This is a genomic window from Microvirga sp. 3-52, from assembly GCF_018383585.1.
Lineage (GTDB): Bacteria > Pseudomonadota > Alphaproteobacteria > Rhizobiales > Beijerinckiaceae > Microvirga.
The window spans coordinates 113000-202456 of record NZ_JAHAMK010000004.1; the positions used below are offsets into that span (position 1 = coordinate 113000).

Consider the following 89457-nt stretch of genomic DNA (forward strand, 5'->3'; position numbering starts at 1 on the left):
GGCCTCCATCTCTCTCTTGATGATCTCTGCGCGCTTCTTGGCTGCATCGACCTGATAACGCAGGCCGAACATCTGGCGCGAGATCTGCTGCTGCCGCTGCACCAGCACTGCGAACTGCGACTGGTAAAGCTGGCGACGGCTGTTGAAGATGCGCTCCTGACCAGTCAGCATCTCGGCGAGTGCCGGATCCTTTCCCGCCGCCCGGCGCAAGGGGAGCGGGAACAGGATGGTGTCGTGTCCGTCGCGTTCGGCCAGCAGCCGCGCCTCGCGGGCCTGCGCCTCGCGCAATTGGCCCTGAAGCGCCTGTGCGGTCGCCTTGGCCCTGGTGTCATCGAGCTGGATCAGCGGCTGGCCCGCCGTCACGGCATCTCCGTCCTTCACCAGGATCCTGGCAACGATGCCGCCTTCCAGATGCTGCACCGTCTTGCGACTTGTCTCGGCCTCGACCGAGCCTAGCGCGATGGCGGCACTTTCCAGCGGTGCGGTGACCGACCAGATGCCAAAGCCGCCGATGAATACGGTCACGAGCCCGAAGGCGATTGCCGTCAGCCACCGGATCCGCTGGAACGGCGTGGGAGGCGGCGGCGGCAGGACGTCGGACAGGTCGATGACGGGAGATGTCCTGGCCATCACGCAGCTCCCTTGTCGGCCTGCAGACCCGGTGCAGCGATCATCGGTCCATCATTGACCTTCGGCATACGTGCGTCCGGTTTCGACTTCGCCTGCTGAACGACCCGAATCGCGGTGCGCCCCTGTGCGATCCGCTCGGCGATCTCGCGGCGCTCGCCATAGGCGTTGACCATGCCGTTGTCGAGCACGAGTACGCTGTCGGCGACCGACAGGATGCCGAGACGCTGAGCGATGACGATGATCGTCGCACCACGGGACTTCATCTCGTCGATGGCCCGACGCAGCGCTTCCTCGCCTTCGGGATCGAGGCTGGCATTCGGCTCGTCGAGCACAATCAGACGCGGATCGCCGAAGAACGCGCGTGCAAGCCCCAGCTTCTGGCGTTGGCCGCCGGAGAGCCGCGCCCCGCCTTCGCCGATATGGGTGTCATAGCCCCTGGGCAGTCGCATGACGGTATCGTGGAGATCCACGAGCCGGGCGGCTGCGATCACCTCCGAGGAACTCGCCTCGGACAGACGGGAGATGTTCTCCGCGACGGTACCGGCGAAGAGCTCGACGTCCTGCGGCAGGTAGCCGAAGTAACGGTGCCCGCCGGAGGCCATCCACACGCCGACATCGGCTCCGTCGAGGCGCACATGCCCTGTGGTCGGCGGCACGGTTCCGGCGATCAGGCGACCGAGCGTCGACTTGCCGGCTCCGGAGGGGCCGACCACGCCAAGTACCTTGCCGGCACAGACCATCATCGAGAGGCGGCGCACAATAGGTTCGGTCGATCCGGGGGGCACATAGGTGAGCTGCTCCACTTCGAGGAGGCCGCTCGGCGCAGGCAGCTCCATGCCTTTCACGGGTTGCGGCGCCGCCTGCATGATGCGCCGGATGCGGTCATAAGCGAGTCGCACATTGGTGACCGCCTTCCAGGTGCCGATCGCGCCTTCGACGGGCCCGAGCGAGCGGCCGAGCAGGATCGAGGCGGCGAAAATCGCAGCCGGGCTCACATCGTGCCGGATCACGAGGAACGAGGCGGCTGCCATCACCAGCACTTGTGCGAGAAAACGGACGAAGCGGGCCGAGGCCTGAATTGCCGAGGCGCGCGCTCCCGCCGACAGCTGGGCCGCCTTGGCATGCGCCTGCTCGTCGGACAGGATGCGTGCCACGCCGGGCAGCATGCCCATGGCGGTGATCGCTTCCACGTTGCGCATCAGCGACTCGAAGCGGTGCTGGCTCTCCGAAGAGGCCGCAGCGGCACGGGCAAAGGGAGCGCGCGTCACGGTCTCGTTGAGCCAAGCGAAGCCGAACAGGATGAGGGAGGCCACGATGCCGATCGCACCCAGAACCGGATGAACCAGGGTCATGGCGAGCAGGAAGATGGGCGTCCATGGCAGGTCGAAGAGGGCCGTGCAGGCGGAGCCGCCGAAGAACTGCCGCAGGGTGCCGAGGTCACGCCATGCCTGGGCTGCTCCAGCAGGGTCGGCCCGCAACGCTGCCTGCACCGCAGCGGTAAGCACGGGAGCCTGCAGGCGCTCTTCGAGCCAGGCACCGACGCGGGCGAGCATCTCGCGCCGCAGGGCCTCGATGACTGCGTGGAGCGCCAGCGCAAAGACGACGATGAGGGTGAGCATGAAGAGCGTGTCGAGGCTCTGGCTCGACAGCACGTGATCGTAGACCTGCAGCAGGTAGAGCGGCATGGTCAGGGCGAGCAGATTGACGAAGAAGCTCAAGCCCGCGACGAGGGCCAGCGAGTAACGACAGAGCCGGAAGGCGTGCTCCACCTCGGTCTGGTGGCGGACCTTCATCCAGTTCATGGCCATACGCGGCCTCCAGGCGCGTCAGTCAAGATCGGGCTGGCGCTCGCGCTGGCTGGGGGGCTGTGTTGCGCGAGCGCCGGTCCGGGGCCGCGGGTCTCCCCCTGGTCCCGGATGGTTTTTCAGGCGCTCAGGCGCTGAGGCCGCCTAAATCGAAGTCGCCGAAGTCGAAGTGGAAATCCACGCCCGCCTCCTGCATAGCGTCCATCACCTGCTCGACGGTCACCCCGACGTCCTGCTTCTGCTCGTTGGTCGCGTCGGAGTCGTTGTTCTGGTCGAACGCGAAGTCGCCGATGTCCTGGTCGGAGTAGGCGTGGCCACCCCCGCCCTGCTCGGTGGCGGCCACGGCGTTGCCGCCGGCAGCCGACTCGATCTGGGACATTGCGTCGTTGTCGGTCTTCGAGTCGGCATCGCCGCTCGTGTCGCCACTGTTGGCGTTGGCGTTGCCGCCGGTCGCCGCGCCGCCGGCCGAGTTTCCGCCGGTGGTGTTGCCGCCCGTGGCCGTGCCGGAAGTCGCCGCGCCGCCCGTGCTGTCGCCGACCGTGCCGGTGCCGTAGCCGCCGGCTCCGCCGGTGCCTTCACCGCCCGTGGCTTCGCCGCTCGCCGCGTCACCCGAGGTGCCCGCGCCGCCCGTGCCGGCACCCGAGGTGCCCGCGCCGGAGGTCGCCGTGCCTTCGCCGCCGTAGCCGCCGTAGCCACCGTTGGCTCCGCCGCCGGTGCCCGCTCCTCCGGTGCCTGCGCCGCCGGTGCCCTCACCGCCGGTCCCGGCTCCGCCGGTGCCCGCGCCGGACGTGCCCGCGCCGCCACCGCCGTTGCCGCCGGTGCCGTCGCCGGAATCACCGTCGCCGCCCTTGCCGAATCCGCCTTCACCGTCGCCGCCCTTGGCCCAGCCGCCTTCACCATCGCCGCCCTTGGCCCAGCCGCCGTCGCCGCCGTCGCCGCCGTCTGCGTCGGCCCATCCGGTCTTCACGTTGCCAGAATCGCCTTCGCCGCCGGTGCCGTCGCCGCTATCGGCGTCGCCGGTGTAGGCCTTGCCGCCGTCGCCGTCGCCGCCTTCGCCGCCCTCACCCTTGGCGATGCCGCCGAAGACCGGTCCGGTCTTGGCGTCGCCGCTGTCGGTGTCGCCGCCCTTGGTGTCGCCACCGAAGTTCCAGCCGCCGGCGAGGTCGCCGGCCTTGGCAAAGCCGCCGTTCGAATCGTTGTCGGCGATGGCTTTCGAGTCGCCGTTCGAGGTGTTGGTGTTGGTCACCGTCGAGTCGTTGTCGGTATCGACGTCCGTGTACGCCTTGTTGTTGGCGCTGGCGTCGTTCGCGGCGATCTGCGTCGGCTTGTAGTCCAACTTGCTGGAGTTGTCGTTGTCTTGGTCGATGTCGGACTTCTGCTCGGCCTTGGTGTCGATATCCTGGTCTTGCCATTGGTCGAGCGAGTTCTTCACGTCGGCGTGGATGTCGAATTCGAATCCGAATTTGCTCAGGAACTCTGATAGATCTGCCATTCTCGAGCCTCCTCAAATGATTGCCGCCGCCTCGTGGAGTTTTGAGGCGGTTTAGCAAAGCCTCCCGCACGCGGAGCCTGAAAGAAAGTTGCCGATTCGCATGCCGCAGAATGGGTGAGGAGAATGTTCAGGTCGCCCGTTCAGGCGATCAGCATACATCTGTAGATGTTTATTGCCTGACGGATCAGCCGAACTGGCGATTTTATTGATGCGCTAATCCTTCTGAGGTATGGGCGCCGTAGATCCTCTAACCTGATGATCGATATCGGGAAATCTCGCCAACTCGGCGTTCCCACAGCGGGAGAATAAGGCTTACCTCACATTAGCTTCACATTCTGGCGCTCGGTTGATCCGTGTGAATGTTCAAACGGGCAAAGGATGGGAAAGCTTCCTTTCTCATCACAGGAAGGAGCCTGTTGTGACAATCGACCTATCGAGAGCGCCTTCGAGGCTCTCTGGGGTGGCATGCCAGAAGCAATAGTCTTAGCGAGGGCTTCAAGGCGTGCATGAATTGAAGCCAAGCTTAGCGGCTCTATCCCTAGAAATCGACATGAAAAACGGTTAAAAGAACCGTCTACTTATTGTAGAATAACCATCGCGTATCGTGTGCATCTTCGAAGTTAAATGCTAAGTTTTGCTGTATGGCAGATCAATGGCGGAATAGCGCTGGTACTAGTGCCTTTCCGACCGTGGCGTCCAATCGTTGCGTGAGAACACTCGATTTAGGAAACGCAAAAATTCTTGGGAACCGATTCAACGAGATGCGCCTCACATGAAGGAGGGTTGTAATGCATTTTTCGTATGCAACGCCCGATGGCGACTCAAATGGTATGAGCCAGGAGGCTCTCGTCATCATTGATGACGAGCCATTCTCGCAAGAATGCCTCGTCCACGCGATAGGCAGTGCGTTCCCTGGCACGCCGGTCGTAGGATTTTCAACGGTCGAGGAATTCTCTCATGCTGCGGAGACGGCAGTTGGGCTCGTGCTGTTGAGAGCTCAGTCGCATGCACCCTCGGGAGGTCAGCTGACGAATGAAGCCAGGGGCATCCTCCAGTACCACCCCGATGTTCCGATCGTCATCCTCTCTATGTGCATGAAAGCCAAAGATGTGCAGGAAGCGATCGCCATGGGCGTACGCGGCATCATCCCGATGTCCACCTCATTCAAAGTCGCAGTCGCCGCATTGCAGCTCGTGATGGTAGGCGGCACGTATTTTCCGCGATTCATCAATGGGGATTTGCCACTGGCCGATGGGACCAAGGATACGCGCGATTTGATGCCGGAAGATCATGAACCGCTTGTTCTGCCCCATGCCGGTCATCAACCCTACTTCGCGATCGTGGAGCAAACCGGCGACGTGCTGAAGACAGAGGCAAACGGCGCGACAGTCATCTTTACAGCACGGGAACTGGACGTGCTGGAAGCACTCCAGAAAGGCTGGTCCAACAAATGGATCGCCCATTCCCTCAATATTTCCGAGAACACCATAAAAGTGCATATCCAGCGTATCATGCGCAAGCTGCACGCCACCAACAGGACGGAAGCGGTCTTCCGGCATCGTCAGCTCAACGGCTTGCGTTAACGATCGTAATCCATTCAGGTGTCGCCCGTTGGGCTGGATCGGGTTGTATCGACGTCGTGACGGGTCGCCAGCATTGCCCATGGGCCACACCATGATTGTCTGAGACAGATCGATGCCGCCTGAATGGATAACTGGCGGATCGATGCGTCCGCGCTCTAGACTGCCTTGTCCATAACGGCCGCGCGAGGTCGACGCTGATGCTGCCACCCGACAGGGGAACACGCAACCTGCTCCCGCTCCTGATCGAAGAGCAGGATGAAATCGTTCAGACGGCCGACGATGGCGGCCGAGTTCGCCAGATCTCGGATTCTGGGCTACCAACCTCCCCCTCCTCCAATCCCGTCATTGACCCTACAGCGCCGCACGTCGGGCCGATCCATCAGGACACCGGTTCGTCACCTCAAGGGGTCACGGCTCCGGCGGCTCAGAACCCGGCTGCACATACTTCTCCGTCCTCAGTCGATCTGAACCGGGCGGATGCAATCGGGGGCGGTCATTCAGTCATGAAGGACGATGACAGCGGGTCGGGCACATTCTCGGCGCATGTATCTCCCTCAGGGGCTCCGCATGGGGCAGGCTTTACTCCCAACGGCGTCTCGCATCACCCGGCAGACGGCGGTTCGACGAACGAAGATCAGAACGGCCCTGAATACGACCTCGAAGAGAGGGGCGCAGACAATCCGATGTCCAACCCTGCGGCGGTCGGATTTCCGCCGGAAGGGGCCACGCCATCGGGAACACCAGTCCAAGCCGGGATCCCGATTGCGATTCCGGACAGCGACGACATCCACATCGTTCAGACCGCCTTCGTGGATCAGGACGCGGACGTTCTGCTCAACGGCTGGATGGGTGAAAGCAAGATCCGCGTCTTCATGGACAACGATGCCGATATGGTCCAGGACGCGGACGTCCGGCTCGACATCGACGACAACAATCGCATGTTCCTGCGCCTTGACCAGTCGATGATGATCGACCAGAACACTGAGATCGACCTCGATATCTATGAAGCCGAGGGCATCCTCTATGTCGATCTCTATCTCAAGAACGAGGTCGATATCGTGCAGGATACCGAACTCGATTTGATGTTGGATGGCTGGAACGGCAAGAGCCAGTTCTTTGTCGCCAACGATCTCGACGTCCGCCAGAACGTCGATGTCGACGTGGACATTGACGATGAGCTTGAGGAGAAGTTCGCGATCAAGGTGGCGATCGGTGTGAAGCAGGCCATCGATGTCGATCAGGATGCGGATATCGACGTCAGCTACGCGGATGGCGGTTTCGGCGTCGATGTCGATGCCATCCAGACGGCGACGATCGATCAGGATACGACGCTCAGGATCGATTTTTCGGTCGTCTAGCGCATCGTACGGAACAGTAGATCGGTTTTCCGCTGAGGGGACTGTCAGGTCGCCCGGACGACGTGCTGACAGGCAGCACGACCTCCCATGCCGATCATCGACTTGTGCTGAAATAGCGGGGCATCGGCACTGATCCGATCAAGCTCCCTTTTCCTCCGAGATCGATGCAAAGGCCGAGCTCGAACCCACGCCGATTGGCATAGGGTGTATGACCGAGCTCCCGATCACTGCTCTCCTGGGGGGCCTTTTAACCATCGGCCCGTCCGGATAGGGACGACCAGGCCGACGAGCCCCCTCTCTTGAAGATAAGGCTTGACCTGACCGGTCACGGTGTTCTCCATTTGGCCGTCGACGCTGCCGCACGCCCTTCATCCTGCCTGAGGATCTGCATTGGACTGGGACAAGATCAGACTGTTCTACGAAGTCGTCAACGCCGGGAACTTCACCCGGGCCGGCGAGAAGCTCGGGGTCAACCAGTCATCCATCAGCCGGCAGATCAGCGCCCTCGAGCATGAATTGAAGATTCCGCTCTTCCACCGGCATCCCCGCGGCCTCGTGCTGACGGAGCATGGAGACGTGCTTTTCCGGGCCGCTCAGGATATCCGCGTTCGCCTAGACGAGACACGTCAGCGCCTCACCGAGACCAGTGAGCGGCCTGCCGGTGATCTCAGGGTCACGGCAACCGTTGGAATCGGCGGCATCTGGCTTGCCCGGCGTATCACGGAATTTCTCGACCTCTACCCTGAAGTGCGCATCCAGCTTATCCTCACCAATGATGAACTGGACCTTGCTATGCGGGAGGCGGACATCGCCATTCGCTTACGCCTGCCGGCTCAGCCCGATCTGATCCAGCGCCGCCTCTTCACCATTCAGTATCATGCCTATGCAGCCCACACCTATATCGAGCGCTTCGGGGAGCCCGAGAGCATCGACGATCTTGATCGTCATTCCATCGTCAGCTTGGGAGGGGATCAGCCTTCCTTCATCCTCGGGCTGCACCGCCTCACGAATCTGGGACGCAATCCCAAGGACCCTCGTCCCAGCCGTTTTGTGGTCAATGACAGCCTGGCTCTCCGCCAGGCGATCGAGAATGGGGCCGGGATCGGCATGGCTCCCGATTACGCGATGAGTAACAATCCACGGGTCCAGCAGGTTCTGCGTGACGAGCAGATGCCGACCCTCGACAGTTATCTCGTCTATCCCGAAGAGATGCGCTCCGTGGCGCGTGTGCAAGTCTTCCGAGACTTCCTCGTCTCCAAGGCGCAGCGCTGGGATTTTTGAGTGTCCTCAAAGCTGGGGTGAGGTCTCAACCTCATTTTCTCCACGATTGTTAGGCTAGTAGAATCTTTCCTCAAGCCCTTAGGGGATCACCCCGATGTCACGGTCCGTTCTTGCTGTTTTAGCCATTGCCCTCGGTCTCCCCTTCCTGATCCTCCTGGCTCTCGTCTCTTCGGCTTCAGGGGTCAGCGCGAGCGTATTCACACACGCGCTCGGTCTCGTGATAATGTCGGTATTCCTGATGCTGGTCGTTTTCGAGATCAAGCGGATCGCCGATCTGCCACCGGATGCGCACTGAGAGCCGGCATCGCTTCCAAGCGAACTTGAGGATCGAACGTCGTGAACGCGATCCTCAAGTCCTCTACTCAAATAGAAGGGGTTGTTTAAGCTGCGGCGCGCGACCGTTCCGGATGCTCATCGGCCGTCGCTCTCTCCAGAGCCAGCAGCAGAACTCCGATGTCGTCATGAAGAAGATTGATGGCATTGCGAGCGTATTCGCGGTATTCCTGCTTTATGAATTCAGCCTCGCCATCCCACAGGCAATCTTCATACTCGGCATCGTAAAATGCACGAGCAACCAGCTCTACTTGATAATCCATGTATGCCCCGCTGCACCATTCAGGTGATTTGTTATCGCTTTGAACCTGAGGCGCAAAATACGCATTTACATCGTCAGTCAACTGATCCGCCATCAGGACAAGATCAGGCTTACAGCCGGATTCGGCTGATCCGCAACTCGCCACATGGGCTACCCCCTAAGAGGTAGTCCGCACATTGACGACCTGAGTCGATGAGATGACTCGCGGAATTCAGCCAAAAAGGATCAGGGGCTGGCAATCGCCCTCATTCGCCCGAGACAAGGGATGCGGCATTATCCTGTGAAAAGTTGAGATGGCCGGTCGCCCACATGGCTGCCTGGGTTCTATTGGAGGCCTTCACCTTCCGCAAGATGGCTTTGATATGGACCTTCACCGTTGCCTCGGCTACGCCGAGTTCCCGTGCGATTACCTTGTTCGAAGCCCCTTGCGTGAGGCAGCGGAGGATCTGGGCTTCACGACCCGACAGCTTGCTATGCAGCACCTCAGGATCATTGGCCGGTGCGGTGGCAACGCCATGGTCGAAATGAGCTCGGCCCTGACGGACCTGATCGAGAAGCATGAGCCCGATCGAGGCGGGAATATAGGTTTCGCCCAGGATCACGATCTCAAGCGCCTTGACCAGAGCATGCCGATCCATGCTTGTCGGGCAAAACCCGTCCATGCCGGCGCGACAGAGTTGCATGGCGGTGTCAGGTTCCATCCCATCGGCCAGAACGACCACCCGGGCGGATGAGTATTGCGCCTTCAGATGTCCGACAGTTGCCGCGTATTCTTCCGTCAGCCGACTCTCGCAGATGATGAAGAGCAGAGGAACGCTGTCGGTGAATGCAGGTAGGTTCGACAGATCGTCACAAGGTTCCTTCGTAAGGACGAAGCGCGTTCCGGAGAGGATATGGCTGATGCCAGTGCGAAGAAGGAGATTCTGACAGATCAGGACAGTGGTGACATTCTGGTAAGAGTCCTGAACAATGGGAAGAATCTGTTCCTTATAGACAACATCGTGTCTCATGATGGCTGTGCCCCCTGATAGCGTTCAGCGATGTATGGTGCAGGATCGTGACGCCGTTCGCACGTGATGTGAGGCGGAGAGCCTTGGTCGAAAGGTGCTGGATCCAGGAAGCCGATCCGCGTTAGGATCAGGCTTGGCGACAACAATCGGTACAGGCATTAGTTCCTCGATACCATGGATCCGAAAGGGGTAACTCTCCACCTGACGGATAGCGCAAGGGAGCGGCAGGCTTCTTTGTACAACCGAATAGTAAGCGGCATCCTCGCCACGATGCAGCGGTCAGCCGACTTTGAAGACCGACGGCCCACCGACGTAACATTGGTTCTCCTTTGCGGATGGCTGCGTCAGCAACCAGGTGATCTGTTCCTGTGAGAGCGCCTTCGAGAACAGAAAGCCCTGCATCTCGTTGCAGCCCGCCGTGCGAAGAAAATTCTTCTGAACCTCCGTCTCGACGCCTTCGGCCGTCACGGTCAGGGACATGGCATGTCCGAGCGACACGATCGCCTTGATGACAGCGGCCGCCTTGGTTCCCTGCCCCAGACTCTGGGTGAAGGAGCGATCGATCTTGATCTTGTCGACCTCGAACCGGTGAAGGTAACCCAGGCTGGAATAGCCCGTACCGAAATCATCCAAAGCGACGCGGAACCCTGCGTTTCGTAAGGCTCGGAGTGCCCCGGCGGTCCCGCACTCCTCATCCAGAAGAACGCTTTCAGTCACCTCAAGCTCGATCCTTCTAGGATCGGCTCCGCATTCACGGACGATGGAGATTACATGATTGGCAAAGTCGCAGGACCTGAACTGAACCGGAGAGAGATTGACCGAAACGAACAGATCGGGCCAACGCTGCGAGGCGAGGCAGGCCTGACGCAGGACCCACTCGCCCAGCGGAACGATCAAGCCGGTCTGCTCGGCAACCGGGATGAACTGGCTTGGTGGAATGTATCCGCGCTTCGGGTGCCGCCAGCGGGCGAGAGCTTCCACGCCGACCATGGTGTTGCCGCCCATCGCAATCTGCGGCTGATAGGCGACTTCGAGCCCCTCGCCTGTTGTGAGCGCGATGCGAAGCTCCTCCTCAATGACCCTGCGCAGATTGACGGTCTCGTCCATCTCCGGCGTAAAGACGCGATAGCAATTCCGTCCTTCGGATTTGGCTCGATAAAGGGCAATATCGGCCTTCCTCAAGAGCTCACTCCGATCCGTCCCGGCTTCAGGAGCAAGCACGAGGCCGATGCTGGTTCCCACGAAGATCTGATTGCCCATGATGTCGTATGGCTCATGAACCATGGCGAGGATCCGGTCACAAAGCCCTTGGGGGTCCTCCGTCCCTGCCGTGCAGACCTGCACGATGGCGAACTCGTCTCCCCCCAGCCGGGTGATGCAGTCCTGGCCTCCGACGAGTTTGGCCAAGCGAACCGAGAAATCTCGAATGAGGCTGTCGCCGGCAGGGTGCCCGAGCGTGTCGTTGACATGCTTGAAGCGGTCGAGATCGAGCATCATCACGGCGATCTGCTCGCCGTCCTGCCTCCGTGCAATGGCGTGGTTGAGCCGGTCCTCAAACAGAGCCCGGTTCGGCAGGCCGGTCAACACGTCATGGAAAGCCAGATGATGGGCCTGAGCCTCGCTCGCCTTCAGCTCGAGAACGGTTCTTTCCAGTGCGGACATGGACTGCTTCAGACGCCGCACCAACGCGCCGAGCAGAAGGAGAATGAAGGCGGCGGCAATGGCGGTTGCCGGCCCGACATCCTTGAGAAGATGGTCCCCCGGCAGTTCCGGATTCCAGATGAAGTATCCGATGAGATCGTCCACATCGGACCGGATCGGCACCGATATCTCACCTGATTGCGGGCTGTCGACAACGGAGAAGCGCAGCCCCTCGATCAAATTCCTGTCTGAGACCTGCTTGATGAAGTTTCCGTCGAGATAACGGATGCCGACGAGGAGAAACTCCCTGCCATGAGGGTAAGGCACAGCGTCCGTCTCGGGGATGATCTTCATGACGCTCACGGCCGCTGGCCGGCCGAGCAGCTCCAGCAGATGGGCGTCGTGAATAGCTCTTCCCGTTATCAGGTATGGTGCCTTGGCGTTCTCTGCAGCGTGGTCCTTGTGCGAAGAACCCGGCTCCCCACGAATGCCCGCGACAAGGCTGCTGATACTCTCCCGGATGCGTTCGAATTCGTGGTTCGAAGCGCGCGTCGCATCGATCACGGCATTGATCGGCTCATTGCGGTCATTCAGGATGTAGACTTCTTCCTGACCGAATGTTCGGCTGAGCCAAACGCCGATATTGGCGTCGATCCATCTGAGATCCATCGGGCTCTTGTTGAGCTCCACGATCGCATCATCCCAGATGGCAACCATTTCCTGCTGCTGAGCGAGCTCCTGAACGACTGCGCGGATGCTGCGGTCCGTCATGCGAAGCTGGCGCTCGGCGGAGACATCATTGCTACTGTTGACGGCCCAGAGGATCGAAACCGCTCCGAGAGAAAGGGTTGCCGTGGCGACGAGCAGAACAGGCAGAACGACACTGCGGAAGAAAGGCGGACCCGCACGATGAATGGAAAGAATTGAAAAACCAGTCTTCAACACATCGACACCGGAGCGATACCCGACGCTGGTTAGCCGAAAAGGCCGCCGACGGGATCGCATTAAAAGATTTCTGAGAATTGAAAACCGCCGGATTTGCACCGACCTGACAGGATGGCATCATGCCTTTGAGTTGCGCAATGAGCAGCCAACAACTCAACCTGTCACAGGTATCATGCTGAGACTGTAAATTTCTACACTTGTGCCGCAAAGTCAATGATCCGGAAATTTAAACCGGATGCTTCCCATTTTATAGTTAATGACTTTTCCGCGTACAATGATCCCGCAACAGAAAGGATGTTAACTCAACATTACTCGAGCCAATCAGTATCGACATCGAGAGTGAGCGGCCGGATTCTGTTTAGGCACCAAGCAACGGATATCGCTGTTTTTTCGGAGAACCTTCAAAAATCATTCCGGCTGCGCATGGTCCTCCAAAGCCTGAATAAGCTCCATGCATTTCTCGGCAACGACGGGCGGCACCTTCGGATCACCATGGTAGTAACGCATGGCCACGGCGTTCGCCTGCTCGAACAGGTCCGTTAGGTTTCCGGAGATGAAAGGACGGGAACTCGGGAACTCGAAGGACTTGGGTTCGGCGTGGGACTTCGATTTTGCGGGACGCTTCGGCTCGAACAGCGTCAGCACTTCGCACCGGTCGGCAATTTTCTTGAGATCCTTGAACGCAATGATCTCGGCCATGTCCTACTCCTACGCAACGAACCGGCCCTGCTTTATCCCCTTCTGAAGCAGGGGTCATGGGGCATGGATGAAAAACAATCGGTTCCTGAAAACCGTTCCAAAGAATAATCGCTGAGAGCGGGAATGTGACCCGCCTCTTTCGGGTTAGGCCGACCTTGTGGAGTACAGCCGCTCTTAAGCATCCAGCCCGAACGATCGGCGCGCCCATAAGCCGTCGCCCTGAGAACCCGACCCATCAAGGGCTAGCAGCCCCTCACGTCATCACCGGCCGTGTGCCGGTGATCCCGATTGAGTGAAGCGCCGAACCTCACAGGATCGATATGGCTGGGTACACCCAGTCATCACGGCGAGGGAAGCCGCATACTAAGCCAGCCTCTGAGGAGGTCGCGCAGCGACTGTCTCGAAAGAGGGTACGGTTCGCAACGAGTCGTTCAGGATGAAGCGCGGTTCTTCCGGGCCGCACATCGTTAATCGCGATCAGCGCTCCCAGGAATGACGTGGCCCCTTCGGTCGACTCGCACTGTCGACGCTCCAAGCGCCCGGGCCAGTGAAGACGAACAGCAGGAACACGAAGCAGTACAGAATGGCCGCGTCACCGCCGTTGAGCGCCGGATACGGGCTCTGGGGAGCATGAAACATCCAATAGGCCACCGCCATCTCGCCGGCGAGGAGGAAGGCGACGGGTCGGGTGAACCACCCGATCAAGATCAGAAAGCCCCCGGCGAACTCGAGGATGGCCCCGATCCCGAAGAGCGAGAGGAGCGGCGGCGTTCCGCCTTCGGGAGGGGCCGGGAAGCCGAAGAGCTTCTGCGTGCCGTGCTCCATGAAGATCAGCGCCGTGACGATCCTCAGGACAGCCAGCGCATAAGGCGACCAACGATCGAGTGTAGCGGACATGCGAATGGGAACCTTCTGCTTGTGATCTGCACTCCGAGGCGGACTCAGGTCTCTGCCATCCAGGTTATAAGGCACATGGAGAGGACGGCCAACGTTGCCGCGCCCGATGGCCCCTCACTGTGCCCGAGCACCCCTCCCATGTGTTAGTGGGTTACATTGCCCTCACGCTAAATTGAGGCACACGGCGCGACACTTGAGACGATCTAACCTTGCCCGCCGGGAGATTCGTGTCAGCTTCTCTGGAAATGAATGGAGGTCGGGATGGATGTCAGGCGTCTCAGCATGGTCACGGCTCTCATGGCAGCGTCGCTCTGGCTCCCTGTCCTCGACGCGAGGGCGGAAACCGAAGTTGACGTTGCGCTCGTCCTGGCGGTGGATGTCTCGCGCTCCATGGATCCGGACGAGCAGGAACTCCAGCGCCAGGGCTTCATCGACGCCTTCCGCTCACCCCAGGTGCATGATGCGATCCGCAGCGGCATGCTGGGCCGGATCATCGTCACCTATTTCGAATGGTCGGGTGTCGATTACCAGAATGTCATCGTTCCCTGGACCATCATCGACGGCCCGGAGGCTGCGATGAAATTCGCGGACGGCCTGCACGACAACCCGATCGGCCGCCTGCGGCGGACATCGATCTCGGGTGCCATCGACTTCGGGGTAAAGCTTTTGGATCAGACCGGCGTCGAGCCCATCCGCCGCGTGATCGACATTTCGGGCGATGGGCCCAACAGCAGCGGACGGGGCGTCGTCGCAGCCCGCGACGAGGCCATTGCGAAGGACATCACCATCAACGGTCTTCCCATCATGCTCAAGCGCCCGAGCGGCTTCGGCGATATGGAAAACCTCGATCTCTATTACAAAGGCTGCGTCATCGGCGGAGAAGGTGCATTTCTCATCCCCGTGCGCGAGCGCCAGCAATTTGCCGACGCCATCCGCACGAAGATCATTCGTGAGATTGCGGCACTGCCAGCAAATCCCCTGATCCAGACGATTCAGGCGGATGCGCCCGTCAACTGCTTCGAAGGCGATCGCGGGGTGTATCGTTGGGACCGCAACTGACCCGGACCGCGCCCTGGGCAACGGTCATTCCAGAGTGATGCCCGCCGTCCTGATGACCTTCTCCCACTTGGCACCTTCTTCCTGCATGTAGGCCGCCATCTCGGACGGGGAGCTTTGGAGCACATCGATGCCGGCCCCGGTCAGCTTGGCGCGGATCTCCGCATTGCCGATCACGCGGCGATAAGTGTCGTTGAGCTTGTTGACGATGTCGGATGGGGTATTCGCCGGTGCGACGAAACCCTGCCAAGCCCAGGCCTCGAACCCCGGATGATCGGCCGCCACCGGCGGCACGCCGGGAAGCCACGAGAATTCCTGCGGCGATGCGACCGCGATGGCCTGAATCGGGCCTGAGAGCTGCGAGCGGGCTGTAGCGAAGTCGATGAACATAATATCCACCTGCCCCGCCACCAGATCCTGCACGGCGGGAGCGGCACCTCGATAGGGCACATGGGTCAGCTTGATCCCGGCTCCTTGAGAGAGCAGTTCCGTGGCAAGGTGGAACGGGCTGCCCAAGCCCGGCGTCGCATAATTGATGCGGCCCGGATTCTTCTTCGCCTCGGCCACGAGTTCCTGAACGGATTTCACCGGCAGCTTGTTCGTGTTGACGAGGAGTACGAGGGCAAAGCGCCCTGTCAGCGAAACGGGGGTGAAATCCTTGTAGGGATCGTAGGACAGCTTGCGATAGAGCGTGCGGTTCGTCGCGAAGGTCGCGGTATCGCCTAAAAGGAGCGTATAGCCATCAGGCTCCGCGCGCGCCGCCGCGTCGGCTCCGATATTGGTGCCTGCTCCAGGCTTGTTCTCGATAATGAATTGCTGGCCGAGCTGTTCGCCCATGGCGCCGAAGACGAGGCGGGCGAAAAAGTCCGTTCCGCCGCCGGCAGCATAGGGAACGATGACCCGGATGGGTCGGGTGGGGTAAGCGGACTGCGCGAAAGCCGTCCATGGTGACAGGGCTGAGGAGGCGGAGGCAGCAGCCAGGGTCTTGAGGATGCTGCGGCGTGTCGGACTCATGGCGTTCTCCCGAATAACGGTCCCATTATGGTTCAGGTGCCCGGCTGCAGATAGTGGGGCAACCTGCGACGACCAGGGCCGCACCGAGTCGATGATCGTCTTTCAAGGGATGGGACCGCGTTCAGTTTTTTACCGCCCCGCCTGAACATGGCGACGCTCCCTGCATTCTCTCCTTGAGCGACGGAAAGCTTCAGAAAACAGGAGATGGCCTATGGGCGTGAAAAAAGAAGAAGACGACCTGGTCGATGCCGGCTCGGAGTATTCGTTCCCGGCCAGCGATCCGCCCTCCTATATGGGCGGCTCAGCCGTTGCCGGTCCGCCGCCGCAAGAGGAGCCCGCGCGGGAGCCTGTCACCAAAGCGGTGTCCAACCCCGACGAGGTGAAGCCGGCCGGTGATGCTCCCCAGGGAACGGATCCTGCCCAGGCCGGCCATGAGCCCAAGCGGCCGTCCGGCGGCAACAATCCGTAATGCCATCCATCATGCAGGTTACGAACAGCAGCCAGTGTCATGTCACACATGCTCCGGCACTCAGCGATCACCCTGCAGGATATCATACACCTGCCAGAGAGTGAGACATCGGAGCGCCTTCAACTCGTGACGTCCGAGGGCGCTCTCCCCTGCCGCTATCACCCGGCTGAAGGCGAACACGCCGTTCTTTGGGTGTTCGGCGCCGGAGGCGGACTTGGCGGCCCAGCGGGTGGTCTCTACACGCGCCTTGGCGGCCGATTTCGGGAGAGTGGAACAGCATCGCTCGAGCTGGACTACCGCCATCCCGGATATCTGGAAGATTGCATTCTCGATGTGCTGATCGGGCTCGCCTGCCTGGAAAGCCTCGGCAAGCGCCGGATCGTCCTTGTGGGGCATTCTTTCGGGGGAGCTGTTGTCATCAACGCAGGCCTCAGCAGTGACGCCGTCATCGCCGTCGCGGCACTCAGCAGTCAGACGGCGGGCATTGACGTCGTCGGCAAGCTCAGCCCCAAGCTTGTCATCTTCATCCATGGCGAGAAGGATGAAATTCTGCCGCCGGCCTGCTCACAAGATCTCTACGCTCGTGCACGCGAGCCCAAGGAGTTGATCCTTTATCCCGGCTGCTCTCACGGCCTTGATCAATGTCAAGAAGCCCTCGACCGGGATCTGTCCCGATGGATTCGTGACGTAATCGCCTGATTAGCCCGCCGACTGCGCCTCGATAGCGTGGCTCTTCTTGACGTCCGGCACTTCGGTCGGGCGGCGCTTTGCCAGGTCGAAGGCGTCGCCGGAGCTCAGCACATGCATGCGGATGTCATACATGGACAGGGACCGCTCGGGCTCGGCCTCGGCAATGTTCGAATGGGTGACGCCGGCCCCGTCGACCACATAGACACAGCCGCTGCCGATCACCTCGAAACATTCCCCTTCAAGGATCAGTGCCGTGTCCTCGTCAATTCCGATCCCAAGTTCGCGTGGATTATGCGCCACGGCACCAAACAAGCGTCCGAACCGTCCTCGTTCGGCAAAATGCTGGTCGATGATGACATTGCGCACAAGACCAAGACCCGGTGCCATGTGCAGGTCGCCGATTTTGTAGGACTCGCCGCTGGTGCCCTTTACCAACATGGTCTCGCTCATGACCGATGCGCCGGCCGATGTTCCGGCAAGGACGCCGCCGCGCTCGTGAAGATCCCGCACGCGCTGCTCTATGGGTGTGTCGCCAATCTGGCTCGAGATGCGCAACTGGTCACCTCCGGAAAAGAAAACGCCGGCGGCTCCGTCGAAGACGCGCAGCTTTTCCGGATCGAGCGTCTCGGATCGGTCTTTGACGTAGATTTCCACGAGATCCGTCACACCGAGATCGCTGAAAGCTCTCTGGTAGGCCTCAAAGTAGCCTTCCGGCTCATGGGATGCGACAGTTGCAATGACGAGCTTTCCTCCGCCCAATCGTCTCGCAACCTCGCGCAGGATAGTGCGCACGCCTTCCTTGTCCTCACCACCGCCTATGATGATGAGCGGCCCCTTCGATTTCTTCGTCGTCCGTTCCTGCATGGCCGCACCGGGCTCCGTTCAAACAGCCCCCACCCCAAATCCAGGGGCGGTTCGCGCCGTTGTCCTGACATTGTCCTTGCTGTCGATCAGGCGCTCCTGCGCCAGCCTCCGACCGGCTCTGCCATTCGATCGACCTCCACATCAAAGGATATGGAAGGAGCAGCCCGGAATTCGAGCACCTGCTGCCACATGGCTTCCACATCGGTCGGGGTGAGGACAACAAGGTCCCCGGGCTGCGCCCTTCTAAGGCACAGATCGGCAGCTTCATCCTCGTCGAGAATCCGGCGGATACGCTCCTCCGGAAATCCCGCCGCAAGTGCTCCCTCCGCCAGCAGGGCGATGATCTCGCCGGGTTTGCGTCCGCGTCGGGCTGGATCCTCCCGGAAAATGATCTCGTCGAAATAGCGTGTCGCGAGCGCTCCCATCTCCCGCATGTCCTCATCGCGGCGGTCGCCAGGAATATTGATCATGCCAATGATCCGGCGGTGGCGCGGGCGCATCTTGAGGATCAGGTCGCCGAGAGCCTGAAGACCCGCCGGATTGTGGGCATAGTCCAAAATGACCCGGAAACCATGTCCATCGAACACGTTGAGGCGTCCGGGACTTTGTTCGAACGAGGTCGTGAAGGTCGACAGAGCCATGCGAATGACATTGACGGGAACGCCCTGGGCATAGGCCATGGCCACGGCACCCAGCGCGTTTTGCACATTGAACTCGGCAAGACCATCAAGGGTCGCCGGGATCTCGGCTGCACGCATCAGATGGATGCTGTCGCCGTCGTCATGGATCACGATCTCGCCACCGTCGACCAGTCCTGGCTCGCGCACGACGGCAAATCCGCCGTCCTCGATGTGCTCGCGCAGGAAGTCGGGCATGTCCGTACCTCCACGAAGGGAGAAGTATCCCAGCCGGCCGCCGGCCCGCCGCCGCACACTGACCACCATCGGATCATCGGCATTGAGGATGCTGGTTCCATTGCGGTGCACCGCCTCCACGACGACGGACTTCACCCACGCGAGGTCCTCGATGGTGTCGATCCCTTTCAACCCGAGATGATCGGGCTGGATATTCGTAATCAGGCCTACGTCGCATTCCGAGAAGCCGAGCCCCTCCCGCAGGATGCCGCCGCGGGCCGTTTCCAAAACCGCCACATCCACGGTCGGATCGCGGAGTACCACGCGAGCGCTCCAGGGCCCCGAAGCATCCGCCTCCACAATCCTGTCGCCGTTCACATAGATGCCGGTCGTCGACGTCAGCCCGACATTGAGGCCCTGAGCGCGCAGGATATGTCCGACCATGCGTGAGGTGGTGGACTTGCCGTTGGTGCCCGTGATGGCAAGGATCGGGATGCGCGTCGGCGTGCCGCGAGGAAAGAGCATATCCATTACAGGACGAGCCACGTTGCGGGCGCGCCCCTCCGAAGGCTGCAGGTGCATGCGGAAGCCTGGTGCGGCATTGACCTCGATGATCCCGCCCCCGGTCTCATGAACCGAGCGCGTGATGTCGGGTGCGATAAAGTCGATGCCCGCCACATCCAAGCCGATGGCGCGTGCCGCCCGACGGGCAATGAGGGCGTTGTCGGGGTGGATGTCGTCGGTGCGATCGACAGCCGTGCCGCCGGTCGAAAGATTGGCCGTATCGCACAGATAGACCACCTGCCCGATAGCTGGAACGCTATCCGCATCAAGACCTGCCTTTGCCAGGACGCCGAGAGCGTGATCGTCGATCTTGATCCGGGTCATGACATTCTCATGACCTTCGCCACGGCGCGGATCCTTATTCACTCCTTCGACCAAAGCGGTGATGCTGCGCTCGCCATCGCCCACGACGTGGGCAGGGATACGCTCGGCCACCGCTACCACCTCCCCGTTCACCACGAGGATCCGGTGATCCCGGCCCTTGAAGCAGCTCTCGACGATGACGCGCCGGCTGTGCTGACTGGCCTCCTCAAAGGCCCGGGTTACCTCTTCTGCCGTCGAGAGATCGATGCTGACGCCGCGCCCGTGATTGCCGTCGAGCGGCTTGACCACGACCGGGTAACCAATCCGTGCGGCGGCACGCATCGCATCTTCTGCACGGCGGACCACATCACCCCGCGGGACCGGCAGTCCTGCGTCGGCCAGGAGGCTCTTCGTGAGATCCTTGTCGCCGGCTGCATCAGTGGCGATCTGCGAGGTCAGGCTCGTGATGCTGGCCCGGATTCTCTTCTGATGCCGTCCGGTGCCCAATTGCACGAGGCTTTGGTCATCCAGGCGCAGGACCGGTATACCTCTCCGCTCGGCCTCCTGAACGAGGGACATGGTCGTCGGGCCAAGCGCCCTGCGCCGGTGAACGTATCGGAGAGCCTTGAGGGATGCATCGAGATCGAAGGGGCCTTCGAAATCAGGTTCCTCCTCGTCCCTGTAGATGCGATCAAGGCCTTCGATGCCTTGCAGCTCTGGCGGGAGGAGCGTGTTCACGAACTGGAGCGCCAAACGTCCTGCCAGAAGGCCTACCTGCTCTTCCCGATAGGAAAACATCACATTGTAGACGCCGGTTTCTCCCTTGACAGAGCGGGTCTTGCCCCGGGTGACGCGAGCTCCAATCAGTGATTGGAGTTCAAGGGCGATGTGCTCGGCAACATGGCCCAGCCACGTGCCCTCCTCAAGGCGGCGGGCGAAGCCTCCGCGCTCATGAAAGCTGCAGCCATGCTCATGCAGCCCCGGCAGCAGAGCCAAGAGGCGCTCGGTAAAGCCCGCCAGGCGATTGGACGGCCATTCCTCCAGTGTGCCGAGGTCAAGCTTGATGCGGATCATTGGCGTGAGGCTGTAGAGATGAGGCCCGCGGTAAACACCGCGGTCGATCACACGCATCGGGCTCGTCGCCACCTCGTCAAAGGCTCGCGCATCAATGCTACGGTTATGATCCGGCGGCTGACTCATGGCTTCTCCAGAATCACCTCGTACGTGACGATCATCGCCCATTCTCGGGAACTCCTGACGGCAGAGGACAAGACGGCTCCGCTACAGCAGACCGGCTCCGTCCACGGTTCAATTGGTGATCAAATGATGAAAGAGCGTGCAGAATGCACTTGGGTGCTGTTCAATTCGTGAGTGTTGCCCTTTGTTCCAGCACGAGCACAGCCATCGGGCAATATTCAACCGCCAATAACATATGTTATACTTGCTATACGCCAGCCCTGGCTTTTCCGAATTTCCTTAACTTACTTTACGTCAAGCAACCTTCAAGTATAGTCTCAGCGAACACTGTCTTATCGCCAGATTCCGTTGTCGAGACCTGCGTCTTGACGGATCGGACGATGCCATGGGGAATGAAGCGCTTCATCTTAGCTTCATCCAGGCAGTGGCATCTCGCCCGCGCAACCCTAAAATGGTCGACATGCCCCTGCCGGGGTGTGTCAAGCAATCGAGAACCGGCCTTTCAAGAGCCAACTCCAAGGAAGTGATCTGCACCGATGGTGACCACCCGCATTCCTACGACACCGTTTTCCGACCAGCGCCCCGGCACGTCCGGCCTGCGCAAGAAGGTCACCGTCTTCCAGCAGCCCCGCTATGTGGAGAACTTCATCCAGTCGATCTTCGACACGGTCGAGAACAAGGACGGCTCGACCCTTGTAATCGGCGGCGACGGGCGCTTCTTCAACGAATCCGTTGTCCAGACGGCAATCAGGATGGCAGCGGCGAACGGCTTCGGCCGCGTCCTCGTGGGGCAGAAGGGGCTTCTGTCCACACCGGCGGCTTCCTGCGTGATCCGCAAACACAAGGCCATCGGCGGCCTCGTGCTTTCCGCCAGCCACAATCCGGGCGGTCCTGACGGCGATTTCGGGATCAAGTTCAACATGTCCCACGGCGGACCGGCGCCGGAATCCTTCACGGAGGCCGTCTTCCAGAGGGCGAGCGGACTCAACGAGTACAGGATCGTCGATGTGCCCGACATCGACATCGGCACGATCGGATCGACCAAGGTCGGCGACATGGAGGTCGAAGTGATCGATCCCGTTGCCGATTACGCTGAACTGATGGAGCAGCTGATCGATTTCGGGAAGATTGCCGATCTGTTCCGTTCGGGCTTCCGCATGCGCTTCGATGCCCTGAGCGCCATCACGGGTCCCTATGCGAAGGCGATTCTCGAAGGCCGCCTCGGCGCGCCGGAGGGCACGGTTGTTAACGGCGAGCCCAAGCCCGATTTCGGCGGCCACCATCCCGATCCGAATCCGGTCCACGCTCACGATCTCATGGAGCTGATGTACGGACCGGACGCCCCCGATTTCGGCGCAGCCTCGGACGGCGACGGCGACCGCAACATGATCGTGGCACCGGGATTGTTCGTGACGCCCAGCGACAGCCTCGCCATCCTCACGAGCCATGCTCATCTCGCTCCCGGCTATGCCAAGGGTCTGGCCGGCGTGGCCCGCTCCATGCCGACGAGCCGTGCCGCCGACCGGGTCGCGGCGAAACTCGGCATCAACTGCTTCGAGACGCCCACGGGCTGGAAGTTCTTCGCCAACCTTCTGGATGCGGGTCTCATCACCCTCTGCGGCGAGGAGAGCGCAGGCACGGGCTCGAACCACATCCGCGAGAAGGACGGTCTCTGGGCCGTGCTGCTGTGGCTCAACATCCTGGCCGTCACCAGGAAGCCGGCGGATCAGATCGTGCGCGAGCATTGGGCCACATTCGGGCGCGATTACTACACGCGCCATGATTACGAGGAACTCGAAACGGCACCTGCCAACGAACTGATAGATGCCCTGCGGGCGAAGCTTCCCACCCTTCCCGGGCAGCGCTTCGGCGGCCTCACGGCCCGATCGGCTGACGACTTCGCCTATACGGACCCGGTCGACAAATCGGTGACGCCGAAGCAGGGCATCCGCATTCTCTTCGTGGAGGATGCCCGCGCCGTGTTCCGCCTGTCGGGAACCGGCACGTCGGGTGCAACACTGAGGGTCTATCTCGAGCGTTTCGAGCCGGATACCGACCGGCACGACCTGATGACGGCAGAAGCTCTGGCTCCCATCGTCCAGGCCGCAAATGAAATCGCGGAGATAGCGGCTCGTACGGGCCGCAACGAGCCCAGCGTCGTGACCTGAAGCAGTTCAATAGATTTCCCAGAGCCCCGGCGTCGCCAGCTCGAGAAGGTGACCGTCGGGGTCGCGAAAATAGACACTGGTCCCGCCACGGGACCAGGTGGTCCTGCTCTCGATGGGGATCCCACGCTCCTGAAGCCGCCCCTCCCATGCGGCCAGTTCGCTCGCTGAAATCGCAAAGCCGACATGGAGCGGTCCCTGCCCGTCATGGGGCGGGATCGTCCCGCCGGGCGTGGGCATCGGCTCGTTCGAGCCGCCGCGCAGGAACAGGAGCAGCACGCTTCTCGCGCCCACGTCGAAAGCGCACATGCGCTGGTTGCTGAAAAGCAGTCTCAGACCGAGATCGTCTTCGTAGAAGGCACGGGCGCGCGGCAGGTCGTCGACATAGAGCGCGGTCTCGAGAACGGCATTCAGCTTGGGCATCGTGGACCTCATGGACATCCTGTCTGCCTCTATTTTGACCTCCGCTACCCTCGTCATGTCCAGCTGTCCTTGAAATGCAGGCTTTCGAGAGCGGCGAAAAATTGGGCAACGATGCTGACCTTTTGATCTTGAAACAGGCTGGCATACCCCTTAATTATTGCAATGCAACACGGCGATTGGCGTCGCAGCGTTGCTGCCCTTCTTGGGCGTTTCCTCCCTAAACTTCGGGCCGTTGGCAACAACGGCCTTTTTTCTTGCCTGAAGACGGCAGGATTCCGGGGCGGCTTCAGGACCGGAACCTCGTGTAACTCCAATGGTTTTTCCCTCAGCGGAAGCCGGGAGAGTACGATGTCCACTCGTTCAGACCACCCTCATCACGCCGACATTCCTCCGACGCATACGGTCAAGCCGATGGACGCGCCCCCCCTGACCGAGGGCTCGACCACGGCACAGCTGAAGGGCGATATCGACAGCGGCCGCACTGGTGACAAGAACGCGGTGTTCGATCCTGGTCTGTCTCCCCTGGGCACCGACGATGAGGCCGGCGGCACCTCCCCGACACCGGAGCAGGTCGACCAGGCCCGTCATCAGGAATCGTCCGTACGCTGGAAGAACCGCGCCGAGAAGGACAGCTATGCCCACCAAAACTCGCATAAGGCACTCTATGCCTATGTGGGCTTCATCGGCCTGGTGCTCGTCCTGTTCGTCGGCGCCTTCTCGATCCTCTGATGCATCAGAGCGCTGCCACACTGTCCCGGATCACCAGTTCCGTCTCCAGCCGGATGAGCTTGGGCGACGGCCGCCCCTGCAGAAGATCGATCAGGACCGATGCCGCGGCCTGTCCCAATTCCCGCCGAGGCTGATGCATTGTGGTCAGCGGCGGCTCGGCTACGGCGGCGAACTCGATATCGTCGAACCCGGCCACGGATATGTCCTCGGGTACTCTGAGCCCAGCGGAAAAGAGGGTGCGCATCAAGCCAATGGCCATCTCGTCGCTAGTGCAGAACACGGCTGTCGGACGGGTGGATCGTGCCACCAGTTCACGCCCTGCCCTCACGCCCGCCTCGATGGTGTAATCCCCCGGAAGCACCAGGGCCGGATCGAACGGCAGACCCGCCGTCTCCAATCCATCCTTGAACCCCTGGAATCGATCGCGCTCGAGGCTATTGCTGGCGGGACCGCTCACATAGGCGATTCTGCGATGCCCCAGGGAGGCCAGGTGCTGCGTCATGCGGCAGGCTGCGGTGCGGTTGTCGATCTCGATCTGCGGAATGTCGGCGGCTGGGATCGCTTCGCAGAGCGCCACGAGGGGTATCGTGATCCGGGCCGGCTGCCCCTCCCCTTCACGGCTCTGCCCGAACAGGTGGCCGTTGAGGAGAATGGCGCCGTCCACCCGGCCTGCCGCCGTGAAGGCCGCGAAATGCGCCTCCTTCTCGGGAGAACCGTCGAGATCGCTGATGATCATGCCGTAGCCGGCCTCGAAAAGAGTCTCCTCGATGCCGCGCAGAATCTTGGAGAAGAAGGTATTCGAGAGATCCGGCAGAACGACCAGCACCATGTAGGTCTTCTGCGAGCGCAGGGTGCGCGCGGCGGGGTTGGGCACATAGCCGGTCTTGGCGATAGCCTCCAGCACCCGCGCCCGAGCTTCGGGCGAGACTCGCTCCGGCGTTGCAAGGGCCCGGCTGACCGTCGCAGTCGAGACATCGGCAAGCTTCGCGACATCTTGGATCCGCGCTGCGCGGATCGTGATGCCCCCGTGCTCCGGCCCGTCCTTCTGCCCTACGTCGTCCATGAACCTCCCCCTACCATGGTTCTGTTTGACAGATGCCGTCGTTTCGGTAAAGTTTGATGTAATCGATTACATAGGTCCGTTGTCAGGCCCTTTGATAGCTCTAGATCGTCAAATGTCCCGCTAGAGGACGAGCCGATAAACCAGGAGGAACCAAATGCCAGCTCACGCGCCGTCCAGCTGATCCTCACCGCACAGCCTTTGACGCCTATCTTCCCTAGCGGAAGCGAGCGATCCCGCTCATTCGGAGCAGTTTATGGATTCCGTTCTTCGCGCCGAGAACATCTCGAAATCCTTCGGGCCTATTGAGGTCCTGAGCGGCATTTCGCTGGATCTGAAGCCCGGCGAGGTTCATGCCGTCATCGGCGAGAACGGGGCCGGCAAGTCGACGCTGATGCGCATCCTGTCGGGCCATATCGCGCCGACGAAAGGCAGCCTGCATCTGAACGGCCAGCCGATCACTTTCTCCGGGCCTGTCGATGCCGAGGCTCACGGCATCGTTCTCGTGCATCAGGAGATCCTCCTCGCGCCGGACCTGACGGTGGCGCAGAACCTCTTCCTCGGCCGCGAGATCAGGCGCTTCGGCTTCGTCGACGACAAGGCCATGCGCGAGCGGACGCGGGGGATCCTGCGGGAGCTCGGCACGAGCATCGATCCCGACCGGGAAGTCAGCCGCTTGTCCATCGCCGACCGGCAGCTGGTACAGATCGCCCGCGCGCTGCTCGTGCCGCACAAGGTCGTGGCCTTCGACGAGCCGACGGCGGTTCTCACCCCCATCGAGGCTGAGAGCCTGTTCGAGATCATCCGCAAGCTGCGCTCCCAGGGCGTGGCGGTGCTCTATATTTCCCATCGCCTCAACGAGGTGAAGGCCGTGGCCGATCGCGTCACGGTGCTGCGCGACGGGCGCCACATCGCGACCCGCGACATCGAGGGGTTGGAGCCGCTGGAGATGGCGCGCCTCATGGTCGGCCGCGACATGTCCAAGCTCTATCCCGAAAAGCCGGAGACCGCTTCCGACCAGACCGTTCTGGCGGTTCGCGACATGGCCGTGCCGGGCTTCGTGGAGAATGCGTCCTTTACCCTCCGCCGCGGCGAGATCCTCGGCTTCGGCGGCCTGATCGGCGCCGGACGCACAGAGCTGTTCGAAGCGCTGGTAGGCCTTCGCCCGGGACACAGCACGATCACCCTCGACGGCAGGCAGGTTCATTTCCGCAATGCCCGCGACGCAATGGCGGCCGGCATCGTCTATCTCTCTGAGGACCGCAAGGGCAAAGGCCTTCTGCTGCAGCAGAACCTGCGCATCAATCTCTCGCTCGCGGCACTGGACAAGTTCAGCCGAGGCTCCTTCATCGACGGCGCCGCCGAGGAGACGGCGCTCGATCAGGCAATCAAGGATTTCGACATCCGCACCCGGCGGCGCGACCTTCTTGCCGGCCAATTATCTGGCGGCAACCAGCAGAAGCTGCTGCTCGCCAAGATGATGCTCCTGGAGCCGCGCATCGTCATCATTGACGAGCCGACGCGCGGCGTCGACATAGGCACCAAGGAGCAGATCTACCGCTTCATCGCCTCGCTTGCCGCCGAGGGCAAGGCTGTCGTCGTCATCTCGTCGGAGATGCAGGAGCTGATCGGCCTGTGCCATCGGGTCGTCGTAATGCGCAACGGGCGCGTCGCGGGCGAGGTGGCGCAAGCGGACCTGTCGGAAGATTCCATCGTTTACCTCGCCACTGGCGTTCACGAAGAAAGGGCGGCGGAAATCGCCGCAGGCCACGCATGACCGAAACCGTGCTTCGCACCGGCACCGAGAAGCGCCGGTTCAATGTCGACATGCGGGCTCTCTCGCCCTTCATCGCGCTCATCGTGCTCATCATCGCAGGCGCGCTAATCAACCCGGATTTCCTGACCGCATCGAACCTGCTCAATGTGGTGACGCGCTCGGCCTTCATCGCGATCATCGCGGTCGGCGCCACCTTCGTGATCGCCGGCGGCGGGCTTGATCTCTCCGTCGGCTCCATGGCGGCGCTGACGGCCGGCGTCATGATCCTGACGCTGAACAATCTCGGCGGGGGCGATGTGGGCACGCTGGCGCTCGGCATGCTCGCCGCCATTGCATTGAGCGCAGCCTGCGGCCTGGCGAACGGGCTCATCGTCACCTTCGGTCGGATCGAACCCTTCATCGTGACGCTGGGCACCATGGGCATCTTCCGCTCGCTGGTGATCTGGTTGGCTGCGGGCGGCACTATCACCATGCGCAATTTCGATCTGCGCGAGCTCTACCGACCAGTCTATTTCGACAGCATTCTCGGCGTTCCGATTCCGATCATCGCCTTCATGGTCGTGGCCGCCATCGGCGCGCTGATCCTCTACCGGACCTCCTTCGGCCGCCATGTGGTGGCGCTCGGCTCCAACGAGGATGTGGCGCGCTATTCGGGCGTGCCGATCTGGCGGGTGCGCACGCTCACCTACATCATCCAGGGCATCTGCGTCGGCATCGCCGTGCTGGTCTATGTGCCGCGCCTCGGCTCGGCCACACCGACCACGGGCCTTCTGTGGGAATTGCAAGCCATCACGGCCGTCGTCATCGGCGGCACGGCCCTCAAAGGCGGCATCGGCCGCGTCTGGGGCACGGTGGTCGGCGCTGTGATCCTCGAACTCGTCGCCAACATCATGGTGCTGTCGAACTTCGTCTCCGAGTTTCTCGTCGGCGCGGTCCAGGGCGCCATCATCATTATCGCCATGCTCGTGCAGCGGTCAGTCCACCGCGGGCGATGAAACCGGTGCGGGCCTGCCGGATAAGGGACAAAGGCCCCAAACCAACCCCTCAGGGAGGAATGTTATGAAAGCAACGATACTGAAGATCGCGGTCGCCGCAGGCCTCATGGCCGGCGTTGCCTCCGGCGCAATGGCCCAGCAGAAGAACGTGACGATCGGCGTCTCGATCCCGGCCGCAACCCACGGCTGGACTGGCGGCGTCGTCTATCACGCGCAGGAAACCGCAAAGATGCTCGAGAAGGCCTATCCGGGCCTCAAGGTCGTGGTGAAGACCTCGCCGGACGGCGCGTCGCAGGCGAATGCCATCGACGATCTCACTTCGCAGAAGGTCGATGCGCTGGTGGTCCTGCCGTTCAACTCCGACGAGTTGACGAACCCCATGCGCGAGGTCAAGAAGCGCGGCACCTTCGTCACGATCGTCGACCGCGGTCTCAAGGATCCGTCGATCCAGGACATCTATGTGGCCGGCAATAATCCGGAATTCGGCCGCGTCGCCGGCAAGTACTTCGTCGACAACCTCAAGCAGGGCAACGTCGTCGTCTTCCGCGGCATTCCGACCGTGATCGACGAGGAGCGCGTGACGAACTTCGAGAAGGCTCTCGAAGGCTCGGGCGTGAAGGTGATCGACAAGCAATATGCCAACTGGAATCGCGACGACGCCTTCAAGGTGATGCAGGACTACCTCGCCAAGCATCCGAAGATCGACGCGGTCTGGGCCTCGGACGATGACATGGCGCTTGGTGTCATGGAAGCGATCCGCCAGGCCAAGCGCGAGGACATCAAGTTCGTCCTCGGCGGCGCCGGCATGAAGGACATGATCAAGAAGGTGATGGACGGCGACAAGATGATCCCCGCCGACGTGTCCTATCCCCCGTCGATGATCGGCACTGCCCTGGGCGTCACCGCAGCGCATTTCTACACCGGTGCCCCCATGCGCGGCACCTACACGCTCAATGCGCAGCTGATCACCAAGGACAACGCCAAGGAACACTACTTCCCGAACTCGCCGTTCTGACCGAGCGACGTGGCTCTCGCCTCTCCGGGACAGGAGAGGCGAGGCAACGGCAAGCTGCTCGACCTGCGTGCGGCTTCCCCTTGCCGGTTCTGCCTTCACTACGCCACTTCGGGAGTTCACCCATGAAGACCATGAAAGGCCCAGGCCTTTTCCTTGCCCAGTTCGCAGGCGACGAGGCTCCGTTCAACTCGCTCGACGCGATCTGCAAATGGGCCGCTTCCCTCGGCTACAAGGGCGTTCAGATTCCCACATGGGATCCGCGCCTGATCGATCTCAAGAAGGCCGCGGAGTCAGATGCCTATTGCGACGAGATCGCCGGCATCGTGCGCTCGCACGGCATGGAGATCACGGAACTCTCCACCCACCTGCAGGGCCAGCTCGTTGCCGCGCACCCGGCCTATGACGAAGCCTTCGATGGGTTTGCGGTGCCAGAGGTCCGCGGCAACCCGAAGGCCCGGCAGGAATGGGCGGTGAACCAGATGCTCATGGCGGCGAAGGCCTCGAAGCGTCTCGGCCTGAACGCCAGCGTCACCTTCTCCGGCGCGCTCGCATGGCCTTTCATGTATCCTTGGCCGCAGCGTCCCGCCGGTCTCGTCGAGACGGCCTTCGAGGAGCTGGGGCGCCGGTGGAAGCCGATCCTCGACGCCTACGAGGAAGCAGGCTGCGATGTCTGCTACGAGATCCATCCCGGCGAGGACATTCACGACGGCGCGACCTTCGAGCGCTTCGTCGATGCGGTCGGCGGCCATGCCCGCGCCTGCATCAACTACGACCCGAGTCACTTCCTGCTGCAGCAGCTCGACTATGTCGCGTTCATCGATCTCTACCACGAGCGCATCAAGGCGTTCCACGCTAAGGACGCCGAGTTCAACCCGTCCGGACGCATCGGCGTCTATGGCGGCTACGAGAGCTGGATCAACCGCGCCGGCCGCTTCCGCTCGCTCGGCGACGGACAGGTTGATTTCAACGCCATCTTTTCCAAGCTCGCACAGTACGACTACGATTCCTGGGCCGTGCTGGAATGGGAATGCGCGTTGAAGCATCCGGAAGACGGCGCCCGCGAAGGCGCGGAGTTCATCAGCGCGCATATCATCCGTGTCACGGAAAAAGCGTTCGACGACTTCGCAGCCGGCGGAACGGACGAGGCAGCCAACCGCCGCATGCTCGGCATCGCCGCGGCATAAGCGACAAGGGGCAAACACATGACGATTGCTGGATCTCCGGATCAGAAGCTCAACCGCCGCCTGCGCCTCGGCATGGTCGGCGGCGGACGCGGGGCGTTCATCGGCGCGGTTCATCGCATTGCGGCCCGCCTCGACGACCGCTGGGAATTGGTGGCAGGCGCCCTCTCGTCCGATCCGGAACGGGCGAAGGCCTCCGGCGAGGATCTGCTCCTGAAGCCGGATCGCATCTATGGCGACTTCAACGAGATGGCCCGCCGCGAGCGGCGGCTGAAGGATGGCATCGATGCGGTCGCCATCGTGACGCCGAACCACGCCCACGCGGCAGCCGCCCGCGCCTTCCTGAAGGCCGGCATCCATGTGATCTGCGACAAGCCCCTGACGACCACGCGGCGCGAGGCGGAACAACTGGCCAAACTGGCGCGCGAATCCGGCCTGATCTTCGCGGTCACGCACAACTACACGGGCTATCCGCTCGTGCGGCAGGCCCGCGCCATGGTGCAGGCGGGCGAGCTCGGAGCCATCCGGGTGGTGCAGGCGGAATATGCGCAGGATTGGCTTGCCACCCGCGTGGAGGAAACCGGCAGCAAGCAGGCGGAATGGCGCACGGATCCGGCCCGCTCGGGCCCTGCCGGCGCCGTTGGCGATATCGGCACCCATGCCTTCAATCTGGCCGAGTTCATCGTCGGCGACGAGGTCGCGTCCCTGTCGGCGGAGCTGCACACCTTCGTGGAGGGCCGCCGGCTCGACGACAACGCCCATATGATGCTGCGCTTCGCGTCCGGCGCCAAGGGCATGCTCTGGTGCAGCCAGGTGGCGGCCGGCCTCGAGAACGGCCTTCGCATCCGTGTCTACGGCGAGAAGGCCGGGCTCGAATGGCATCAGGAGAACCCGAATTACCTCACCTTCTCGCCGCTCGGAGAGCCGCCGCGCATCATCCGCCGCAACGGCTATGGCGCCGATGAGGTGTCGCGTGCAGCCTCGCGCATTCCGGGCGGGCATCCGGAAGGCTATCTCGAAGGCTTCGCCCAGCTCTACACGGATGTGGCCGAGCAGATCGCAGCGCGGATCGAGAACAGAGAACCCAGCCCCTTCTCGCTCCAGGTACCCACCGTCGAGCACGGCGTGCGCGGCGTGCGCTTCATCGAGGCGGCGGTGCGCTCGTCACAGCGCAAGGCGGCCTGGGTCGATCTCTAGTCTATGCGGCACAGGGGACCTCCCCCTGTGCAGCTCTCTTGAAATCGCCTCCGCAATCATGACGTATAGGGTGATCACACCCATACGCGGAATTGACGATTTCAGATGGCTTCCACGCATCACCACGGCCTCGAAGACCTGAACGACACCCAGAAACGCGTTCACCGGATTCTGTGCTCCGCCCAGAACCCGCTATCGGCCTACGAGGTCCTCGACAAGATGCGGGCCAAGGGTGCCGTGACGCCGCCGACCGTCTACCGGTCCCTGGACAAGCTGATCGAGAAGGGCCTGGCGCACCGGCTCGAGAGCCTCAACGCCTATGTGGCCTGCAAGCACCCGCACCACGAACACGACATGGCGGCCTTTGCCATCTGCGAGAGCTGCGGCCTCGTCAAGGAATTCACCGACCCGCACATCAGCGAGCGCCTTTCCCATTGGGGCGACGATCATGCCTTCTGCATCAAGAAAGTGACGGTCGAGATTCGCGGCCTCTGCGAGACCTGTGCCAAGTAAGCTCGAGCCGAGGAACATTGGGCTATATGATACGTTAAAACATATCATATGCAGAACGAACTTCCACTTTTCTGTGTCTAAACGCCAACCTCCTCTGCGGAATATGCACAGCTGCAAGCGTCGTCAGTAACGATAGCACATTGTCAGATTCGCATTTTACCTATATGAATATGTAGGTTCCGTAATAACAGGAGTGTGGCTCATGAGCACCAAGGCCCTCAGGAAAGAAGAAGAGGACAACCTCCTCCGTCGTGCAGACGATCTGTGCCGCCAGAACAATCTCAGACTCACGCCGATTCGCGAACGCGTCTATCGCGAGCTGGTCCAGAGCGGCGGCCCGGTCGGAGCATACGATCTGGTCGACCGTCTCAGCAGCGAGAAGAAGCGTCTGGCCCCGGTCACGATCTATCGCGCTCTCGACTTCCTGCGCGACGCCGGTCTCGTCCATCGTCTGGCGACCCAGAACTCCTACGTCATCTCCCACGGCCAGCCGGACGTGAACGCGATGAAGATCATGTTCGTCGATTCCAAGACGGGCGAGACCATCGAGGTTCACTCGACCGAGGTCGCAGAGGCTGTGAAGAAGGCCGCCGAGCAGGCCGGCTTCAAGTCAGTCTCTCCGTTCATGGAAGTCGAGGGCGAGATCGCCCAGTGAATTTGAAAGCAAAAGGCAGAGTCGATTTCTGACCCTGCCTATCGTGACTTGAACTTAAAAGGCCGGGCATTGCCCGGCCTTTTCTTTACTCCGCCGCCAAAGCCTGGCGATGAGGGTGCTTCTCTTCCACCCGGCTGGCCCGCACCGTCTCCTTCGAGATGAAGGTGTAGAACATCGGCACCACGAATAGCGTGAAGACCGTGCCGATCGACATGCCCGACGCGATCACGAGACCCATGGAGAAGCGAGCCGCAGCACCTGCACCGGTCGCATAGAGCAGCGGCGCGACGCCGAGCACCATGGCGGCCGTGGTCATGAGGATCGGGCGAAGACGCACACGGGCCGCCTCCTCGATGGCCTCACGCTTGCTGACGCCATGCTTCTCCTTCTGCTCGTTGGCGAACTCCACCATCAGAATGCCGTGCTTGGTGATCAGTCCCACGAGGGTGATCAGCCCGACCTGCGTGTAGATGTTCAGCGTTGCCAGGCCGAGATTCAGGAAGATCATGGCGCCGAACATGGAGAGCGGCACCGACATCATGATGATGAACGGATCGCGGAAGCTCTCGAACTGCGCCGCCAGCACCAGATAGATCACGATGACCGCAAGGCCGAAGGCGAGGAAGATCGAGCTTCCTTCCTGGATCTCCAGGCGCGATTGGCCGGCATAATCCTCGTAGAAGCCCTGAGGCATGATTTCCTGCGCAATGGAGCGCAAGGTCGCCAGGCCTTCCGACGTGGTGACGCCGGGCAGCGGCAGCGCCGACAAGGTCGTCGAGTTGAGCTGGTTGAACTGCTCGATGACGGCCGGCGCGGCATCCGTCTTGATGCTCACCAGAGCGGAAAGCGGAACCATGGATCCGTCGGAAGCCCGGACATAGTACTCGCCGAGACGCTCCGGATTCAGGCGATCCTCCTGCCGGACCTGGCTGACGACGTCATAGCTCCGGTTGTCGCGGTCGAACTTCGAGATCGGCGCACCGCCGACGAGAGCGCCGAGCGTGTTGCCGATTTCCGAGACCGGCACCCCGAGGGCGGCGGCGCGGTCGCGGTCCACCGTGATGCGAGCCCGCGGGGTCTCGTAGGAGATGGAGTTCTGAACCACGATGAACTTGCCGGACTTCATCGCCCGCTGGCGAATCTGTTCACCGACCTCGTAGGCCTGAGACGAGTCGCCGATGGTGCGCAGCACATACTGGATCGGCAGACCGTCACCGCCGCCGGGCAGAGACGGAGGCGCGAAGACGAAGGCCTGCACACCGGCATTCTCGTTCAGGAGGTTCTGGATCTCCTGCTTGGTCTGCTCGCCCTTCTTCTCGCGCTCGCTCCATTCCTTCAGCTTGAAGCCCACGAAGCCGCCGCCGCCGCCGTCGATGCCGACGATCAGGAAGCTGTCGTCGATCTCGGGGATCTTTTCGGCTGCGCCCGTGAACTGCTTGGAAAAGGCCTGCGTGTAGTCGGCGGTTGCGTATTTCGGCGCATTGACGAGGCCGAGATAGGCACCCTGATCCTCTTCCGGCGCAAGCTCGGAGGAAGTCTTGGTGAACAGGAAGGCCGTGGTGCCGAGCAGGACGGCGACGATGACCAGAGTCACGCCGCGGTAATCCAGCGAGCCTTTCAGGCGCCTTGCATACCAGTTCTCGAGCCGCGTGAAGGTGCGGTCGACGAAAGCGGCGAACCGCCCTTGCGCACTATGAGACTTCAGCAGCTTCGATGACATCATCGGCGAGAGCGTCACGGCCACGATGCCGGAAATGATCACCGATCCTGCCAGCGTGAAGGCGAACTCACGGAACAGCGAACCCGTCAATCCCTGCGTGAAGCCGATCGGCGCATACACCGCCGCCAGCGTAATCGTCATGGACACGATGGGAACGAAGATTTCCTTCATGCCCACGACGGCAGCTTCGACTGGCTTGAGGCCCTCCTCGATATGGCGGTGGATGTTCTCCAGCACCACGATGGCGTCGTCGACCACGAGACCGATGGCGAGCACCATGGCGAGCAGGGTCAGAAGGTTGATCGAATAGCCCAGCGCATAAAGGAAGAAGCACACGCCGATGAGCGAGAGCGGAATCGTCACGATGGGGATCAGCACCGAGCGGAACGATCCCAGGAACAGCAGGATCACCACGACGACGATGAGCGCCGCTTCGCCGATAGTCTTGAACACCTCCTCGATGGAGGCCGAGATGAAGTTCGACGCATCGTAGACGATCTCGACATTCATGCCCTTGGGCAGGGTCGGACGGATCGAGTCGATGGCGACCGTCACCGCCTCGGCGACGGTCAGCGGATTGGCCGACGGGGTCGGCGTGATGCCGATGAAGGTGCCCTGGCTGCCGTTGAAGCTGACGATGGTGTCCGTGCTCTCGGGCCCGAGCTCGACGTCGGCCACGTCGCGCAGGCGCACGACCTGGTCGCCATCCGACCGGATCGGCAGCATGCTGAAGGTCTCAGGCGTCTGCAGCGTGGTCTGCATGTCGAGCCTGTAGGCGACGTATTCGCTCTGCGTCTTGCCGGGAGCCGCAAGGAAGTTGTTGGCATTGATCGCCTGGACGACGTCGCCGGCCGTCACGCCGCGGGCAGCCAGCCGTACCGGGTCGATCCACACGCGCATGGAGAAGTCGCGCCCGCCGAGGATCTCGGCGTTGCCGACGCCCTCGAGCGTCGCAAAGCGCGGCTGCACGACGCGGGTCAGGAATTCGGAGACCTGCTCCGGATTCATCTCCGTGCTGCCGAAGGTGATGTACATGAGGGCGAAGCTCTGGCCCGTGCCCTTCATGATGACCGGATCCTCGGCGTCCGAGGGAAGCTGCGCGCGCACCTGCTGCACCTTCGCGGTGACTTCGGTGAGCGCCGCATTCGGATCCGTGTTCAGGCGCATGCGCACGGACACCGTGCTGATGCCGAGACGGCTCTGCGTCGTCACGTAATCCACGCCTTCCGCGCTCGACACGGACTTGGCGATGGGCGTGCTGATGAAGCCCTGGATCAGGTCGGCGCTCGCACCCGTATAGGTGGTCGTGATCGTGATCGTGGTTTCCTCGACCTCGGGATACTGACGCACCTGAAGGTTCATCAGTCCCTGCGCGCCGAGCAACAGGATCAGGAGGCTCACCACCATCGACAGGACGGGGCGGCGGATGAAAAGTTCAGTGAAACTCATGGCTGATGCCTATTGTCCGCTCGCGAGCTTCGATGATTCGAACTTCGTCACATCGATGCTGTTGTCGATTTTGACGGTCGCGCCGGACTGCAGCTTGTTCTGCCCGGAGGCGACCACCTGCTGGCCCGGATTGACCCCGGAGACGATCTCGAGAGCACCGCCACGGCGGCGGCCGGTTTTGACGAAGACCTGCTTGACCACCTGGACCTGCTGGCCCTGCTTCTCTTCCTGGTCGATCGTGTAGACGTAATCGCCGTAGAGGCTGGCGATGACGGCGGTCTGCGGCACGGTCATGACATTGGGCTGCTCCGGCAGGATCACCTCCACGTGGAGGAACTGACCCGGGAGAACGGCTCCGTCCTTGTTGTCTTCGACGAGCGCCTGGACCGAGACGAGGCGGGTCTTGGGATCGACGCGCGGATCCTTGCCGGTGACGCGGCCCTTGAACGGAAGATTGCCCTCGGTGGTGCCGATGCGAACCTCCTGGCCGAGATTGATCTCGCCGGCCCGCTGCTCGGGAACCGTGAAATCGACCTTCATCGAAGACAGATCCTGGAAGCTCGCAATGACGGTTCCGGGCTGCAGATACTGACCGACATCGATCCGCGGAATGCCGATCACACCCGAGAAGGGCGCCTTCAGGGCCTTCTGCTCGATCATCGCCTGCAGGCGGGCCAGGCGGGAACGTGCGGCGGCAAGCAGCGCGCTGGCCTGGTCGAGATTGGCCTCGGTGCCGTAACCACGCGTCGACAGGGTCTTGGCGCGCTCGAAGCTGCTCTCGGCCGTCTTCACATTCGCCTGAACGTCCTGAATGTCCGCCCGCTCGACCGTATCGTCCAGCTGAACGAGGACCTCACCCTGCTTCACGTTCTGGTTGGCCTTGAACTTGATCTCGCTGACGATGCCGGCGATCTCGAAGGCCAGCTCGACGCCATTGGCGGCCTTGGCCGTACCGATGGCGCTGATGCTCGGCGTCCATGTCTTCGCCTCTACCTTGGCGGCCGAGACCGTCTGCGGCGGCTGCTGCATGGTGGCGAAGAACTGGGTGATCATCTTGTCGCGGAAAAAGTTGAACCAGACCAACCCGCCGCAAAGTCCGATTGCAAGAATGAAGACAAGGGCAACTACGATGCGCCGTTTCATAGGCTTTTTCCGAGATTTAGAGCTCATTTTCGGAGCTCTGTACGACTATGGTGGGTGCGGCAATAGCGTAACTTTACCTTGACGCCAAGGCCGTGAGAGAGAATTTATATACCGTCTGGACGGTTTAGTTGCAAGTGCGTCGCCGCACGAGACAAGAGATGTAGATGTTGTTTCCCTGTACCAGAGGCCGCAAAAGTTCCCGCGAAAAGATCCTCGACGCGGCCGCCGAGCTTGTGGCCGAAATCGGCGCCGGACGGCTCACATTGGATGCCGTCGCGGAGAAGGCCGGCCTCAGCAAAGGTGGGCTTCTATACAACTTTCCCACGAAAGAGTCCCTGTTGCAGGGCATGATCCAGCGCATGATTGATCAGGTCACCTCCGAGAAGGAGGCCCTGCGGGAAAAGGCCGAGCCCGGGCCGAACCTGGAAGCCCGCGTGGTGACGAAAACCCTGCTCAATATCTGCTGCGGCGGCAAGATGCAGGAATTCGCCACCGGCATGATGGCGGCGACGGCCGAGAACCCGGGTCTCCTCGACCCGGTCCGTCAGGTGATCAGCACCACCCTGGAGCAGTTGAAGGCCAATTCGGACGACCTCGATGCCGCCCTGCTGGGCTGGCTTGCGACCGAGGGTCTCAGCAATCTCGAGATGCACAATCTCAGCCCGTTCTCGGATGCGGACCGCGAACGGATCGTGAGGGCCATCGACCGGGTCGTGGTCAAGGGCATCGCCGAATAGGGAACTTTTCGGCTTCAGGCCATCCAGGACGGATCGCTCAAAACCTCGTCCGTATGCTCGCCGAGACGCGGCGAAGGACGGGCGGCAGCCATGGGCTGCCCATCCATCACGATGGGCGAGCGGACGGACGGAATGGCTCCGTCCTTGGCGGCCTGCGACGGCAGATCAATCCTCATGCCCCGGGCGATGACCTGCGGATCCGCGAAGACATCGGCCACCGTGTTGATGGGGCCGGCCGGAACGCCCTGCCCTTCCAGGGCCGACAGGAGATCCTCGCGGGTGAATCTCACCGTCAGCTCCGTGAGCAGGGGCACGAGTTCGGTCCGGTGGCCGACGCGGCCGGCATTGGTCCCGAAGCGCTCGTCCTGCGCCAGCTCGGGCTTCCCCAGCACGGACACGAAGCGGGCGAACTGCCCGTCATTGCCCACCGCCACGATCACATGGCCGTCCGCGACGGGAAAAACCTGGTAGGGCACGATGTTGGGATGGGCATTGCCCATGCGCCGAGGGGATTTCCCGGACGCCAGATAGTTCATGGCCTGATTGGCCAGGACGCTCGTCTGCACATCGAGGAGCGCCATGTCGAGATGCGCGCCCTCCCCCGTGGCATCGCGCTTACGAAGGGCAGCCAGGATGCCGACGACGGAATAGACGCCGGTGAAGATGTCCACATAGGCCACGCCGATCTTCTGCGGCTCTCCTTCCGGGTCTCCGGTCAGGTCCATGATGCCGCCGAGACCCTGGATCATGAAATCGTAGCCGGCGCGGGCCGCATAGGGGCCGTTCTGCCCGAAGCCCGTGATCGAGCAATAGACGAGGCGTGGGTTGCCCCGCTTCAGGCCCTCGTAGTCGAGCCCGTATTTCTTCAGGCCGCCGACCTTGAAGTTCTCGATCACCACATCCGCCTGAGAGGCGAGCCTGCGGACGAGGTCCTGCCCTTCGGGCGTTTCGAAGTCGACCGCGATGGAGCGCTTGCCGCGATTGCAGGAATGGAAGTAAGCCGCCGAGAGATCGTCGCCTTCCGCCCCTTCGATGAAGGGCGGACCCCATCCGCGGGTATCGTCGCCGGCCCCTGGGCGCTCCACCTTCACCACGTCGGCGCCGAGATCGGCGAGAAGCTGGCCGACCCAGGGGCCCGCGAGAATGCGTGCGAGTTCGAGGACTTTGAGGCCTTCGAGCGGTTTCATTCCGGTCAATCCATCACGGCATCGAGGCCGCGCCTCAATCCTATCAAGGACAAGACGCGACGGGCGGCCAGCAGCGTGCCGGCCACATAGGGGGCGGCCGAGGAGCCCGCGTCGTGGCGGATCACGAGCCGCTCGTTGTCCGCGCCGAACACGGCCTCGCAGGAGAGAACGAAGGACGGCATGCGCAGGGAATGAACCTGAACCGGCTCCCTCGCGCCGAGAGAGCCGCCGCGGGTTTCCCGCACGCCCGTCAGCTCGGCCACCGGCTTCGACGTTGCGGGCTGGCGCACCTCGCTGAGGAGTTCCGCCAGTTCGCGGGCCGTCCCGGAGGGTGTATCGGGCTTCTTGGCGGAAGCGTAGTCGATGACCTCCACATCCGGAACGTAACGTGCAGCCTCCAGGGCGAACCGGCGCAGCAGCGTCGCGGTGATCGAAAAATTCCCGGCCGCGAGGACGCCGCGCTCGGCTTGGAGCGCATGACGGTCGATCTCCGCATAATCGTCGGCGGAAAGACCGGACGTGCCGATGACCACATGCCGGCCCTGTGCAAGCGCGGTCAGAGCATGCGCCTTGACGGCATCAGGCTTGGTATAGTCGATCACCACATGGGACGGTGCCTTCAAGGCTTCTTCCAGCGTGGCGCTGACCAGAACACCCAGGCGGGGAAGTCCGGCAGCCTCGCCTGCATCCTGGCCCGCGGCGCTGCGGCTGACAGCGCCCGTGAGCACAAGATCGTCGGAAGCGGCAATCGCCGCCACGAGGGCCCTGCCGACCCAGCCTGTCGCGCCCGCCAATGTGATCCGAACTGACATGAGCTACCAGCCTTCTCTCAGAAGAATGCCTGCAGGCCCGTCTGCGCCCGGCCTAGAATGAGGGCGTGCACGTCATGCGTGCCCTCATAGGTGTTCACGGTTTCCAGGTTCTGCGCATGGCGCATGACATGATATTCCTCTTGGATACCATTTCCGCCATGCATGTCGCGGGCCTGCCGGGCGATATCGAGCGCCTTGCCGCAATTGTTGCGCTTGACCAGCGAGATCATCTCCGGCGCCACGCGGCCCTCGTCGAAGAGGCGCCCGACGCGCAAGCTGGCATGAAGGCCCAGGGTGATCTCGGTCATCATGTCGGCGAGCTTCTTCTGCACGAGCTGGGTCGCAGCGAGCGGCCGGTCGAACTGCTTGCGGTCGAGTGTGTATTGGCGCGCCCGGTGCCAGCAATCCTCCGCAGCCCCCATGGAGCCCCAGGAGATGCCATAGCGCGCCCGGTTGAGGCAGCCGAAGGGGCCTTTCAGGCCGGACACGTTGGGAAGCAGCGCATCCTCACCGACCTCGACGCCGTCCATGACGATCTCGCCGGTGATCGAGGCACGAAGGGAGAGCTTGCCCCCGATCTTCGGCGCGGAGAGGCCCTTCATCCCCTTCTCCAGCACGAAGCCGCGGATCTGGTTGTCATGGGCCTCGGACTTGGCCCAGACCACGAAGACATCCGCGATGGGGGAGTTGGAGATCCACATCTTGGAGCCGGTGAGGCGATAGCCGGCATCGGTCTTCACCGCGCGGGTCTTCATGCCGGCCGGATCGGAGCCAGCATCCGGCTCGGTGAGGCCGAAGCACCCCACGAACTCGCCCGAGGCGAGCTTGGGCAGGTACTTCCGCCGCTGCTCCTCAGAGCCGTAGGCATAGATCGGATACATGACGAGGGAGGACTGCACGCTCATCATCGAGCGATAGCCGGAATCGACCCGCTCCACCTCGCGCGCCACGAGGCCGTAGGCGACGTAGGAAGCACCGGCACAGCCGTATTCCTCCGGCAAGGTTACGCCGAGGAGGCCGAGCTCGCCCATCTCGTTGAAGATGGCGCGGTCGGTCTTCTCCTCCCGATAGGCCTCGATCACGCGCGGCAGGAGCTTATCCTGAGCATAGGCGCGGGCCGTGTCGCGAATCATCCGCTCGTCGTCGGTGAGAAGTTCGTCGAGGAGAAGCGGGTCTTCCCATTTGAGCTTCGCGAGTTCCTGTTGAGCACCGGCCATGATGATCGTCCTTCCCATGCAAGCTCTGACGGGGCCGGCGTCAGGCCGGCCAAACCCATTGAATTTGAGCGGCAAAATCGCGCTGGACAGGGCAAATGTAAATCGACATCTTCGCAGCAGGTTATTCTCAATCGGAATGAACGTGTGTTTCGCCGCGGCTTTCTGCCCAATGTGGGCAATCTCCTAGCCTTTGAGGCCACAGCCCGCCATGGCAGCGTATCTCGAGCCGCCGAGGAACTGAACCTGACCCAGAGTGCCGTCTCAAGGCAAATCCAGCAATTGGAGGAATCCCTCGGGGTCTCGCTGTTCAGCCGCTCCCGGCAGCGGGTGGTGCTCACCGATGTAGGACGCATGTATGCCTCCCAGGTGCGCGGCACCCTGTCCGAACTCTCCGACGCCACCCATCAGGCCATCGCCCTCTCCGGAACCAGCGGCGTCCTGAACCTTGCCACCCTGCCGACCTTCGGCACACGCTGGCTTATTCCGCGCATTCCGGACTTCTTCGCCCGGCACCCCGGCGCGACGGTGAATTTCGGAGTTCGCCTGGTACCCTTCGACTTTGCCGCCGACCCCTTCGATGCCGCCATCCATTTCGGCGAGCCGCACTGGCCGGGCGCGGTCTGTGAGCTCTTGCGAACCGAAGAGGTCGTACCGGTCTGCAGCCCTGCCTATCGGGAACGGGAGAACCTACGCTCGCCGCAGGATCTGACCCGTGCCGCCCTGCTGCAGCAAAGCACCCGCCCGACGGCTTGGGCGGAATGGTTCGCCAGCGTCGGCGTGAAGATCGGCAATCCCTTGCGGGGTCCACGCTTCGAACAATTCGCCATGGTGGCCCAGGCGGCGGCAGCGGGATTAGGGGCTGCGCTCATTCCCCATTTCCTGATCGCCGACGAACTCGCTTCGGGCCGGCTCGAGATTTTGTTCCCTCAGAGCCTCGTCAGCGGCGGCGCCTATTACCTCGTCTACCCGGAGCACAAGGCGGAGACGCCGCTGCTGCGTTCCTTCCGTGACTGGATCCTGGCCGAGATCCGTCAGGGATAGACCCGTTTGGGCTTCATGGTGCGGAAGCTCAAGGTGAACGCCACCAGCCCGCAGACCACGATGGCGCTCACCATTGAAAGCGGCGTGCCGTTGTAGAAGGCGCTGACCAGCACGATGATCACGGCACCGGTGCTGAGCTGCAAGGTACCCATGAGCGCCGAGGCGGTCCCGGCTACGGGGCCATGCTCCTCGAGCGCCAGCACGGCCGTCGAGGGAATGACATAGCCGAGGCAGCCGAACGACACGAAGAGCAGACCCCAGAGAACGAAGGCATTGTCGACGCCGAGAATCGTCACCACGAACAGCAGAATCACCAAAGCGGCAAAGCCCGAAATCGCAGTGCGCACCACCCGCTCGGCACCGAAGCGACGCATGAAGAAGCTGTTGAACTGTGCACTGCCTATGAAGGCGATGGCGTTCGAAGCGAAGACCATGCTGTAAGCCGACGGTGTCAGGCCGAAATGCTCGATGAAAATGACGGATGAGCCGGCAAGATAAGCAAAGAAGCTCGCCTGGCTGAAACCGCCGATGAAGGCGAGCCCCAGGAAACGACGATCCTTCAAAAGATTCTTATAGGTGGCAAAGGCATGCCCAACGCCTCTTCGGTCCGCATCCGGCCTGTGGGTTTCCGGCAGGAGGAAGAGGACGACGGCAAGACCCGCGAGGCCGATTACGGCAATGGCCCAGAAGATGGCGCGCCAACTGAAGAATGCCGTCAGGATACTGCCGGCCAGAGGCGCCAGGATAGGCGAAACGCTGAAGACCAGCATCGTCGTCGCCATCAGCCGGGCCGCTTCATGCCCGGTATGCAGGTCGCGGATGACGGCCCGGGGAATGACCATGGCCGCGCAGGAACCGACGCCCTGCAGGAAGCGGAAAGCGATCAGCGTTTCCACGTTGGGGGCGAAGCTGCAGCCGATGCTGGCCAGTGAGAAAAGGCCGAGCCCGAAATAGAGCGGCGGCTTGCGGCCGAACCGATCCGAGAGCGGCCCATAGACGATCTGGCAGACCGCTACCGCGAGAAAGAAGCTCATCAGGCTCATCTGCACCGCACTCACATCGACCTGAAACTCCCGGGCGATGGCAGGGAAGGACGGCAGATACATGTCGATGGCGAAGGGCCCGACTGCAGAGAGCATGCCGAGAACGAGCGCGTTGCGCAAAAAGGCGGGCGTCATGGAGAACGGCTTTCGTAGCCCCGGCTGACGAGCCGAGATTGAGAAAACGGCCTGCCCACTGGAGGAGCAGGTCAAGCAATGCGGGCGGAAAAAGGCCCCGATCACAGCGGGCCAGGAGCACCGGAGGATGGGGCGCTGCTTGTAGGCCCTTCATCGCCCAGGTTCAAGACAGCCATTCATCTGTTGTTGGATTACAGTCCGGTCTGGAAATAATGCTTACTCTTCGTTAACCATGAATGGTCATAGCTGATTAACCATCCAGTTGGATGGGCTGATCCGCAAAAGATCCGTCCCTCATGCGGGGCAGCCCTGCGCGGCTGACCGGCTGGCCCCAGAGTTATCAAAGTTCTTCATGACCGCTTCGATGCCCCCGAATCAGACGAGCTTCAGCGTTTCGCGGTCCGCGCCACACTCCGATGCCACCCGGAAGCCGGCCAGCCATTACAAGGCGCTGACTTGTCTTGCGGCCATTGCTGTTCTGACGACGGTAGCGGCCTGCGCGGGCCGCTCGGATCTGGGTTATGCGAGCCTCATGTCCGAAGTTCCGGCCACGCGGGCAATTGTCGTACCCCCACCCGGAGGACCCTCCGTGGTCGCGGTTCTGCAGCGGCAATACCAGGACGGTCTGTCGCAGGAGATCGCCCTCTCGACGGCCTCCCGTACCTCCGGCCAGAACGCCTTTTACGTGAGCTTGCTGAACAATACGGCCGGCAACATGGACATTCCGGACACCCTGTCCCTGCCCTCCATGACCCCGGACAGAATTCAAAGCGAAATGGAAGAGCGGATTCCTGGCGTCGAGATGCAGACCTCGCTTGTTTACGTGCAGAACAAGTTTGGCCCGTTCGGCTTTGCCACAGGGCGGTCCTCCACCGGTGATCTATGCCTTTACGCCTGGCAGCGGATCGAACCGGGCGAGCCGGCCATCTTCGTGCCGGGTGGAGCCGTTTCGGTCCGCCTCCGCCTTTGCGATGCGGATGCCAGCGTGGATCAGCTGCTGCGCGTCTTCTACGGCTATACGATCGCGGCCTATTACCGGCAGGAATCGTGGAACCCTTACGGGGAGCCACCCTCGCCGCCCGCCCATTTCGGGGAGAAGGATGCTCCCATGTATCCGCTCGGCCTCGGTGGCGGGGAAGATGCCACGGTTGTCCGCCGGCAGAGCCTCTCCGAGGGGACACGCCGCGCCGCGTCGCCCGCCCAGGTGCCTAGGCGCGCCATCGACAAGGATACGGGTGCACCGCCTGCCGCCGCTCCACCGGAAACGGCACCGCCAAGCGGTTATCCGGTCGTGCCGCCGCCGCCCGCTCAATAATCCCAAGGCAGAACAAATAATGTTATTACGTTTAAAAAAGAACTTCTTTCGACTGTGACATTAGGCCTAAGTAAAACTACGGATATATTAATAGACCTGACTTTAGTCTTGAATTAAGGGTGCAATCTCCCACGCCAATCATTCAAGCCGAGAAATCCAGACGATGCGAGCGGGTCTTATCGTGGCCTTTTGGGCTGTGGCGGCGGTACTGATCGTCTCGATCGTTGCTCTTCCCATCAGCCTCCAGGCACATCTTGTCGCGGGCCTCACTGTCGTGGCCTGCATGATCATCCTCAAGTTCTTCCGTGCTCAAGGCATCTGGCGGCTGATCGCCTTGGCTCTCGGCACCGCTATCGTCCTGCGCTACGTTTTCTGGCGCACCACCAGTACGATCCCGCCGATCACTGAGGTCACAAGCTTCATCCCGGGCTTTCTGCTTTATCTGGCCGAGATGTACAGCGTCATGATGCTGTTCTTGAGCCTCTTCGTGGTATCGAGCCCGCTGAAATCACGCAAGGCGCCTCAGATCGACCCGCAAAACCTGCCGACGGTCGATGTCTTCGTTCCGACCTATAACGAGAGTGCCGATCTGCTGGCGACGACCTTGGCCGCTGCGAGAGGCATGACCTATCCGGCGGACAAGGTCACGGTCTGGCTTCTGGATGACGGCGGCACGGACGAGAAGTGCAATTCGAGCAACGCCAACGCCGCGCACCAAGCCCGCGAGCGCCGCGCCGAGCTGCAGGAGCTCTGCGCCGCCATGGGCGTGAAATACCTGAGCCGGGCACGCAACCTGCATGCCAAGGCGGGCAACCTCAACAACGGCCTCGAGCACTCGACCGGCGACCTGGTCGCCGTATTCGACGCGGATCACGCACCTGCGCGCAGCTTCCTCACCGAGACTGTGGGTTACTTCACCACGGACAAGAACCTGTTTCTGGTTCAGACACCTCACTTCTTCATCAATCCCGATCCGCTCGAGCGCAATCTCGGCACTTTCCAGACCATGCCGTCCGAGAACGAGATGTTCTACGGCGTCATCCAGCGCGGCCTCGACAAGTGGGATGCGGCCTTCTTCTGCGGCTCGGCCGCCGTTCTTCGTCGCGAAGCCCTGCAGGAAACCAACGGCTTCAGCGGTGTCAGCATCACCGAGGATTGCGAGACCGCCCTCGAGCTCCATTCCCGCGGCTGGACGAGCGTCTATGTGGACAAGCCGCTGATTGCCGGTCTGCAACCGGACAGCTTCGCTAGCTTCATCGGCCAGCGCTCACGCTGGGCGCAAGGCATGATGCAGATCCTGCGCTACAAGTTCCCGCCCTTCAAGCGCGGGCTGAAGATCTCGCAACGCCTGTGCTACATGTCGAGCAGCATGTTCTGGCTGTTTCCGTTCTCGCGGTTCTGCTTCCTCGTTTCGCCGCTCTGCTATCTCTTCTTCGGGCTCGAGATCTTCACTGCATCGGGAGGCGAGTTTCTCGCCTATACCTTCACCTACATGATGGTGAACTTCATGATGCAGAACTATCTCTACGGCCGCTATCGCTGGCCGTGGATCTCAGATCTCTACGAGTACATCCAGACGATCTATCTGCTGCCGGCCGTATTGTCCGTGATCGCCAATCCCAGCAAGCCTACCTTCAAGGTAACGTCCAAGAATGAGACAATGGATGAAAGCCGCGTCTCGGAATTGGGAACACCATACTTCATCATTTTCGGCATTCTGATCCTTGGCGTCATTGCCACCGGCATCCGAGTTTGGGCGGAGCCCTATAAGGCCGACCTCACTCTGGTGACGGGCGCCTGGAACGTTCTCAACCTCATCATCGCCGGCTGTGCCCTGGGCGTGGTGTCGGAGCGCGCCACACGGCGCCAGAGCCATCGGGTTCGCGTCGAACGGCCCTGCCGCTTCGTTATAGGCGACGAGATCATCGATGCGGTCATGAAGGATGTCTCGGTCGGGGGCGCAAGGGTCCACGTTCCGCCTTCCGCTGAGCCGAAGCTGAAGAAGGGAACCTCGGGCACGCTCGAGTTTCAGCCCCTCTCCAGTCTCCCCGCCCAGCATCTGCCGATGGAGATCCGCAAGGTGGGAATGGACGACAAAGGCCTGCTGCTCGGCTGCCGCTTCACGATCGAAAAGCCCGAGCATCGCCGGATGATCGCCGATCTCGTCTTCGCCAATGCGGACCAGTGGAGCGAATTTCAGAAGAACCGACACCATGACATCGGCGTTCTCCGCGGTACGCTCTGGTTCTTCATGGTCGCGTTCTATCAGACAGGACGAGGCCTCTCCTATTTCTTCGGCCTGCAGAAGATCGGCAGTTCCAGCCCGCCGGCTCCGTCCGTCGCTCCAGCCGTCAAGTAGAGGTATACCGTGCGTCGGGTCCTGATCTTCTCTCTGCTGGCTATTCAGGCGCTCAGTGCGCAGAACGCTGTCGCACAGACACCCTTCAGTATGTCGCCCGGCGCACCGAGCACGCCCTCGACGGTGCGACCGCCGCAGCAGGAACCGGCACAGCAAGCTCCGTCTGCCGCTCCCTTCGGGATGCGCCAGCCAGGTGCAGCGTCTTCGACACCTCCCGCGACACAGCCCGCAGCTCCAGTCCAACCTGCCCCCCCGGCCGGTACGGGGACGCCTTTCAACATGGCGCCCCAAAGCCCGTCACCGGCAACTCCCCAGGCGCAGGGTGGTAGTCCGGCTCCGGCCAGACCCATCGCGAAACCCGCAATGGGAGCCACGGCAGGCCGTAGCGTGGCGCGCATCGAGCGTCCCGTTCTGCCCTTCGAAACCATCCGCCTCGAGGGCGAGACCGATGCAAGGTCCTGGACCTTCCACCTCACTCAGGACGAGGCATCGAGTGGCGCCAGCATCGCGCTCGGCTATAAGAACGCCGTTGTGGTCATGCCCGAAGGCTCGCGCTTGAGGATTGCGATCAATGGCGAATCGGTCGTCGACACGCCGATCTCATCGTCCGACGACATCAAGCGCATGACGGCATCGATCCGCCCCGGTCTCCTGCGGGCGGGCCAGAACATCATCCGCATGGAAGCCTTTCAACGGCACCGGACGGATTGCACCATCGAAGCCACCTACGAGCTTTGGACCGATGTGGACTCGTCCTCCACGAAGCTCATCTTCGCCGAAGGCGCCACCAAGACGCTGCGCGGCCTGGACGATCTGCCCGCCGTCGGTGTCGACAGTATGGGGGTGACGACGATCCGGGTGGTGGCTCCCAAGATCTACCGTCCCGAAATCCGCGATCGGCTGCTGCGCCTCGTGCAACTCGTGGCCCTGCGCGGACGCTATGCTCATCCCGTGATCCAGGTGGTGGAATCCGATCCGGGTCCGTCCCCCATCGGCACGATCAAAGTGGCCATGGGTCTCGCTAGTGAGTTGCGCGGGTTGGTTGCGGGCGTGCCCGATGCTGCCACGATCCAGCCGCTGACCATGATGATGCAGGAGCCGGGATCTCTAGGCTCCACCCTGGTCGTATCTGGACCGACCTGGCAGGATCTCGACACCGCCATCGGCATCGTCGGAGTTCGAGGCCTTAATGCCACGCAGGTCGAACGCGGCGTGATCGACACCGCCTCATGGCAATGGCCGGAGGTTCGGACCGCCTACGGTGCGCAATCCTTCCGCTTTGCCGATCTCGGTGTACCGACGCAGGAATTCTCCGGGCGGCGGCTGAAGACCGGCTTTTCCATCAACCTGCCCTCGGATTTCTACGCGACCGAATATGGCGAGACCGTCCTGCACCTGGATGCGGCCTACACGTCGGCGGTGCGGCCGGGCAGCCATGTCAACGTGTTCGTCAATGGCATGATCAGCACGCAGATGACGATTACCTCGCAAGGGGACATTGTCCGGCGGCATAACATCCGAGTGCCGCTCAAGAACTTCAAGTCGGGGCTCAACCATGTCACCATCGAGGCTGTCCTGCTGACGGATGCCGATGAGCGCTGCGCCCCGGGCGAGACCCTCTCCGAGGCAAACCGCTTCGTCCTTTTCGACACAACCACCCTCGAGTTCCCGACCTATGGACGTATCGGGCGCCTGCCGGATCTCGCCGTTCTGAGTGCAGGCCATTTCCCGGATGAGGATCTTCCGGCAACTGTCGTTTTGGCCCGGCCCGACCCTCTGCACTATTCCGCAGCCGGCACCCTGCTCGCCCGCATGGCGCGCAGCGCCGGTGCGCCGGTGCGTGCGCAGTTCGCCAATGCGGCCTCGACGGATGACGAATCCGTGCTGTTCATCGGCGCCGTGGATCAGGTCCCTGCAGGCCTGCTCAACCGTGTGAAGGTGTCGGAACATCTGCGCATGATCTGGCCTTCGACGCCGGCAGCAGGCGACCGTTCCGCACCACAGATGGCCAGCACGGAGTTCAGCCTTCCGGCCGCCCAGGCCTCGCCGGATCGCGCGACCGCGACATCGACGGACGAGGTCCGCAAGCGGTGGTCGGAGACGTTCCAGAGGCGCGGCGTTCTTCAGCAGACAATCGGCACCGTGCAGGATTGGATGGAAAAGACCTTCAGCCTCTCCGTCAGCTCCCTTTCTCTGGAAGAACGCACCGAAGCACCCTATGAGCCGCCGCAGCGCGCTTCCCTTCTCGTTGCCCAAAGCCGCACCGAAGCGTCCGGGGTCTGGACGCTCGTGACAGCCCGAACGGACAAGGCGCTGGCAGACGAAATGGCCCGATTGGCCAATCCCATGATCTGGTCGCAGGTCGCGGGGCGGGCGATCGCTCTCGAACCCCGGGAGATGAAGCTGCAGGTCGAGCCGATCAAGGATTATCGCTTCGTGCAGACCCAGCCTCCCTCCCTGACGAACCTGCGCCTCGTCGCAGCGAACTGGATGTCCGCCAACATCCTTCCCTATGCTATTCTCATGCTGGCGTGCTGTACGTTCCTGGGCGTTGCAACCTCCCTGCTTCTGAACCGCCTCGGACGCCGGTCATGACGATCCGGCTCCCCCGTCCCATCCAGCTCCTGCCCTGGCTCTTTGCGGCCTTCTTCCTTCTTATGGCGTCGATCGCATCCTCTCAGAGCCTCTCCGTCCAGCCCTTGAACCTCGTAGGGACGATCTCCCCGGCCGACTGGGAGGCCTATCGCTCGCGATTCGTGGAAGACAATGGCAGGGTGGTCGATACGGCCAACGGCAACATCAGTCATAGCGAGGGACAGGGATACGGTTTGCTGCTGGCCCTGGCTGCCGCCGACAGGCGCTCCTTCGAGCAGATCTGGAATTTCACCTTCACCGAACTTCTAATTCGCGACGACGGTCTGGCCGTTTGGAAATGGGATCCCGCCAGCAAGCCTCGGGTCACTGATCGCAACAATGCGAGCGACGGCGATCTTCTCATTGCCTATGCCCTGGCCAGGGCCGGAACCGCTTGGCAGGAGCCCCGCTACACAACGGCCGCGCAGAAGCTCGCCAAAGCCATTGGCAAGAGCACGTTCAGCCTTAGCGGACGGTCCATGTTTCTCCTGCCGGGTGCCCAGGGTTTCGGCGCAGGCGATCGCCCCGACGGCCCGGTTATCAATCTCTCCTACTGGGTCTTCGAAACCTTTCCGGTGCTCGCCGGCCTGGCACCCGAATACGAGTGGAACCGGGTCTGGCGGGACGGCGTGATGCTGCTGCAGCAGTCGACTTCGGGCCGCGTCAGGCTTCCCGCCGACTGGATCTCGCTTCAGAACGGGCTCCAACCTCGGCCGGCAGATGGCTTTCCTCCCGAGTTCGGTTACAACTCGTTAAGGATACCGCTTTACCTGTTGAGGGCAGGGATGACTGACATGGAGTGGCTGAGGGCTCTCAAGCAGCGCTGGTCTGCGGAGAACGAAGGAGTTGCCGTGGTCAATGTGGTGACCGGACAGGTCCGGGAGCGACTGACTGATCAGGGCTACGCCATTCTGCCCGCAGCTCTGGCCTGCGCGCTCGACGGAACGCCTGTTCCTGAAGCGCTGAGGACCTTTGAGCCGAGCCTCTATTATCCGTCCACCCTATACCTTCTGGCGAAATCCCTGCTCGGTGAAAAATATCCGCAATGCGTCTAGTCGGCAGTGCTATAACGATTGCGGTTGCAATCCTGGGCTTCGCGGCTATCGCGCAGCAAACGGGTTCCGGCAGCAACCAGCCGCCAGCCGAATCGCCGCCACCTCCGGCGAACGGATCCCAGCCGCAGGTCGATGAATCCGCCCTGCGCTATTTCGCATCCCAGGGCGACACCCGCCGCGTGAATGCGGAAATCGCACGATTGCGGGCCCTCTATCCCAATTGGACTCCCCCCAGCGACCTGTCGCAGCTCTCGGGAGGCGCCGCAGCAGCAGCGCCCGACCCGCTCATCGAGCGCCTTTGGAACCTCTATCGCGAAGACCGAATCGCCGAGGTTCGCGCGGCCATCGCCGAACGTCAGACCTCTGACCCGAACTGGAAGGCCCCGGAAGAGCTGGTCGCGGCGCTCGAGACGGTCGAGGCGCGCCGCCGGCTGACCAATGCGTCCGATACGGGTCAATGGCGTACGGTCCTGCAGGTGGCTACCGAAGCGCCCAGCCTCCTGACCTGCGTGAACGTGGACGTGCTCTGGCGCGTGGCGGAAGCCTTCGCCCGGACGGATCAGCCGAACCGGACACGGGACGTCTACACCTATCTCCTGCAGAACTGCGCCAGCCTGGGCGAGCGTCTGGCGACCTTGCAGAAGGCCTTGACCCTGCTGCCCGAGCAGCAGGTGGCGACCCTGCTCCAGTTCGAGCGCAAGACTGGCGAGTCCCCGGACGATTTCACCGCTATCCGCGACGAGCTGGCTCGCCGCCGGGTCGAGCGCGCCTCCCTCGACAGCAAGGCGACCGCATCGGCCGAAGATCTCGCCGTGGTCGAGCGGCTGATCCAGAACACGAACGAAGCCGGTCCCGTCCTGATTCTCGGATGGTACAATTACCATCACGGCAATCCCGCACGGGGGCTCGAACTGTTCAAGACGGCTCTCGACCGCGACGGCGGCACGAAGGCGGCGGAAGGCTATGCCATGTCGCTGCGGGCGCTCGAACGGCTTTCGGATGCGGAAGCCTTCGCCTACGAATGGCGCGAGCGCGCGCCCGAGAGCATGAAGATCTATCTCGACGTGGCAACGGCGCTCCTCAGCCAGGACCCGGCGCCGCGCCTTGAGCCGCAGGTGCTTGCGCGGATCGTCCCGGTCGTCACGGCACAGCGCTTCTCGGATGCAGCCCAGGCTCTCGGCTGGTACTCCTACAATACGGAGCAGATCCGCACGGCGCGCGACTGGTTCCGCACAGCCCTGACCTGGAAGGCCGATGACGAAGCCTCGGCCTATGGATTGGCCCTGACGACACAGCGCCTCAACGACCGTGCCGGCTTCAACGCCGTGGTCGCGCAATGGCGGAGCCGCTCGCAGCGCATCGCCGACCTGGCGGACGGGGCCAACCCGGCCACCGGACGGCAGCCCGTCACCACCCCGCCTTCTCCTGTCGCCCAGGCTCCCCTGGCGCAGCCCATCGAGAGCGCTCCGCCGCCGGTCCAGCCTCGCCCAGTCTCCCGCGAAGTCACCGTCGAGCGAATCGAGACCGAGCAGACTTTCTCCCGGACCGAGGGCAATGTCCGGCGCAGGCAGACCCAGGCCCGATCAGCTCTGGGGCGCAATTGCACCATGACGCGCAATCCAGCTGGTCTGTCAGGTGACAGCGCTCTGACCCGCGGCTGGTGCCTCATGGAGATCAACCGTCCCATGGAAGCCGTAGCCGCCTTCGATCAGGCCATCGCCACCGGCAGCAGCCGCGCCCGCGAGGAAGCGGCCTACGGCAAGTCCCTTGCCTATCTGCGCAAGAACCTGACCTCCGAGGCCGCCATCGCCGCCACCGAGGCGCCGCAGACCCGCGAGCGCCGGGTGGAACTCGGCGCCTCGATCCTGACGCAGCGAGCGCTCGCGGCCTATCGCGACGGGCGCTATGTGGAAACCTTGATGGCCTTGAGCGAGAGGGCCCGCATCGTCCCGGAGCAGAACGACCTTCTGCTCATCCGCGGCTGGTCTTATGTCAGGCTCGGCCGCTACAACGATGCTGAGAAGGTTTTCCGTGCCGTCCAGCAGACGGGATATTCCGAGGAGGCCGCGGCCGGCTTGAACGCCATTCTCGAAATCACCGGTCGGATGCGGTACTAGCTGTCCCGTGAGGGCGGTTGCCAGACCGAGCTTCGCACCTATCTAATGGTCGAATGGGCTTGAGCCCTCCCTCAGTTTCCTCCCTTGATCGAATCCATGGCCAGCTTGCAGATCATAGTGTTCGGCGTGTGCGGCACCGCCTGTGCCCTGCACAGAAGCGCCGCACGCGAGTTTCTACCGCTGCCGCGCCTGTGGCGCGCTCCGGCCATGCCTCGCCCGGTGGCGGGCTTCTTCAACCTGGGCGGGCATGCCATTCCGGTACTTCGGCTTGACGCGCTGTTCGGCCTTCAGCGTGTCGAGGATGGCACCGAGGGGGATCTCTACCGGCATTTGATCCTCGTTGATCGAATCAGCGGATCCGGGACGTCAGCGCTCCTCGTCGACCGGGTTCTCGATGTTGTGAGCGTTGATGCATCCCAGATTTCATCCGTCAGTGAGGAAGGCACCCTGAACGGCTGCGTCGAGGCGGAGGTCACCTGGGACGGGCGGCTCGTCCACCTGCTTTCGGTCGAGCGCATTCTTCTCGCCGAGGAGCAGCAGGCCCTTGCGGAACTCGGACGTCAGGCCCAGAACCGCCTCAGTGAATGGGCGGTTCCGGCCTAATGGCCGCACGTGCCACTGCTATCCCACTGGTCGATGCCGGCTTTCCAGAACTGAAAGGCCGCATCATCGAGCGTACGGGGCACTTCTACTACCAGGACAAGGACGACCTACTATGGGAGCGCGTACGCAAGCGCTTGCGTGCGACGGCACTTCCCGATTCGATTCAATACCTGAACCTCCTGGATGATGCGATTTCAGGCCCTGCCGAATGGGGCAAGCTCGAAACCGAGATCACGATCGGCGAGACTTTTTTCTTTCGCTACGCGGAGCAGTTCGAGGCCCTGCGCGATACGATCCTGCCCGAGATCATTGAAAGGAAAGGCGCCACACGGCGGTTGCGCATCTGGAGCGCGGGATGCTCCACGGGAGCCGAACCCTATTCCCTCGCCATCCTCGTCAAGGGGGTTCTCGGCGAGAGCCTTGGAACATGGCGGGTCAGCATCGTCGGCACCGACATCAACGACAGCTTCCTCAACCTTGCCAGGCAGGCGCGGTTCGGAAAGTGGGCACTGCGATCGATGCCCGCCGAGGAACGGGAACGCTACTTCCTGGCCTCGGGGAAGGACCAGTGGCTGGTGCGGCCGGAATTCCGCTCTCTGGTCCGCTTCGAAAAGCACAATCTCCTGAGCCTCCTCGACGGTACCTCGCCTCTCGAGCTCACCGATTTCGATCTGATCCTCTGCCGCAACGTCCTGATCTACTTTCATCCGGACACCGTAATCCGGATCGTCGAGGCCCTGCACAACCGCCTTGCAGAGGAGGGGTGGATGCTGCTCGGCCATGCGGAGCCCAATCCCACCTTCTCCGCCATGATGCAGACCCTGAATCTGCCAGGGACGGTGGCCTATCGGTCCGGCTCAGGGCCGGAATTGCCTTCAGTATCATCGTTCGAGCGGCCAAACCCGTACCCGAGGGACATTGCATCGCTACGGTCTGCTCCAAAACCGGTAGAACCCACCAAGCGGCAAGTTCTCTTACGTCCTGCGAAGGATCTCTTCAAAGCTCCGGTCTCCCGCGCTACTCCTCAGGCTCCAGATGCCTTGCTGGACCAGGTCAAAGCGCAAGCCAATTCCGGCGATTTCGTTGTGGCGGATGCTCTCTGCCGGAAAGCCCTTGCCGACCAGCCCTTGAGCGCTGTCCTTCACTTTTACCATGGCCTCATCCTCCAGGCGCTCAAACGGCCCGATGATGCTGAGAACAGCTTCCTTAAGAGCATCTACCTCGATAAAAGCTTTGCCATGGCTCACTACCACCTTGGACTGATGCTGCTTGCGGAAGGGCGATCCGGTGCTGGCCGGCGTGCACTGACCAATGCGGCCCGCATTGCGGCAGCGATGCCTGACGACCGCCTGCTCGACGAGGCGGACGGACTCACCGCCATGGATCTGCGCAACCTGGTCCGCATCCATCTCGAGGCGGCCACGCCGTCCAAGCGTAGGAGATGACCGTGGCCAGGTCAGTGCACCGCAAGCTGAGATTGATGGAGCGGGTCCGCATTCGTTCGGCCGAGGAGCGCATGCAGCAGATCCTCGACGAGCGCACGGAACGCCTTGCAGCCCGCAAGGCTGCGACCTCCCCGGCAGAAGCTTTGCCTCGCGCGTTGGTCTGCGGTGCCGGGCGCGAGCGCTTCGGCCTCCCGATAGAGACCATCGCCGAAGTGTTGCCGCCCCAAAAGTGCATGCCGGTTCCCGATGGCCCACCTGCCTTAATCGGACTTTTCGGGCGGAGCGGACAATTGGTGAGCGTGGTCGATCTTGCTCTCGCACTTGGATTGGAGGTTGCTTCACAGGACGACGAAAGCACTCACTTCATCCTGCTGCGGCGGGAGACACCCCGGGTTGCGCTGAGGGTCGAGCGCGCCCATGAAGTCGCAGATATCATACCCCTGACCGGCGAGGAGGCTGCAGGCTTTCGCAATGATGCCGTCACCGGCTACGGCAAGTCCCAATCCGGCCCTGATGATCAGGACGAAACCGTTTCTCTTCTCGACGTCGAGCGCCTACTGCGTCCCTTCCTATCCTCTTCATCTGTTTCTGGAGCCTGACGTGACGATCTCGATCGCCAATCGCATTCTTCTCGGCTTCGCCGTCATCGTCGCACTGATGGTCGGCCTCGGCGTCTATGCAATCAACCAACTCGACGATGTCCGACAATCGACAGAGACGATCGTGACGCGCGATCTGGCGCTGATGCGTCAGCTCGAAGAGCTTGGTGATCTGCAGAACAACATGCGGGGACTACGGGAGGAAATCCTCTCCCGCTTCTACCTGCGCTCGCTTGGCCAGCCGCAGGCCGCCGGTGACGACTTGTCCCGCTCCTGGGAACAGCAGGCCGCTGCGACCGACGCCTCTATGGCGCAGGCGATTGCAACGGTAAATGACTTAGCCATGCGGTCGGTCACGTCGCAGAGGGCAGATGCCTGGCGGCGCATTGCCGAAATTCTCAATCGTGCCAGCGGCGACCTGCGTCAGCTCCGCTCCTCGACAGAACGGCAATTCGCCGCCCAGCAGAGCAATGATTTTGCCGCAGTGGCAGCCACCCAGAACGCCTTGAACACCAGTCGCGAATCCTGGAACAGAAACCTGGTTCAAGCTCGCAGTGTGCTGGGCGAAGCGATCACGATTGGACAGAGACGGATCAGCGAGGTTTATGAGCAGAGCCGGATGTCGATCATCATGGCCGTGGCCGTCGCGGCCCTCCTGAGCATCCTGATCACCTATGCCTTGCGCTCCTCCATCACAGGTCCGCTCAGCGCCTTCATGAGCTTTGTTGAACGGGTCGGACGGGGCGAGCTCGGCGGTCAGATGGCGGTGACCGGCAAGGACGAGATCGGACATCTCGGTGCGACCCTCAACACCATGGTCGAAGGTCTCCGCCAACTCGCCCAACAGAGCCGCGAGGCAACTGAAAACCTGAACGCCTCAGCGGCGGAAATCCGCGCATCGACCCAGGAGCAGGCGGCCTCTGTCGAGGAGCAGCTCGCTGCCGTTCAGGAAACTGCCGCAACCGTCGACGAGATCACGCATTCGGGCACGCAGATCGGAAAGCGCGCGCAGGAGGTCATCGCATCAGCACAGGCTGCGGCACAGACCAGCATATCGGGACTGCAGGCCGTCGAAGAAACTGCGCGGGCCATGGATGCCATCCGCGAGCAGGCTGAAGCGGTGGCGGAAAACATCGTCGCCTTGAGCGAGAAGACGCAGGCCGTCGGCGAGATCATCACCTCCGTCAACGACATTTCCGAGCGTACGCATCTTCTTGCCCTCAACGCCGCTATCGAAGCCGCCGCAGCGGGCGAGAACGGACGCAGTTTCGCCGTCGTGGCCTCCGAGATGAAGACTCTTGCCGATCAGGCAAAGGATGCAACTTTGCAGGTGCGCTCGATTCTGGGTGACATTCAGCGCGGAATCAATTCCTCCGTGATGCTCACGGAGGAAGCCGTGAAACGCGTTGCCGCCGGCAAGGAGCGTACGGACATCACCCAGCAGACCATCACCGGAATCTCCACCCAGATCCAGGAGAGCGTCCAGACCTTCCAGCAGATCATCGCCTCGACCAATCAGCAGCAGCTTGGCATCGAGCAGGTGATGGGCGCCCTCCAGAACATCCGTCAGGCAAGTCAGCAGACGGCTGCCGGCACTCGCCAGCTCGATATGGCGGCAGCCAATCTGTCCAGCCTTTCGCAACAATTGCTCGGCCTTGCCGAGCGCTACCGTCTGTAAGCGGTCCACGGTAGGGACGCCCGTATCGTGACGGATATTCGCAAGCAGCTGCTAGCAGCCTTCGATGCGGAGCATCGCGAGCATCTTCAGGCGATTCGGACTGCTCTCGATCATGCGGGCGGGGGCGGGGTTGATCTGACGGATATTTTTCGCCGGGCACACAGCCTGAAGGGTGCCGCCCGTGCCGTGGACCTGCCAGCGGTCGAGGAAGTTGCGCACCAGCTCGAAGCACTCTTCTCCCAAGTGCTTGAGGGGCAACAAGCCCTGGACGACCCCGCCATCGCAGTGGTGCGGCAGAATCTCGACCTGATCGAAGATCTTGTCGCAGATGTCCTGAAGCCGCCGGAAGCGCAGATGTCTCCAGCCTCGGCGTCGGAGCCTGCGGCGCCTGAACTGGAACCAGCTGATCCGAAGGCGGATGCGTCCGCGCCGACCGATACCGGTACAGGTCCCTATCTCCGCGTTGCTGCCGAGCAGATGGAGGATTTGTCCGATTCCATGTACCAGCTCCTGGCGGAGCTGCAGGCGGACGAAGGGATCGACGACACGTTGCGGCAGATCGAGCTGGAGATTCGCGGCTTGGGGAGAAGCTGGGATCAGCTGCATGCGCAGGTGAGCGCCCTGAGTTCCGCAGCACAAAGGCCACAGGGCCGCGACGTCCCATCCTTTGCCCCGCGCCTACGCGATTTCGACCAGGGCTTGAAAGCGCTGTTTCGTAGGCTGTCCGCCCTGTCCCGCGACAGAAGGCAATCGAGCTGGTCCATCGAGCAGGCGGCACGCCAGGTGCGCGACAGCATTGACCGCGTATCCCTCGTGTCGGCAGAGACGGTTTTCGGCGGCTTCGGCCATATGGTGCGCGAGATCGCGCGCAAAGCCGGACGCGACGTAGAGGTGCGCAGCATCGGTCTCGATATCCAGGTGGACCGGCAAGTGCTTCAGGCCCTGAAGGACCCCGTGATGCACCTTCTCCGCAATGCGGTGAGCCACGGTGCCGAACCGCCGGAGGAGCGCATCGCCAGGGGCAAGCCCGAGCGGGCCGAGGTAACCCTGGAATTGGCCTCCCGTGGCGCACGTCTGGCCATCAGCGTCCGTGACGACGGACGCGGCCCCAATCTGGCGCGCATCGAGCAGGTCGCCGTCGAACGCGGGCTGCTGCAGTCGCGAGATGCAGGTCATGTCCCGCCGATGATGGATCAGCTGCTGTCCCTCGTCTTCGCCCCCGGCTTCTCGACGGCTGGCGAAGTCGACCGGCTGTCGGGCCGCGGCATGGGACTTTCCGTCGTCGCGGAAGCGGTTCGCAAGCTGCAGGGTTCGGTTCTGCTGCGGCCGCGTTATCCACATGGAACAGAGATTCTGCTGAACGTGCCTTTCACGGCGGCGCGCCAGTCGCTGCTGCTGCTGGAAGCCGAGGAGCGGACGTTTGGCCTACCATCCCATGCAGTGGATCGTCTCCTACGGCTGCCTGCCAGTACTCTGGAAAGCGTGGAAGGCCGTCCGACTGTACGGATCGAGATTGGGGGGGAGGACGTTATCGTTCCAGTCGTCGCCCTCGCAGCCCTGACAGGATCCCCGAATGCCCCCCTCCCCACCGAGGCAGGACACGTGAAGGCCGTGGTCATCCGTCATGGTTCCCGCACCTGTGCGCTCGCGGTCAATGCGTTCCACGATGTTCGCACAATGCTTGTCAGCGATGTCCAGGCGATCGGCCTGAGCGAGCTGATTTCGGGCACCGTTCTTCTAGAAAACGAGTTGCCGGCTCTCGTGCTAAGCCCGGACAAGTTGGTCGAGCACTGGGTAAAGAACGAAGGCAAGCTCGCGGCCGGGGGCCTGGGCCTCACCCGATGGGCTCCCGAGGAGGAACGTCGTGCGAAGACCATTCTCGTGGTCGATGATTCCATCACGACCCGCACCCTTGAGAAGAGTATTCTGGAGGCACAGGGTTACGAGGTTCTCCTCAGCGTCGACGGCATCGACGCCCTTCACGCGCTGCGCTCGGGCGAGGCTATCGTCGATCTCGTCATTGCCGATGTGGAAATGCCGCGCATGGACGGCTTTGGCCTGCTGCAGGCGATCAAGAACGACCCACGGCTGTCCACCCTTCCCGTGATCCTCATGACTTCGCGCGCCGACCCGGAGGATGTACGCAAGGGTCTCGATCTGGGCGCGAGCGCCTATATTACGAAGCAGAAGTTCGATCAGCGCGAACTCTTGGCAACGATCGGGCAGATGTTGTGAGTTTCCGGCGATGAGTATGGCGCCACAGCCGCGGGTCCGTGTGATGGTCGTCGAGGATTCCCTTGTCGTCCGTCAGCTGCTCGTCCATATCATCGCCAGCGATCCGCGCCTTGTGGTCGCAGCCGCCGTCAGCTCGGCGGAGGAGGCGCTCCGTGAAATCGGCCGGGTACAACCGGACGTCGTGTCCATGGATATACGACTTCCCGGAATGGACGGGCTCGAAGCGACACGCCGGATCATGTCGGAGCACCCGACGCCCATCGTCGTCATAGCCGACAGCATCGAGGATTCCTCGCTCAAGATATCCATGAATGCGCTCCGGGCGGGTGCGCTCACGGTGGTGGAAAAGCCTGTCGGCCTCTCCAGCACCAACTATGCTGGGATCGCGAGCACCATCTGCACCCAGCTCTACATCATGAGCCAAGTGCCGGTGGTCCGGCAGCGCTCGTTTGCGCCATGGCGCGAGAAGACGACAAGCACAGAGCCGAGGCTTGATCCGGAATGGAGCGCAACACGCCCGAGCATCATGGGCATCGCCGCCTCCACGGGAGGGCCGCCCGCCCTTGCCAAGGTCCTGGGAGCCCTTCCGGATGACTTCCCGATACCGATCCTCCTCGTTCAGCACATGGGGGCCCCATTCATGGAGGGCTTCGCCTCCTGGCTGAACGGACTAATGCCCTTGAAAGTACGCTTGGCGCAGGATCAAGAGATCCCGGCTGCCGGGAATGTCTATGTCGCTCCCGGCGACCGGCACCTGCTGCTTTCTCCTGCGGGCACCTTGAAGGTGAGCGCCGAACCTCCCATAGGCAATCAGCGGCCTTCTGCCACCATGCTGTTCCAGTCAATTGCCCGTTCGGCGGGCCGGAGGGGGCTCGGGGTCATTCTCACCGGCATGGGCGAGGATGGGGCGCAGGGTCTCGTCGAGATGCGCCAGGCCGGGGGGTATGGACTGGCAGAGGATGAAAGCACCGCCGTCGTCTATGGCATGCCGGCGGCTGCAGCCCGGATGGGCGGCGTCAATGTCAGCCTGCCCCTTGACCTGATTGCGCCCCGGATCTTGAGGCTGACGCAGGGAGACGGCCAATGAGCGGGGCCTCCGTTGCACAGGCCGCCGAGATCCTCCTGGTCGAGGATTCAGAGACCCAGGCCCTCCAGTTGCGTTATATGCTGGAGACGAACGGCTTCAGCGTCTCGTGGCGCTCCACGGCGGAGGCCGCCCTCGACAGCCTGAATGAAAAGCTGCCGGACCTCGTCATCGCCGATTACCACCTGCCCGGCATGAACGGGGACGAACTGACCCGCCAGATGCGCCTCAACGTGCGGACGCGGGCGCTTCCGGTGATCATGCTGACGGAAGCGCGGGAGCGTGCGGTCGAGCGCCAGGGACTGGAAAGCGGCGCAGATGCCTACATCTCCAAATCCGCCGAGCAGGAGCTGATCATTCTGCGGATCCAGGCGCTGCTACGCCGTCGCTCGTCCCCGATCGGCGACGCCAAGGAAGAGCGGCAATCCCCAAGCTTCGGCACCTTCCGCCGGGCCTGCATCCTGATCGTGGACGACAGTCCCACACGCCGCACCTATCTCCAGAACCTGCTGGCCCATGAAGGTTATGCGGTGACGCCGGTCTCGGAACCGGCAGAAGCTCTCCGGCAAGTCCGCTCGCCGGATGCCAACTGGGACTGCGTCCTGATCAATCTGCTCAGCCCGGACTTCGACGGCATTGAGCTGTGCCGGCAGCTGAACCTCTATCGCGGGCTCGCGCCCCTGCCAGGTACGGATGCTCCAAGCTTTGCCATTGTCGGCCTGGGCAATGAGGAGGGCGGTGACATGCTTGCACGCGCCTTTGCCGCGGGTGTGGACGATATCGTCCCCTCCACGATCGAGGCCGACGTCATGCGCGTGCGCATTCGCGCGCTCGTCCGGCGTAAGCTCATGCAGGACGAGAACTGGCGTATCGAGGCGGAGCTGCGCGAGCAGGAACTGGCTCTCGCCAAAGCCCGGGCAGAGGCTGCCTCGGCGGAGGCGTTGGCCAAGGCCAACAGCGAACTGGCAGAGGCCAACGACCTCTTGAAAGGCACTCAGGCCCAACTCGTCCAGGCGGCCAAGATGGCGTCTCTTGGCGAATTGGTGGCCGGTATCGCCCATGAAATCAACAATCCCCTCGCCTTTATTCAGGCGCACCAGGGGACCGTGGATAAATTGCTCGCCGAGATCGCCGCGAAACTTCCACCAGAGGCAGGGCTCGAGCGGCAGGTGCAGAAATCGCGCGATCGTGTCGGTGCGATGAAGCTCGGCCTTGCACGGATTCAGGAACTTGTTCTCAATCTGAGACGCTTTTCACGACTTGACGAAGGCGACTTTCAGACGGTCAATGTGCCGGAATCCATTGAGACCGTACTGGCCCTCCTTGGCCATAAGCTCGGCACCCGGATCGACGTGCGCCGCCATTACAACGCCGTCCCAGACCTCTACTGCTCGCCAGCCCTTTTGAACCAGGTGGTCATGAACATCGTCGGCAACGCTGCCGATGCGATCAAGGGTACCGGCGGCATAGACATTGAAACTGCCAGCGACGAGACAACCTATACCATCAAGATCAGCGATACAGGACCGGGAATTCCAGGGGAATTGCGGGAACGCATCTTCGAACCGTTCTTCACCACCAAGCCCGTCGGGTCTGGAACTGGACTTGGACTGGCCATCGCTTATAGCGTCGTCCAGGCCCATAAAGGATCGATTACGGTGGATTCAGGTGCCCTGGGGGGCGCTACCTTCACCATCACGATCCCGAGGCATATTGTTTCATGACCTTGTCGAGCGAGATGACTTCAACCAATGGTACGATCCTGGTCGTCGATGACGAACCGGACATCCTAATCGCGCTCGAGGATCTGTTCGAGAACGACTACCGGGTTCTGACGGCCTCGTCCCCGGTCCAGGCGCTCGACATCATCCGGCAGGAGCCTGACATCGCCATCATCATCTCGGATCAGCGCATGCCCGAGATGCAGGGCGACGAGTTCCTGGCCAAGGCCCGCCACGAGACCGATGCCGATGCGATCCTTCTCACCGGCTATGCGGATCTCAAGGCCGTGATTGGAGCGGTCAACAAGGGCCGCATCATGGCCTACGTTCCGAAACCCTGGGATCCGGCCGCCCTCTCCAACATGGTGGCCGCAGCCTACCAGCGGCGCATGCTGGCCCGCAAGCTCGACACGGAACGCGCGCTTTTGCGCGGCCTAATGGAAAGCACGGGCGATCTGATCTCGTTCAAGGATCTGGACGGCCACTTCGTCCGCCTGAACGCCAGCAAGGCGCGAAGCCTCGGCTGCAGATCGGAAGATTGCCTGGGCCGCAAGGAACGGGACTATGTCTCGCCGGAACGGGCTAATATGATCGAGGAGGCGGAGCGCCGGGCTATTGCGGCGCGCGCGCCCGACGAGGTGATCGAGGAGCGGACCTCGCCCGACGGTACGACCCAGTGGTTCCTCATCAACCATATCCCAATCCTCGATGAGGCAGGAACCGTTACGAACCTCGCCACCATCGAGCGCGACATCACCGAGCGCAAGCTGATGGAGATGCGCCTGCGGCAGGCGGACAAGATGCAGGCCCTAGGGACCCTCGCTGGGGGCGTCGCCCACGACTTCAACAACCTGTTGATGGCCGTTCTTGGTAGTCTGGACCTCGCCTCGCGCCGCGCGCCTGACGATCCCCGGCTGACGCGACTGTTGCAGAACGCCACCTATGCGGCGGAGCGCGGCGCCTCCCTAACCCAGCGTCTCCTGAGCTTCAGCCGCCAGCGCGACCTGCGACTGCAGGCGGTAGACGTGAACCAAGTCATCACCGGCATGAACGACCTGCTGACGCGTACGCTTGGTGGCGTCATGCGGATCGAGCGGCATCTTCATGATGGCTTGTGGACGGCCATGGTCGACCCGGATCAGCTCGAACTCGCCATCCTCAACCTGTGCATCAATGCCCGCGACGCTATGGCAGAGAACGGGATCCTTACTCTCTCGACCCGCAACGAGACGGTGGAAGAGGGTCGGATTACGGAATTGAGCGGTGGTGAGTACGTGGTGATCTCTGTCGCAGATACAGGCAGCGGCATTCCACCGGAGGTTCTGGCGAGGGTGCTCGAGCCCTTCTTCACCACCAAGGAGGTTGGCAAGGGTACCGGACTCGGGTTGCCCATGGTCTATGGGCTGGCTCAACAATCCGGTGGCACCGTGACCATCCACAGCACGGTCGGAGTAGGCACGACCGTTGAGCTTTACCTGTCCCGTGCAGCCGTTGAGCGGGAGGACAGTCCGCATGAGGAGCAGGCGATCGCGCCGAACGCGCCCAAGGTGCGCATCCTTCTCGTCGATGACGATGCGGAAGTGAGAACCGTGACGGCCGCTTATCTCACCGAGATGGGACATCGAGTCGTGGAGGCGGCAGACGGATCGTCAGCCCTCGACATCCTGAAGGCGGACGATCAGGTCGAACTCCTCATCGCCGATTTTGCGATGCCCGGCATGACGGGAACCGACTTGGCCGATAAGGCCAGAGAGGCAAGACCCAATCTCGGCGTCCTGCTCGTGACCGGATATGCCGATCCGAAGCGGCTGCCGGAGGGTTATCTGATGCTCCACAAGCCCTTCAGCCGCACCGATCTGTCTTTGAAGGTCACCGAGGCGGCTCGTCGCGGCCGGGATCGGAATTCTTCCACCTGACAATGCCTCCCTGGCGGCCGATTGTTGACAAGAGCTCTTTAGGCGACTTTGGCCAGAAACCGTCCGGAATCGCGGAAAATTGACCCTTCGGCCCGCCGATTCTGGCTGGCGCGCAGGCAGAAAATGGTAAATTTCTTTTAAAAATTATCCATTGTTGCATGGATAGATTGACATTATCGGGGCTTCGCACCTTAACTCCGTCACAGAACGGCCACGAGTAGAGCCGTCTCAGAGGACCTAGGTAATGAAAAAATCAGCCCTTTTCGCAGCCATCTGCGTTCCGGCTTTCCTGGCCGCCGCTCCGCTGGCCGCCAAGACCCTCGTTTACTGCTCCGAGGGCAGCCCGGAGAACTTCTATCCCGGCATCAACACCACCGGCACCTCGTTCGACGTGAACGAGCACATCTACGACAACATCGTGGACTTCGAGCGCGGCGGCACGCAGGTTGTTCCCGGCCTCGCCGAGAAATGGGACATCTCCGCTGACGGCACGGTCTACACCTTCCATATCCGCAAGAACGCGAAGTTCCACTCCAACAAGGCCTTCAAGCCGACCCGCAACGTGAACGCAGACGACATCGTGTTCATGCTTGAGCGCCAGTGGAAGGAAGACAATCCTTACTTCAAGGTCACGAGCCCGAACCACTCCTACTTCACGGACATGGGCATGCCCAAGCTGCTGAAGTCGGTGGAAAAGGTCGACGAGTACACCGTCCGCATCACCCTCAATCAGCCTGAAGCTCCCTTCCTGTCGAACCTCGCCATGCAGTGGGCCGGCGTCCAGTCGAAGGAATATGCCGACGCCATGCTGAAGGCCGGCACCCCGGAGAAGATCGACCAGGATCCGATCGGCTCGGGCCCGTTCACCCTCGTCAACTACCAGAAGGACGCCATCGTCCGCTTCAAGGCCTTCCCTGAATATTGGGGCGGCAAGGCGAAGATCGACGATCTCGTGTTCGCCATCACCCCGGATGCCTCAGTCCGCTGGGCGAAGCTCCAGAAGGGCGAATGCCATGTCATGCCGTATCCGAACCCGGCTGACATCGAGGCCATCAAGAAGGATCCGAACGTCACGCTCATGGAGCAGGCCGGCCTGAACATCGGCTACCTTGCCTACCAGACCACGAAGAAGCCCTTCGACGATGTGCGCGTCCGCAAGGCCTTCAACATGGCCATGAACAAGAAGGCCATCGTCGATGCCGTGTTCCTCGGCTCGGGCGTACCTGCCAAGAACCCGATCCCGCCCTCCATGTGGTCGTACAACGACTCCGTGAAGGAAGACGAGTACAACCCCGAAGCGGCCAAGAAGCTTCTGGCGGAAGCTGGCTACCCGAATGGTCTCGAGACGGACCTCTGGGCCATGCCGGTTCAGCGTCCCTACAACCCGAATGCGCGCCGCATTGCCGAGCTCATGCAGGCCGATCTCGCCAAGATTGGCGTGAAGGCCGAGATCAAGAGCTTCGAGTGGGGTGAGTACCGCAAGCGGGCTCAGGCCGGCGAGCACCAGATGGCTCAGCTGGGATGGACAGGCGACAACGGCGATCCGGACAACTTCCTGCATACCCTGCTGGGCTGCGCCTCGGCGCAGAGCGCCTCCGGCTCGAACATCGCCAAGTTCTGCCACAAGCCGTTCGACGATCTCGTCACGAAGGCGAAGGTCGTGACCGATCAGGCCGAGCGCACCAAGCTCTACCAAGAAGCTCAGAAGATCTTCAAAGAGCAGGCTCCCTGGTTCACGATTGCTCACGCCGTGCAGCTGAAGCCGGTCCGCAAGGAAGTCGTGGATTTCAAGCTCTCGCCTTTCGGTCGCCACACCTTCTACGGCGTGGACATCAAGGGCAAATAAGCTAATCCCTTCAACCTACGGCGGAGCGGCTCAAAAAAGCCGCTCCGCCTTTTTACGTTCAGACGATGCTCAGATTCATTTTAACGCGCGTCAGCCTGATCATCCCGACCTTCATCGGGATCACATTGCTGGCCTTCTTCCTGATCCGCCTGGTACCAGGCGATCCCATCGAAACCCTCGCAGGCGAGCGTGGCATCGATCCCGCCCGCCACGAGCAGCTCCGCAAGGAATATGGCTTCGACAAGCCGATCATCGTTCAGTACGGGATTTATCTGGCCCGCGTGCTCCAGGGAGATCTGGGCAAGTCGATGATCACGCAGGAGCCGGTGCTGAACGAGTTCTCGGCGCTGTTCCCGGCCACGATCGAGCTGGCTCTTTGCGCCATCATCTTTGCGCTCTTTCTCGGTCTTCCGGCCGGGATCATCGCTGCGATCAAGCGAAACTCGATCTTCGACCATGGAGTCATGGGCATCTCGCTCGCCGGTTACTCCATGCCGATCTTCTGGTGGGGCCTGATCCTCATCCTGTTGTTTTCTGTGCAGTTCGACCTGACGCCCGTCTCCGGCCGCATCGACGTGCTGTACTACATCGAACCGATCACCGGCTTCCTGCTGATCGATACGCTCCTGTCCGATGAGCCGGAGGCCTTCTGGTCGGCCATCAGGCACCTGATCCTGCCCACCATCGTGCTCGGCACGGTGCCCTTGGCCGTGATCGCCCGCATGACCCGCTCGGCGATGCTGGAAGTGCTCGGAGAGGACTACATCCGCACCGCTAAGGCCAAGGGCCTTTCACGGTTCCGTATCGTGGCCCTGCATGCCCTGCGCAACGCCCTCATCCCGGTCGTGACGGTGATCGGTCTGCAGGTGGGCGTGCTGTTCACCGGCGCGATCCTCACGGAAACCATCTTTTCCTGGCCGGGCGTCGGCAAATGGCTCATCGATGCCATCTTCCGCCGCGACTATCCCGTGCTGCAGGGCGGCGCCCTTCTACTCGGGGTCGTCGTGATGGGCGTGAACCTTCTCGTCGATCTTGCCTACGGGCTCATCAATCCTCGCATCAGGCATACCCGATGACCACCGAAACCATGGAAGCTCCGGCTGTCGCGGTGCCGACGGCCACCCCGCCCCATCCGCTCCGCGAGTTCTGGGGCTATTTCAGCGCCAACCATGGCGCCGTCGCCGGGCTCGTGATCATTGTTGCCGTGGTGCTCGTCGCATTGCTGGCCGATGTGATCGCCCCTCATGACCCCAATGTCACGAACACTGCCATCGCGCTCAAGCCGCCGTTCTGGCAGGAAGGCGGCTCGATTGCCTATCCGCTCGGCACCGATCCTATCGGACGCGATATTCTGTCCCGTCTGATCTACGGCGCCCGGCTGTCGCTGCTCATCGGTATCGTGGTGGTGACCATCTCGATCGCTATCGGCACCGTGCTCGGTCTCGTGGCTGGCTTCTTCCGTGGCCTGACCGAGATCTTCATCATGCGCCTGATGGATATCGTCCTCACTCTGCCCAGCCTCCTGCTTGCCATCGTGATCGTGGCGGTGCTCGGTCCAGGCCTGATGAATGCGATGCTGGCGGTAGCCCTCGTGATCCTGCCGCATTACGTGCGCCTCGCCCGCGCGGCGGTGATCACCGAAACCTCGAAGGATTACGTGACGGCGGCCCGCGTGAGCGGCGCCGGCACGACGCGACTGATGTTCAAGGAAGTGCTGCCGAACTGCACCGCTCCCCTGATCGTGCAGGCATCCCTCGGCATCTCGACCGCGATTCTGGATGCTGCCGCGCTCGGCTTCCTCGGCCTCGGCGCGCAGCCTCCGTCTCCGGAATGGGGCACCATGTTGGCCGATGCCCGCGAATTCGTGCTTCGCGCCTGGTGGGTCGTGACCTTCCCGGGTCTCGCCATCCTCATCACGGTGCTTGCCTTCAATCTTCTGGGCGACGGTCTTCGCGACGCCCTCGATCCTAAACTGAAGCGCTGATCATGGCTCTAGTCGAAATTGAAAATCTGTCGGTCGAATTCCCAACTCAAGGCGGCATCATGCGTGCCGTGGATGGTGTGAGCCTCAAGCTCGACGAAGGCGAGGTTCTCGGCGTCGTGGGCGAGTCAGGCTCCGGCAAGAGCGTCACGATGCTGGCCCTCATGGGCCTCATTCCCTTTCCCGGCCGCGTGAGGGCTGACAAGCTCACCTTCAACGGCCGTGACCTCCTGACGATCTCCGACAAGGAGCGACGCAAGCTCACGGGCAAGGACGTCGCGATGATCTTCCAGGAGCCGATGACGAGTTTGAACCCGTCCTTCACCATTGGTTTCCAGCTCACCGAGTCTCTGCGCCTGCATGAGGGCATGGATCGTAAGGCTGCGCGCCGCCGGGCCGTCGAGCTCCTGGAACAGGTCGGCATACCCTCGCCGGAAAGCCGCCTGTCCGCCTATCCGCATCAGATGTCGGGCGGCATGAACCAGCGTGTGATGATCGCGATGGCGATTGCCTGCAATCCGAAGCTGCTGATCGCGGACGAGCCCACCACCGCTCTCGACGTCACGATCCAGGCGCAGATCCTCGATCTGCTCATGACCCTCCAGAAGGAGCGCAACATGGGCCTCGTCATGATCACTCACAACATGGGCGTTGTCGCCGACACCGCAAAGCGCGTGATGGTGATGTACGCGGGCCAGATCATGGAGGAGCGTTCCGCGACGGATCTCTTCGCCTCGCCGCAGCATCCCTACACGGCGGCTCTGCTCGCCGCTCTCCCGGAGCGCAGCGAAGGGGGACGCCTCGCGACGATCCCCGGTGTGGTTCCCGGCCTCTACGATCGCCCGAAAGGCTGCCTGTTCAGTCCTCGCTGCGCCTATGCCACGGAGCATTCGCGCAGTGTGCGCCCTGACCTGCGCCCCTGGGCAGGCGGCCATATCCGCTGCCATTATCCGCTCGGCGATCCGAACCGGAATGCCGAAATAAAGCACGATCACCCCATTGGAACGGAGGCTGCGTCGTGAGCGCTCCCGTTGTCGAAGCCAAAGGCCTGAAGCAGGTCTACAAGGTCAAACGCGGCCTGTTCAAGGAACCGGGCCATCTGCAGGCCGTCGGTGGCATTTCCTTTGCCATCGAGCCCGGCAAGACGCTCGCCGTCGTGGGTGAATCCGGCTGCGGCAAGTCCACGCTTGCGCGCATGGTGACGCTCATCGAGAAACCGACGGAAGGCTCGCTCTCCCTCGATGGCATCGATGCGGTCAATCCGCCGTCGAACTATGCCAAGGAGCTGCGCCGCATGGTGCAGCTGGTGTTCCAGAATCCGTACGGCTCGCTCAACCCACGCAAGAAAGTGGGCACCATCCTGGAAGAACCGCTCGCCATCAACACCAAGCTGTCCTCTTCGGAGCGCACCGAGCGCGCCCGGGCGATGATGGCGAAGGTGGGATTGCGGCCGGAGCACTACAACCGCTATCCGCACATGTTCTCGGGCGGACAGCGCCAGCGCATCGCCATCGCCCGCGCGCTCATGCTCTCGCCGAAGCTCGTCGTGGCGGACGAGCCTGTCTCGGCACTCGACGTGTCGATCCAGGCTCAGGTGCTCAACCTTCTCGCCGATCTGCAGCAGGAGATGGGGCTTGCCTATCTCTTCATCTCACACGATCTCGGCGTGGTCAGGCACATCGCCCATGACGTGCTCGTCATGTATCTCGGCCATGCGGTCGAGCACGGTCCGAAGGACAGGATCTATGCCCGTCCGCTGCATCCCTATACGCAGGCGCTTCTCTCTTCCACGCCCGGCATCACCGGCGTAAGGCGCAAGCGCATCGTGCTGAAAGGCGAACTGCCCTCTCCTCTCAACCCGCCGAAAGGCTGCGTGTTCTCGACCCGCTGTCCCTATGTGACCGAGCGCTGCAAGGTGGAGCGCCCGCAGTTACGGGAACTCGACGGCCGTCAGGTTGCGTGCCACTACGCCGAGAACTTCCTCAAGGAGGCAGCAGCTTAAGCCGGATCAAGCCGGCAACGGCAGTCGCTTGGCTGCCGTTGCCTCTTCGACGGCCGGTGTATTGGCCGGTTCCGGAAGCTTCTCCTCCCCGGTTGCTACCTTCAGGCACTGCACCACCGCATCCCTCAAGGACGAGACATAGTAATTGGCGCCGAGCGTCGCCCGCATCGTCTCGCTCTTCAGAACTGCATCCTCCGCAGGCCAGAGGCCGACCAGGGTCGGCGCCTTCGCCTTCTGCTTCAGCCGGCGCAGCAGATAGCGCAGATGCGCCGGCGTGCCGCTGATCTCCAGGTAGCTGATGCACACCATCTGCACCCCGGACATGTCGAGATTGAAGATCTCCCGTCGCGACACGGCCGCATGCGGAATAACCCGGGTGCCCAGCCCATGCTTGCTCAGAAGCTGCGCCAGCATCTCCGATGCGGCCTCATCCAGCGGGCCGCGGCCAGCGACGCACAGAATCGCCCCTTCCGCTCTCCAGGGTTCGGGAATATTGGTTTCCTGCGGCATCGGCCGTGTCACCGCCGGTTCTTTATTGGCAGGTTTTTCGCTGGCGGGAGCCGCGATGGGTTCGTCCTTGGTCTCGTGCGGGTGAGGTTCCACATCGTCGTGACTGCCGAGATCCTGCACCAATGCCCGGATCACATCCTTGACCTGTTCGAGCTGGAGCTTGGTGAGGACGCCGCGAGTCGCATCGTTGGCGGCAAGCTGAAGCCCCCTCAAAGCAACTTCGTCGTAATAGGATGTGAGCGAACGCTCCTTGAGCAGGACTTCCGCCGATTCCAGTGCCTCGTCCGGATCGCCGGCGAGCATGCGCTGATAGAGATTCTCGGCCGGCGTCAATGCGGGCCGGTCGCCGAGCAGCACATCCAAAAATTCGAGCCGCTCCACATGTCGGCCCAGCACCACCAGGCAGAGTGTCAGGGGTGTCGCGATGAGCAGGCCCACGGGCCCCCAGAGCCAGGTCCAGAAGATCGCCGAGATGACAACCGCGAAGGGCGACAGGCCCGTGCTCTGCCCATACACGATCGGCTCGACCACATGCCCCATCAGCGGCTCGCCGATGAGGAACAGCGCCAGTGTCATGAGCGCCATCGACCAACCCGGATCGACAGCGGCGGCGAGCAGGATCGGCGGCAGAGCTGCCACGAAGGAGCCGATATAGGGCACGAAGCGCATCAGTGCGGCGAACACCCCCCACAGGATGGGGCTTGGCACGCCGATCAGCCATAAGCCAATGGCAGCCACGACGCCGAAGGAGGCATTCAGGGCAAGCTGGGTCAAGAAGTACCGGCTGAGCCGGCGCGCCGCATCGTCCATGGCAGCCGTGGTCCGATGAAGGTCGCTGGCGCCGAACAGGCGGATCATGCGATCGCGCAGATCCTCCCGCTGCATGAGGATGAAGACCAGAACCACGAATACGATGCCCGTGGTCGCCAGCGGCTCAAGCAGGGGCAGAAGGAAGTCTCTGGCCATCTGGGCCGGGGTCGGTTCCGGCTCATGGACCTCCACAGGCAGCGGGCCCGTCTCCTCGGCGGCCGGAGGCGCGGCGACGCTGGGAGATGCCGGCGCCTGCTGCTCCGGCGGCGGTTCGGCGACGGCCTTATCGAAGCGGCGGCCAAAATCCTTCAGGAGTGCCGGCAGCTTTCCGAGCGTCCCCTCCCTGAGGGAACCGACCTTGCTCTCGATGGTGGTCTGATAGCGGGGAATGTCAGAGGCGAGGCCGGCGAGCTGGAAACCTATGATGGTGCCGAGAGACAGGATGATGCCCAAGGCGACGAGCACCGCAATGATGACGGCCGGCACGCGGCCCATGTGCCATCTGCGCATCACGTCGACGAAAGGCGCGAGCACGAAGGCCAGGAGGATGGCGAGCACGACCGGCAGGAATACGTCCTGCCCCACATAGAGGGCAGCCAGCACGACGACCGCCACGGCCAGAGTCAGCAACCCGGAGAGGCCGGGAACACCGGGAGGCTGAATTTCCGTCTCCGGGGGCGGAACGGGAGATGGTGCAGGGCGCATACGGTCAATCTCTGCTGGGCCGCGAGACGATCTCGCCGGCCTGCAAACAACGCCTCCAAAGGCCAAACGATCCTTGAGCGTAGCAGGAAGCTTATCTGTACGAGAAAAGCTGGGACCTTTTGCCATCTGCAAGCGCGGCAAAGCCGATCCCATTTGCCAGAAATCCCGGTAGTCTCGCCTTTACGCCCCAGCCCTCATGTCGATCACCAGACGCAACCTCCTGATCGGTGCAGCCCTTGCTGCCTCTTCAGCCGCCCATGCCCAGCAGGACAAGCCGAACGCTATGCCCGTCACTATCCAACGAAACAGCTTCAGAAGTGGAGGCAAGGCGATTGCCGTCGAAACATTCCAGACGCCTGGCTCCGCATCCCGTCCAGCAATTCTCATGCTGCATGGAGCGGACGGCCTGAGCTACAATACCCAGTACCGCGAAGGCGCTCGCGATGTCGCGGCAGCCGGCTACCAGGTTCACCTCGTTCATTATCTCGACCGCACCGGCGAGAGGCGGGCATCCTTCGGCACCCTCTTCCAGAACTTCATGCCCTGGATGGGCACGGTCCAGGATGCACTCGCCTTCGCATCGGGTCATCCGGGGGCCGACCCGATGCGGGTCGGCATCATCGGCATCTCCCTCGGCGCAGCGTTGGGTCTTGCGGTCGCGAGCACGGATCCGCGCGTAAAAGCCCTGGTGAATTACTTCGGGCCGCTGCCGCAGGGAGCCATCGCCACCACGTCCAAGCTGCCGCCGACCCTGGTCCTGCACGGCTCGGCCGATCCCATCGTGCCGGTGGCGAACGCCTATGCGATCGAGGCGCTGCTGCGCCAGCAGAGCGTGCCGCATGAAATCAAGGTCTATCCCGGACAGGGGCACGGCTTCAGAGGTCCGGCGGAAGACGATGCAACGGCCCGATCCCTGGACTTCCTGCAGCGACACCTAGCGGGCGCGGGGGCTTCAACAGGGTCAAGGGCTCTTCCCGTGGGCGGCTGAGACGACTAAAACTTGCAACTCCTCAATCATCGGGCAGGAGCGATCATGACGGCTTCAGACGCAGCTCTCGCAGGCAACCCTCTTCTTACAACCTGGACCACGCCTTTCGGCCTTCCGCCGTTCGAGAGCATCGCACCGGAGCATTACAAGCCCGCCTTCGGTACGGCGCGCGCCGAGCAGCAGGCGCAGATCGCGGCCATTGCCGACAATGCGGAGGAGCCGACCTTCGTCAACACCATCGAGTCACTGGAAAAGAGCGGTCAGACGCTGAAGAAGGTCGGCGGCGTGTTCTTCAATCTTGCCGGCTCGCACACCAACGATGCGATTCAGGCCGTCGAGCGCGAAATGGCGCCGATCCTTGCCAAGCACCGCAACAGCATCTTCATGAACGAGGCACTCTACAAGCGCGTGGCTGCGCTCTACGAGAAGCGCGACAGTCTCGGCCTTTCCTCTGAGCAGGCTCGCGTCCTCGACCGCTACCACACTATTTTCGTGCGCGCCGGTGCGAAGCTCGGACCGGACGAAAAGAAGCGTCTCGCCGCAATTACCGAAAGGCTGGCGACCCTTGGCACGCAGTTCTCGCAGAACGTGCTGGCGGACGAGAAATCCTACCAGCTCGTTCTCGACGGCGAAGCGGATCTCGAAGGTCTGCCCTCCTTCCTGCGCGAGGCGGCGGCACAAGCAGCCGACGAGCACGGGCTGAAGGGCAAGTATGTGATCACCCTCTCCCGCTCCAGCATCGAGCCTTTCCTGCAATTCTCCAGGCGGCGCGACCTGCGCGAGCAGGCTTTCAAGGCCTGGGCAGCGCGCGGCGACAATGGCAATGCGGCCGACAACAAGGCGATCATCGCCGAAACGGCGGCGTTGCGTGCCGAGCGGGCGAAACTTCTCGGCTATGAGACGTTCGCCGATTTCAAGCTCGCCGACACGATGGCCAAGACACCGGACAACGTGCAGAAACTCCTGAACGACATCTGGGCTCCGGCCATCGCCCGCGCTAGGGAGGAGCGCGACGATCTGCAGGCCCAGGCACAGTTGATCGGCGACAACATCGTCATCGAGCCGTGGGACTGGCGCTATTATGCCGACCAGGTCCGCATGGCGCGTCATAATCTCGACGAGGCGACCATCAAGCCGTATTTCCAGCTCGATCGGATCATCGAGGCTTCGTTCGAGACGGCGCACCGGCTCTTCGGCCTCAGCTTCAAGGAATTGGAGGATTTTCCGCGCTATCACCCCGACATCCGTGCCTGGCAGGTGATGGATGCGGACGACACTCATATTGGCACCTTCATCGGCGATTATTTCGCGCGCTCATCCAAGCGCAGCGGCGCGTGGATGAGCGCCTTCCGCTCGCAGGAAAAGCTCACAGGCGATGTTCGTCCGATCATCGTCAACGTGATGAACTTCGCCAAGGGTGCCGCGGGCGAACCATCGCTCCTGAGCTTCGACGATGCGCGCACGCTGTTCCATGAGTTCGGCCACGGGCTGCACGGCCTGCTCTCGAACGTGACCTATCCGCTGCTTGCCGGCACGGCCGTATCGACGGATTTCGTGGAGCTTCCCTCGCAGCTCTATGAGCACTGGCTGTCGCAGCCAGATATCCTGCGTCGATACGCGACCCATTACCGGACCGGCGAACCGATTCCGGAAGAGTTGCTCGAACGCCTGATGGCTGCGCGCAATTTCAACCAGGGCTTCGCGACGGTCGAATATCTGTCTTCAGCCTTCGTCGATCTGGCGCTTCACCGTCGCAAGGATTCAGGCACTCTCGACGTGTCGGCTTTCGAGGCGGAAACCCTGAGGACGATCGGCATGCCGCGCGAGATCATCATGCGCCACCGCACGCCGCATTTCACGCATGTGTTTTCCGGCGATGGCTATTCGTCGGGCTATTACAGCTATCTCTGGTCCGAGGTGCTGGACGCGGATGCCTTCACGGCTTTCGAAGAGACAGGCGATGGTTTCAACAAGGACATGGCGGACAAGCTGAAGCGCTTCATCTACTCAGCCGGCAACCTGCGCGATCCGGCCGAAGCCTATACGGCCTTCCGCGGACGCCTGCCGACTGCGGACGCGCTTCTCGCCAAGCGTGGATTGGTGGCTGTGGTTGAAGATGCGTGAAAGAAGCTGGCGGGCCTGAAAAGGCCCGTCACGCCGCCCCGGTCGCGAGTTCCCTCGACCGTTTCAGGGCGTAGAACCGAATTTTGACGATCCGCGAAGCTTCCTTGGGAGGAGCCTGCGGCACGGGCATAGGACGCAAAACGCTCTTCAGGAAAGCCGCTCCTTTCGGATCGATCTCCAGGGCTTTCGCATCGAGCACCGGCATGGGGAACTATCCCTTTTTGGTTCGTGTTTGACCGGAAACGCAACGCCTACAAAGAAGAACAATTCCACAAAATCAAAGTTCCCTCGCTCAGCGGGAGAACCGGAGCTCGCTGACCTGCCGGGAAACCTGCCCGGGCGGCAGGATAGACGATGGAAAATGGGCTTTATTGGGGCTGTCGGGGAAGCGCTGCGGCTCCAGGCAAAGCCCACCGTGCCGTCCATACTGGGCGCCTCCCAAGCCCTGGACCGGCATGTCGATCAGGTGCCCGTCGTAGAACTGAACGCCCGGCTCCGTGGTCCACAGCTCCATGGTGAGACCGTTCTGGCGTGACGCCAATGTCGCCGCGTGGCGAAGCTCGCCATAGGGTCCGCGCAGGACGTAATTGATGTCGTAGAGGGTATGCTGTGCCCCATGGATTGGCCGCGGCGCTGTGAAATCGTAGTCGGTGCCGGCAACGGCCGTGATCTCGCCCGTGGGAATAAGATCGGGCCGGGTCGGCGTGATGAAGTCGCCTGCGATCGTCAGTTCGTGAGAGGAAATGTCGGGACTTCCGTCGAGGTTGAAATAGCCATGGGTGGTGAGATTGACCGGCGTCGGCTTGTCGGCCGTCGCCTCGAGCTCGATCCAAAGGCGACACGACGGCAGGAGCGTATAGGTGCACGTTGCCACGAGGCGGCCCGGATAGCCCATGTCGCCGTCCTCGGACACCAAGCTCAGGGTTACACTGGAAGACGTGTGGTCGACGATGCTCCATAGGCGCGTGCCGAAGCCCTTGCTGCCTCCGTGGAGCTGATTCTCGCCCTCGTTGGCATCGAGCCGGCAGGTCTCGCCGCTCAGGGTGAATTGCGCCCTCCCGATGCGGTTGCCATAGCGTCCGACGATGGCGCCGAAATAAGGGGAATGGGCGACGTAGTCCTCAATGGAATTCAGACCCAGCACCACCCGCTGTGGGCCACCGGCCAGCGGCACGGCCAAATCCCGCACCACGGCGCCCCAGGTGAGAACCTGCATCGTCATGCCGTCCGGCCCCTTCAGGGAGACCTGCAGCACGTCCTGCCCATTGAGGGTTCCGAAACGCTCGATGGTCATGATCCCTACCCCTCGAAAATATGGGCCTGCAGGCCGCGAACGTCGGTCTCGACCTTGAAGAGATGGCCTGCCATCACGTCGATATGCGGATCGCGGCCGATGGCCGCCGTGGTGATGTAGAGCGTGGTGAGGTCGGGCCCGCCGAAGGCGCATTTCGTCACCTGGGCCGTAGGAACCGGCACGATGCGTTCGACCGAACCGTCCGGCGCGAAGCGGGTGATGCGCGAAGCGCCCCAGTGGCAGACCCAGACATAACCCTCCGCATCGACTGCCATGCCGTCCGGATGAGCCCACCCCTCTTCGAAGCGGACGAATGGGCGCGGCTTGCCGATCTGGCCTCCTTGAGCGTCCAGAACATAGACCGTCCCATCAATCGTATCGGTTGCGTAAAGCCTCTGCCCGTCCGGGCTGAAGGCCGGTCCGTTGGTGACGATGATGCCGGAATGGAACTGGGTCAGCTCCTTGCCGTCCCAGCGCCAGAAAGCACCCGAGCCCTCTTTCTCCTCATCGTCCATGGTGCCGAAATAGATGGCCCGGTCCGGTCCCACATGGCCGTCGTTGATCCGGTTGTTCGGCTTGTCCCTGTCCGGAGACACGATGGGCTGCACCTCGCCTGACTTGAGGTTGAAGCGGCCAAGGCCCGACTTGAAGCCGGCGACGACTACGTCTTGATCGGGTGTCAAAGCAATGAAGCCCACCCGCTCGGGCGCATCGACCCGGAAATGCTCCTTGGTCTCCGGATGGTAGCGCCAGATGCCCGGTTTCTTGATGTCGACCCAGAAGAGCGTGTTCGAGCGATGATCCCAGACGGGTCCTTCGCCCAGGATGCAGGCGCTCGCCACCGCCACATGGGGGGTTTCCGGATGAACGGCTGGATGTGTCATGTCTCTTCCCCTTGTGAGGCGGTTTGGTGCTCCCTCGCTCCTGCCGGTAACTCCGGCCAGGCGGGATGGGTCCCGTCAGGCGGCAGCGCCGTCAGCAATTCGCTGCGCCAAGGCGACAAGGCTCATATCGGACCCGGCCGGTCCCATGAGCGACAGCCCCAACGGCGCGCCCGATCGGGAAGCCAGAGGAATCGAAACCTGAGGCAGGCCCGACAGGACCGATAGGCAGAGCAGGTTCAAGGCGTTGTTGCGATAATCGTTCAAGGCCTCATCACTCTGCGAAAGGAGCGGCGCGATGTCGGGCATGGTCGGCAGGATCAGCACTGCGTCATCGGCGAGGAGCGCGCTGAACCGCTTGCGGAAAGCCGCCCGAATCACCTGGGCTTCCGTCACTTGGGAATCCGTCACCGCCTTCGAGAACTCGAACCGGTCGGCCACACCGGGGCCAAGAGGAGGATGGTAGCGCTCGATCATCGGCCCATCGACCGTCCAGGCCTCGCGACTCTGGATGTAGCGCATCGTCCAGTAAAGGGCCGTGAAGCCTTCCGCCGCCACCTCGATAGGCTCAGGCCCGCCCAGCACGGCCTCCGCCTGGCGCAGCGCCGGGGCAAGCGCCTCCCGCACCTCCATGTGGAGAAGGGCAAAGGCATCCTGCGCCAGGAGCACCCGGGGGCTCTGCGGCAGGGGAGCGCTGTCCGGGCCGAGCAGCACCTCGCCGACCCGGATGAAAGTGGCGCCGTCGCGGGTGAAATATCCGCAGGTGTCGAAGGAGGGCGCAAGATCATGGCACCCTTCGAGGCTGACCCGGCCATGGGTTGGACGGATGCCGAAGAGGCCGCAATGGTTGGCCGGCGCCCTTACGGACCCGCCCGTATCGGTGCCGAGCGCGAAATCGCACAGCCCGTTCGAGACGGCCGCCGACGAGCCCGAGGACGAGCCCCCCGGAATGCGATCCGGTGCACCGCCGTTCACAGGGGTGCCGAAATGGGCGTTCTTGCCGCTCATGGAAAAGGCCAGCTCGTCCGTGATCGTTTTGCCGACGAGGCGGGCGCCCGAATCGAGAAGCTTCTGCACCGTGGGGGCCGTCCGGGTCTTGATGCCGGACATGGCGAGCATGTGAGGCGATCCCGCGCTCGTCGGATAGCCCGCCACGTCGAACAGATCCTTGGCGGCGAAAGTCAGGCCCGACAGCGGGCCGCTCGGGGCATGAGGGACTGGAACGGCCGGGTAAGGCATGAAAGCATGGGCGGGGTCGCGGTCGAGGAGCATGGGGCCTGCCGGGTTCTAAGGAACGAAGGCGGCGAATGTGTCATTGCCTCCCTGGCACAAGCAAGACAGGATTTCGCAGAGCTTGGCAGTTTAGGCTTTCTTCAGACCAGGATTGGCCCTAAATCCACGCAGGTTCTCGTTTGCAAGGAACGCGCAATGGCGAAGTTTTCGACGATCCGCTCGCTGGCTCTTGGGGCAGCGCTCGCACTCGGAGCGCCGGCGGTGCACGCGCAGCAGCCTCCGATCAAGATCGGCGAACTCAATTCCTACGCCCGGCAGGCCGCCTTCACGGTTCCCTATCGCAATGGCTGGCAGCTCGCCCTCGACGAGATCAATGCCAAGGGCGGGGTGCTCGGCCGCAAGATCGAGATCATCTCCCGCGAAGACGGCGCCACGACGGGCGACGCCACCCGTGTGGCCGACGAACTCGTGACCCGCGAAGGCGCCGTTCTGCTCTTCGGCTCGTTCCTGTCGAATGTCGGCGTCGCGATGGCGGATTTCGCCAACCAGAAGAAGATCGTCTACATCGCCGCCGAGCCCCTGACCGATGCCATCACGATGGCGCAGGGCAACCGCTACACCTTCCGCATCCGGCCCAACAACACCATGCAGGTGGGCATGCTGGTCGATCAGGCGAAGGCTTCGGGTGCGAGGCGCTGGGCCATCGTGGCGCCCAATTACGAATATGGCCAGTCGGCCGCGCAGGCGTTCAAGCGCCTAATCCAGGAGCGCGTGCCCGGCGCGCAGATCGTGACCGAGCAGTATCCGGCCCTCGGCAAGATCGAGGCGGGCGCCACCGTCTCGGCGCTCGAACAGGCCAAACCCGACGGCATCTTCAACGTGCTCTTCGGCCCGGACCTCACCCAGTTCGTGCGCGAGGGTAATACCCGCGGCCTCTTCGAAGGTGCGACGGTCCTCTCGCTCCTCACCGGCGAGCCCGAATGGCTCCTGCCCCTGAAGGACGAGGTGCCCGAGGGCTGGACCGTGACCGGCTATCCCTGGGACGAGATCAAGGAGCCGAAGCACAAGGCCTTCGTCGACGCCTACCGCGCCAAATACAATGACACGCCACGTCTCGGCTCGCTCCTCGGCTACATGGTCGTCTACATGATCCGCGATGCCATCGACCGTGCAGGCTCCACGGAGACCGAGGCGATCATCAAGGCGCTCGAGGATGCGAAGTTCGACACCGTCATCGGTCCTGTCACCATGCGCGGCATCGACAACCAATCCACCATGGGCGCCTGGGTCGGCAAGCTCGTGCTCACAGGCGCTGCCGGCGGCATGACGGACTGGACCTACAAGGACGGCACATCGTTCATGCCGACCGAGGCTGAGGTGAAGGCGGTACGGAAGGATTAGCGGGTTGCTGGCGCTGGATCCCTCCTTCCTCGCCGTTCAGGCCCTCAGCGGCCTCTCCAGCGCATCATCGCTTTTCATCACCGCCTGCGGCCTGACCATCGTCTTCGGCGTCACGCGGATCGTGAATTTCGCGCACGGTTCGCTCTACATGATCGGCGCCTACACAGCCGCGACCCTGGTGCCGCGCCTGCTCGAACTCTCCTTCGGGCCCGTCACCTTCTGGGCCGGAATCCTGGCCTCGGCGCTCATCGTCGGCATCATCGGCGTCATCATCGAAATCCTGCTTCTGCGCCGGATCTACGGCGCGCCGGAACTGTTCCAGCTGCTTGCCACCTTCGGCGTCGTGCTGGTGGTACAGGACCTCGTGGTGCAGGTGTTCGGGCCGGAGGACATTCTCGGACCGCGTGCGCCGGGATTGCGTGCGCCGGTCGAGATTCTCGGGCGGCGCTTTCCTTCCTACGAACTCGTGCTGATCGCGGCGGGCCCCATCGTGCTCGGGCTCGTGTGGCTTCTCCTGCGCAAGACGCGGTTCGGCGTGCTGGTGCGCGCGGCGACGCAGGATCGGGACATGGTGGCGTCGCTCGGTGTCAATCAGGCGATGCTGTTCACGGGCACGCTGTTTCTCGGCGCATTCCTTGCCGGGCTCGGCGGCGCGCTCCAGATCCCGCGCGTCTCGGCGAATACCGGAATGGATCTGTCCATTATCGCGGAGGCCTTCGTCGTCACGGTGGTCGGCGGCATGGGCAGCGTGCCTGGCGCATTTCTTGCAGCACTCATCATCGGGCAGTTGCAGGCATTCGGCATCCTGATCTTTCCCAAGAGCACCCTCGTCGTGGTGTTCCTGCTCATGGCCGTGGTGCTGGCGATTCGACCCTATGGTCTCTTCGGGCGCGCCGAAATCGTCGGCGGATCCCATGCCGTGGGCATTGCCAGCCACAAGCCTCTGCCCGGCAGGACCTATATTCTGCTCGCCGTCATGGCGGCGCTTGCCTGTTTCCCGCTGCTGGCCGATGCGTACTTGCTGAAGGTCGCGACCGAGATCCTGATCTTCGCGCTCTTCGCCTTCAGCCTGCAGCTTCTCATCGGGGTCGGCGGGCTCGTGAGCTTCGGCCATGCCGCGTTCTTCGGCCTCGGAGCTTATGGGTCGGCCCTCGCCGTGAAATGGCTCGACATGTCGATGGAGGCGGCCCTCCCACTCGGACTCACGCTGGCAGCTTTGGGCGCTGCGCTGATTGGCGCCTTCGTGGTCCGCCTATCGGGCATCTACCTCGCCATGATGACGCTTGCTGCTGCCCAGATCCTCTACGCGGTTGCCTTCCAATGGGTCGACGTGACCGGCGGCGACAACGGCATCGTCGGCGTATGGCCGTCGAGCTGGGCCGGCGGGCCGGTGCCCTATTACCTGCTGACGGCCGCGTTGACGCTCGTCGCGGTGCTGCTTCTGAAGCGGATCATCGACGCACCGTTCGGCTATGCCCTGCGTGCGGCCCGCGACTCGGAAGCCCGCGCGGAAGCGATTGGCCTGAAGGTCCGCCAACACCGCTGGCTCGCCTTCATGATCTCAGGCGCCGCAGCCGGACTGGCAGGCGGCCTCTATGCCTTCTCTCGCGGCTCGGTGGATCCGAGCCTGCTCGGCATCTCGACCTCTGTCGATGCGCTCACCATGCTTCTCCTGGGCGGTATCCAGACCGTCGCAGGTCCGCTCGTCGGGGCTGCGGTCCTGCACTTCCTGCGCGATCTGATCATGCCGCTCACGCCGCTCTGGCGGCTTCTACTGGGCCTAAGCATTATCGCCATGGTGCTGATCTTCCCGCGCGGCCTTGTGGGCACTGTGCAATATTGGCGAGAGGAGCGCGCATGACGCTTCTTGCCGTGACCGGCCTGCACAAATCCTTCGGCGGCGTGATGGCGGCCCGGGACGTGGACTTCACCGTCGAGCGTGGCGAGATGCTCGCCATCATCGGCCCCAACGGAGCGGGCAAGTCCACCGTGTTCAATATGGTCGGCGGCCAGTTGAGACCTGATCGGGGCCAGGTTCTGCTCGACGCCCATGATATCACCCATGCCTCGCCGCAGAAGCGCTTTCGCCGCGGCGTGGGACGCACATTTCAGGTGGCGCAGACCTTTCTCTCCATGAGTGCAGCCGAGAATGTGCAGATGGCGCTGATCAGCTGCCACCGGCAAAGCAACGGCCTCTGGTCCCCGGCCCGGGAGCGCCACCGCGAGAAAGCGGTCGCGCTGCTTTCTCAGGTGGGCATGGCGGAGGCGGCGGATGTCCCCTGCTCCGCGCTGGCCTATGGCGACGTGAAGCGGGTCGAGCTTGCCATCGCGCTGGCCGGAGAGCCCAAGCTCCTCCTCATGGACGAGCCCACTGCCGGCATGGCGCCGCGCGAGCGGGCGGAACTGATGGATCTCACCGGGTCCATCGCCACCTCGCAGGGGATCGGCGTGCTCTTCACCGAACATGACATGGATGTGGTCTTCGGCCATGCGGCCCGGGTGCTCGTGCTCCTGCGCGGCCAGATCATCGCCGCCGGGACCCCAGACGAGATCCGCCAGGATCCGCAAGTGAGGCGGGCCTACCTTGGCGACGAGCATGCCCTGGAGCGGCCGAAAGGATTGAGCCCCGCATGAGACGAGACGTGCTGCTCGATGTCCGGAACCTCAACGCCTTCTATGGCCGGGCGCAGGTGCTGTTCGGCCTGTCGTTTCATCTTTGTTCGGGCGAGGTGGTGGCGCTCGTCGGCCGGAACGGCGCCGGCAAGACCACGACCTTGAAGGCCATCATGGGGTTGATTTCCGCAAGCGCCACCCATGCGACCTTCAAGGGGCATTCCCTCGGCAGGCTTCCGACCTACAGGATCGCCCGCCTGGGGCTCGGCTACGTGCCGGAGGACCGGCGCATCTTCACCGATCTCACCGTCGAGGAGAACTTGGAGACGGGACGCCGGCCGGCCGGAGCGGACCGTTCCCCCTGGACGCCCGAGCGGCTCTTCCGGCTCTTCCCGAACCTCGCCGAGATGCGTGGACGGCGCGGCAACCAGATGTCCGGCGGCGAGCAGCAGATGCTTTCCATCGCCCGCACTCTCATGGGCAACCCGGACGCGATCCTGCTCGACGAGCCCTCCGAGGGCATCGCCCCGGTCATCGTCCAGATGATGGCCGAGGCGATCCGGGCCATGAAGGCCGAAGGCGTGGCCGTGCTCCTCTCCGAGCAGAACTGGGCTTTCGCCGCCGGCATCAGCGACCGGGCCTGCGTCATCGAGCGCGGCGAGATTCGGTTCCAGGGCTCCATGGCCGAGCTTATGGCCGATGAAGCCTTGCGGGCGGAAACCCTCGGGGTTTGATGCGCTAAAGCGTTGACGGAAGAGGCTCGAAGGGCGATATGCAGCCCATCCGGCGCCCGTTCCGCGCCATATCCCAGAATTCACGAAAGAGGAATTCCCGCTTCATGGGCGTCATCCATGTGACCGACCGGGCCGGCCAGCGCCATACCCTCGAGGCCATCGAGGGCTGGCGGGTAATGGAGATCATCCGGGACTGGGGCCTGCCCATCGAGGGCCTGTGCGGCGGAGCCTGCGAATGCGCGACCTGCCATGTCTTCGTCGCCGAGGGCTGGCTGGACAAGCTCTATCCTCCCACCGGCGAGGAGGAGGACCAGCTCGACACCGTGATGACGCAGCCTAACTCCCGCCTGTCCTGCCAGATCCTCTGGACCCCCGAACTCGACGGCCTGGAGGTCACCCTGGCCCCGACCGGAGCCTGACCGTCAAAAGGATTTTCAGGCGAAGTGGATATCGATCCGCCGCCTGAAAATGCGTCATAAAAGACCTGCTGAGCGGATGAGGATCTGCTAGATCCTCATCCGCTCAGCCTGCCACATTGCCAAGACCAGGAGACCGTGCTTTTCGAAAGGCCGTCTCTCGAAGGAGCCTGTTCATGACCGACCATATCGAAACGGACGTCGTCATCATCGGTGCCGGGCCCGTGGGCCTGTTCGCCGTGTTCGAACTGGGCCTCCTCGACATCAAATGCCATCTCATCGACATCCTGCCGAAAGTGGGCGGCCAATGCGCCGAGCTCTATCCGGAAAAGCCGATCTACGACATTCCGGGCTTCCCGATGGTGACCGGCCAGGGCCTCGTCGACAACCTGATGGCGCAGATCGAGCCGTTCAACCCCACCTTCCATCTCAACGAGATGGTGGAGAGCCTTGAATCCATCGGCACGCCCGAGGCACCCCTGTTCCGGGTCAAGACCTCCGAGAACGGCACCACGTTCATCTGCAAATCCGTGATCATCGCGGCCGGCGGCGGCTCCTTCCAGCCCAAGAAGCCCCCGATCGACAACATCGAATCCTACGAGGGCACGAGCGTATTCTACGCCGTGCGCAAGATGGAGATGTTCCGCAACAAGAACGTGCTGATCGTCGGCGGCGGCGATTCCGCCCTCGACTGGACCGTGAACCTGCAGCCCATTGCCAAGCGCCTGACCCTGCTCCATCGCCGCGATGCCTTCCGGGCCGCGCCGCACACGGTGGAGAAGATGCGCTCGCTGGTCGCCTCCGGCGACATGGACCTGCATCTGGGCCAGGTGAGTATGCTCAAGGGCGAAAATCATGTGCTGGAAGGCGCCGTGATCCGCAAGGACGACGGCTCGGAACTCACGGTCGATTGCGACGTCATGCTGCCGTTCTTCGGTCTTACCATGAAGCTCGGTCCCATCGCCGATTGGGGCCTGAACCTGCACGAGAACCTCGTCCCGGTCGATACGGAGAAGTTCGAGACCAGCGTTCCCGGCATCTTCGCCATCGGCGACATCAACACCTATCCGGGCAAGCTGAAACTCATCCTCTCCGGCTTCCACGAGGGCGCGCTGGCGGCCCAGAAGGTGCACCGCTACGTGTATCCCGAGAAGAAACTCCTGTTCCAATACACGACCTCTTCCACGAGCCTGCAGAAGAAGCTCGGCGTTGCTGCCTGAAGCCTTTTGCTTGAACGTTCCGCGGCCAGCCCCGCACGTCATGGCCGGGCTTGTTCCGGCCATCCCGATCCTGTGAAGCGCCGCGCTTGTTCTTCATCGAGATCGCCGGCACAAGGCCGGTGATGACGGCAAAAGTGAATGGGGGGCGGTCAAACTCTGAGGAGCAGCCTTGAGCCTCGGCGCATCCCAGCCCTCTTGCGAAGCAGACCGGTTCCTGAAACTCTCCGGCCCATGACAAACGCGACAGATTTCCCCCTCGGCCGCCGCGTGATGGCGATGATCGAGGATCTCGCCCAGCATACGGACGAGCCCGGCCGCCTCACCCGCCTTTATCTCTCCGACGCGCACCGCAGGGCTGCGGATGCCACGCTCCGGCTGATGCAGGAGGCGGGCCTGAATGCCCATATCGACGCGCTCGGCTCCGTCATCGGCCGCGTCGAGGGCGCCAATCCCGGAGCACCCGCGCTCCTCATCGGCTCCCATATCGATTCCGTGGTCGATGCCGGCCGTTATGACGGCAATCTCGGTGTGGTGCTCGGCATCGTCGTGGTCGAGGCACTGAAGCGGCAGGGCATCGCGCCGGCCTGCCCGATCGAGATCGTGGCCTTCGGCGACGAGGAGAACGTGCGCTTCCCGACCAACCTCTCCACGTCCCAGGCCTTGGCCGGCCGCTTCAACCCGGCCTGGCTCGACGGCAGGGATCAGGACGGAATTTCTTTCCGCGATGCCCTGATCCGCTTCGGTGGCGATCCAGGAGGAGCGGCTGCATTGGCGCGCGATCGGGCACGCTATCGCGGCTACCTCGAGGTGCATATCGAGCAAGGTCCGCTTTTGGAGGCGAAGGATCTTCCCATCGGCATCGTCTCCGCCATCAACGGCATCACTCGTGCCCGCGCCAGCGTGATCGGCGAAGCGGGCCATGCGGGGACCGTTCCGATGAATATGCGCCGGGATGCGCTCGCGGCCGTCGCCGAGATGATCGGCATCGTGGAGCGCGCGGGCTCGACGCGCACCGACACGGTCGCAACCGTCGGCGTGGTACAGGTGCAGCCCGGCGCGATCAACGTCATTCCGGCGCGCGTCGATTTCACCCTCGACGCCCGCTCGCCGGACGATGCGGTGCGTCTCGCCATGTTGCAGGACATCGTGACCGAGTGCCAGGCTGCCGCTCAACGACGCAATGTGAGCTTCACCATCGAGCCGTTCATGGAATCGCCCGCGACGCCCATGGACAAGGGTCTGATCGGGCGGCTCGAAGAGGCCGTGAGGTGCCTCGGCATCGAGCCGCTGCATCTCTCCTCCGGTGCAGGTCACGATGCGGTCGCGATGGCCAATCTCTGCCCCTCCGCCATGCTCTTCGTGCGCTGCAAGGACGGCATCAGCCACAATCCGGCGGAATCAATCACGACCGAGGATGCGGACGTGGCGGCCCGGGTGCTGATCGACGCCGTCAAGCGGATCGCTGCATAGGGTTTGCACGATGACGCTGTTGCCCACGATCGCGTTCGTCGACGATGCTTCCGCGCTTCATCCGATCGTGCTGGAGGGCGTGCGGGGCTTCAACAAAACGCTCTTCGCCAATTATCCGCCGGGTCAGGATCTCGCCATCGCCATTCGCGATCCGGACAGCAACGAGCCTGTCGGGGGACTTCTGGGACGCACGAATGGCGGCTGGCTTGCCATCGAGCTCCTCTTCGTGCCCGAGGCCTTTCGCGGCGTGGGACTTGCCACGCAGCTCATCGCGATGGCCGAGGAGGAAGCCCGGAACCGGGACTGCCACTCGGCCTGGATCGATACGCTCAATCCCGAGGCGCTCCGGCTCTACCAGCGCCTGGGATATGAGATTTTCGGAGAGCTCAAGGATTATCCTATCGGCGGCAGCCGCTTCTTTCTGCAGAAGAAGCTCGGGCCCGTCGCCTGATGCAAATCAGCGGCGCCACTCATCCGAGAGCACGGCCCAGCGTTCGTGATCGCGCCATTCGCCGTCGATCTTGAGATAGCGCGGCGAGTAGCCCTCCTGGCGAAAGCCCAGTCGCTTGACGAGTGCGCGGGACGGCTCGTTGCCCGGCTGGATGTTGGCTTCGACGCGATGCAGGCCGAGCTCGCGGAAGGCATGCGTCACGACGAGACTTACGGTTTCGCTCATCAGGCCGCGCCCGTTCATGCCGGCCATGCCGTAATAGCCCATATAGGCGCTCTGGAAGAAGCCGCGCACGATCTCGCTCACATTGACCACGCCGACGATCCGGCCGCTCTCCCGCTCGCGGGCGACGAAGCCGATGGACCGGTCGCCGTCGCAACGGCTGAGATAGCCGAGGAAGCTCGCGTGGTCACGGCAGGGCGACACCCAGGGCTCGTGCAGGTCGATGCTCGCGAGGTTGGCGGCAACCAGCTCGGCGGCGTCCGAGGACTGAACAGGACGAATGACAACGCGGGACAACATGGGATTCATTCCAGCTTCAGGAACCATGGCATAGACATGCCGTTGTCGTCAGCCCCTCCTCAATACATAAGGAATGGACCATGAGAGCCATCATTCTCCCCGCTTTCGCCCTTGCTCTCGGCGCCGGCTTCTTTGCTGCACCGCAAGAGGCTCAGGCTCGTTTCGGCGCCGAGCAGCTGCAAGCGCCGACGCTCGTCGACAACGTGCAATGCGTCACCCGTCGGATCCGCACCGTGCGCCCGAACGGCCGCGTGGTCTATCGCACCGTGCGGGATTGCGGCGTACGGCCGGGATGGGGCCGCGTCGATCGCTGCCGCACGGTGCGCGAGCGGGTGGTCCGTCCGAACGGCAGCGTGGTCTATCGCACCGTTCGCCGCTGCCGCTGATCAGGCTCGGCATTTAAACGCTCAGGGCCCGGTGAATCCGGGCCCTTTCTTTATTCCAGCTCGCCGACGGCGCTCTCGACCGCTTCGACCACGGCGCCAGAGCGCACGAGATCGAGTGCCTGACGCATCTCGGTAGCATACCATCGGTCGCCCTCGAGCGCCGGTGGAACGACGGCGCGGATCGCCTCCATCGCCGCCCGCGAGCCCTTGCCCAGCGGGTAATCCTTGGCGAGCGGCTCCACGAGCGTGAGCGCCTGCGCGGCCATCAGCAACTCGCCCGCCACGATCTGCTCCACGTTTTCCACGATGGTACGCGCCTTGCGCCCGCACCAGGTCGAGTTGGAGACATGATCCTCGGCGTTGGACTTGCCCGGAATCGAATCGACCGAACCCGGCGTCGCAAGCCCGCGGTTCTCCATCACCAGCGCCGACAGGGAGCACTGCACCGTGGCAAAGCCCGTATTGAGGCCGCGCTTGCCCGCCAGAAGATTGCGCGGCAATCCGTAGGACATGGTGGGATCGATGAGGCGCGCGAGGCGCCGCTCGGAGATGGTGCCGAGATCGGCCATCGCGATGGCCAGGAAATCCATGGCCTGCGCCATGTACTGCCCGTGGAAATGGCCGCCCGAGATCGACACGTAGCCGCCCTGCCCGTCGTCGAAGATCAGCGGGTTGTCGGTGGCGGAGTTCATTTCCGTGCCGATGATGCGCTCCACGTACTCCACCGCCTCGACGGCGGGTCCGTGAACCTGCGGCGTGCAGCGCAGGGAATAGACGTCCTGCACGCGAGGCGCAGCGGGCGTTCCCGGCTGACGCGGCTCGTCGGGGAACACGATATCGCGCGCCGCTTGCGAACAGCGCTTCGTGCCGTCGAGGATCCGCAGAAGATTGCGGGCGACCAGCGCCTGCCCCGGATGCGGACGTGCCTTGTGCACGCGCGGATCGAAGGCTGCGAGCTCGCCGCGCATGGCCTCGAGCGACAGGCACATGGCGATGTCGGCCTGCTTCAGGAGGCGGCGCGCGTCGAACGTGGCGAGAGCACCGAGCGCGAGCGACGTGGTCGAGCCGTTGATGAGGGCGGAGGCATCCTTCGCACCGAGCTCGAAATCGGGATCGAAACCGGCAGCCCTGATGGCTTCGCGCGCCGGCATCCGGCGGCCGCGATAAACCATTTCGGCCTCCTCGAAGCCGCAGACTGCACCGGCCATATGGGCGAGCGGCGCGAGATCGCCCGAAGCGCCGACGGAGCCCTTCTCGGGAATGACCGGATGCAGGCCCGCATTGAGGAAGGCGATGAGCCGCTCGACCAGTTCCACGCGCGGTCCGGAATAGTTCGACGCGAAGGCGTTGGCGCGCAGGAGCATCATGGCCCGCGTCACGTCCTCGGCGAACGGCTCACCGACTCCCGTGGCGTGGGCGTAGACCGTCTTGCGCTGATAGGCCGCCATGTCACTGATGAGGACGCGCTGGTCCTTGAACAGCCCGACGCCGGTGTTGAAGGCATACATGAGCGGCGCTTCGTCGTGCATCCAGGTGCGGTCGATATAAGCCCGCGTCGCCGCGATCCGCTCGTGTGCCTCCGGCGCCAGGGCGGCTTGGGCGAATGCTCCTTCGGCATCGGGGCGCGCCACGCGCACCACGTCCTGAATGCCGAGAGTGGCCCCGTCGAGCTTGACCGTCATCGCTGTTCCTCACGTTGAAGAAAAAGGGATACCGGGGCTTCGGACGCGGTGCAACCGCCGCCCGGAGCATGAGCATATCACAGAGCCAGCACCTGTAGGCCCAGGGCTTGGGAGCCCTGAGCCGTCAGGTTGATCGAGGGAGGTGCGACGGGCCGCCCGGTTCGATGACTATGGGTGAGATGGAAGAGCCGGACGGCGCTTCGCACGCGGTACTTTTCAGGCGGACCTCCTGCGCTGTCAGCCCAGGGTCGGCCTCCCGCGATCACAGGCGTGCGAGGCCTGCGGC

General features: G+C 62.6%; 75 protein-coding genes (1 of these 75 running past the window's edge). 47 read left to right on the forward strand and 28 right to left on the reverse strand.

Translation table 11 applies throughout. The features are described from left to right. The 3 genes from KHP60_RS04960 to KHP60_RS04970 form a co-directional block, all read right to left on the reverse strand. Positions 1-630, reverse strand: the beginning of a protein-coding gene (locus tag KHP60_RS04960) for an HlyD family type I secretion periplasmic adaptor subunit (protein WP_213562461.1). It extends 720 nt beyond the left edge of the window; 630 of the gene's 1350 nt are visible here — the first part of the coding sequence; it begins with the start codon at positions 628-630; the stop codon falls past the left edge of the window. Then, positions 630-2432 (reverse strand): type I secretion system permease/ATPase, encoded by a 1803-nt coding sequence (locus tag KHP60_RS04965; RefSeq protein WP_213562462.1) that lies wholly within the window; start codon positions 2430-2432, stop codon positions 630-632. Before KHP60_RS04965 ends, KHP60_RS04960 begins: the two co-directional genes overlap by 1 nt. A 130-nt stretch (positions 2433-2562) precedes the next feature. After that, positions 2563-3927, reverse strand: a complete 1365-nt coding sequence (locus KHP60_RS04970; RefSeq protein ID WP_213562463.1) for an MSCRAMM family adhesin SdrC — start codon at positions 3925-3927, stop codon at positions 2563-2565. A gap of 788 nt (positions 3928-4715) precedes the next feature. On the opposite strand from KHP60_RS04970, the gene KHP60_RS04975 reads away from it, so the two are divergent. The 4 genes from KHP60_RS04975 (at position 4716) to KHP60_RS04990 (ending at position 8444) form a co-directional block, all read left to right on the forward strand. Then, entirely contained in the window at positions 4716-5510 is a 795-nt protein-coding gene (locus KHP60_RS04975; RefSeq protein ID WP_213562464.1) for a response regulator transcription factor, read from the forward strand. 683 nt (positions 5511-6193) lie between these two features. Continuing rightward, a complete protein-coding gene (locus KHP60_RS04980; protein ID WP_213562465.1) occupies positions 6194-6868 on the forward strand; it encodes a hypothetical protein in 675 nt (224 codons plus the stop codon). 390 nt (positions 6869-7258) lie between these two features. Continuing rightward, positions 7259-8149, forward strand: coding sequence for a LysR family transcriptional regulator (locus tag KHP60_RS04985; protein WP_213562466.1), 891 nt, complete (start codon positions 7259-7261; stop codon positions 8147-8149). A gap of 94 nt (positions 8150-8243) precedes the next feature. Continuing rightward, positions 8244-8444 (forward strand): hypothetical protein, encoded by a 201-nt coding sequence (locus KHP60_RS04990; protein ID WP_213562467.1) that lies wholly within the window; start codon positions 8244-8246, stop codon positions 8442-8444. A gap of 85 nt (positions 8445-8529) precedes the next feature. Here the strand turns inward: KHP60_RS04990 and KHP60_RS04995 are convergent, their stop codons facing one another. The 5 genes from KHP60_RS04995 to KHP60_RS05015 all read right to left on the reverse strand — a co-directional run bounded on the left by KHP60_RS04995 (position 8530) and on the right by KHP60_RS05015 (position 13936). Further along, positions 8530-8838, reverse strand: a complete 309-nt coding sequence (locus tag KHP60_RS04995; protein ID WP_249688516.1) for a hypothetical protein — start codon at positions 8836-8838, stop codon at positions 8530-8532. 151 nt (positions 8839-8989) lie between these two features. Further along, positions 8990-9754, reverse strand: coding sequence for a response regulator transcription factor (locus tag KHP60_RS05000; protein WP_213562468.1), 765 nt, complete (start codon positions 9752-9754; stop codon positions 8990-8992). Between the two features lie 279 nt (positions 9755-10033). Beyond that, the gene (locus tag KHP60_RS05005) at positions 10034-12337 is read right to left on the reverse strand and encodes an EAL domain-containing protein (protein WP_213562469.1); all 2304 of its coding nucleotides are present in this window, start codon (positions 12335-12337) and stop codon (positions 10034-10036) included. A 411-nt stretch (positions 12338-12748) separates the two neighbouring features. Then, positions 12749-13039 (reverse strand): hypothetical protein, encoded by a 291-nt coding sequence (locus tag KHP60_RS05010; protein ID WP_213562470.1) that lies wholly within the window; start codon positions 13037-13039, stop codon positions 12749-12751. Between the two features lie 477 nt (positions 13040-13516). Then, complete coding sequence (locus KHP60_RS05015; protein WP_213562471.1) at positions 13517-13936, reverse strand: DoxX family protein; 420 nt, start codon at positions 13934-13936, stop codon at positions 13517-13519. A 261-nt stretch (positions 13937-14197) separates the two neighbouring features. Between KHP60_RS05015 and KHP60_RS05020 the strand changes: the two genes are divergently transcribed. After that, positions 14198-14995, forward strand: coding sequence for a DUF1194 domain-containing protein (locus KHP60_RS05020; RefSeq protein WP_213562472.1), 798 nt, complete (start codon positions 14198-14200; stop codon positions 14993-14995). A 24-nt stretch (positions 14996-15019) separates the two neighbouring features. Here KHP60_RS05020 and KHP60_RS05025 read toward each other — a convergent pair whose 3' ends face one another. Then, complete coding sequence (locus KHP60_RS05025; RefSeq protein ID WP_213562473.1) at positions 15020-16006, reverse strand: tripartite tricarboxylate transporter substrate binding protein; 987 nt, start codon at positions 16004-16006, stop codon at positions 15020-15022. 217 nt (positions 16007-16223) lie between these two features. On the opposite strand from KHP60_RS05025, the gene KHP60_RS05030 reads away from it, so the two are divergent. Beyond that, on the forward strand, positions 16224-16475 hold the full coding sequence (locus KHP60_RS05030) for a hypothetical protein (RefSeq protein WP_213562474.1): 252 nt from the start codon (positions 16224-16226) through the stop codon (positions 16473-16475). Between the two features lie 60 nt (positions 16476-16535). On the opposite strand, the gene KHP60_RS05035 is transcribed toward KHP60_RS05030, so the two are convergent. Beyond that, entirely contained in the window at positions 16536-16778 is a 243-nt protein-coding gene (locus tag KHP60_RS05035; RefSeq protein WP_213562475.1) for a hypothetical protein, read from the reverse strand. Positions 16779-16808: 30 nt separating this feature from the next. On the opposite strand from KHP60_RS05035, the gene KHP60_RS05040 reads away from it, so the two are divergent. Further along, on the forward strand, positions 16809-17174 hold the full coding sequence (locus KHP60_RS05040; protein ID WP_213562476.1) for an alpha/beta hydrolase: 366 nt from the start codon (positions 16809-16811) through the stop codon (positions 17172-17174). Here the strand turns inward: KHP60_RS05040 and KHP60_RS05045 are convergent, their stop codons facing one another. Together KHP60_RS05045 and cphA are read right to left on the reverse strand one after the other, a co-directional pair. Then, the gene (locus KHP60_RS05045; protein WP_213562477.1) at positions 17175-18029 is read right to left on the reverse strand and encodes a cyanophycinase; all 855 of its coding nucleotides are present in this window, start codon (positions 18027-18029) and stop codon (positions 17175-17177) included. A gap of 86 nt (positions 18030-18115) precedes the next feature. Then, complete coding sequence (gene cphA / locus KHP60_RS05050; protein WP_249688517.1) at positions 18116-20950, reverse strand: cyanophycin synthetase; 2835 nt, start codon at positions 20948-20950, stop codon at positions 18116-18118. A gap of 533 nt (positions 20951-21483) precedes the next feature. Here cphA and KHP60_RS05055 point away from each other — a divergent pair. Then, entirely contained in the window at positions 21484-23115 is a 1632-nt protein-coding gene (locus KHP60_RS05055) for an alpha-D-glucose phosphate-specific phosphoglucomutase (protein ID WP_213562478.1), read from the forward strand. A 6-nt stretch (positions 23116-23121) separates the two neighbouring features. Here the strand turns inward: KHP60_RS05055 and KHP60_RS05060 are convergent, their stop codons facing one another. Beyond that, positions 23122-23535 (reverse strand): VOC family protein, encoded by a 414-nt coding sequence (locus KHP60_RS05060; protein WP_213562479.1) that lies wholly within the window; start codon positions 23533-23535, stop codon positions 23122-23124. 348 nt (positions 23536-23883) lie between these two features. On the opposite strand from KHP60_RS05060, the gene KHP60_RS05065 reads away from it, so the two are divergent. Further along, positions 23884-24264, forward strand: coding sequence for a hypothetical protein (locus KHP60_RS05065; RefSeq protein ID WP_213562480.1), 381 nt, complete (start codon positions 23884-23886; stop codon positions 24262-24264). Positions 24265-24268: 4 nt separating this feature from the next. Here the strand turns inward: KHP60_RS05065 and KHP60_RS05070 are convergent, their stop codons facing one another. After that, complete coding sequence (locus KHP60_RS05070) at positions 24269-25327, reverse strand: LacI family DNA-binding transcriptional regulator (protein WP_213562481.1); 1059 nt, start codon at positions 25325-25327, stop codon at positions 24269-24271. A gap of 253 nt (positions 25328-25580) precedes the next feature. Here KHP60_RS05070 and KHP60_RS05075 point away from each other — a divergent pair, with 253 nt between their 5' ends. The 7 genes from KHP60_RS05075 (at position 25581) to KHP60_RS05105 (ending at position 32657) form a co-directional block, all read left to right on the forward strand. Beyond that, a complete protein-coding gene (locus KHP60_RS05075; protein ID WP_213562482.1) occupies positions 25581-27101 on the forward strand; it encodes a sugar ABC transporter ATP-binding protein in 1521 nt (506 codons plus the stop codon). Continuing rightward, on the forward strand, positions 27098-28096 hold the full coding sequence (locus KHP60_RS05080) for an ABC transporter permease (RefSeq protein WP_213562483.1): 999 nt from the start codon (positions 27098-27100) through the stop codon (positions 28094-28096). The genes KHP60_RS05075 and KHP60_RS05080 overlap by 4 nt, the downstream gene beginning before the upstream one ends. 64 nt (positions 28097-28160) lie before the next feature. Beyond that, the gene (locus tag KHP60_RS05085) at positions 28161-29111 is read left to right on the forward strand and encodes a substrate-binding domain-containing protein (RefSeq protein ID WP_213562484.1); all 951 of its coding nucleotides are present in this window, start codon (positions 28161-28163) and stop codon (positions 29109-29111) included. A 122-nt stretch (positions 29112-29233) separates the two neighbouring features. Beyond that, positions 29234-30295, forward strand: a complete 1062-nt coding sequence (locus tag KHP60_RS05090) for a sugar phosphate isomerase/epimerase (protein WP_213562485.1) — start codon at positions 29234-29236, stop codon at positions 30293-30295. Positions 30296-30313: 18 nt separating this feature from the next. Further along, positions 30314-31489, forward strand: a complete 1176-nt coding sequence (locus KHP60_RS05095) for a Gfo/Idh/MocA family protein (RefSeq protein ID WP_213562486.1) — start codon at positions 30314-30316, stop codon at positions 31487-31489. 105 nt (positions 31490-31594) lie between these two features. Then, the gene (locus tag KHP60_RS05100; protein ID WP_249688518.1) at positions 31595-32002 is read left to right on the forward strand and encodes a Fur family transcriptional regulator; all 408 of its coding nucleotides are present in this window, start codon (positions 31595-31597) and stop codon (positions 32000-32002) included. Positions 32003-32204: 202 nt separating this feature from the next. Continuing rightward, a complete protein-coding gene (locus tag KHP60_RS05105; RefSeq protein WP_152714305.1) occupies positions 32205-32657 on the forward strand; it encodes a Fur family transcriptional regulator in 453 nt (150 codons plus the stop codon). 85 nt (positions 32658-32742) lie between these two features. Here the strand turns inward: KHP60_RS05105 and KHP60_RS05110 are convergent, their stop codons facing one another. Continuing rightward, on the reverse strand, positions 32743-35826 hold the full coding sequence (locus tag KHP60_RS05110) for an efflux RND transporter permease subunit (protein ID WP_213562487.1): 3084 nt from the start codon (positions 35824-35826) through the stop codon (positions 32743-32745). Positions 35827-35835: 9 nt separating this feature from the next. Beyond that, positions 35836-36969 (reverse strand): efflux RND transporter periplasmic adaptor subunit, encoded by a 1134-nt coding sequence (locus KHP60_RS05115; RefSeq protein ID WP_213562488.1) that lies wholly within the window; start codon positions 36967-36969, stop codon positions 35836-35838. 164 nt (positions 36970-37133) lie between these two features. Here KHP60_RS05115 and KHP60_RS05120 point away from each other — a divergent pair, with 164 nt between their 5' ends. Further along, positions 37134-37706, forward strand: a complete 573-nt coding sequence (locus tag KHP60_RS05120; protein ID WP_213562489.1) for a TetR/AcrR family transcriptional regulator — start codon at positions 37134-37136, stop codon at positions 37704-37706. Between the two features lie 14 nt (positions 37707-37720). Here the strand turns inward: KHP60_RS05120 and KHP60_RS05125 are convergent, their stop codons facing one another. The 3 genes from KHP60_RS05125 to KHP60_RS05135 are packed head-to-tail and all read right to left on the reverse strand — an operon-like array spanning position 37721 to position 40922. After that, on the reverse strand, positions 37721-38893 hold the full coding sequence (locus KHP60_RS05125) for a CaiB/BaiF CoA-transferase family protein (protein ID WP_213562490.1): 1173 nt from the start codon (positions 38891-38893) through the stop codon (positions 37721-37723). Between the two features lie 5 nt (positions 38894-38898). Then, positions 38899-39705: a 4-hydroxy-tetrahydrodipicolinate reductase gene (gene dapB, locus KHP60_RS05130; RefSeq protein WP_213562491.1), complete on the reverse strand. Its 807-nt coding sequence runs from the start codon at positions 39703-39705 to the stop codon at positions 38899-38901. Positions 39706-39722: 17 nt separating this feature from the next. Next, positions 39723-40922, reverse strand: a complete 1200-nt coding sequence (locus KHP60_RS05135) for an acyl-CoA dehydrogenase (protein WP_213562492.1) — start codon at positions 40920-40922, stop codon at positions 39723-39725. Positions 40923-41066: 144 nt separating this feature from the next. On the opposite strand from KHP60_RS05135, the gene KHP60_RS05140 reads away from it, so the two are divergent. Next, positions 41067-41963, forward strand: a complete 897-nt coding sequence (locus tag KHP60_RS05140) for a LysR family transcriptional regulator (protein ID WP_213562493.1) — start codon at positions 41067-41069, stop codon at positions 41961-41963. Here KHP60_RS05140 and KHP60_RS05145 read toward each other — a convergent pair. Further along, a complete protein-coding gene (locus KHP60_RS05145; RefSeq protein ID WP_213562494.1) occupies positions 41954-43141 on the reverse strand; it encodes a multidrug effflux MFS transporter in 1188 nt (395 codons plus the stop codon). The two genes, KHP60_RS05140 and KHP60_RS05145, sit on opposite strands and share 10 nt — an antisense overlap. A 364-nt stretch (positions 43142-43505) precedes the next feature. Here KHP60_RS05145 and bcsN point away from each other — a divergent pair, with 364 nt between their 5' ends. The 18 genes from bcsN (at position 43506) to KHP60_RS05235 (ending at position 69731) form a co-directional block, all read left to right on the forward strand. Further along, a complete protein-coding gene (gene bcsN / locus KHP60_RS05150) occupies positions 43506-44456 on the forward strand; it encodes a cellulose biosynthesis protein BcsN (protein ID WP_213562495.1) in 951 nt (316 codons plus the stop codon). 163 nt (positions 44457-44619) lie between these two features. Continuing rightward, on the forward strand, positions 44620-46815 hold the full coding sequence (gene bcsA, locus KHP60_RS05155) for a UDP-forming cellulose synthase catalytic subunit (protein WP_213562496.1): 2196 nt from the start codon (positions 44620-44622) through the stop codon (positions 46813-46815). A gap of 363 nt (positions 46816-47178) precedes the next feature. Next, on the forward strand, positions 47179-49410 hold the full coding sequence (locus tag KHP60_RS05160; protein WP_213562497.1) for a cellulose biosynthesis cyclic di-GMP-binding regulatory protein BcsB: 2232 nt from the start codon (positions 47179-47181) through the stop codon (positions 49408-49410). Beyond that, positions 49407-50504, forward strand: a complete 1098-nt coding sequence (locus KHP60_RS05165; RefSeq protein WP_249688519.1) for a glycosyl hydrolase family 8 — start codon at positions 49407-49409, stop codon at positions 50502-50504. Before KHP60_RS05160 ends, KHP60_RS05165 begins: the two co-directional genes overlap by 4 nt. Continuing rightward, entirely contained in the window at positions 50495-52621 is a 2127-nt protein-coding gene (locus KHP60_RS05170; RefSeq protein WP_213562498.1) for a tetratricopeptide repeat protein, read from the forward strand. The genes KHP60_RS05165 and KHP60_RS05170 overlap by 10 nt, the downstream gene beginning before the upstream one ends. A gap of 96 nt (positions 52622-52717) precedes the next feature. Then, positions 52718-53224, forward strand: a complete 507-nt coding sequence (locus KHP60_RS05175; RefSeq protein ID WP_213562499.1) for a chemotaxis protein CheW — start codon at positions 52718-52720, stop codon at positions 53222-53224. Next, positions 53224-54669: a protein-glutamate O-methyltransferase CheR gene (locus tag KHP60_RS05180; RefSeq protein WP_213562500.1), complete on the forward strand. Its 1446-nt coding sequence runs from the start codon at positions 53224-53226 to the stop codon at positions 54667-54669. Before KHP60_RS05175 ends, KHP60_RS05180 begins: the two co-directional genes overlap by 1 nt. Before the next feature lie 2 nt (positions 54670-54671). Beyond that, positions 54672-55268 (forward strand): chemotaxis protein CheW, encoded by a 597-nt coding sequence (locus KHP60_RS05185; protein ID WP_213562501.1) that lies wholly within the window; start codon positions 54672-54674, stop codon positions 55266-55268. A gap of 1 nt (position 55269) precedes the next feature. Continuing rightward, positions 55270-56946, forward strand: a complete 1677-nt coding sequence (locus KHP60_RS05190) for a methyl-accepting chemotaxis protein (RefSeq protein WP_213562502.1) — start codon at positions 55270-55272, stop codon at positions 56944-56946. A 27-nt stretch (positions 56947-56973) separates the two neighbouring features. Next, complete coding sequence (locus KHP60_RS05195; protein WP_213562503.1) at positions 56974-59181, forward strand: response regulator; 2208 nt, start codon at positions 56974-56976, stop codon at positions 59179-59181. Between the two features lie 10 nt (positions 59182-59191). After that, on the forward strand, positions 59192-60268 hold the full coding sequence (gene cheB, locus KHP60_RS05200) for a chemotaxis-specific protein-glutamate methyltransferase CheB (protein ID WP_213562504.1): 1077 nt from the start codon (positions 59192-59194) through the stop codon (positions 60266-60268). Continuing rightward, positions 60265-61989: a response regulator gene (locus tag KHP60_RS05205; RefSeq protein WP_213562505.1), complete on the forward strand. Its 1725-nt coding sequence runs from the start codon at positions 60265-60267 to the stop codon at positions 61987-61989. Before cheB ends, KHP60_RS05205 begins: the two co-directional genes overlap by 4 nt. After that, entirely contained in the window at positions 61986-63902 is a 1917-nt protein-coding gene (locus KHP60_RS05210) for a response regulator (protein WP_213562506.1), read from the forward strand. The genes KHP60_RS05205 and KHP60_RS05210 overlap by 4 nt, the downstream gene beginning before the upstream one ends. A 244-nt stretch (positions 63903-64146) precedes the next feature. After that, positions 64147-65748, forward strand: coding sequence for an ABC transporter substrate-binding protein (locus KHP60_RS05215; RefSeq protein WP_213562507.1), 1602 nt, complete (start codon positions 64147-64149; stop codon positions 65746-65748). A 65-nt stretch (positions 65749-65813) separates the two neighbouring features. After that, entirely contained in the window at positions 65814-66824 is a 1011-nt protein-coding gene (locus tag KHP60_RS05220; protein ID WP_213562508.1) for an ABC transporter permease subunit, read from the forward strand. Next, complete coding sequence (locus KHP60_RS05225; protein ID WP_213562509.1) at positions 66821-67732, forward strand: ABC transporter permease subunit; 912 nt, start codon at positions 66821-66823, stop codon at positions 67730-67732. Before KHP60_RS05220 ends, KHP60_RS05225 begins: the two co-directional genes overlap by 4 nt. A 2-nt stretch (positions 67733-67734) precedes the next feature. Continuing rightward, positions 67735-68751 (forward strand): ABC transporter ATP-binding protein, encoded by a 1017-nt coding sequence (locus KHP60_RS05230; RefSeq protein WP_213562510.1) that lies wholly within the window; start codon positions 67735-67737, stop codon positions 68749-68751. After that, positions 68748-69731 (forward strand): peptide ABC transporter ATP-binding protein, encoded by a 984-nt coding sequence (locus tag KHP60_RS05235; protein ID WP_213562511.1) that lies wholly within the window; start codon positions 68748-68750, stop codon positions 69729-69731. Before KHP60_RS05230 ends, KHP60_RS05235 begins: the two co-directional genes overlap by 4 nt. A 6-nt stretch (positions 69732-69737) precedes the next feature. On the opposite strand, the gene KHP60_RS05240 is transcribed toward KHP60_RS05235, so the two are convergent. Further along, complete coding sequence (locus KHP60_RS05240; RefSeq protein WP_213562512.1) at positions 69738-71756, reverse strand: AI-2E family transporter; 2019 nt, start codon at positions 71754-71756, stop codon at positions 69738-69740. Between the two features lie 196 nt (positions 71757-71952). Between KHP60_RS05240 and KHP60_RS05245 the strand changes: the two genes are divergently transcribed. Beyond that, the gene (locus KHP60_RS05245) at positions 71953-72744 is read left to right on the forward strand and encodes a dienelactone hydrolase family protein (protein WP_249688521.1); all 792 of its coding nucleotides are present in this window, start codon (positions 71953-71955) and stop codon (positions 72742-72744) included. A gap of 45 nt (positions 72745-72789) precedes the next feature. Then, on the forward strand, positions 72790-74868 hold the full coding sequence (locus tag KHP60_RS05250; RefSeq protein WP_213562513.1) for a M3 family metallopeptidase: 2079 nt from the start codon (positions 72790-72792) through the stop codon (positions 74866-74868). Between the two features lie 28 nt (positions 74869-74896). Here KHP60_RS05250 and KHP60_RS05255 read toward each other — a convergent pair whose 3' ends face one another. The 4 genes from KHP60_RS05255 to KHP60_RS05270 form a co-directional block, all read right to left on the reverse strand. Next, entirely contained in the window at positions 74897-75073 is a 177-nt protein-coding gene (locus KHP60_RS05255; protein ID WP_213562514.1) for a hypothetical protein, read from the reverse strand. An 87-nt stretch (positions 75074-75160) separates the two neighbouring features. After that, a complete protein-coding gene (locus tag KHP60_RS05260) occupies positions 75161-76162 on the reverse strand; it encodes an aldose epimerase family protein (protein ID WP_213562515.1) in 1002 nt (333 codons plus the stop codon). 5 nt (positions 76163-76167) lie between these two features. Then, positions 76168-77046: an SMP-30/gluconolactonase/LRE family protein gene (locus tag KHP60_RS05265; RefSeq protein ID WP_213562516.1), complete on the reverse strand. Its 879-nt coding sequence runs from the start codon at positions 77044-77046 to the stop codon at positions 76168-76170. 75 nt (positions 77047-77121) lie between these two features. Further along, positions 77122-78315 carry an amidase gene (locus KHP60_RS05270; protein WP_213562517.1) on the reverse strand — a complete coding sequence of 398 codons (1194 nt, stop codon included), beginning with the start codon at positions 78313-78315 and terminating at the stop codon, positions 77122-77124. A gap of 156 nt (positions 78316-78471) precedes the next feature. Here KHP60_RS05270 and KHP60_RS05275 point away from each other — a divergent pair, with 156 nt between their 5' ends. From KHP60_RS05275 to KHP60_RS05310, 8 genes are all read left to right on the forward strand, one after another. Beyond that, on the forward strand, positions 78472-79677 hold the full coding sequence (locus tag KHP60_RS05275; RefSeq protein ID WP_213562518.1) for an ABC transporter substrate-binding protein: 1206 nt from the start codon (positions 78472-78474) through the stop codon (positions 79675-79677). A 13-nt stretch (positions 79678-79690) separates the two neighbouring features. After that, complete coding sequence (locus KHP60_RS05280) at positions 79691-81538, forward strand: ABC transporter permease (RefSeq protein ID WP_213562612.1); 1848 nt, start codon at positions 79691-79693, stop codon at positions 81536-81538. After that, the gene (locus KHP60_RS05285) at positions 81535-82311 is read left to right on the forward strand and encodes an ABC transporter ATP-binding protein (RefSeq protein WP_213562519.1); all 777 of its coding nucleotides are present in this window, start codon (positions 81535-81537) and stop codon (positions 82309-82311) included. Before KHP60_RS05280 ends, KHP60_RS05285 begins: the two co-directional genes overlap by 4 nt. Beyond that, entirely contained in the window at positions 82308-83024 is a 717-nt protein-coding gene (locus KHP60_RS05290; RefSeq protein WP_213562520.1) for an ABC transporter ATP-binding protein, read from the forward strand. Before KHP60_RS05285 ends, KHP60_RS05290 begins: the two co-directional genes overlap by 4 nt. A gap of 104 nt (positions 83025-83128) precedes the next feature. Beyond that, positions 83129-83443, forward strand: coding sequence for a 2Fe-2S iron-sulfur cluster-binding protein (locus KHP60_RS05295; RefSeq protein ID WP_213562521.1), 315 nt, complete (start codon positions 83129-83131; stop codon positions 83441-83443). Between the two features lie 173 nt (positions 83444-83616). Then, positions 83617-84660 (forward strand): NAD(P)/FAD-dependent oxidoreductase, encoded by a 1044-nt coding sequence (locus KHP60_RS05300; protein ID WP_213562522.1) that lies wholly within the window; start codon positions 83617-83619, stop codon positions 84658-84660. Positions 84661-84891: 231 nt separating this feature from the next. Further along, positions 84892-86130, forward strand: coding sequence for an allantoate amidohydrolase (locus KHP60_RS05305; RefSeq protein ID WP_213562523.1), 1239 nt, complete (start codon positions 84892-84894; stop codon positions 86128-86130). A 10-nt stretch (positions 86131-86140) separates the two neighbouring features. Further along, complete coding sequence (locus KHP60_RS05310) at positions 86141-86581, forward strand: N-acetyltransferase (protein ID WP_213562524.1); 441 nt, start codon at positions 86141-86143, stop codon at positions 86579-86581. 6 nt (positions 86582-86587) lie between these two features. Here the strand turns inward: KHP60_RS05310 and KHP60_RS05315 are convergent, their stop codons facing one another. Continuing rightward, positions 86588-87103: a GNAT family N-acetyltransferase gene (locus KHP60_RS05315; RefSeq protein WP_213562525.1), complete on the reverse strand. Its 516-nt coding sequence runs from the start codon at positions 87101-87103 to the stop codon at positions 86588-86590. An 80-nt stretch (positions 87104-87183) separates the two neighbouring features. On the opposite strand from KHP60_RS05315, the gene KHP60_RS05320 reads away from it, so the two are divergent. After that, positions 87184-87489 (forward strand): hypothetical protein, encoded by a 306-nt coding sequence (locus tag KHP60_RS05320; RefSeq protein ID WP_213562526.1) that lies wholly within the window; start codon positions 87184-87186, stop codon positions 87487-87489. 50 nt (positions 87490-87539) lie between these two features. Here the strand turns inward: KHP60_RS05320 and hutH are convergent, their stop codons facing one another. Next, a complete protein-coding gene (gene hutH / locus KHP60_RS05325; protein WP_213562527.1) occupies positions 87540-89171 on the reverse strand; it encodes a histidine ammonia-lyase in 1632 nt (543 codons plus the stop codon). Between the two features lie 77 nt (positions 89172-89248). Next, a partial coding sequence (locus KHP60_RS05330; protein WP_213562528.1) for a hypothetical protein occupies positions 89249-89457 on the reverse strand: 209 nt, incomplete at its 5' end.

Coding starts and splice junctions, on each gene's coding strand:
- KHP60_RS04965 (WP_213562462.1), bottom strand. CDS start 2,432: ATGAACTGGATGAAGGTCCGCCACCAGACCGAGGTGGAGCACGCCTTC.
- KHP60_RS04970 (WP_213562463.1), bottom strand. CDS start 3,927: ATGGCAGATCTATCAGAGTTCCTGAGCAAATTCGGATTCGAATTCGAC.
- KHP60_RS04975 (WP_213562464.1), top strand. CDS start 4,716: ATGCATTTTTCGTATGCAACGCCCGATGGCGACTCAAATGGTATGAGC.
- KHP60_RS04980 (WP_213562465.1), top strand. CDS start 6,194: ATGTCCAACCCTGCGGCGGTCGGATTTCCGCCGGAAGGGGCCACGCCA.
- KHP60_RS04990 (WP_213562467.1), top strand. CDS start 8,244: ATGTCACGGTCCGTTCTTGCTGTTTTAGCCATTGCCCTCGGTCTCCCC.
- KHP60_RS04995 (WP_249688516.1), bottom strand. CDS start 8,838: ATGGCGGATCAGTTGACTGACGATGTAAATGCGTATTTTGCGCCTCAG.
- KHP60_RS05000 (WP_213562468.1), bottom strand. CDS start 9,754: ATGAGACACGATGTTGTCTATAAGGAACAGATTCTTCCCATTGTTCAG.
- KHP60_RS05010 (WP_213562470.1), bottom strand. CDS start 13,039: ATGGCCGAGATCATTGCGTTCAAGGATCTCAAGAAAATTGCCGACCGG.
- KHP60_RS05015 (WP_213562471.1), bottom strand. CDS start 13,936: ATGTCCGCTACACTCGATCGTTGGTCGCCTTATGCGCTGGCTGTCCTG.
- KHP60_RS05020 (WP_213562472.1), top strand. CDS start 14,198: ATGGATGTCAGGCGTCTCAGCATGGTCACGGCTCTCATGGCAGCGTCG.
- KHP60_RS05025 (WP_213562473.1), bottom strand. CDS start 16,006: ATGAGTCCGACACGCCGCAGCATCCTCAAGACCCTGGCTGCTGCCTCC.
- KHP60_RS05035 (WP_213562475.1), bottom strand. CDS start 16,778: ATGGCGGTAGTCCAGCTCGAGCGATGCTGTTCCACTCTCCCGAAATCG.
- KHP60_RS05045 (WP_213562477.1), bottom strand. CDS start 18,029: ATGCAGGAACGGACGACGAAGAAATCGAAGGGGCCGCTCATCATCATA.
- cphA (WP_249688517.1), bottom strand. CDS start 20,950: ATGAGTCAGCCGCCGGATCATAACCGTAGCATTGATGCGCGAGCCTTT.
- KHP60_RS05055 (WP_213562478.1), top strand. CDS start 21,484: ATGGTGACCACCCGCATTCCTACGACACCGTTTTCCGACCAGCGCCCC.
- KHP60_RS05060 (WP_213562479.1), bottom strand. CDS start 23,535: ATGCCCAAGCTGAATGCCGTTCTCGAGACCGCGCTCTATGTCGACGAC.
- KHP60_RS05065 (WP_213562480.1), top strand. CDS start 23,884: ATGTCCACTCGTTCAGACCACCCTCATCACGCCGACATTCCTCCGACG.
- KHP60_RS05070 (WP_213562481.1), bottom strand. CDS start 25,327: ATGGACGACGTAGGGCAGAAGGACGGGCCGGAGCACGGGGGCATCACG.
- KHP60_RS05075 (WP_213562482.1), top strand. CDS start 25,581: ATGGATTCCGTTCTTCGCGCCGAGAACATCTCGAAATCCTTCGGGCCT.
- KHP60_RS05080 (WP_213562483.1), top strand. CDS start 27,098: ATGACCGAAACCGTGCTTCGCACCGGCACCGAGAAGCGCCGGTTCAAT.
- KHP60_RS05085 (WP_213562484.1), top strand. CDS start 28,161: ATGAAAGCAACGATACTGAAGATCGCGGTCGCCGCAGGCCTCATGGCC.
- KHP60_RS05090 (WP_213562485.1), top strand. CDS start 29,234: ATGAAGACCATGAAAGGCCCAGGCCTTTTCCTTGCCCAGTTCGCAGGC.
- KHP60_RS05095 (WP_213562486.1), top strand. CDS start 30,314: ATGACGATTGCTGGATCTCCGGATCAGAAGCTCAACCGCCGCCTGCGC.
- KHP60_RS05100 (WP_249688518.1), top strand. CDS start 31,595: ATGGCTTCCACGCATCACCACGGCCTCGAAGACCTGAACGACACCCAG.
- KHP60_RS05105 (WP_152714305.1), top strand. CDS start 32,205: ATGAGCACCAAGGCCCTCAGGAAAGAAGAAGAGGACAACCTCCTCCGT.
- KHP60_RS05110 (WP_213562487.1), bottom strand. CDS start 35,826: ATGAGTTTCACTGAACTTTTCATCCGCCGCCCCGTCCTGTCGATGGTG.
- KHP60_RS05115 (WP_213562488.1), bottom strand. CDS start 36,969: ATGAAACGGCGCATCGTAGTTGCCCTTGTCTTCATTCTTGCAATCGGA.
- KHP60_RS05120 (WP_213562489.1), top strand. CDS start 37,134: ATGTTGTTTCCCTGTACCAGAGGCCGCAAAAGTTCCCGCGAAAAGATC.
- KHP60_RS05125 (WP_213562490.1), bottom strand. CDS start 38,893: ATGAAACCGCTCGAAGGCCTCAAAGTCCTCGAACTCGCACGCATTCTC.
- dapB (WP_213562491.1), bottom strand. CDS start 39,705: ATGTCAGTTCGGATCACATTGGCGGGCGCGACAGGCTGGGTCGGCAGG.
- KHP60_RS05135 (WP_213562492.1), bottom strand. CDS start 40,922: ATGGCCGGTGCTCAACAGGAACTCGCGAAGCTCAAATGGGAAGACCCG.
- KHP60_RS05145 (WP_213562494.1), bottom strand. CDS start 43,141: ATGACGCCCGCCTTTTTGCGCAACGCGCTCGTTCTCGGCATGCTCTCT.
- bcsN (WP_213562495.1), top strand. CDS start 43,506: ATGCCCCCGAATCAGACGAGCTTCAGCGTTTCGCGGTCCGCGCCACAC.
- bcsA (WP_213562496.1), top strand. CDS start 44,620: ATGCGAGCGGGTCTTATCGTGGCCTTTTGGGCTGTGGCGGCGGTACTG.
- KHP60_RS05160 (WP_213562497.1), top strand. CDS start 47,179: ATGGGAGCCACGGCAGGCCGTAGCGTGGCGCGCATCGAGCGTCCCGTT.
- KHP60_RS05165 (WP_249688519.1), top strand. CDS start 49,407: ATGACGATCCGGCTCCCCCGTCCCATCCAGCTCCTGCCCTGGCTCTTT.
- KHP60_RS05170 (WP_213562498.1), top strand. CDS start 50,495: ATGCGTCTAGTCGGCAGTGCTATAACGATTGCGGTTGCAATCCTGGGC.
- KHP60_RS05175 (WP_213562499.1), top strand. CDS start 52,718: ATGGCCAGCTTGCAGATCATAGTGTTCGGCGTGTGCGGCACCGCCTGT.
- KHP60_RS05180 (WP_213562500.1), top strand. CDS start 53,224: ATGGCCGCACGTGCCACTGCTATCCCACTGGTCGATGCCGGCTTTCCA.
- cheB (WP_213562504.1), top strand. CDS start 59,192: ATGAGTATGGCGCCACAGCCGCGGGTCCGTGTGATGGTCGTCGAGGAT.
- KHP60_RS05205 (WP_213562505.1), top strand. CDS start 60,265: ATGAGCGGGGCCTCCGTTGCACAGGCCGCCGAGATCCTCCTGGTCGAG.
- KHP60_RS05210 (WP_213562506.1), top strand. CDS start 61,986: ATGACCTTGTCGAGCGAGATGACTTCAACCAATGGTACGATCCTGGTC.
- KHP60_RS05215 (WP_213562507.1), top strand. CDS start 64,147: ATGAAAAAATCAGCCCTTTTCGCAGCCATCTGCGTTCCGGCTTTCCTG.
- KHP60_RS05220 (WP_213562508.1), top strand. CDS start 65,814: ATGCTCAGATTCATTTTAACGCGCGTCAGCCTGATCATCCCGACCTTC.
- KHP60_RS05225 (WP_213562509.1), top strand. CDS start 66,821: ATGACCACCGAAACCATGGAAGCTCCGGCTGTCGCGGTGCCGACGGCC.
- KHP60_RS05230 (WP_213562510.1), top strand. CDS start 67,735: ATGGCTCTAGTCGAAATTGAAAATCTGTCGGTCGAATTCCCAACTCAA.
- KHP60_RS05240 (WP_213562512.1), bottom strand. CDS start 71,756: ATGCGCCCTGCACCATCTCCCGTTCCGCCCCCGGAGACGGAAATTCAG.
- KHP60_RS05245 (WP_249688521.1), top strand. CDS start 71,953: ATGTCGATCACCAGACGCAACCTCCTGATCGGTGCAGCCCTTGCTGCC.
- KHP60_RS05250 (WP_213562513.1), top strand. CDS start 72,790: ATGACGGCTTCAGACGCAGCTCTCGCAGGCAACCCTCTTCTTACAACC.
- KHP60_RS05255 (WP_213562514.1), bottom strand. CDS start 75,073: ATGCCGGTGCTCGATGCGAAAGCCCTGGAGATCGATCCGAAAGGAGCG.
- KHP60_RS05260 (WP_213562515.1), bottom strand. CDS start 76,162: ATGACCATCGAGCGTTTCGGAACCCTCAATGGGCAGGACGTGCTGCAG.
- KHP60_RS05265 (WP_213562516.1), bottom strand. CDS start 77,046: ATGACACATCCAGCCGTTCATCCGGAAACCCCCCATGTGGCGGTGGCG.
- KHP60_RS05270 (WP_213562517.1), bottom strand. CDS start 78,315: ATGCTCCTCGACCGCGACCCCGCCCATGCTTTCATGCCTTACCCGGCC.
- KHP60_RS05275 (WP_213562518.1), top strand. CDS start 78,472: ATGGCGAAGTTTTCGACGATCCGCTCGCTGGCTCTTGGGGCAGCGCTC.
- KHP60_RS05285 (WP_213562519.1), top strand. CDS start 81,535: ATGACGCTTCTTGCCGTGACCGGCCTGCACAAATCCTTCGGCGGCGTG.
- KHP60_RS05290 (WP_213562520.1), top strand. CDS start 82,308: ATGAGACGAGACGTGCTGCTCGATGTCCGGAACCTCAACGCCTTCTAT.
- KHP60_RS05295 (WP_213562521.1), top strand. CDS start 83,129: ATGGGCGTCATCCATGTGACCGACCGGGCCGGCCAGCGCCATACCCTC.
- KHP60_RS05300 (WP_213562522.1), top strand. CDS start 83,617: ATGACCGACCATATCGAAACGGACGTCGTCATCATCGGTGCCGGGCCC.
- KHP60_RS05305 (WP_213562523.1), top strand. CDS start 84,892: ATGACAAACGCGACAGATTTCCCCCTCGGCCGCCGCGTGATGGCGATG.
- KHP60_RS05310 (WP_213562524.1), top strand. CDS start 86,141: ATGACGCTGTTGCCCACGATCGCGTTCGTCGACGATGCTTCCGCGCTT.
- KHP60_RS05315 (WP_213562525.1), bottom strand. CDS start 87,103: ATGTTGTCCCGCGTTGTCATTCGTCCTGTTCAGTCCTCGGACGCCGCC.
- KHP60_RS05320 (WP_213562526.1), top strand. CDS start 87,184: ATGAGAGCCATCATTCTCCCCGCTTTCGCCCTTGCTCTCGGCGCCGGC.
- hutH (WP_213562527.1), bottom strand. CDS start 89,171: ATGACGGTCAAGCTCGACGGGGCCACTCTCGGCATTCAGGACGTGGTG.